The organism is Noviherbaspirillum sp. (assembly GCF_035254865.1).
Classification (GTDB): domain Bacteria; phylum Pseudomonadota; class Gammaproteobacteria; order Burkholderiales; family Burkholderiaceae_D; genus Noviherbaspirillum.
The window spans coordinates 1-115,343 of sequence record NZ_DATFAF010000060.1; the positions used below are offsets into that span (position 1 = coordinate 1).

The 115,343-nt window shown below is 59.2% G+C and carries 106 protein-coding genes, 1 tRNA gene and 1 pseudogene (1 of these 108 running past the window's edge); 59 read left to right on the top strand and 49 right to left on the bottom strand.

Annotated elements, in window-relative coordinates; translation table 11 throughout:
- Window positions 1–294: 294 nt before the first annotated feature.
- Genes VJ651_RS14200 through VJ651_RS14210 form a run of 3 tightly spaced genes read right to left on the bottom strand, consistent with a single transcriptional unit; the run spans window position 295 to window position 4,615 of the window.
- On the bottom strand, window positions 295–807 hold the full coding sequence (locus tag VJ651_RS14200) for a (2Fe-2S)-binding protein (protein ID WP_324108079.1): 513 nt from the start codon (window positions 805–807) through the stop codon (window positions 295–297).
- Complete coding sequence (locus VJ651_RS14205; protein WP_324108080.1) at window positions 795–1,622, bottom strand: FAD binding domain-containing protein; 828 nt, start codon at window positions 1,620–1,622, stop codon at window positions 795–797. The genes VJ651_RS14200 and VJ651_RS14205 overlap by 13 nt, the downstream gene beginning before the upstream one ends.
- Window positions 1,619–4,615, bottom strand: coding sequence for a xanthine dehydrogenase family protein molybdopterin-binding subunit (locus VJ651_RS14210; RefSeq protein WP_324108081.1), 2,997 nt, complete (start codon window positions 4,613–4,615; stop codon window positions 1,619–1,621). The genes VJ651_RS14205 and VJ651_RS14210 overlap by 4 nt, the downstream gene beginning before the upstream one ends.
- 243 nt (window positions 4,616–4,858) lie before the next feature.
- Here VJ651_RS14210 and VJ651_RS14215 point away from each other — a divergent pair, with 243 nt between their 5' ends.
- The 13 genes from VJ651_RS14215 (at window position 4,859) to VJ651_RS14275 (ending at window position 17,270) form a co-directional block, all read left to right on the top strand.
- Window positions 4,859–6,421, top strand: a complete 1,563-nt coding sequence (locus VJ651_RS14215; RefSeq protein WP_324108082.1) for a benzoate-CoA ligase family protein — start codon at window positions 4,859–4,861, stop codon at window positions 6,419–6,421.
- 27 nt (window positions 6,422–6,448) lie between these two features.
- Complete coding sequence (locus VJ651_RS14220) at window positions 6,449–7,195, top strand: GntR family transcriptional regulator (RefSeq protein ID WP_324108083.1); 747 nt, start codon at window positions 6,449–6,451, stop codon at window positions 7,193–7,195.
- Window positions 7,196–7,204: 9 nt separating this feature from the next.
- Window positions 7,205–8,005 carry a universal stress protein gene (locus VJ651_RS14225; RefSeq protein ID WP_324108084.1) on the top strand — a complete coding sequence of 267 codons (801 nt, stop codon included), beginning with the start codon at window positions 7,205–7,207 and terminating at the stop codon, window positions 8,003–8,005.
- A gap of 111 nt (window positions 8,006–8,116) precedes the next feature.
- Entirely contained in the window at window positions 8,117–8,464 is a 348-nt protein-coding gene (locus VJ651_RS14230) for an XdhC family protein (RefSeq protein WP_324108085.1), read from the top strand.
- Window positions 8,461–9,147: an XdhC family protein gene (locus tag VJ651_RS14235; protein WP_324108086.1), complete on the top strand. Its 687-nt coding sequence runs from the start codon at window positions 8,461–8,463 to the stop codon at window positions 9,145–9,147. Before VJ651_RS14230 ends, VJ651_RS14235 begins: the two co-directional genes overlap by 4 nt.
- Window positions 9,144–10,166, top strand: a complete 1,023-nt coding sequence (locus tag VJ651_RS14240; RefSeq protein WP_324108087.1) for a molybdopterin-binding protein — start codon at window positions 9,144–9,146, stop codon at window positions 10,164–10,166. Before VJ651_RS14235 ends, VJ651_RS14240 begins: the two co-directional genes overlap by 4 nt.
- Entirely contained in the window at window positions 10,141–10,782 is a 642-nt protein-coding gene (locus VJ651_RS14245) for a nucleotidyltransferase family protein (protein WP_324108088.1), read from the top strand. Before VJ651_RS14240 ends, VJ651_RS14245 begins: the two co-directional genes overlap by 26 nt.
- Window positions 10,775–11,983, top strand: a complete 1,209-nt coding sequence (locus VJ651_RS14250; RefSeq protein ID WP_324108089.1) for an aminotransferase class V-fold PLP-dependent enzyme — start codon at window positions 10,775–10,777, stop codon at window positions 11,981–11,983. The genes VJ651_RS14245 and VJ651_RS14250 overlap by 8 nt, the downstream gene beginning before the upstream one ends.
- On the top strand, window positions 11,980–12,399 hold the full coding sequence (locus tag VJ651_RS14255; RefSeq protein WP_324108090.1) for an iron-sulfur cluster assembly scaffold protein: 420 nt from the start codon (window positions 11,980–11,982) through the stop codon (window positions 12,397–12,399). The genes VJ651_RS14250 and VJ651_RS14255 overlap by 4 nt, the downstream gene beginning before the upstream one ends.
- A 497-nt stretch (window positions 12,400–12,896) precedes the next feature.
- Entirely contained in the window at window positions 12,897–13,931 is a 1,035-nt protein-coding gene (locus VJ651_RS14260; protein WP_324108091.1) for a TRAP transporter substrate-binding protein, read from the top strand.
- A gap of 36 nt (window positions 13,932–13,967) precedes the next feature.
- Entirely contained in the window at window positions 13,968–14,474 is a 507-nt protein-coding gene (locus VJ651_RS14265; RefSeq protein ID WP_324108092.1) for a TRAP transporter small permease, read from the top strand.
- A gap of 13 nt (window positions 14,475–14,487) precedes the next feature.
- Window positions 14,488–15,768, top strand: coding sequence for a TRAP transporter large permease (locus tag VJ651_RS14270; RefSeq protein ID WP_324108093.1), 1,281 nt, complete (start codon window positions 14,488–14,490; stop codon window positions 15,766–15,768).
- 56 nt (window positions 15,769–15,824) lie between these two features.
- Window positions 15,825–17,270 (top strand): UbiD family decarboxylase, encoded by a 1,446-nt coding sequence (locus tag VJ651_RS14275; protein ID WP_324108094.1) that lies wholly within the window; start codon window positions 15,825–15,827, stop codon window positions 17,268–17,270.
- 105 nt (window positions 17,271–17,375) lie between these two features.
- Here VJ651_RS14275 and VJ651_RS14280 read toward each other — a convergent pair whose 3' ends face one another.
- From VJ651_RS14280 to VJ651_RS14290, 3 genes are all read right to left on the bottom strand, one after another.
- Window positions 17,376–17,849 carry a pyridoxamine 5'-phosphate oxidase family protein gene (locus VJ651_RS14280; RefSeq protein ID WP_324108095.1) on the bottom strand — a complete coding sequence of 158 codons (474 nt, stop codon included), beginning with the start codon at window positions 17,847–17,849 and terminating at the stop codon, window positions 17,376–17,378.
- Between the two features lie 17 nt (window positions 17,850–17,866).
- A complete protein-coding gene (locus tag VJ651_RS14285; RefSeq protein WP_324108096.1) occupies window positions 17,867–18,529 on the bottom strand; it encodes a UbiX family flavin prenyltransferase in 663 nt (220 codons plus the stop codon).
- A gap of 115 nt (window positions 18,530–18,644) precedes the next feature.
- Window positions 18,645–19,343, bottom strand: coding sequence for a GntR family transcriptional regulator (locus VJ651_RS14290; protein ID WP_324108097.1), 699 nt, complete (start codon window positions 19,341–19,343; stop codon window positions 18,645–18,647).
- Between the two features lie 388 nt (window positions 19,344–19,731).
- On the opposite strand from VJ651_RS14290, the gene VJ651_RS14295 reads away from it, so the two are divergent.
- From VJ651_RS14295 to VJ651_RS14385, 19 genes are all read left to right on the top strand, one after another.
- Window positions 19,732–20,109, top strand: a complete 378-nt coding sequence (locus VJ651_RS14295) for a hypothetical protein (RefSeq protein WP_324108098.1) — start codon at window positions 19,732–19,734, stop codon at window positions 20,107–20,109.
- 38 nt (window positions 20,110–20,147) lie between these two features.
- The gene (locus tag VJ651_RS14300) at window positions 20,148–21,191 is read left to right on the top strand and encodes a porin (RefSeq protein WP_324108099.1); all 1,044 of its coding nucleotides are present in this window, start codon (window positions 20,148–20,150) and stop codon (window positions 21,189–21,191) included.
- Window positions 21,192–21,727: 536 nt separating this feature from the next.
- Window positions 21,728–22,132, top strand: coding sequence for a hypothetical protein (locus VJ651_RS14305; RefSeq protein WP_324108100.1), 405 nt, complete (start codon window positions 21,728–21,730; stop codon window positions 22,130–22,132).
- Window positions 22,132–24,966, top strand: a complete 2,835-nt coding sequence (locus VJ651_RS14310) for a PAS domain S-box protein (protein ID WP_324108101.1) — start codon at window positions 22,132–22,134, stop codon at window positions 24,964–24,966. Before VJ651_RS14305 ends, VJ651_RS14310 begins: the two co-directional genes overlap by 1 nt.
- A complete protein-coding gene (locus VJ651_RS14315; RefSeq protein WP_324108102.1) occupies window positions 24,959–25,600 on the top strand; it encodes a response regulator transcription factor in 642 nt (213 codons plus the stop codon). Before VJ651_RS14310 ends, VJ651_RS14315 begins: the two co-directional genes overlap by 8 nt.
- Window positions 25,601–26,019: 419 nt before the next feature.
- A complete protein-coding gene (locus tag VJ651_RS14320; protein WP_324108103.1) occupies window positions 26,020–27,174 on the top strand; it encodes a methyl-accepting chemotaxis protein in 1,155 nt (384 codons plus the stop codon).
- A gap of 8 nt (window positions 27,175–27,182) precedes the next feature.
- A complete protein-coding gene (locus VJ651_RS14325) occupies window positions 27,183–27,551 on the top strand; it encodes a response regulator (protein ID WP_324108104.1) in 369 nt (122 codons plus the stop codon).
- A gap of 80 nt (window positions 27,552–27,631) precedes the next feature.
- Window positions 27,632–27,895 carry an STAS domain-containing protein gene (locus VJ651_RS14330; protein WP_324108179.1) on the top strand — a complete coding sequence of 88 codons (264 nt, stop codon included), beginning with the start codon at window positions 27,632–27,634 and terminating at the stop codon, window positions 27,893–27,895.
- Between the two features lie 35 nt (window positions 27,896–27,930).
- Window positions 27,931–30,087, top strand: coding sequence for a chemotaxis protein CheA (locus VJ651_RS14335; protein ID WP_324108105.1), 2,157 nt, complete (start codon window positions 27,931–27,933; stop codon window positions 30,085–30,087).
- A 73-nt stretch (window positions 30,088–30,160) separates the two neighbouring features.
- Window positions 30,161–31,822: a methyl-accepting chemotaxis protein gene (locus tag VJ651_RS14340; RefSeq protein ID WP_414691348.1), complete on the top strand. Its 1,662-nt coding sequence runs from the start codon at window positions 30,161–30,163 to the stop codon at window positions 31,820–31,822.
- Window positions 31,823–31,835: 13 nt separating this feature from the next.
- A complete protein-coding gene (locus tag VJ651_RS14345) occupies window positions 31,836–32,405 on the top strand; it encodes a chemotaxis protein CheW (protein WP_324108107.1) in 570 nt (189 codons plus the stop codon).
- Window positions 32,406–32,455: 50 nt separating this feature from the next.
- On the top strand, window positions 32,456–33,262 hold the full coding sequence (locus VJ651_RS14350; protein WP_324108180.1) for a protein-glutamate O-methyltransferase CheR: 807 nt from the start codon (window positions 32,456–32,458) through the stop codon (window positions 33,260–33,262).
- A gap of 4 nt (window positions 33,263–33,266) precedes the next feature.
- Complete coding sequence (locus tag VJ651_RS14355) at window positions 33,267–33,782, top strand: chemotaxis protein CheD (RefSeq protein WP_324108108.1); 516 nt, start codon at window positions 33,267–33,269, stop codon at window positions 33,780–33,782.
- A complete protein-coding gene (locus VJ651_RS14360) occupies window positions 33,779–36,430 on the top strand; it encodes a response regulator (RefSeq protein WP_324108109.1) in 2,652 nt (883 codons plus the stop codon). Before VJ651_RS14355 ends, VJ651_RS14360 begins: the two co-directional genes overlap by 4 nt.
- Window positions 36,420–36,827, top strand: a complete 408-nt coding sequence (locus VJ651_RS14365; RefSeq protein ID WP_324108110.1) for a response regulator — start codon at window positions 36,420–36,422, stop codon at window positions 36,825–36,827. The genes VJ651_RS14360 and VJ651_RS14365 overlap by 11 nt, the downstream gene beginning before the upstream one ends.
- Before the next feature lie 41 nt (window positions 36,828–36,868).
- Complete coding sequence (locus tag VJ651_RS14370) at window positions 36,869–37,942, top strand: chemotaxis response regulator protein-glutamate methylesterase (protein ID WP_324108111.1); 1,074 nt, start codon at window positions 36,869–36,871, stop codon at window positions 37,940–37,942.
- A 409-nt stretch (window positions 37,943–38,351) separates the two neighbouring features.
- Window positions 38,352–38,825: a chemotaxis protein CheW gene (locus VJ651_RS14375; protein WP_324108112.1), complete on the top strand. Its 474-nt coding sequence runs from the start codon at window positions 38,352–38,354 to the stop codon at window positions 38,823–38,825.
- A 97-nt stretch (window positions 38,826–38,922) separates the two neighbouring features.
- A complete protein-coding gene (locus VJ651_RS14380) occupies window positions 38,923–40,632 on the top strand; it encodes a methyl-accepting chemotaxis protein (protein WP_324108113.1) in 1,710 nt (569 codons plus the stop codon).
- A gap of 3 nt (window positions 40,633–40,635) precedes the next feature.
- A complete protein-coding gene (locus VJ651_RS14385) occupies window positions 40,636–43,614 on the top strand; it encodes an EAL domain-containing protein (protein WP_324108114.1) in 2,979 nt (992 codons plus the stop codon).
- Window positions 43,615–43,979: 365 nt separating this feature from the next.
- On the opposite strand, the gene VJ651_RS14390 is transcribed toward VJ651_RS14385, so the two are convergent.
- From VJ651_RS14390 to VJ651_RS14415, 6 genes are all read right to left on the bottom strand, one after another.
- The gene (locus VJ651_RS14390) at window positions 43,980–44,987 is read right to left on the bottom strand and encodes a TRAP transporter substrate-binding protein (protein WP_324108115.1); all 1,008 of its coding nucleotides are present in this window, start codon (window positions 44,985–44,987) and stop codon (window positions 43,980–43,982) included.
- A gap of 27 nt (window positions 44,988–45,014) precedes the next feature.
- Window positions 45,015–46,292 carry a TRAP transporter large permease subunit gene (locus VJ651_RS14395; RefSeq protein ID WP_324108116.1) on the bottom strand — a complete coding sequence of 426 codons (1,278 nt, stop codon included), beginning with the start codon at window positions 46,290–46,292 and terminating at the stop codon, window positions 45,015–45,017.
- Window positions 46,289–46,867, bottom strand: coding sequence for a TRAP transporter small permease (locus tag VJ651_RS14400; RefSeq protein ID WP_324108117.1), 579 nt, complete (start codon window positions 46,865–46,867; stop codon window positions 46,289–46,291). The genes VJ651_RS14395 and VJ651_RS14400 overlap by 4 nt, the downstream gene beginning before the upstream one ends.
- A gap of 23 nt (window positions 46,868–46,890) precedes the next feature.
- Entirely contained in the window at window positions 46,891–47,436 is a 546-nt protein-coding gene (locus VJ651_RS14405) for a gluconokinase (protein WP_324108118.1), read from the bottom strand.
- Window positions 47,437–47,534: 98 nt separating this feature from the next.
- Entirely contained in the window at window positions 47,535–48,566 is a 1,032-nt protein-coding gene (locus VJ651_RS14410) for a LacI family DNA-binding transcriptional regulator (protein ID WP_324108119.1), read from the bottom strand.
- Window positions 48,567–48,831: 265 nt separating this feature from the next.
- Complete coding sequence (locus VJ651_RS14415) at window positions 48,832–50,793, bottom strand: PhoX family protein (protein ID WP_324108120.1); 1,962 nt, start codon at window positions 50,791–50,793, stop codon at window positions 48,832–48,834.
- 428 nt (window positions 50,794–51,221) lie between these two features.
- Here VJ651_RS14415 and pstS point away from each other — a divergent pair, with 428 nt between their 5' ends.
- On the top strand, window positions 51,222–52,259 hold the full coding sequence (pstS, locus tag VJ651_RS14420; protein ID WP_324108121.1) for a phosphate ABC transporter substrate-binding protein PstS: 1,038 nt from the start codon (window positions 51,222–51,224) through the stop codon (window positions 52,257–52,259).
- A gap of 570 nt (window positions 52,260–52,829) precedes the next feature.
- On the opposite strand, the gene VJ651_RS14425 is transcribed toward pstS, so the two are convergent.
- Complete coding sequence (locus VJ651_RS14425) at window positions 52,830–53,909, bottom strand: porin (protein WP_324108122.1); 1,080 nt, start codon at window positions 53,907–53,909, stop codon at window positions 52,830–52,832.
- A 1,038-nt stretch (window positions 53,910–54,947) separates the two neighbouring features.
- Here VJ651_RS14425 and VJ651_RS14430 point away from each other — a divergent pair.
- Complete coding sequence (locus VJ651_RS14430) at window positions 54,948–56,504, top strand: AarF/UbiB family protein (protein WP_324108123.1); 1,557 nt, start codon at window positions 54,948–54,950, stop codon at window positions 56,502–56,504.
- An 18-nt stretch (window positions 56,505–56,522) separates the two neighbouring features.
- On the opposite strand, the gene VJ651_RS14435 is transcribed toward VJ651_RS14430, so the two are convergent.
- Window positions 56,523–57,578 carry a GlxA family transcriptional regulator gene (locus tag VJ651_RS14435; protein ID WP_324108124.1) on the bottom strand — a complete coding sequence of 352 codons (1,056 nt, stop codon included), beginning with the start codon at window positions 57,576–57,578 and terminating at the stop codon, window positions 56,523–56,525.
- Window positions 57,579–57,787: 209 nt separating this feature from the next.
- Between VJ651_RS14435 and VJ651_RS14440 the strand changes: the two genes are divergently transcribed.
- Window positions 57,788–59,200: an MmgE/PrpD family protein gene (locus VJ651_RS14440; protein WP_324108125.1), complete on the top strand. Its 1,413-nt coding sequence runs from the start codon at window positions 57,788–57,790 to the stop codon at window positions 59,198–59,200.
- On the opposite strand, the gene VJ651_RS14445 is transcribed toward VJ651_RS14440, so the two are convergent.
- A complete protein-coding gene (locus VJ651_RS14445; protein WP_324108126.1) occupies window positions 59,197–59,493 on the bottom strand; it encodes a hypothetical protein in 297 nt (98 codons plus the stop codon). The two genes, VJ651_RS14440 and VJ651_RS14445, sit on opposite strands and share 4 nt — an antisense overlap.
- Before the next feature lie 326 nt (window positions 59,494–59,819).
- Between VJ651_RS14445 and VJ651_RS14450 the strand changes: the two genes are divergently transcribed.
- The 9 genes from VJ651_RS14450 (at window position 59,820) to VJ651_RS14490 (ending at window position 70,792) form a co-directional block, all read left to right on the top strand.
- Complete coding sequence (locus VJ651_RS14450; protein ID WP_349254715.1) at window positions 59,820–61,412, top strand: ABC transporter substrate-binding protein; 1,593 nt, start codon at window positions 59,820–59,822, stop codon at window positions 61,410–61,412.
- A gap of 57 nt (window positions 61,413–61,469) precedes the next feature.
- Complete coding sequence (locus VJ651_RS14455) at window positions 61,470–62,447, top strand: ABC transporter permease (RefSeq protein ID WP_324108127.1); 978 nt, start codon at window positions 61,470–61,472, stop codon at window positions 62,445–62,447.
- 2 nt (window positions 62,448–62,449) lie between these two features.
- On the top strand, window positions 62,450–63,349 hold the full coding sequence (locus tag VJ651_RS14460) for an ABC transporter permease (RefSeq protein WP_324108128.1): 900 nt from the start codon (window positions 62,450–62,452) through the stop codon (window positions 63,347–63,349).
- Window positions 63,350–63,361: 12 nt separating this feature from the next.
- Window positions 63,362–64,342 carry an ABC transporter ATP-binding protein gene (locus VJ651_RS14465; RefSeq protein ID WP_324108129.1) on the top strand — a complete coding sequence of 327 codons (981 nt, stop codon included), beginning with the start codon at window positions 63,362–63,364 and terminating at the stop codon, window positions 64,340–64,342.
- A complete protein-coding gene (locus VJ651_RS14470; RefSeq protein ID WP_324108130.1) occupies window positions 64,339–65,400 on the top strand; it encodes an ABC transporter ATP-binding protein in 1,062 nt (353 codons plus the stop codon). The genes VJ651_RS14465 and VJ651_RS14470 overlap by 4 nt, the downstream gene beginning before the upstream one ends.
- A 57-nt stretch (window positions 65,401–65,457) precedes the next feature.
- The gene (locus tag VJ651_RS14475; RefSeq protein WP_324108131.1) at window positions 65,458–66,348 is read left to right on the top strand and encodes a LysR substrate-binding domain-containing protein; all 891 of its coding nucleotides are present in this window, start codon (window positions 65,458–65,460) and stop codon (window positions 66,346–66,348) included.
- 228 nt (window positions 66,349–66,576) lie between these two features.
- On the top strand, window positions 66,577–68,001 hold the full coding sequence (locus tag VJ651_RS14480) for an MmgE/PrpD family protein (protein ID WP_324108132.1): 1,425 nt from the start codon (window positions 66,577–66,579) through the stop codon (window positions 67,999–68,001).
- 222 nt (window positions 68,002–68,223) lie between these two features.
- Complete coding sequence (locus VJ651_RS14485) at window positions 68,224–69,417, top strand: M20 aminoacylase family protein (RefSeq protein WP_324108133.1); 1,194 nt, start codon at window positions 68,224–68,226, stop codon at window positions 69,415–69,417.
- Window positions 69,418–69,772: 355 nt separating this feature from the next.
- Window positions 69,773–70,792 (top strand): porin, encoded by a 1,020-nt coding sequence (locus VJ651_RS14490; RefSeq protein ID WP_324108134.1) that lies wholly within the window; start codon window positions 69,773–69,775, stop codon window positions 70,790–70,792.
- 491 nt (window positions 70,793–71,283) lie between these two features.
- Here the strand turns inward: VJ651_RS14490 and VJ651_RS14495 are convergent, their stop codons facing one another.
- The 3 genes from VJ651_RS14495 to VJ651_RS14505 all read right to left on the bottom strand — a co-directional run bounded on the left by VJ651_RS14495 (window position 71,284) and on the right by VJ651_RS14505 (window position 73,742).
- Entirely contained in the window at window positions 71,284–72,264 is a 981-nt protein-coding gene (locus tag VJ651_RS14495) for a DUF4062 domain-containing protein (protein ID WP_324108135.1), read from the bottom strand.
- Between the two features lie 30 nt (window positions 72,265–72,294).
- Window positions 72,295–73,101, bottom strand: coding sequence for a hypothetical protein (locus tag VJ651_RS14500; protein ID WP_324108136.1), 807 nt, complete (start codon window positions 73,099–73,101; stop codon window positions 72,295–72,297).
- Between the two features lie 565 nt (window positions 73,102–73,666).
- Window positions 73,667–73,742 (bottom strand) — tRNA-Asn (locus VJ651_RS14505).
- 195 nt (window positions 73,743–73,937) lie between these two features.
- On the opposite strand from VJ651_RS14505, the gene VJ651_RS14510 reads away from it, so the two are divergent.
- Window positions 73,938–74,183, top strand: coding sequence for a hypothetical protein (locus VJ651_RS14510; RefSeq protein WP_136414850.1), 246 nt, complete (start codon window positions 73,938–73,940; stop codon window positions 74,181–74,183).
- 616 nt (window positions 74,184–74,799) lie between these two features.
- Here the strand turns inward: VJ651_RS14510 and VJ651_RS14515 are convergent.
- The 5 genes from VJ651_RS14515 to VJ651_RS14535 form a co-directional block, all read right to left on the bottom strand.
- Window positions 74,800–75,261: a thermonuclease family protein gene (locus VJ651_RS14515; RefSeq protein WP_324108137.1), complete on the bottom strand. Its 462-nt coding sequence runs from the start codon at window positions 75,259–75,261 to the stop codon at window positions 74,800–74,802.
- Between the two features lie 80 nt (window positions 75,262–75,341).
- Window positions 75,342–75,953, bottom strand: coding sequence for a hypothetical protein (locus VJ651_RS14520; protein ID WP_324108138.1), 612 nt, complete (start codon window positions 75,951–75,953; stop codon window positions 75,342–75,344).
- A 78-nt stretch (window positions 75,954–76,031) separates the two neighbouring features.
- Window positions 76,032–76,265, bottom strand: coding sequence for an EAL domain-containing protein (locus VJ651_RS14525; protein ID WP_324108139.1), 234 nt, complete (start codon window positions 76,263–76,265; stop codon window positions 76,032–76,034).
- Complete coding sequence (locus VJ651_RS14530; protein ID WP_324108140.1) at window positions 76,255–76,863, bottom strand: HAMP domain-containing sensor histidine kinase; 609 nt, start codon at window positions 76,861–76,863, stop codon at window positions 76,255–76,257. The genes VJ651_RS14525 and VJ651_RS14530 overlap by 11 nt, the downstream gene beginning before the upstream one ends.
- Window positions 76,864–76,865: 2 nt before the next feature.
- Entirely contained in the window at window positions 76,866–78,494 is a 1,629-nt protein-coding gene (locus VJ651_RS14535; protein WP_324108141.1) for a response regulator, read from the bottom strand.
- Window positions 78,495–78,734: 240 nt separating this feature from the next.
- Here VJ651_RS14535 and VJ651_RS14540 point away from each other — a divergent pair, with 240 nt between their 5' ends.
- Window positions 78,735–79,718 (top strand): HD-GYP domain-containing protein, encoded by a 984-nt coding sequence (locus VJ651_RS14540; protein WP_324108142.1) that lies wholly within the window; start codon window positions 78,735–78,737, stop codon window positions 79,716–79,718.
- A gap of 200 nt (window positions 79,719–79,918) precedes the next feature.
- A complete protein-coding gene (locus VJ651_RS14545; protein ID WP_324108143.1) occupies window positions 79,919–80,833 on the top strand; it encodes a hypothetical protein in 915 nt (304 codons plus the stop codon).
- 44 nt (window positions 80,834–80,877) lie between these two features.
- Here the strand turns inward: VJ651_RS14545 and VJ651_RS14550 are convergent, their stop codons facing one another.
- Window positions 80,878–81,066 (bottom strand): hypothetical protein, encoded by a 189-nt coding sequence (locus VJ651_RS14550; protein ID WP_324108144.1) that lies wholly within the window; start codon window positions 81,064–81,066, stop codon window positions 80,878–80,880.
- A gap of 70 nt (window positions 81,067–81,136) precedes the next feature.
- A complete protein-coding gene (locus tag VJ651_RS14555) occupies window positions 81,137–81,772 on the bottom strand; it encodes a hypothetical protein (RefSeq protein WP_324108145.1) in 636 nt (211 codons plus the stop codon).
- A 258-nt stretch (window positions 81,773–82,030) separates the two neighbouring features.
- Between VJ651_RS14555 and VJ651_RS14560 the strand changes: the two genes are divergently transcribed.
- A complete protein-coding gene (locus VJ651_RS14560) occupies window positions 82,031–82,168 on the top strand; it encodes a hypothetical protein (RefSeq protein ID WP_324108146.1) in 138 nt (45 codons plus the stop codon).
- Between the two features lie 3 nt (window positions 82,169–82,171).
- On the opposite strand, the gene VJ651_RS14565 is transcribed toward VJ651_RS14560, so the two are convergent.
- Window positions 82,172–83,068 carry a YihY/virulence factor BrkB family protein gene (locus tag VJ651_RS14565; RefSeq protein WP_324108147.1) on the bottom strand — a complete coding sequence of 299 codons (897 nt, stop codon included), beginning with the start codon at window positions 83,066–83,068 and terminating at the stop codon, window positions 82,172–82,174.
- A gap of 927 nt (window positions 83,069–83,995) precedes the next feature.
- Between VJ651_RS14565 and VJ651_RS14570 the strand changes: the two genes are divergently transcribed.
- A complete protein-coding gene (locus tag VJ651_RS14570; RefSeq protein WP_324108148.1) occupies window positions 83,996–85,237 on the top strand; it encodes a hypothetical protein in 1,242 nt (413 codons plus the stop codon).
- A gap of 65 nt (window positions 85,238–85,302) precedes the next feature.
- Here VJ651_RS14570 and VJ651_RS14575 read toward each other — a convergent pair whose 3' ends face one another.
- From VJ651_RS14575 to VJ651_RS14600, 6 genes are all read right to left on the bottom strand, one after another.
- The gene (locus tag VJ651_RS14575) at window positions 85,303–85,830 is read right to left on the bottom strand and encodes a surface-adhesin E family protein (RefSeq protein ID WP_324108149.1); all 528 of its coding nucleotides are present in this window, start codon (window positions 85,828–85,830) and stop codon (window positions 85,303–85,305) included.
- A gap of 14 nt (window positions 85,831–85,844) precedes the next feature.
- Window positions 85,845–87,551 carry a phosphoethanolamine--lipid A transferase gene (locus tag VJ651_RS14580; RefSeq protein ID WP_324108150.1) on the bottom strand — a complete coding sequence of 569 codons (1,707 nt, stop codon included), beginning with the start codon at window positions 87,549–87,551 and terminating at the stop codon, window positions 85,845–85,847.
- Between the two features lie 144 nt (window positions 87,552–87,695).
- A complete protein-coding gene (locus VJ651_RS14585; protein ID WP_324108151.1) occupies window positions 87,696–88,073 on the bottom strand; it encodes a hypothetical protein in 378 nt (125 codons plus the stop codon).
- A 135-nt stretch (window positions 88,074–88,208) separates the two neighbouring features.
- A complete protein-coding gene (locus tag VJ651_RS23640) occupies window positions 88,209–88,631 on the bottom strand; it encodes a J domain-containing protein (RefSeq protein WP_414691347.1) in 423 nt (140 codons plus the stop codon).
- Window positions 88,632–88,827: 196 nt separating this feature from the next.
- Window positions 88,828–89,043, bottom strand: a complete 216-nt coding sequence (locus VJ651_RS14595; RefSeq protein WP_324108152.1) for a hypothetical protein — start codon at window positions 89,041–89,043, stop codon at window positions 88,828–88,830.
- A gap of 337 nt (window positions 89,044–89,380) precedes the next feature.
- Entirely contained in the window at window positions 89,381–89,611 is a 231-nt protein-coding gene (locus tag VJ651_RS14600) for a hypothetical protein (protein WP_324108153.1), read from the bottom strand.
- Window positions 89,612–89,683: 72 nt separating this feature from the next.
- Between VJ651_RS14600 and VJ651_RS14605 the strand changes: the two genes are divergently transcribed.
- Window positions 89,684–90,025, top strand: a complete 342-nt coding sequence (locus tag VJ651_RS14605) for a hypothetical protein (protein ID WP_324108154.1) — start codon at window positions 89,684–89,686, stop codon at window positions 90,023–90,025.
- Between the two features lie 51 nt (window positions 90,026–90,076).
- Here VJ651_RS14605 and VJ651_RS14610 read toward each other — a convergent pair whose 3' ends face one another.
- Entirely contained in the window at window positions 90,077–90,364 is a 288-nt protein-coding gene (locus VJ651_RS14610) for a hypothetical protein (protein WP_324108155.1), read from the bottom strand.
- A gap of 279 nt (window positions 90,365–90,643) precedes the next feature.
- Here VJ651_RS14610 and VJ651_RS14615 point away from each other — a divergent pair, with 279 nt between their 5' ends.
- A complete protein-coding gene (locus VJ651_RS14615) occupies window positions 90,644–90,856 on the top strand; it encodes a hypothetical protein (protein WP_324108156.1) in 213 nt (70 codons plus the stop codon).
- Between the two features lie 151 nt (window positions 90,857–91,007).
- Here the strand turns inward: VJ651_RS14615 and VJ651_RS14620 are convergent, their stop codons facing one another.
- The 11 genes from VJ651_RS14620 to VJ651_RS14670 all read right to left on the bottom strand — a co-directional run bounded on the left by VJ651_RS14620 (window position 91,008) and on the right by VJ651_RS14670 (window position 104,172).
- Window positions 91,008–92,108, bottom strand: a complete 1,101-nt coding sequence (locus VJ651_RS14620) for a mechanosensitive ion channel family protein (RefSeq protein ID WP_324108157.1) — start codon at window positions 92,106–92,108, stop codon at window positions 91,008–91,010.
- Between the two features lie 999 nt (window positions 92,109–93,107).
- The gene (locus VJ651_RS14625) at window positions 93,108–93,749 is read right to left on the bottom strand and encodes a 3-oxoacid CoA-transferase subunit B (protein ID WP_324108158.1); all 642 of its coding nucleotides are present in this window, start codon (window positions 93,747–93,749) and stop codon (window positions 93,108–93,110) included.
- Window positions 93,746–94,417 carry a 3-oxoacid CoA-transferase subunit A gene (locus VJ651_RS14630; protein ID WP_324108159.1) on the bottom strand — a complete coding sequence of 224 codons (672 nt, stop codon included), beginning with the start codon at window positions 94,415–94,417 and terminating at the stop codon, window positions 93,746–93,748. Before VJ651_RS14630 ends, VJ651_RS14625 begins: the two co-directional genes overlap by 4 nt.
- A gap of 61 nt (window positions 94,418–94,478) precedes the next feature.
- Complete coding sequence (locus VJ651_RS14635) at window positions 94,479–96,149, bottom strand: hydantoinase B/oxoprolinase family protein (RefSeq protein WP_324108160.1); 1,671 nt, start codon at window positions 96,147–96,149, stop codon at window positions 94,479–94,481.
- 25 nt (window positions 96,150–96,174) lie between these two features.
- Window positions 96,175–98,205, bottom strand: coding sequence for a hydantoinase/oxoprolinase family protein (locus tag VJ651_RS14640; protein ID WP_324108161.1), 2,031 nt, complete (start codon window positions 98,203–98,205; stop codon window positions 96,175–96,177).
- A gap of 83 nt (window positions 98,206–98,288) precedes the next feature.
- Entirely contained in the window at window positions 98,289–99,623 is a 1,335-nt protein-coding gene (locus tag VJ651_RS14645; RefSeq protein WP_324108162.1) for an aspartate aminotransferase family protein, read from the bottom strand.
- Between the two features lie 20 nt (window positions 99,624–99,643).
- On the bottom strand, window positions 99,644–100,351 hold the full coding sequence (locus VJ651_RS14650; RefSeq protein ID WP_324108163.1) for an ABC transporter ATP-binding protein: 708 nt from the start codon (window positions 100,349–100,351) through the stop codon (window positions 99,644–99,646).
- Window positions 100,338–101,117: an ABC transporter ATP-binding protein gene (locus VJ651_RS14655; RefSeq protein WP_324108164.1), complete on the bottom strand. Its 780-nt coding sequence runs from the start codon at window positions 101,115–101,117 to the stop codon at window positions 100,338–100,340. Before VJ651_RS14655 ends, VJ651_RS14650 begins: the two co-directional genes overlap by 14 nt.
- Window positions 101,114–102,094: a branched-chain amino acid ABC transporter permease gene (locus VJ651_RS14660; RefSeq protein ID WP_324108165.1), complete on the bottom strand. Its 981-nt coding sequence runs from the start codon at window positions 102,092–102,094 to the stop codon at window positions 101,114–101,116. Before VJ651_RS14660 ends, VJ651_RS14655 begins: the two co-directional genes overlap by 4 nt.
- Window positions 102,095–102,097: 3 nt before the next feature.
- Window positions 102,098–102,973, bottom strand: a complete 876-nt coding sequence (locus VJ651_RS14665) for a branched-chain amino acid ABC transporter permease (RefSeq protein WP_324108166.1) — start codon at window positions 102,971–102,973, stop codon at window positions 102,098–102,100.
- A 47-nt stretch (window positions 102,974–103,020) separates the two neighbouring features.
- Window positions 103,021–104,172 (bottom strand): ABC transporter substrate-binding protein, encoded by a 1,152-nt coding sequence (locus VJ651_RS14670; protein ID WP_324108167.1) that lies wholly within the window; start codon window positions 104,170–104,172, stop codon window positions 103,021–103,023.
- Window positions 104,173–104,335: 163 nt separating this feature from the next.
- On the opposite strand from VJ651_RS14670, the gene VJ651_RS14675 reads away from it, so the two are divergent.
- Both VJ651_RS14675 and VJ651_RS14680 read left to right on the top strand, forming a co-directional pair.
- Window positions 104,336–105,127: an IclR family transcriptional regulator gene (locus VJ651_RS14675; protein ID WP_324108168.1), complete on the top strand. Its 792-nt coding sequence runs from the start codon at window positions 104,336–104,338 to the stop codon at window positions 105,125–105,127.
- Window positions 105,128–105,157: 30 nt separating this feature from the next.
- Window positions 105,158–105,424 (top strand): annotated as a pseudogene (locus tag VJ651_RS14680) (IS3 family transposase); the annotation flags it as partial.
- A gap of 884 nt (window positions 105,425–106,308) precedes the next feature.
- Here VJ651_RS14680 and VJ651_RS14685 read toward each other — a convergent pair.
- The 3 genes from VJ651_RS14685 to VJ651_RS14695 form a co-directional block, all read right to left on the bottom strand.
- The gene (locus VJ651_RS14685; RefSeq protein ID WP_324108182.1) at window positions 106,309–106,635 is read right to left on the bottom strand and encodes a hypothetical protein; all 327 of its coding nucleotides are present in this window, start codon (window positions 106,633–106,635) and stop codon (window positions 106,309–106,311) included.
- Between the two features lie 164 nt (window positions 106,636–106,799).
- Complete coding sequence (locus VJ651_RS14690) at window positions 106,800–107,054, bottom strand: DUF1488 family protein (RefSeq protein WP_168798530.1); 255 nt, start codon at window positions 107,052–107,054, stop codon at window positions 106,800–106,802.
- Window positions 107,055–107,196: 142 nt separating this feature from the next.
- Window positions 107,197–107,424: a hypothetical protein gene (locus tag VJ651_RS14695; protein WP_324108169.1), complete on the bottom strand. Its 228-nt coding sequence runs from the start codon at window positions 107,422–107,424 to the stop codon at window positions 107,197–107,199.
- Between the two features lie 189 nt (window positions 107,425–107,613).
- Between VJ651_RS14695 and VJ651_RS14700 the strand changes: the two genes are divergently transcribed.
- Window positions 107,614–107,904 carry a hypothetical protein gene (locus VJ651_RS14700; RefSeq protein ID WP_324108170.1) on the top strand — a complete coding sequence of 97 codons (291 nt, stop codon included), beginning with the start codon at window positions 107,614–107,616 and terminating at the stop codon, window positions 107,902–107,904.
- Window positions 107,905–108,056: 152 nt separating this feature from the next.
- Here VJ651_RS14700 and VJ651_RS14705 read toward each other — a convergent pair whose 3' ends face one another.
- Entirely contained in the window at window positions 108,057–108,464 is a 408-nt protein-coding gene (locus VJ651_RS14705) for a hypothetical protein (RefSeq protein ID WP_324108171.1), read from the bottom strand.
- 277 nt (window positions 108,465–108,741) lie between these two features.
- Here VJ651_RS14705 and VJ651_RS14710 point away from each other — a divergent pair, with 277 nt between their 5' ends.
- From VJ651_RS14710 to VJ651_RS14730, 5 genes are all read left to right on the top strand, one after another.
- The gene (locus tag VJ651_RS14710) at window positions 108,742–109,140 is read left to right on the top strand and encodes a hypothetical protein (RefSeq protein ID WP_324108172.1); all 399 of its coding nucleotides are present in this window, start codon (window positions 108,742–108,744) and stop codon (window positions 109,138–109,140) included.
- 242 nt (window positions 109,141–109,382) lie between these two features.
- Window positions 109,383–109,613 carry a hypothetical protein gene (locus tag VJ651_RS14715; protein WP_324108173.1) on the top strand — a complete coding sequence of 77 codons (231 nt, stop codon included), beginning with the start codon at window positions 109,383–109,385 and terminating at the stop codon, window positions 109,611–109,613.
- A gap of 185 nt (window positions 109,614–109,798) precedes the next feature.
- A complete protein-coding gene (locus VJ651_RS14720; protein ID WP_324108174.1) occupies window positions 109,799–110,299 on the top strand; it encodes a glycine zipper 2TM domain-containing protein in 501 nt (166 codons plus the stop codon).
- A gap of 399 nt (window positions 110,300–110,698) precedes the next feature.
- Entirely contained in the window at window positions 110,699–112,873 is a 2,175-nt protein-coding gene (locus VJ651_RS14725; protein WP_324108175.1) for a family 1 glycosylhydrolase, read from the top strand.
- Between the two features lie 95 nt (window positions 112,874–112,968).
- The gene (locus VJ651_RS14730; RefSeq protein WP_324108176.1) at window positions 112,969–114,759 is read left to right on the top strand and encodes a glycoside hydrolase family 2 protein; all 1,791 of its coding nucleotides are present in this window, start codon (window positions 112,969–112,971) and stop codon (window positions 114,757–114,759) included.
- A 9-nt stretch (window positions 114,760–114,768) separates the two neighbouring features.
- On the opposite strand, the gene VJ651_RS14735 is transcribed toward VJ651_RS14730, so the two are convergent.
- A protein-coding gene (locus tag VJ651_RS14735; RefSeq protein WP_324108177.1) for a UPF0149 family protein crosses the window boundary here: on the bottom strand, window positions 114,769–115,343 show its 3' portion. It continues 124 nt past the right edge of the window; the window shows 575 of its 699 coding nt (coding positions 125–699); the start codon falls outside the window, past its right edge — the gene reads right to left on this strand; it ends in the stop codon at window positions 114,769–114,771.

A 115,343-nucleotide genomic window follows, 5' to 3' on the forward strand; every position in this document is an offset into this window, starting at 1 on the left:
GCGACAGCTTCGGGGGCAGTGGCTCGCTGCTGGGCGAAGCTCAGCGACGAAGCCACCAGACAGGTTGATGCGATGACGATGTTTGCAAACAGTTTGCGCATTTTCTATTCTCCGACGTGCTCAACAACAGAAACTCATTTCCGGGGTGCGTTGGCCGGAGCTGTTTCATCGCGGACTATCGACACAAGTGTTGCAGGCTTTGAGAGGACGCGTACTTGCGGTACCCGTCCGCCTCGCGGCGCCTAACTCTTGCGTGGAACACCTAAAAGAAAGTAGCTCCAGCGTCAGCGCAAATCAGGCAGTCACTCCCGCGCGTTTTTTCGCCCGTGCCTCCGCAACTTCGAGAATGGCGTGGACCATGCCGACGTAGCCGGTACAACGGCAGATGTGCCCGCTCAGCATGACGCGAATTTCTTCCTCTGTCGGGTTGGGATTGATGTCCAGGAAGGCGGATGTGGACATCAACACGCCCGGTGTGCAATAGCCGCACTGAAGCGCATGATGCTTGCGAAACGCCAGCTGGAGATCGGACAGGTCGCCGTTGCTGGAAAGGCTCTGCACGGTTTCGACTTCGAGCCCGTCAATCTGCGCCGCGAAAGTAAGGCAACCGCGTGCCACTTTTCCGTTAATGCGAATGGTGCACGCACCGCACACGCCGTGCTCGCAGCCCACATGGATCTCGGTCAGGCCGAGTTGCTCCCGCAGGAAGTCGGTAAGCAGCATTCTCGGCTCGGCAAAGCCCGTCACTTTCTGGCCGTTCAAGGTGAAGGTGATCGCCTTGCGTTCCTCGGATTTTATTTGCAGCATTGTTGTGCCTCCATGATTGCTTTGCGGCCCAGATTGCGGACCAGTTGACGTCGATACTGGGCAGTGGCGTGCACGTCGTCCATGCCGCCGAGGTCCCAGGCGAACTCGTTCAGTGCATCATCCAGCGCCTTGCCTGACAGAGCCGGCCATTCACGCACTGTGGGTTTGTCCGCTACCCCACCTACACCGATGCGAATCTTGTCGCGCGTCGCAGCGACTGCGACCGCGCAGATCGCGAGGTCGCCGTGCCGCATCGACATTTCCTCAAACGCGTAGCCCGTGTTCTTCTCCGCGACGGGGAAATGTACTGCCGTCACCATCTCGTCGCCACGCTTGTCAGTCATCATGAGGCCGATCTGGAAGTCGGCGGCCTTCACTGTGCGCGCACCGCGCTTGGACATCAGCGTGACGCTGCCCTCCAGTACGGCCAGGCACAGCGCCAGTTCCGCGCTCGGGTCACTGTGGGCAATGCTGCCGCCCACGGTACCGCGGCTGCGCGTCTGGAAGTGGCCGATATTCGGCATCCCTTTCGCCAGCAAGGGCGACAGCGTGGACAGCTGGTTCCAGGCGAGCAGCTTTGCCTGCGGCGTTACGGCGCCTACCTCGATAGTTTTTTCGTCCGCCTTGATGTAGTTGAGCGACTCGATGTGGACGATGTCGAGCAGGATGCTCGGTTCCAGCAGACGGTAGTTCATCATCGGGACGAGGGAGAGACCGCCGGCGATGACGCGAACACTGTCGGTACCCGAGGCGAGAATATCGAGAGCCTCTTCCAGTCGGGTTGGTCTGACGTAGTCAAATTTGTTCGGCTTCATTTTGCAAACCCCAGCATTTTCAGGATGGATTTCCACCAGGATGTCTTGGTGGGCGTCGGTGTCATTGCAGCGCCTTGTGCTGCCGCGCTCGGCTTTTCTATGGTTGACGCCAGCCTTTCGAAGAACTGCTTCATGATGACGCGTGATGCGCCGTCCAGCATGCGTCCGCCGATGGCCGCCACTTTTCCGGAGATGTCGAAACCGTATTCGTAATTCACCTGCGTGCCGCCGGATGTCGCTACCAGGGTAATGTTGCCGATGCCTTCCGACGATCCCAGCGGTCCTTCCAGATCGCCATTGATCACTGCCGATGAGGGCGGCATCAGGTTCGTCAGGCTGACCTTTGCGCTGAATTTGCCCTTCACAACACCGACACCCAGGCTGATCGTCGCGTGGTACGTATTGGGTGCAACCAGCTTGACTTCATGACATCCGGGAATGACGTGCGCCAGCATTTGCGGGTCGATCAGTGCCTTCCAGACTTCTTCGGGTTTGCACGCCACAAAGGCCGAGCCCGATCCGCGCAGAGACTTGCCGGCGAGATTGGCTGCCGAACTCTGCGCCTGCTTCTTCGGCGGCGGCGGTTCCTCGCCCTGAATCAATCCGGCGAGCTTCGACGGCGTCAACGGCAGGCGCAGATCTTTCAAGCCGGTTGCATCCGCGACCGCATTGGCGATACACACCGGGGTGCTCATGCAATTGCCTTCGGCGATGCCTTTTGCCCCGAGCGGTGTGAACGGCGAGGGCGTCTCCATGTGCAGAATTTGCGGTTCCGGCACTTCCGGCGCTGTCGGGCAAAGGTAGTCCGCGAAGGTGCCGGAGAGGAAGCTGCCATCCTCCTTGTAGACGAATTCCTCCATCAGCGCGCAGCCGAGACCCCAGTTGAATGCGCCGTACACCTGGCCATCCGCGAGCAGCGGGTTCAGAAGCTTGCCGGAATCGTGCAGGGTCACATAGCGATCGATCTTGACTCTGCCCGTCATGCGATCGATTTCCACTCCGCAGAAGTCAAACACGAACGCATACGTCAGCGATGTATTGATCTGGTCAGCGTCATTGGGCGGTTCGAGTTCCGGTGCGGACCATGCGCCGGTTTCGGAGAGACCTGGAGCCATCCCGGGAGGCAGTTCGCTGGGTGACCAGTGCGCGGTGCCTGCTACGCGCGAGAAGCGGATATTGACCTCCGGATTGTCCTTCTGGAAGATCTTCCCGCCGCCGAGGTCCAGACTCTCTTCCGGCACCTTGAGCAGGTGCGCGGCGATCTTCAGGAGTTTTTCGCGTGTCTTCTTCGCTGCGAAGAAGGCCGAGGAGGTGGTCGCCGAACTGAAGCGGCTGGAGTAGTTGCCGGTCGCGATCGACCACGGATCGCGTTGGGAATCGCGCTCCATGTTGCAGACGATTTCATTCGGGGTGATACCCAACTGGTCTGCGACGATCTGGCACAGTACCGTGGCATGGCCTTGGCCTTGCGGCAGGCTGTCGGCAGTAATGGCGACGCCGCCCAATGCGTCGACGTTGACGGTACAGTAGGCGACATTGCCGCCCTTGGGACCGGATTTCTTGCGCTCCTCAACGGTATTGATGGTGCTCAGGTAACCCATGTTCGACTGTGCCGGCTCGGCGACGGCAGCAAAGCCGATGCCGTACAGACGTCCTTCGGCGCGCGCCTTGTCCCTGCGCGCACGCAATTCGGCAAGGCGCCCGTCGCGTTCTGCCATCGCCACCGCCGCTTGATAGTCCCCCGAGTCGAGCAGCGCGCCTGCGGGAGCGCGATAGGGGAAGGAGCCGGCGGGAATCAGGTTCTTCTTGATGACGTCGAGGTGGTCCATGCCCAGTTCGACGGCCACGCGTTGAATCAGGCGTTCGAGACCGTAATAGATTTGCGGGCCGCCAAAGCCGCGCACCATGCCGGACGGCGTCTTGTTCGTCATGACCAGGCGATTGGTGATGGTCATGTTCTTGACGCCGTAGGCACCGGTCATGATGCCGTGCTGGCGATACAGCGGGCCCGGCATCGGCGGGCGCAGGAAGGCGCCGTAGTCGTCGAGCTGTTCAAAACGGAAGCCCAGAATCGTACCGTCGAGCTTGACCGCGGCTTGTGCGCGAATGACCCGATTCGGCGCCGCGATGGCGGCGGTGAGGTGTTCCAGGCGATCTTCGATCCATTTCACCGGACGGCCGACTCGTTTTGACGCGATACACATCAGGACGACATACGGGAAAATCGCTTGCTTGATGCCGAAACCGCCACCCGAATAGGCCGGCGAGCGCATGCGCAGTTGCGTGCCCTTGACCCGCAAGGCCTTCGACATCACGGGATGTACCGTGAAAGGACCCTGGAAGTTCGACTGGACATCGTAGGATTTTTCGTCGCGGCGATAGTCGGCAACAACAACAAAGCCTTCCAGTGGTGTCTGGGAATTGCGCGGGTAGTCGACCGTAAGCTCGACAATCTTGTCGGCTTCAGCGAATGCCTTGTCCGGGTCGCCGTAGCTGAAATGCCGCTCCGATACAACGTTGGAGCCGCAGGCCGGATGCACGAGGGGCGCGCCTTCTTTCGCTGCTTCTTGTGGCGTGACGGCAACAGGTAGAGACTTATACTCAACCTTGATATGCTCGAGGGCATCTTCTGCGAGATACCGGTCGGAAGCGACTACCAGCGCGACCGATTCACCAACGAAGCGCACCTTGTCGGTCGCCAGCGACCACTGATCCATCGGTTTGCGCAGGACGATGAGAAAGGGATCCGAGTCTTCCTTGATTTCCTTTCCCGTCAACACAGCGACCACGCCGGGCCGTTTGAGCGCGGCCGACGTGTCGATGGAAAGGATTTCAGCGTGAGCATGCGGAGAACGTAACACTGCTGCATGCAGCGTCCCTTCGCGCGTCGGCATATCGGCAGTAAATATGGCTTGTCCCGTGAGCAGCTGTGGATCCTCGACCCGTTCAACTGGCCTTCCGACGAACTTACCCTTGTAAGCGTCTTCGTTCATCAAACGATTCCCCTCTAGTAATTGACACACACAAAAAAGTCCAGCACCTTGTTCTTGTGAAACGCTTGTGATATTCTACAACCAGTGAAATCACTGTGATGTTTTACAAGTATGCTAGCTGACTTGAGTGCTGTCAAGAAGTTGTGAATGCTCAATAACTGATGTGCTGATGAGCTGACAAAACAGCGACGCGCTAAAAGTCTCAAAAGAAAGGGGAAGGGGGAGGCAATGAATGCAGTTCCAATGACGAGTCATACCGCCAGTCTCGATCCGAGCGATAACCATGCTCCGATCCGGTTTTCAGATGTGTTTAATGTTGCCGTCGCGTTTATCGACAGGCATGTTGCGGAGGGACGCGGAGCGAAGACCGCGCTGCTGGTAAAAGACACGGTAATCACCTACCGTGAACTGGCGGAGAATGTCGCTCGGTGCGGACATGCCTTGAAATCGCTCGGTCTTGCCAGTCAAGACAGGATCCTGATGGTTTCCGTCGATACGCCGGAATTCTTTTATGTCTTTTGGGGAGCGATCAAGGCCGGGTTTGTGCCGGTGCCGGTCAGTACCCAGATGAAGGCGACGGATTATCAGCATTTGGTCACGGATTCCGGCTGCAAGGCCGTGTATTGCGACTGTCCGAACGCGACGGAAGTCCTGAGTGCAGCGGAAGCATGCGCGATGCCGGCTACGCACGTTCTAACGAACGATTCTCTAGAAAAAATGATGCAGGCCTCACCAGCCGAACTTGAGCCGGCTGCGACCAGCCCCACCGATGATTGCTTTTTCCTGTATTCATCAGGCTCGACCGGCAAACCCAAGGGCGTCGTGCATGTCCATAAAGATATGGTCGTCACGAGCTCCCGTTACGGAGTCGGCACGCTCGGCCTCAGGGAGGACGATACCGTCTTCTGCGCGAGCAAGCTCTTTTTCTCCTACGGATTTGGCGGCGGGATGACGTTCCCTCTCTGGGTGGGCGCAACCATCGCGATCTGCGACGAGCTGCCGTCGGCCGATATGGCGTATCGGATGATAGAAACCTATCGGCCAACGGTATATTTTGGCATGCCGACCTTGTATCGCAATCAACTATTGGCTGCAGAAACCAAATCCTACGACATGTCGTCGATCCGGATGTGTCCGTCGGCGGGCGAAAAACTGCCGATTTCGGTGTACGAAAAGTGGAAGGAGAAGTTTGGCATCTCTATCCTGGACGGAATCGGATCATCGGAAGTCTTGCACGTCTTTATCTGCAACCGGCACGATGACATCAAGCCCGGTTCCTCGGGGCGACCGGTTCCCGGCTACGAGGTCAAGATTGTCAACGAGCGCGGAGAGGCCTTGGGACCCGGCGAAATCGGGACGCTTATGGTAAAAGGTCAGTCCAACGCGCGGTGTTACTGGAACAACCCCGAAAAGACCGCGTCCACCATGTGTGGCGAATGGTTGAATACCGGAGATGTGTATTCTTTCGATACCGACGGTTACTATACGAATGCCGGCAGGGCCGACGACATGATGAAAGTCGGTGGAATGTGGTGTTCGCCGTTGGAAATCGAGGAAGCATTGCTCACGCATCCGAAGATTCGCGAAGTCGCGGTGATCGCGCAAACCGATTCCGACGGCTTGTCGAAGCCCGCGGCATTCATTGTCCTTCGCGATCCGGACGATGCCCATGAAGACACCACGGTAGAGCTTCAGAAGTATTGCAAGGGACGGTTGGCGGGATACAAGTACCCACGCTGGTTTACCTTCCTTGATGAATTGCCCAAGACGGGAACAGGGAAGATTCAGCGATTCCGCCTGCGATAAACAGACAGTAAAGAAAGGATGATTGAAATGAAACGGGACCAGGCTCATACAGAGGTTCAGTCGGTAAACCAGCTTTCCCAGATGACACCATTGAACATCCAGGCATATGAACGCATCAAGCATGAAATCATCACCATGAGCCTTCGCCCGGGCGAATACCTGAACGAGGCGCAGATCAGCAAGACGATCGGCATAGGCCGCACGCCAGTGCATCAGGCGCTCAATCGTCTGGCGCTCGAACGCCTGGTCGAGGTCATTCCCCGCAAGGGCTACATCGTCAAGGCAATCAGCGTCGATGAAGTCATGGACGTCATCAACGTACGTATCATCAATGAGGTTTATTGCGCTCAACTGGCCGCGATGCGGGCAACGAAAGCGGATATTGCCCAGCTGGAACGCATTCTGGAACAGTCCGAAGTCGCAGGCGTCGCCGACGATACATCCATGCAGATGACCCTCGACAAGGAGTTTCATAACGCGCTGTCGCACGCTGCCGGAAACCAGATCCTCTCCGACATCATGCGTACATTGCATGACTCTTCGTTGCGCTTCTGGTTCATTTCACTGCGGGACCAGCAGCACCATAACGACGTGAAATCCGAGCATCGTGAGGTCCTGGAAGCGATCAAGAAAGGCGACCCTGAGGCGGCCGGAGCGGCGATCCGCACGCACATCGAGTCATTCCGCTCAAATATCCAGCGTTACCTGACCACTGGTGCGTCGCGTTCGAACATCCATGCACGGGCCGGCGGCATCGAATTTCGTCCATATTGAGGTGCGATCTTGTCCATTAAGACCGTAGCGGTTCATATCGATCAAAGCGTGCGCGCGATCGCAAGACTGGAAATCGCAGTGGCGCTCTGCCGAAAGCACAATGCTTACCTGATCGGCCTGTATACAAATACCGCGGCTCCCGCCGGCAACGCGCCGGAGTCCAAGCCGATGCTGCGCCTGATCGATCAATGGAAGGCGGATTTCGAGAATCGCGCGGCCGGGCTTGCGGGAAAGGAATGGCGGAACTTCTCTCACCTGGAAGACCCGGATGCGATCGAAGCGGTGGTAACTGCTGCACGTCTTGCGGATCTGGTCGTGGTTGGCCAGGCCGAACCGGGATCGAAAGGCCGTGTCCTGAGCAGCATTCCCGAGATCGTCATTCTCAACGCCGGCCGCCCCGTGCTCGTGATTCCCTACGCCGGAGACTATCGACCTGATTTCGCGTCGCCGATTTTCGCGTGGAAGGACACAAAGGAAGCCGCACATGCGCTCAAGGATGCGCTGCATGTGATCGGTGACGCGAAAAACGCCAGGGTGATCTCCATCGAGCACTCGGAAGACGATGCGGATGCAACCGGCTTGCGCGTGGTCGAGCATCTGGCGCGGCACGGCATTCAGGCCACGCACAAGACAGTTGTCGCCGACGAGGTCGGCGTGATGGACATGCTGCTGAGCAGCGTCTCCGATCTTGACGGAGATGTCCTGGTGATGGGCGGGCACGCGCAAAGCGGCTTTCTGCTGCACGAGCGCGGCAAGGGAACGCGTTATGTCCTGGAACACATGACGGTGCCCGTGTTGATGTCGAGTTAGATGGCATGAATGCGCCGGTCAACAACGCATTTCACTTGAAGGTCGCAAGACATCGCGTGTGAGCTTGCAGACGGCTCGCCGAGACCTTCACCAATCGCCGCAGGAGCAGCCATGGCAGTCCAATCCTTCATTTCCTCCGAACCCAATCTGGTGGAGTTGTTCCGGCAGATTCAAGAATGGCAGGACTCGGGACAGCGTGTTGCGCTCGCAACAATCGTCGAAGCTTCAGGATCGGCGCCTCGCCCGCTCGGCAGCCACCTGGCGATTTGTGAATCCGGACTCTTCGCGGGCTCCTTGTCAGGCGGATGCATCGAAGGTGCCGTCATCGCGGAAGCAATGGCCGTCATCGACACCGGCCTGCCGAAGCTGCTCGATTATTCGATCTCGGATGGGCAGTCCTGGGCGGTCGGCCTGTCCTGCGGCGGAAAGCTCCACGTCTGGCTGGAGCCGCTGCAATGAAACACGACATTCTTCAACAGCTTTCCAGGCACATTTTCGAGAACAAGTCGGCGGCCGTCGTCACCCGGCTTCCGGAGGGCACGCAGTGCCTGCTTTCTCCGGAAGGGCAGTGCGGCGAACTCAGCCTGAGCCCACAGGAAATCGCGGCAGCCAACCGTCTGCTGTCCGAGCGACGCAGCGCCTATATCTCCGACGAACCGCGCATTTTTGTCCGGACCTACGCACGCCCGTACCGGCTTGTGATCATCGGCGCCGTCCATATCGCGCGCTATCTGGCGCCGATGGCGCAGATGGCGAACTTCGAGGTCGTCGTCATCGATCCGCGCGAGGCATTCAACAACGCGTTCAATGTGCCGGGCACAACGCTCATCGACGACTGGCCCGACGATGTTCTGAAACAGATGAACATCGACGAATCCACCGCGATCGTGACCTTGACCCACGATCCGAAGATCGACGATGTGGCACTCGCGATTGCCTTGCCGAGTCCGGCGTTCTACATCGGGTCGCTCGGCAGCAAGCGCACGCATGAGAAACGAAAACAACGTCTCGCGGAGCTGGGTCTGGAAACCCGCACCGACCGGATCGCGGCCCCGGTTGGCCTCGACCTCGGTGGCCGCGAACCGGCGGAGATCGCGGTGTCGATCCTCGCACAGATCATCCAACGGAGGTACGCGCCATGATGTTTGCCGAACACTCACTCGACTTCGCGGAAGGGATCTATCTGGCGCACAGGGTGCGGTGCGGAAAGCAAACCTTCAAGAAAGGCACTGTCCTGACAAACGAAGACATCAGTGTCATGCGCGAAGACGGAATGTCAACCGTACTTGGTGCGCGTCTCGAGACAGATGAGATTCCTGAAGACCGTGCGGCCGTGCTGATAGCGGAAATGGTGGCAGGGAAGGGCGTTGAAATGCACACGGCCAAGACCGGCCGTTGCAATCTGTATTCCACCCATCGCGGCATTGCCGTCATTGATACGGCGATGATTGACAAGATCAATCTCGCTTCGGAAGCGATTGCCGTTGCCACGGTCCGTCCGTGGACCGTTGTGCAGGCTGGCGACTCTGTTGCGTCGATCAAGATCATTCCGTTTTCCATTTCTGCGCGACTCATCACGGATCTTGCGGCAGACCTTGCTGCGGGCGTGCGTCCCGCCGTTCCCCTGTCGGTCGCGCCATTCGTGCATCATCGCGTGGCGTTGCTGATGACGGATTCCGAACTGGTTCAGGATAACGTGATCGACAGGACGGTTGACGCCACTCGCCAGCGGCTTGCCGCAGTTGGAAGCACCCTCGATTCCGTGCTGGTCTGTCACCACGAAACAGCACAGATCAAATCGGCACTCTTGCAAGCAGTGTCAACGGGGTGCGACCTCTTGCTCGTATCGGGTGCGTCGGTGACGAAGGATCGCTGTGATGTCATACCGAAGGCGATGTCCGAGATCGGTGGGGTGATTCATCATTTCGGCATGCCGGTCGAGCCGGGCAATATGCTGCTGATGGGCGAATTGAATCGGATCCCGGTGCTATGCATTCCAGGGTGTGCGCGCTCTGCCCGGGAAAACGGGCTCGACTGGATACTGCGTCGAATGGCGGCAAAATTGCCGGTCACGCCCAAAGACATCATGCTGATGGGAGTGGGCGGGCTGATTGACCGGAAGAGGAGGGAGGACCATGATGAGCCCTCTTCACATGCTTGAGATAGATCCGAACGTTCAGCACGGCGTTGCAGCAGTCATCCTTGCCGCCGGGCGCTCGACGCGCTTTGGTATCGCGAACAAATTGCTGAGTGATGTAGCAGGCAAGCCGATGATAGCGCGCGTTGTCGAAACGGTTCGCGCGTCCGGAGTGAATATCGTCCATGTTGTGGTCGGACATGAATCCGACAAGGTGAAAGATGCTCTCCGCCATCTCGACATCACGCTCATCGACAATCCGCACTATGAAGAAGGCATGTCTTCTTCCGTCGCGGCAGGAATCGAATCGCTTCCGTCCACCGTTGGCGCCGCATTTGTTGTCCTTGGCGACATGCCCTTGCTCAGTCCGGCCGTTTTTACCGCAATGCTCGCAGCGCGCCGCCGCGCATCCGATGCCATCATGATTCCCAGCCATAAGGGAAAAAGAGGAAATCCTGTGCTGTGGCCACGGCGTTTTTTCGACAGGCTGGTTCGCCTGCAGGCGGATTCCGGCGGCCGCGCCCTGTTCAAGGAATTTGCCGATCAATTGAGTTACGTCGAAGTGGCGACGGACGCTATTCTCATGGATGTCGACACGGCCGAGGCGCTGAAGGCAGCAAGGGAGAGAAGCGATGTCTGAGCTCCGGCTTCGAGACCAGTTCCCGTTCTTTCACCATAACCCTTCCTTGCACTATCTCGACAACGCGGCGACCACCCAGATGCCGCAATGTGTCATCGACGCCGTGCTCAGCCATGATTCCCGCGCGCGCTCGAACGTCTCGCGCGGAAGCTATGCGCTGAGCGAGAACACGACTGCCGCGTATGAGAACGCGCGCGACACGGTGCGGCGATTCCTGAATGCCGCATCGTCAAATGAAATCGTGTTTACCTCTGGCGCGACTGCGTCGATCAACCTCTTTGCGCAAGCGGTCGGGCCGCTGTTGAGGCAAGACGACGAGATTGTCGTGACGTTCGCAGAACACCACAGCAATTTGTTGCCATGGCAAATGCTGGCAAAGACCCGCGGGCTGACGATCAAGGCCATTCCAGTCGATGGCCGGGGAGTGATCGATACCACGCGGCTTGCGGAATGTATTTCTAGCCGATGCCGGGTCATTTCCATCACGCACTGCTCGAATGTCACCGGCGCGATTACCGACCTGGAGCCGATCGTCGAGATCGCGCGCGCCGTGGGAGCCATGGTGTTTGTCGATGGCGCGCAGTATGTCCAGCACGGCGTGCCCGACGTCGCTTCGCTCGGCATCGACGGCTATGCATTCTCCGGGCACAAATGCTTCGGACCAAGCGGAATTGGCGTTCTATGGGTGCGCGAAAGCCTGCTCGAGAAGCTTGATCCTCCTTTTGGCGGCGGAGGAACGGTCGAGTACGTATCCATCAACGAGTGCACGTTTGCCGGGATTCCGCGGCGCTTCGAAGCAGGGACCCCGCCGATCAGCGGCGCCATCGGCCTGGCGGCGGCGCTGAATTGGCTGATGGCGCTTCCTCGTGCCGAACTCCTGCAACGGGAACTTGCCTGGGCGGGACGGATGCTGAGTGCGTTGCGTCACATCCCGGGCGCCAGAGTGATCGGGCCGGAAGAACTGACGAACAGGCTTCCGATTGTGTCGTTTCACATTGACGGCATGCATCCGCACGACGTGTCCCATCTCCTGGACGAGGTGCAGGTATGCGTGCGTGGCGGGACACAATGTGCGCAGCCCTTGCACGATGCACTGAACGTTCCGGCGAGCGTGCGAGCGAGTCTTTCGCTGTACAACGACGATGAAGACGTCTTGCGTTTTATCGACGGCATTTCCAGAGCAAGAGGAGTACTGGGATGACGATTTATCAGGCTGAACTCATCAAGCTGTCAAACGACGAACGCTTTCAGCAAGCGTTGCCTGCGGTGTCCGGCAAAGCGCTTCTGCGCAGCCCCTTGTGCGGCGACCGGGTCGAAATCGAAGTCGCTCTTGACGCAAACCGCGTGGCGGACGTGGCGCACCACGTGAAAGGCTGCGTGCTTTGCAAGGCGGCAGCGACGCTGGCCTGCCAGTACGGGCAGGGCAAGGATCTCGCTGCCGCAAGCGATCTCCTGGAAACCGTATTGAAGGTACTGAAGGACGGCGCAGCAGTTCCTCCTGAATTTGACGAGTTGCGGGTATTTGAACCGGTCCGTGAGCACGCCAGCCGACATGGCTGCGTATTGCTGCCCTTCCGCGCTATCGTTGAAGCGATTGGGAGCGTTTCCCGCCGCTGAGTGGAAATCGCCTTCAGGGAAGCCGACGCGCGAACGACACGATGAGGTCCGGTTGGCGACCGCGAACCTGAGCCGGCTTTTGCCTCTCCCTGTTGCAGTGCTGCCGCTTGCTGCTGCCCAGCGTTACCGGCCTCGCTGAATCATCTCTTCTTCACCCTGAACAGGGACGACACTCTCTCCAATGGGCTGGCCTGTCCGGGGCCAAGAACGTTTCCAAAACCGCCGAACACAAGGGGTCTTTGCCGCATTTGCGCTGTCTTTTCTTATGCGTTTCATACGTGGAGGATCGCCGCGATGGCCGCCCATATGAACTACCGCATATCCCCCGGCAACTTTTGTCATTGATCACATCAAATTCTTGTTGACAACGTTCATCGCGCTTTGTAGTATTCCTGTGAAATATCACAGGAATACTAGCTTGTGAGATGTTCAATTATTTATATAAAAACAACGAGCGCTGCTGAATCCTTCAGCGCGTCATCAACCAAGGAGATAGCATGAAAGTCCTTATCCAGCTACGACATTGCGTCACGCGCGTCTTTGCCCTCTTCACCCTGATTGCCCTCATCGGTGCCGTCGCGTTTCCCGTCGGCGCGCAAGCGGCGCCGATCGTGATGAAAATCGGCACCGCCACGCTCAACGACAGCCAGCACCAGTGGATGAAAATCTATGCAGAACTGGTGGAAAAGAACTCCAACGGCCAGATCAAGGTCGAGCTCTATCCGGCCAGTCAGCTCGGCGCCATTCCGCGCATGATTGAAGGCACGCAGTTCGGTTCGATCCAGGCTTACGTCGGACCTCCGGAATTCCTTTCCGGCGTCGATTCGCGCTTCGAAGTGCTGAGCGCGCCGGGTCTGTTCAAGGATCTCGCCCACGCCAACCGCACTTTGCAGGATCCGCAGTTCAATGCCGCGTTCCTCGCCCTGGGTGCCAACAAGGGCCTCAAAGGCATCGGCCTGTTCCTTTCCGGCCCGATGGGCTTCAACACCAGCGCCCCCGTCACCAAGCTCTCCGACCTGGCGGGAAAAAAGTTCAGGGTGTTGTCGTCCAACATGCAAATGGACCAGATGCGCTTGCTCAATGCGACCCCGGTACCGATGTCGCTGGGCGAGGTGGTGCCCGCGATGCAGCAAGGCGCGCTGGATGGCGTCATGACTTCGCTGCCGGTATTTACGGCACTGCGTTTCTATGACGCCGCGAAGCACATCTACGAAACCGACCACGCCGTGGTCACCGTGCTGACCGTGGTCAGCAAAGGCTGGTACGAAAGACTGCCGGCCGATCTGAAAAAGGTCGTGACCGATGCCGGGCAACAGGCCAGCAAGGACGTCTACCAATGGTCGGTGGATTTCGTGGAGGCCCAGCGCCAGGCATGGGTCAAGGCCGGCGGCCAAATTACTTATCCGACCGCATCGGACAAGGAAAAGCTGATGAAGATGATGAACCCCATCGGCCAGCAAGTTGCCGCCAAAAAGCCCGAGGAAAAGGCACTCTTCGACCTGCTGGAAGCTGCAGCCAAGCGGACCGAGTAGATTCACGACCCATTTCCTGACTTCCAGCCAAGTTCCATGAAAACCAATCCGATCTATCGTGTATACGATGCGGCAACCCGAGTCATGAAGGTGATTGCCGCCCTGATGCTGGTGGCCATTGTCGTCATCAACATCGCCAACGTAGTCGCGCGCTATGTCTTTTCCGCGCCCTTTACATGGGCCGAAGAAGTCATGCTGCACCTCATGATCATTGCGATTTTTGTCGGCGTACCCGCAGTCACCTGGGACGGCACAAACATCCGCATGGACATCCTGGCCCGACTCGTACAGCAACGCACACGCCGCATCCTCGAGGGCATCGCCGACCTGGTGAGCCTGGGCGTGGCTGGCTTGCTGACCTACGCGGCGGTGCCGATCGTGCAGCAACTGATCGAGTTCGATCAGCGCAGCCAGGCGGCGGAAATCCCGTTGGCGATTCCGCAGGGCGCGATTCCGCTCGGACTTGCTCTGACGGCATTGGCGTTGATCGCGCGGGAGCTGTCCGGCAAGGCAAAGCAGCACGCTGCCCAGCCGCCGCAGTGAGGAGAGACAGACAATGACTATCTTGCTTTACTTCGTCCTGCCGGTGTTGCTGCTTGTCGTGGGCATTCCCATCTACGTGATTCTGCTGCTGACGGCAATTCTTGGCGTAGCCGGCATGCCCGATCTGCCATTCTCCAGCCTGCAAACCGTGCTGTTCGGCAGTCTGGACAGCTTTCCCCTGCTGGCCGTGCCCTTGTTCGTGCTGGCAGGCGACATCATGGGGCATGGCGGATTGGCCAAACGCATGATCGCCTGGGCGATGTCGCTGATCGGCGGCATCCGCGGCTCGCTGGCCCTGACCACGATCGCATCGGCGGAGCTGTTCGGCGCCATGTCCGGCTCCTCCGTCGGCTGCGTCGCCGCCATCGGCCGCCTGCTGTTTCCCTCCCTGCGGGACGGCGGCTATGGCCAGACTTTCGCGATCGGCATCATCGCTTCCTCCGGCGCGATCGCGGTCATCATTCCGCCATCGATCCCGATGATCATCTACGGCATCTCGGCGCAGCAGTCGGTGCCGGCACTGTTCCTCGCCGGCATATTCCCCGGTCTGCTGATCGGTGTGCTGGCCGCAGTCTATGTGATGATCCACGCCCGGCTGAAAATCATCCCGTTGACCTCGAGGGCGCGCTGGAACAACATCGCCGCCTCGACGCGGGATGCGAGCTGGTCGCTCGGCGCGCCGGCAGTGATCCTCGGCGGCATCTACGGCGGCATCTTCACGCCGACCGAGGCCGCGGGTGTCGCCGTTGTCTATGCGGCACTCGTCTCACGCTACATTTATCGTGAAGTGACCTGGGCCGATCTGTGGCAAATCACCAAGAGCTCGATGTATCTGGTATCACAGCTCATGATCATCGTCGCCGCCGCCGGCACGTATTCCTGGCTGCTCACCACCAGCGGCTTTCCGCAACACATGGTCGAGCTGGTTCAGGGACTGCACCTGTCGACCTGGGCCTTGCTGCTTTGGATTAACGTGCTTCTGCTGGTCGTGGGCAGTTTCCTCGAACCGCCAGCGGCGATTCTGATTCTGACGCCCATCTTCCTGCCCATCATGCAGGCTGCGGGCATCGATCCGATCCATTTCGGCATCATCATGACGATCAATCTTGCGATCGGCATGTTCACGCCGCCTTTCGGTTTGAACCTGTTCGCCGCGCACGCCCTATTCCGGGTGCCGCTGCCGCAGATCTACCGCGGCGTGCTGCCCTTCATGGCGGTGTATCTGATCGCGCTGCTGTTGATCACCTTCATACCGGCCATTTCGCTTTCCCCACTCGCCCTGCTCAAGCCATGATCCAAACGGTAATCCGTACGGAAGCAGGCGGGAACAACTACTACAGGAGTTAAAGAATGACGCATCGAACAATGAGAGATTTTCTGTCGGCCTTGGAACAGCATGGTTTGCTGCGCCGGATTTCGCGGCCGGTGGACCGCATGTGGGAGCCGGCCGCTCTGGCCAAATGGATGTACCAGGCACTGCCCGCCGAGCAACGCTTCGGCATGTATTTCGAGAATGTGAAAGGCACCACCATCCCGCTCGTCACCGGTGCGCTCGGTGCCAACAGCGCCGCCTACGCGGTCGCGCTCGATGTCGAAGAAGATCGCGTCAACGAAACTCTGGGCAAGGCCTGCCGCAACCGCATCCCGCCCAAGGTCGTCGAATCAGCGCTCTGCCAGGAAGTCGTGATCACCGGCGCCGACGTGCGCTTGTCCTATCTGCCGATTCCGGTCTGGACGCCGGGCAAGGATGTCGGCCCCTACATCACCACCAATACCGTCACCAAGGACTACGACACCGGCATCCAGAACGTCGGCGTGTATCGCACCATGGTGCGCGACGAAACTAGCGTGATCCCCAACCTTGCGCCGGGCCGTCAGGGGCATCAGAACATGCTGACCTGGATCGGCAAGGGCAAGGTTGCGCCGATCGCCTGGGTGATCGGCGCATCGCCGGCCGTGCATCTGGCAGCGGTCGCGAACCTGCCCTATGGCGCGGATGAGATGGACGTTGCCGGCGGCCTGCTGGGCGAACCGGTTGCCATGGTGAAGGCAAAGACCGTGGACCTGATGGTTCCCGCCGATGCCGAAATCATCATCGAAGGCGAGATCCTGCTCGGCGAGACAGCGATGGAAGGGCCGTTCGGCGAATTCGCCGGCTACATGGGGCCGGTCGATCCGCGCCCGGTGGTGCGCATCACCGCCATCACGCATCGTCGCGATCCGGTCTTCTACGGTTACACCAGCCAGATGCCGCCGTCGGAGAGCACCACGATTCAGAGCATGACCAATGCCGGCGTGATGCTGCAGGCGCTGCGCGAGGAAATGGGCGAGCCCAGCGTGTCCGATCTGTATATCGACCTGACTTTCGGCGGCCTCCTGGCCCATGCCGTAGTCGCGATGAAGCCGGGCTATCCGGCGCATTCGAAAAAAGTGGGACGCATGATCGCAGCCACCTGGCCGGTCAAGCGGGTAACTGTGGTCGATGACGACGTCGACATTCGCGACCACACCCATGTCGAATGGGCGATGAACGCGCGCTTCAACCCGGTACGCGATACTGTGCTGATCGACGACGTCTATTTCCCGATCAACATGGATCCGTCGGTACGCTCCCTGACTTCGCAAAGCACCATGGGCAGCAAGATTGTGTGCGACGCCACGCTGAAAGTGGACGCCGGTACGTTCTCGCTGCCGCCGAAGGAAATCATGGCGAAGGCACTCGACCTGTGGAAGGAAATCGGCTTGCCGGAATTCGAGATTCCGAAACGCGCGAAGCTGCGCATCGATCGTTCCTGAGTACGCGGCCCGGCGCGCATTGCGCTGTCCGGGTCCGCGTTTCGCAGCGCTGCGTCAGCCATCGGCGGATGCAGCGCTGCGTTTTTTACCGGCGTGCAGGTCCGGTCAAAGGGCAATCTCGTCGCGATGCCCGAATCCGACCGAATTGTCGATGAAGTACAGCTTGCTCGGCACCACCGTGTACCAGCGCACCTTGCTCATGGCCCGGACAATTGCTTCAGGCGCCTGGGCTATCTTGCCGACCACCGGGAATTTTTGTCCATACAGGCTGCGTGCCAAGTCGGCTTCCTGCCCGACGATTTCGCTGGCGATGCCCTCTAGTTGGACGCCTTTGATCGCCGGCCAATCGGCGTAGTCTTCTTGCACTGTGAGTGCGACGCGCGGATTGCGCGCCAGGTTTTCGCAATGGCGGCTGGTCGGTGAAGACAGAAAATAAAATGTGTTGCCGTCGCTCACATAAAAAACGGCGGCCGCCCACACTGCGTCGCCTGCTGCCGTTGCGAGCGTGGCCACATGATGTTCCTGCAGGTAGCGCTCAAGCTTCAACCTCGGCGCTTCCGTCATCGTTGGCGTTGTCAATCGAATTCTCCCGACCACTATCGGATATGCGCGAGAACGTCGGCGGTGCAATGTGACGTTGACGTTCCCTCCGGGCGTGCATTGCCGTTGTTCAGCATCTTGACGGAGCTGGGTTTGCCCATCTCTCCGCTCCAGCGCTGCGCGAAGTCGACCGGGATGGAGAACTGGTCGAGAATGCGCGCCACGATGTGATTCACCATGTCATCCAGCGTTTCCGGATGATTATAGAAGGCCGGCATGGGCGGCATGATGGTCACGCCCATGCGCGAGAGCTTGAGCATGTTTTCCAGGTGCAGGTCGCTGAGCGGCATCTCCCGCGTGACCAGCACCAGCTTGCGCCGCTCCTTCAGAATCACGTCGGCCGCCCTGTGCACCAGGTGGTCTCCCGTGCCGTGGGCAATCGCTGCCAGCGTACGCATCGAGCATGGCGCGATCACCATGCCTTCTGTGAGGAAGGAGCCGGAAGAGATGGATGCGCCCATGTTCCCTTCGACATGATTCACGCATGCCAGGTCCCGCACCTGCTTCGCGGTATAAGCGGTTTCATGCTCGATGGTCTGGATGCCCCACTTGCTGAGCACGAGGTGGGTTTCGACTCCCGAGTCCTTCAATGCTTCAAGAACGCGGATGCCGAAAATGGCGCCGGTCGCGCCCGTAATGCCAACGATAAGCCTTTTCATCACACTCTCCTTGCACCAGTCGCATGCTTGTGCATGCGATCAAATAATCCCGACTGGACATCTGCTTTTGTTGCGGGCCTTGTCGTAGCGGGCCTTGTCTCCTCCGTCCACATCGTCAAAGAAGACGCACCACGTTTTTCCTGAATGATTCGATGTGATTTCTTGTCATCTCGCTCGCCGCATCCGGGTCCTGCGCAATGATCGCGTCGAGGACTGCCTGGTGCTCATCCTGAACCGCCGCATGATGCTCGTGTTCCCTCAGCGATATGAACCAGAATCGCAGAGACTGATCATGCAGGTTCGACAGGATGTCGGTCAGCATTCGGTTCTTTGCCGCCGTCGAGATCGCCAGGTGGAAATCGTGATCCAGGATCATCTGGCGTTCGATGTTTTGCGTCGGCAGCTCCGTTCTTGCATCGGCCAATATGCGTTTCATCTCGGCGATGTCCCGCTCATCGCGGCGCAGGGCGGCCAGGCGCGCGCAGCACATCTCGTTGACCAGCCGGATCTCGATGTTCTCCATCACTTCGTCCATGCTGACGGGCTTGACGATGATTCCCTTGCGCGGAATCACCTGGATCATCCCTTCGAGGGTCAACCGATTCAGCGCCTGATGGATCGGCGTCCGTCCGATGTTCAAAAGCTGACTCAGGTTCGCCTCGTTGAGACAAGCACCCGGCGGGAACTGCAAGGTCAGAATGCGATGCTTGACCAATTCATACGCTTGCATGTGGAGCGACTTGCCGGCCTTGCTCGCCGCCGCAGCGGGCGCCTTGCTGGCGTCTGGCGAAGCATATCGACCTGGATGATTCATACATTTCCTTTTGGCCCGGGGCCTCATCATGCTTGAATTTGCTCAGGCGGATGCGCTGGAACTGAAATGACAGTGTTGCGGCCGCTACCGCAAAAGCCCACAGCGTTCAACCATTCCCCGCACATCGTCGGCGCAGTCTTCTCACAGTGATCGGAAGAGAAGCGCATGGCCGAAGACTCATCAATAACCGAGTGACATCGTTGCAAATCAAATCCCTGCGCCATGGCCGCCAGTCCTGACAGCTTTCGACGGGAAGGGTTGACATGACAGTTAAAGTAACACAAAATTCGTTGAAATATCACTGAAACTTCACAAGAATACCACTGCGGCGGATTATCCCACCACAGCACAAGAATTACAACGAAGGAAGTTCCAAGGGAGACGAATCATGGCTCGACAAATTTGCGCGCAAGCCGGCGCGAACCACTCTATTGCTGCGCCTTGCGGGGAGTTTGTGCGCCTGCCGAAACCGGATAGCCCGGCGCTGACAGAAGCGGTGAGGTGCGGGGCAGTGAAGCTGCGCGATGCGGAACTTCGGCGGCTGCACGGCCCGATTCGATCGAATGCCGCCAGCACTGGCCGAGCCGACATCAAGATCCCCATCCTGACCAAATGGAACGCCGAAAAAAGCGGCGCCCGCCTTGCGGAAGAAGGTAGGGCGGCGACACCCCACGAAAGCACGAAAGATTCGAGTTGTATCAACCCACTGCGCTTGATCCTGCGCAGCCGGGGAGCAGCTGCTTCGCCAATCAGGATCCGGTTTTAAATCCAGAACAGATTCACCCTACCAAAGGAACTATGAACATGAAAAGCAAATTGCTGCCGCTGGCGGCTCTCCTCGCCTTGCCCTTCGGCGCGCTGGCGCAAACCAACGTCACTGTCTATGGGTTTATCGATGCGGGCGTCGCCATGGAAAGAGGCGCCGCGGCCGGTTCGGTAACCAAACAGGCCACCAGCATATCCGGCCCCAGCCGGCTCGGCTTCAAAGGCGTCGAAGACCTGGGCGGAGGCACGAAGGCCATCTTCAACATCGAGACCGGCTTCAACGTCGATACCGGTGCGACGGCGACACCCAACCTGTTCGGCCGCACCACCTTTGTCGGGCTCACCGGCGGCTTCGGCACGGTCACGCTCGGCAATCAGTTCACTTCCTTGTACACGGCCCTGCTGCTCGTTGGCGATCCCATGCGCAACGGTTATGCGGGCCAGGCCGGCAACCTGATGAATGCAGCGGCGGTGGCAGGTCCGCGGGCGGTCGGCGGCCTGGGCATCTTCCGTGCGAACACCCTCAAATACAAAACTCCGAACTTCAACGGCTTCGACGCCGACGTGGCCTACAGCTTCGGCGAGGTTGCCGGCGACAACAGCAAGTCGCGCAGCTACGGTCTTTCTGCGGGATACGCCAACGGGCCGCTCGTGGTTCAGGCCTCCTATCTCAACACCAATAACGCGCTCGGAACCGACTCCTCACGCAACTCGCTGCTCGCAGCGAACTACAACTTCGGCGTTGCCAAAGCCCATTTCGCCTATGGCGTGAACAAGGGTTTCGCGTCGGTCGACAATACCGATCTGCTGGTCGGCGTATCGGTTCCGTTCGGTGCAAGCCGCGTGATCGCTTCCTACATTCACAAGAACGACAAGGCAGCCACCGCGAACGACGCCAATCAGATTGGCCTGACTTATGCCTACCAACTGTCCAAGCGCACCGAGCTATACGCCTCGGCCGCAAGGATCAGCCAGAACGCCGCGAATACCTCGGCCAACTTCCTCAGCATTACCAATGGGGCGCCAGGTGTACCGGGTGGCGGAGACAGGTCGTTTAATGTTGGCGTCAGCCATTTCTTCTGATCGGCCTCATTTCCATAATCCACTGCAAAGAGGAAGCAATTTCGCAAGCGAGTAAATTCGCGCTACCTCCTGCCGCCGAATGCCACACGCTATGATCATGGCATTCGGCGCGTCGCTCTTTAGCTCCGCAGCCGGCAGGCAAATAAGCGTACTGACTCTTCCGCAGAGGGACTAGCCTTGATAGTGGACTGCCCGGGTGCCGTGGAGACTTCTGACCTTGACCGCGTAGCCTCCATGCTCAAGCCGCTTCAACAATGGGGGATTACCAGCGCTTGATGTACACGGGCCGATATAACTACTGCTTACGCGAGCACCTTGTCCATTTTTTGCGCTTGGCGATAGGCAAAGGCAGCGAACCGCAGCATTTGTTCAACCACGACGCAGTAGTTTTCAGATATGAATATCCACAACATCTCACCGGACATTCCGTAATCAGTGCCACAGGAGCGATTTTGGTCCAGTACAATTTGCGTACCAGTAACACTTCCCAATGAACGCGTCCGCAGCGGCTGCACCGGTCGCGTTGACCAGAAATCATGAACAAGAATTCAAATCCCGAATGGGATCCGCAGCCCGAGGTAATGCTCAAGGACCAGACCGCAGCCTATGAAGGCACGTGGCGTCATTGCCCGTTGATGCATAGCGAATACATGAACTGGTCATTGTTCTACCTTGAAGACGTGATGCGCGCGCTGTCCGGCCGCCGAAAATTCAGCAGTGCCGTCTCGTGCCATTCATCCGGCCCTCACGGGATGGCCCAGTTGCAGCTCGCCATCTACCGACGCATCGTCGGACCCTACTTCAGCGCAGAGCTGATGTCTGCCGTGGCAGAGGATTATGCATTGTCGGTGAATGCGGTTCATCCTGCCGGCAGAGGTGCGCCACTGGCGCTATGGACCGATCGCTCTGGCGCCGGGCATGACACCATCGCATCAGGCTGATGATGAGCTTCATCGACCGCTTGTCAGTCCGCGCCTCCATGGTGCTTCTCATGGTGCTGCTCAGCCTGCCCATGATCGGGCTGATCGCCTATTCCGTGCAGAAGAACCGCGAGCAGGCCATTGCCAAGTCGGGCTACCAATTGAGCAGGAACACTGTGGCAGAGGCAGTCGCCTTCGAACGAATGCTCAACGAATCGCGCGAAGTCCTGCAAAAGCTGGCGCAAAGGCCCGATATCCAGGCACTTGATCCGAAACGCTGTTCGCCTCTGCTCGGCGACATCAAGCACCTGTTCCCTCGTTATGCCAATGTCGTCGTGACCAATGCGAAAGGGGTGGTTGTCTGCTCAGCGACGCCGATCGGCGGCAACGGGCCGGTATCGATAGGTGCACAGCACTGGTTCGTGAAAGCAAGCAAGTCCGACGGGTTTTCAATCAGTCCGCCGCATCGCGGCCCGCTCACAAAGAAATGGGTGTTGGGCATCACCTACACTATACGCGACCATGCGGGCAAATTCGCTGGTCTCATCGGCTACAGCCTCGATCTCGGTTACCAGCCGTTGCTGCCACGGTTGCTTCCCTTGCAGAAGGGAGTGATCCTGACAATGACCGACCAACAGGGAACGGTTGTCATCGACAGCCGGAGCGACACCGAAATATTGGGGAAACCGTTCTCCGACACCCTGGCCTTGCAGATCGGGACGGATGCAGCGAGGGTGGGTGCGCGCGTGGTCGGGAGCGGAGCGGATGAGCGGCTGGTCGCAGTCATCCCGGTGGGCGATTCAGGATTTCGCTTGTATGGCGTGCGGCCAACCCGCTATATCGCGCAGGAAGGAAGGCGCAATGCGTTCCATCAGCTGGCGATCGTGACCGCACTGGCCGGCCTTAGCATCATGCTGGCTTTGATCATCGGGCGGAGATTCTCGCGCCAGATCGAGGAAATGGCCAAGTCGGTCGGCCTCGTTGCGAAGGGAGATCTGTCGCGGCGGATCCCTGCGCGCGGGCCAGTCGAACTGGTCGAGCTCGCCCAAGGATTCAATCACATGCTGGACGTGCGGCTCCAGGCCGAAGCGCGTTATCACAGCCTGTTCGAAGCATCGTCGGACGGCGTCCTGGTCGTCGATACGCGTGCGAGGATCGTCCTTGCCAATTCGAGGGTGCACCAGGTATTCGGCTATGCGCCCGGTGAACTGATTTGCCAGGACCTTGGCATCCTGATCCCGGAATGCGGCCGCTCGCTTCACGCACAACATGTGAAACAATTCTTTGCCGCTCCCGTCAAAGGTCACATGACAGGCGGGGCCCAGGGACGTCGCAAAAATGGTGAACTCTTCAAATGCGAGGTCAGTCTCACCTTTCTTGACGGTCCTGACGGTGCGATGATTTCTGCGGTCATCCGCGACCTGAGCCACATTGAAAGCGCTTCACGGCGTTATCTCACCGCTATCGATACCACGATCGATGGATATGCCGTGCTCGGTCCGGACGGGAGATTCCTGGAGGCGAATTCCGCGTTGGTCAAACTGACCGGCTACGCAATGGGCGAATTATGCCGCATGACGTTGTCGGATATAGATGCGCTGTCAGCTAACGATCAGCCGGGCTCGACACGCAGACGATTCGATGAAGAGCGGCGCGGGCGCTTCGAAACCGTATGGCGCTCGAAATGCGGCATGCTGATCGATGTCGAACTGAGCTACAGTCATGGCGAGGGCGGCGAAATCTTCTGCTTCGTGCGCGATATCCGGGCCAAGCTCAAGGCGCAGCTGGAGCTCGGCATGTCGATTGCCCGCGTCAGGAACCTCGAGCGTGCGATCAATGAGCATGCCATTGTGGTTATTGCCGACGAAACGGAAACCATTCGCTTCGTGAACGACAAGTACTGTGCCATCTCGCAGTATTCGCGCGAGGAGTTGCTTGGAAAGAACTACCGCGCGATCAACCTGAACCAGTCGGGCCGGCCTCCCCCAGGGCATATGCGGCCGACGCTGTTCAGCGGCCAGATCTGGAAGGAAGAGGTCCGGATCATGGCAAGAGATGGTTCGTTCTACTGGGTGGCAAGCACGACGGTGCCGTTCAGGGACGCCAACGGCAGGCACACGGAATATTTCATTATTCAGACCGACATCACGCGCCAGAAGCAGATCGAGGCGGACCTGATGCAGTCGACCGGACAGCTGCGGCAGCTGCTGGCCCGCCACCGCGACGTAAAGGAAGAGGAGCGCGTCCGTGTCGCACGCGATATCCACGATAAGCTCGGAGGCCTGCTGCACAGCATTCGCTCGCATTTGTCGGTCGCGTTGAAACAGAACCTGTCTCCCGATCTCTCCAGGCACCAGCTGGTGGCCGAGGCCATGACCATGGCCGACCAGGCGCTGGAATCGGTGCGCGACATCATCGTCGAGCTGCGACCAAGCGTGCTGGATCAGCTCGGCGTATGGGCGGCCATCGAATCGCATGCCGAACAGATTGCGGAACGGTCGCACCTGCGTTGCGAGGTCATGATCGATCCCTATTTGGACGAGCAGAGCTTGAGCGATGACAAGCGCATCGAGGTATTCCGCATCGTGCAGGAACTGATGATCAATGTGGTCCGGCATGCCGAGGCATCGATGATCGCCGTGGAAGCCATACGCATGAACGATCACGTTAGAATAACCGTCGCGGACGATGGCAAGGGCATCGATCCGATGCAGATCTTTGGCGAACATTCCTGGGGAATCATGGGCATGTATGAACGGGCCCGCTATTGCGGGGGCGAATTGAAACTCACGAGGTGCGCGAACCTCGGAACGACGGCAGTGCTGACGCTGCCGCTGGAGATGTCGCATGGCTGACAAGGCGATCCGGGTCCTGCTGGTCGATGACCATGCGATGGTGCGCAAGGGCCTGCAACTGATCCTGAATGCCACGTGCGACATCCGGGTGGATGCGTGCGCCGAATCGACGGCGGACGCGCTTGGCAAACTGAAGGAGCAGGAGTTCGACGTGGCCCTGGTCGATATCGCGATGCCCGGAAAGAACGGCCTCGATCTGCTGCGCCTGATCCGCGAATCGCGGCCAAGGCTTCCCGTTCTGGTCCTGAGCATGTATGACGAGGAGGTTTATGCCGTGCGTGCGCTCAAGCTGGGGGCTGCCGGCTACCTGACCAAGAACAGCCAGGATTCGATCCTGATCGATGCGATCCGCAAGGCCGCGGCAGGTGGCAAATACATCAGCGCGAAACTCGCCGAGAAGCTCGCGAGCCTGATCGGCGGCAATAGCGCATTTCCGCATGAGGCCTTGTCCGACCGGGAGCTTGAAGTCCTGAAACTGATCGCTGCCGGTGAAAGCCTCGTCAGGATCGCGGCCATGCTTCATCTCAGTCCGAACACAGTCACCACCTACCGCGCCCGCATCATGGGCAAGCTGCACGTCAAATCAAACAGCGATCTCACGCGCTATGCCATCGAGCACGGCTTGAGGCTATAGGCGCGACCGGCGTCGGGCCCTGCACGCTGCATTCATCGATCGGCTTTGTGTCGATTTCTTCGCGACGATGTCTCCCTTGATGCCTGATTCGCATCAGGGGAGACTGCTGCCTTGGCTGTTTCTCATACGCGATGTTTCCCTTCTCCATGCGGCGGAATTTGTCTGTAGTGGTTTCACGACGGCCAAATATCTACGCAATCTTGACAATCTGATCGTTATCGCTTGGCAGCAATAACTCGCACGCCTTCGCTATATTTGTTCCCCCGCGCGGTCAATGTCGCGGCATTAATGATGCAAAAAAATCAAACACATCATGTAAGGCAATCGACACAATTTTTGACATGGGCTGCAAGAGCAATGGTGCGAGACATAGTCGCGGCTGTTTGAATACCGGACCGACGCAAAGGGTGAGGAGCAAGGTGACGAGTCATTTCAGGACCAGCGGGATCGCACCGACCGGTTTTTTTCTGCTTGGGTTTGCCGCGGGCCTTGCCGTGCTGGTACGCGCGGAGTGGAACTGGCTCAATCTGGCGCTCGCGGTGGTCCTGGCCGCCGCCGGAGCCATCCTCGCCCGATGCGTCGTTCGGGAGGAGCAGCGCCGTCGCGATGCGATGGAAACCTATTTTTCCAGTCGAGAGCAACTCGGTGCCTCGATCGTTCCGGTTTGGACTGGCCAGATCGAGTCCTCGATGTCGCAGATGGAGGGCGCAGTGACTGCGCTCGCCGGGCGTTTTTCACGCATCGTCGACAAGCTGGAACAGACGGTCCGGGTATCGAGCGGTGCGACCGATGCATCGATCAACGACCATGACAACGGTCTCGTTGCGGTATTCGCCAACAGTGAAGCAGAACTCGGCTCGGTGGTGTCCACGCTCAAATCGGCCATGCGCAGCAAGGCGGCCATGCTGGACAAGGTGCGATGCCTCGAGCAGTTTGTCGATGAGTTGAAGTCGATGGCGGACGATGTCAAGACCGTCGCCGCGCAGACCAACCTGCTGGCCCTGAACGCAGCCATCGAGGCGGCGCGCGCCGGTGAGGCAGGACGGGGCTTCGCCGTGGTCGCCAGGGAGGTACGCAACCTGTCGACGCTGTCGGGCGACACCGGCAAGCGCATTGCCGAAAAGGTTCAGGTCATCAGCGATGCCATTCTCGGCGCATGCCAGGTCGCGCAGGAATCGATGGACCATGAGGAGCAATCGATGCTGGCATCGGAGACGGCAATCGGTTCGGTACTGGGCAATTTCAGGCAGGTGACCAGCGCACTGGTCGAGTCCTCCGGCCTTCTCAAGGAGGAGAGCATCGGCATCAAGTCAGAGATCGGAGAGGCCCTGGTGCAACTGCAGTTCCAGGACCGGGTGAGCCAGATCATGAGCCATGTCAAGCACAACATCGAACAGTTGCCCGGCTTGTTCGCGCAGCACCGGGAGGAGTCCGGGTGCGCTGGCCGGATGCCGCCGCTGGACGCGCGACCCTTGCTGGCCGAGCTCGAAAAAACCTATGCGATGGCTGAGGAGCGGGCAGTGCATCAGGGCGAAGCCGCACAGGCGGGCACAAGCGAAATCACGTTCTTTTAGGAGCTGGGATGGCAAAGACAATCATGATCGTCGACGACTCCGCGTCGCTGCGGCAAGTGGTTGCGATCGCATTGAAGGGCGCCGGCTACGACGTCATCGAGGGCAGCGACGGCAAGGACGCGCTCAAGAAGCTGACCGGGCAGAGAGTGCACCTGATCATCAGCGACGTCAACATGCCGAATATGGATGGCATTGCCTTCCTGAACGCAGTCAAGCAGATGCCGGCCTACAAGTTCACGCCGGTGATCATGCTCACCACCGAATCGCAGGAGTCGAAAAAGCGCGAAGGCCAGGCGGCTGGCGCCAAGGCTTGGGTACTGAAGCCGTTCAAGCCCGACCTGTTCCTGAACGCCGTCCAGAAGCTGATCCTGCCATGAGACATTTTCAAAGCGGACAGTATGGAGACAACGCGGGCGCGCACAACAGCAAGGAAGTCGTGCTGCGCATCGAAGGCGAGATGACGATTTACCGAGCGAATGAGCTGAAGCAATCACTGCTTGCGGCCATTCGAGAAGCTCCCGTGCTCGAGATCGACCTTTCCGCAGTCACTGAAATCGATACGGCGGGCGTGCAACTGCTGATGCTCGCCAGGAAGGCGGCGCAGGCCAATGGGCACGCACTACGCATGGTTGCGCACAGCGCGGCGGTGGTGGAAGCATTTGAACTGCTGAACCTGGCCGCCTACTTCGGCGATCCGATCGTGATCGCTCCGGCGGGCTGAGCCGCGACATCCGCTACAGGAAAGAGGGAAAACCCATGAATCTCGACCAGGCACTACAGACATTCGTCGCTGAAAGCCGGGAACTGCTGGAGGACATGGAAAGTGCGCTGCTTGCGGTTGGGCAGGCCGAGTCCCGGGCCGAACCGGTGAATGCGATCTTTCGCGCCGCGCACACGATCAAGGGCTCTGCCGGCTTGTTCGGACTCGATCACATCGTCGCGTTCACCCATGCCGTCGAGAGCGTATTGGACGAGGTGCGCGAAGCAAGGATCGAGGTGACCGGTCAACTGCTCGCGCTGTTGCTGTCATGTCGCGACCATCTCTCTCGTCTGATTGACACGGTTGCGGCAGGACGGCTGGAAGCTGACGATGCCATGTCGGAAGCGGCAGCACCGCTGGTTCGCCAGTTGCGCGAAGTCCTCGGCACCTTGCCAGAGGCCGGCCTCCCGGTCGCCGATGTGCGAGGACAAGCGCATGCCGGCACGTTCGAGCGCATAGAAGGCAGTGGAAGCGGTGCCAGCGATTACTGGCATATTTCGCTCCGGTTCGGCCCCGATGTCCTGCGCAATGGCATGGATCCGATGTCATTCATTCGTTACCTCGGCACTATCGGACGGATCGTCGGCATCGCTACGCTGGCAGATGCCATGCCGGCCGACGAGACAATGGACCCGGAACGGTGCTATCTCGGTTTCGAGATCGCCTTCCACAGCGAGACTGACAAGGCAAGCATCGAGAACGTGTTCGAATTCGTGCGCGACGATTGCCGCCTGTGCATCCTACCGCCGCACAGCAAGATATCCGAGTACGTCAAGCTGATCCATGAGCTGCCGGAGGAAGTACCTCGCCTTGGAGAAATACTCATCCGCTGCGGTAGCGTCACGGCGGGCGACCTTGAGCATGCGCTTGCGGAGCAGGCCGCGGCGAAGCCGCAGCAGCGCCTCGGCGAGATCCTGGTGGAGCAGGGCGCGGTCCCGGGCGTCGTGGTCGATGCGGCCATCGCAAAGCAGCAACATGTCAGTGACCAGTTCAGGGCGCGTGAGACGCGCTCCATCCGCGTGGATGCCGACAAGCTCGACCACCTGATCAACCTGATCGGCGAACTGATCATCGCCAGCGCCAGCGCCAATCTGGTTGCGCGCCGGGCGCGCAATGACGAGCTGCAGGAGGCAGCATCGACCCTGTCCAGTCTTGTCGAAGAGGTGCGCGACGGCGCACTTCAGCTGCGCATGGTCAAAATCGGTGCAAGCTTCAACCGCTTCCAGCGCGTGGTGCACGACGTCTCACGCGAGATCGGCAAGGATATCCGCCTTGTGGTGAGCGGCGAGGAGACCGAGCTCGACAAGACCGTGATCGAGAAGATCGCCGATCCGCTCACGCATCTGGTACGCAATGCCATGGATCATGGCATCGAGCCGGCCGAACTTCGCGCGGCGCGCGGCAAGCCGGCCCAGGGAACGGTGCGCCTCAACGCCTATCACGACTCGGGCAGCATCGTCATCGAGGTCGGCGATGACGGCGGCGGTCTCAAGCGCGACAAGATTCTCGCCAGGGCCGTTGAGCGTGGCCTTGTGGAGCCGGGGCGGAGCCTGAGCGATGCGGAAATCTGCAACCTGATCTTCGAGCCCGGCTTTTCCACCGCGGACAAGGTGACCAAGCTTTCGGGACGCGGTGTCGGGATGGACGTGGTCAAGCGCAACATCACCGCGCTGCGCGGTACCGTGGAGGTGCAAAGCGAGGAAGGCGTGGGTTCCAAAGTCATCGTGCGTCTGCCGCTGACACTGGCCATCATCAACGGGTTCCTGGTCGGGCTCGGCGGATCGACGTTCGTCATCCCGCAAGACATGATCGAGGAGTGCATCGAGTTTTCGAGCGAGGTCGGGCATGACTACACCAATCTGCGTGGCGAAGTATTGCCGTTCATCCGGCTGCGGGAACTGTTCGGTGCGGGAGGATCGGCAGGCCGACGGGAAAGTATCGTGGTGGTCAACTATGCAGGGAAGAAGGCCGGCCTGGTGGTCGATACCTTGCTGGGCGAATTCCAGACGGTGATCAAGCCGATGGGAAAGATGTTCGCGAATTTGAGGTGCATCAGCGGGTCGACCATCCTTGGCAATGGAGAGGTGGCGTTGATCCTCGACGTGCCGATGCTGGTGCAAGAGGTGGCAAATCAAAGCACGCAAGCGGCCTGACGACGGACATCATCCGGCCAGGCCGGTTGATGATGACTTGAGAAATTTGGGAGGGGTGAGCATGTTCAGGAACATGAAAGTGGGAACGAGGCTGATAGCCGGTTTCTTGTTTGTTTCGATTCTCGGAGCGATCGTTGGCGGTATCGGGATTTTCAACATGAGCAAGATCAGCGAGGCAGCCACGCGCTTGTACGAAATGGAATTGCTGGGAGTCTCCTACGTCAAGGAGGCGAATATCGACCTGATCTATATCGGCAGGGCAGTCCGGACGCTGGCACTGGCGCCAACCATGGACGACAGGAAGAAAGCAGTCGATGCGATCCGGAAGAACCGCTCGCTGATGAAGGAAAACCTGGGCAAGGCGCGGCCGATGTTTTATTCAGAACAGGGCAAGCGCACGCTGGCCGAACTGGATCGCATGCTGGAAGAATACGACAAGCTGATTCCCGAGGTGATCCAGAAAGTCGAGAGCGAGAAGCTGCAGGAAAACAGGGAAAGCACGCAATACATCTTCAGTACCTTCATGCCCCAGGCTACCGGAATTGACGACAAGCTGACCGAGCTGACTCGCTTGAAAGAAGAAAACGGCGTGTCTGCCGCCAAGGAAGCGAACGATCTCTATCACGAAAGCCGCCTGTTCATGATCCTCCTGGTTGCCGGCAGCGCGCTTGCCGGTGTCGCGCTCGGCATCCTGATCACTCGCAGTCTGACCAAGCAATTGGGCGGCGAACCATTCGTGGCGGCCGATATCGCGCGCCGCATCGCCGAGGGCGACCTCAGCGTGGACGTGGTCGTGAAGACGAACGACAAGACCAGCCTGATGTTCTCCATGAAAGCCATGGTGGAGAAACTGTCGGAAATCATCAGCGATGTGCGCAGTGCAACCGACAACATCTCCAGCGCGTCAGAACAAGTTTCCGCCACGGCGCAATCGCTGTCGCAGGCCGCCAGCGAACAGGCCGCCAGTGTCGAGGAAACCAGTGCCTCGGTTGAGCAGATGACCGCTTCGATTGCGCAGAACACCGAGAACTCGAAGGTGACCGACGGCATGGCGACCAAGGCCGCGCAGGAAGCGACGGAGGGCGGTGCAGCGGTCAAGGAAACCGCTGCGGCCATGAACCAGATCGCGAAGAAGATCGTGATCATCGATGACATCGCCTACCAGACCAACCTGCTGGCGCTGAACGCCGCGATCGAGGCCGCGCGCGCCGGCGAACACGGCAAGGGCTTCGCCGTGGTGGCAGCGGAAGTGCGCAAGCTCGCCGAACGCAGCCAGGTCGCGGCGCAGGAAATCAGCGAAGTCGCCACCAGCAGCGTGCAATTGGCGGAAAAAGCCGGCCACCTGTTGGACGCGATGGTGCCGAACATCAAAAAGACTTCCGACCTGGTGCAGGAAATCACGGTTGCTTCCGAGGAACAGTCGTCCGGCGTCGGCCAGATCAATACCGCGATGACGCAACTGAGCCAGGTCACGCAGCAGAACGCCTCCAGTTCCGAAGAGCTGGCCGCGACCGCCGAGGAAATGAGCGGCCAGGCGGAACAGCTCCAGCACACCATGAGCTTCTTCAAGCTGGAAAGCGGGAAGCAGGCGAGTTCGGCCATCTCGATGGCGCGCAAATCGGGCCGTGCAGGCAAGGCCTCTGTGCCTCTGCATGCGGAAATGAAGCCGGCGAATGTTGCGCTTGCTTTTGCCGGTGAGGGCAAAGTGGATGAAGCGCAGTTCACGCGATTCTGATGGAGGTATGGCGATGAGTGGACTCGTAGAATCAAAGGCGGCAGGCAATCTGCCTGCCGTCATCCAGGCTGCGGAGCACACGCAGTACCTGACTTTCATGCTGGGCGGCGAGATGTTTGCCATCGGCATCCTCGCCGTGAAAGAGATCATCGAATACGGCGGGCTGACCGAAGTGCCGATGATGCCGGAGTGCATACGCGGCGTGATCAACCTGCGCGGCGCCGTGGTGCCGGTGCTGGATTTGACAGCCCGCTTCGGCAAGGCTGCGACGACGGTCACCAAGCGCACCTGCATCGTGATCGTGGAGATCGATAACGGCGAAGAGCAGCAGGTGGTTGGCGTGGTGGTCGATGCGGTCAATGCCGTGCTCGATATCGCTGCGGCGGACATCGAGCCGCCTCCGGCTTTCGGGGCAAAGATCCGGACCGACTTCATCGAAGGCATGGGGAAGGTCAACGGCAAGTTCGTGATCCTGCTGAATCTCGGGCAGGTCCTGTCGCTCGACGACATCGCAGCGCTGACGACCGTGAACACGATGGCCCAGTCACTGATTGCCAGCAATAACGCATGGGTGGCCGCATAGGCAGGCGCATTCGCTGCGCCTCGGCGCAGCGAATGCGCAACACGCAAGGCATGAAGACGAATACCATTACCGACCAGGAGTTCAGGCAGTTCCAGCGCTTCATCTTCGATGCGGCCGGCATCAACCTGTCGCCCGCCAAGAAGGCGCTGGTCGTCGGGCGGCTGGCCAAGCGGCTGGCCCACTATCGCGTCGACAGTTACGGCGAATATTTCCGCCTGCTCGAATGCGGAAACGTGCCGGACGAGGCCCAGGTGGCGGTCGACCTGCTGACCACCAATGAAACCTATTTCTTCCGGGAGGCGAAGCATTTCGACATGCTGCGCGAGTTTGCCCGCGCGGCGCGGAACCACATGCGCCCCATGCGTGTATGGAGCGCCGCCAGCTCGACCGGCGAAGAGGCCTACAGCATCGCAATGATGCTGGCAGATTGCATGGATGGCGCACCGTGGGAAGTGTTCGGTTCGGATGTCAGCACGCGCGTACTGCAAAAAGCACGTGCCGGGCACTATCCGATGGAGCGCGCCACGCAGATCCCCTCGCCTTATCTGAAGAAGTATTGCCTGAAAGGCATCGACGGCCAGAAGGGGACTTTGCTGATCGATCGTGCACTGCGCAGCCGCGTGCAGTTCGCGCAGGTCAACCTCAATGCGGCTTTGCCGCAACTCGGTACGTTCGACGTCATCTTCCTGCGCAATGTCATGATCTATTTCAACAGCGAGACGAAGCGGCAGGTAGTGGGCCGGGTCTTGTCCTTGCTGAGGCAGGGCGGACTTTTCATCATCGGGCATTCCGAATCGCTGAATGATGTCACCGAGGCGGTCGAAGGCGTGATGCCTTCCGTTTACAGGAAGCGCTGACGGGATGTTAAAGCGCGCTTCCTCCATGGTCGACATCTTCCTGCAGCCCGGCGAATATTTCGTTGGCGACGCGAGCTACCGCGTACGGACCTTGCTCGGTTCCTGCGTGTCGATCACCTTATGGCACCCCGCAGTGCGCGTCGGCGCCATGTCGCATTTCATCCTGGCGAGCGGTGGGAGGCGACGCGGCGCTTCGCTGGACGGGCGTTACGGCGAGGACGCGCTGGCGCTGATGCTGGCAGAACTCAAGCGGGCCGGCGTGGTAGCGGAACAGTGCCACGCCAAGATCTTTGGCGGGGGTGACATGTTTCCCGGCCAGGCAAAGAAAGATGTACTCAAGATCGGCGATCGCAATGGCGAGGCGGCGCGTGCGCTGCTGCGGAGGCACAACATCAAGGTGGTTTCCGAAAGCCTGTTTGGCGTGGGCCATCGGCAGATCGTGTTCGATGTCAGCACCGGCCATGTGTGGGGGCGCCAGGTCAGACCGCTCGAAAGCGAAGCACGGAACAACGGTAAATGAAAACAAATGGAACGGCAATCTTGGCATGGAGCGAGCAATTCGCTACCGGCCTGGAAGAGATCGATGCGCAGCACCGGGTCCTGATCGACAAGATCAGTGCACTGAGCGAACTGCGCGGGAGCGGCGCCGAAGATCTCGCACTGAGGAACACCTTTGACGACTTGCGTCATTATGCCTTGTATCACTTTCAGTCGGAATCCGAACTGATCCAGGCGTGGCCCGTCAACCGCGCGTACAAGGACGCGCACGCCAAGGCATATCGAAGCTTCACAGAACTCCTCGACAAGGCAGACGCCTATGTGGCGACCAATCTCATCGATGTGGTCGATCACCTGCTCGGCTTTCTGGTGAAGTGGCATATCGCGGGCGTGGATGCACGGCTGATCAGGCAGATCATCGCTCTGCGTTCGGACAGCGAGGGCGGGCCGGCTGAACCGGCCAATGATCCTTTGCAGGACGTTCTCATCGACATGCTGGGTGACTTTTATGACAGTGTCGGTGCGCGCACCTTTGAGGTAATGGCCTTGAACCGGCGATTGCAGAACGAGATCGAGCAGCGGCGGCGCACCGAACTGGCATTGAAGGAGAGCGAGGAGCGGTTCGGCAGCTTGTATCGCCATGCACCGGTACCGATCTGGGAGATGGACTGGTCGCAGATCAAGCAGGCGCTGCTCGCACTTCGGGCGAATGGTATCGAGCACTTGCGCGCATGGCTGGAAGAAAACCCGGGTGAAACCAGGCGGCTCGCCGAGCTGGTCCGCGTCGTCAATGTCAACGACGCGGCCCTCGCCCTGATCGGCGCCAGCAGCATGGAGCAAGTGCCGCGCATGCTTGGATGCTATCTGAGCGAGGTGGCGATGCGCGACTTCGCGGAACAGCTGATAGCGGTGTTTAACGGACATCTTGTTTTCGAGCATGAAAGCGAACTTGTCCGCCTGGACCGCACGGTACGCCAGATCATGGTCAAGCGCTTCGTGACGCCCGGGCATGAGCAGAGCCTTGCCAGCGTCATCCTGACGACCGCGGACATTACCGAACGCAAGCGCGTCGAACGTGACTTGATCGAGGCACGCGACCGGGCGACGGAGGCAACGCGCGCCAAGTCGGAATTCCTCGCCAACATGAGTCATGAGATCCGCACGCCGATGAACGGCATCATGGGCATGATGGAACTGGCGCTCGAGACGCCCCTGACGGCGGAGCAGCGCCAGTTCCTTTCCTCCGCGCATTCGTCGGCCGAAGGGCTGCTCGGGATCATCAGCAACATTCTCGATTTCTCGAAGATCGAAGCTCGCAAGCTCACACTCGAATCGGTTGTCTTCGATCTCCGGAAAACCCTGCACACGATGGCCGCGCCGCTCGTCGTGCGCGCGCAGCAGAAGGGTTTGTGGTTGGACGTGTGCATCGATCCCGCCATGCCCGAATCGCTGTTGGGCGACCCGCTGCGGTTGTGCCAGGTCCTTGTCAATCTCTCGGGAAATGCGCTCAAGTTCACGGAGCGTGGCGGCGTCACGGTGGAGGTGGTCCCGCGCGCGCGGGAAGGTGGCAGGATCCTGACCATGTTTGCCGTGAGAGACACCGGCATCGGTATCGACCCAGGGCAGCGCGAGCTGATTTTCGAGCCGTTCACGCAATCCGACGCGTCGACCAGCCGGCAATTTGGCGGCACCGGCCTCGGCCTGGCGATCAGCCGCATGCTGGTCGGCTTGATGGACGGGCGCATCGATGTGCAAAGCACGCCGGGTGAGGGCAGCACGTTCTCCTTCGAGGTGTGGCTCGGCCTTGCCGAATCGGAGCGGCGGCCGGATGCATCCGTGCCGCTCCCGGCAACGCCCCGGACGAATGCATCCGCGAACATCCTTCTCGTGGAAGACAATGAGGTGAACCGCAAGTTCGCGCTCACGGTCCTGCAGAAGGCAGGGCACCGCGTCGCCGCGCTGACGAACGGTAAGGATGCCGTTGACCTGCTGGAATCGGTACGCTTTGATCTCATCCTGATGGACGTGCAGATGCCGGTCATGGACGGGCTGGAGGCCGCCAGGCGTATTCGCGCGCTAGGGATCGATACGCCGATCGTTGCGTTGACGGCGCATGCGATGGCGGGCTATCGCGACATCGTCATCGCGGCGGGCATGAACGATTACCTTGCCAAGCCGATCCGGGGGCGAGCGCTACTCGACAAGATCGATGCGGTCATGAGCGGCACGGCCAGCCCTGCGCTGCCTACGTCGCCTCCGGCGCCGGCAAGCCCGAATGCGCAACGCAAGCTGCCGGTGTTCGATCTGGACGAAGCGCTGGCCACGGTGGACGGCGATGCCACCCATTTGCGGATGCTGGCAAGACTGGTACTCGAACAGATCGACACCGACCTGCCTGCAATAAGGCAGCTTGCGTCCGATCAGGATGCAGTCGGCATGAAGGACATGGCGCACCGCCTCAAGAGCAGCCTTGGCAGCATTGCGGCCTACGCGGCGCACAGTACCTGTGTTGCGCTGGAAACAGAGGCGAAAGGCGCGCCTCCGCATGATTTTGCCGCAGCGTGCCAGCGCATGGAAGAAGAGGCCGCCCGCCTGTCGCCTGTGTTGCGCGACGTTGCCGCAGGCATTTTTTCCTTTCAACTCACGGATGAATCCGACAATGAACATTGATTATTCCAAGGACCTGCGCATTCTCGTGGTGGACGATGTCCAGGTCCACCGTTTCCTGATGAGTTCAGGTATCGAGCGTATCAACCCATTCGCCCATATCGAGCAGGCATCCGGTCTGGAAGGGGCGATCGCTATGTTGAATGAACAGCACTTCGATGCCGTCGTGTGCGACTGGAAGATGGCGGGTGGAGACGGCAACAGCCTGGTCAAGTGGATGCGGTCACGCGCCAACTTCCGGCGTGTTCCTTTTGTCATGATTTCGGGCAACGCGGACAACGAGGACATCATCCGCGCCTTCATGGAGTTCGGCGTCGACGCCTACGTGGTCAAGCCGTTTTCCGCAAAAGACCTGTACGGCAAAATCATCACGGCGCTCGGCAAGCGAAAGAATGCGTAGATGAAGAACGGTCATGGGCGCGCCGCGCCGGAGCGGCTGCGATGAAGCGCATCAGAGTGATGGTGGTGGACGATTCCGCCGTGGTGCGACAGGTGGTGACCGGACTGCTGGAGAGCGAGCCGGACATCACCGTGATCGGCGCGGCGGCCGACCCGCTGCTCGCGCTGACGCGCATGAAGGACGAGTGGCCGGATGTCATCGTGCTCGATATCGAGATGCCGCGCATGGATGGTCTCACCTTCCTGAGGAAGATCATGGGCGAGCGTCCCACACCGGTCGTGATCTGTTCGACGCTGACCGAGAAAGGGGCGCAGACCACGATAGAAGCGATGGCTGCCGGCGCCGTGGCGGTCATTACCAAACCGAAACTCGGACTGAAACAGTATCTCAAGGACACTTCCGACGACCTTGTGAATGCAGTGCGCGCCGCTGCCCGCGCGAATGTCAGGCACATCACGCCGGGCAGCGCGCCCGTCGTCGTTGAAAAATACTCGGCCAGCGTGATTTTGCCTCCGGCCAGTGGCGATGCGATGACGCGGACGACCGAGCGTGTCGTGGCGATTGGCACCTCGACCGGTGGGACCCAAGCGCTGGAGGTGGTGCTGGCGGGATTGCCACGAGTATCGCCCGGCATCGTCGTCGTGCAGCACATGCCTGAAAAATTCACCGCGGCCTTCGCTGCGCGCCTGGACAGCATCTGCCGGCTTGAAGTCAGGGAGGCGCAGCACAATGACCGCGTCATCCCGGGACGGGCGTTGATTGCGCCGGGCGGCAGGCACATGCTCTTGCGCCGTCATGGCGCCCAGTATCTCGTCGAGGTGGTCGACGGGCCGCTGGTCAACCGCCACCGGCCATCCGTGGATGTCCTGTTCCGTTCGGTTGCGAAATGTGCGGGGGCCAATGCCTTGGGTGTGATCATGACCGGGATGGGCGACGACGGCGCTACGGGCCTGCTGGAGATGCGCCATGCTGGCGCGCGCACGGTGGCGCAGGATGAGGCCAGCTGCGTCGTGTTCGGCATGCCGAAGGAAGCAATCAAGCGAGGCGCCGTGGCAAAAACGGTCCCGCTCGGAGGTATCGGCAGGGAAATCATGCAGGAGCTCGCGGCATTCTGAGTCGTCAAGGCGTGGCAAATGCGTGTACGGAATTGGTCTGTCGGGGATCGCCTACGGAATTTGTTTGGGATCCAACTACATAATCAAAATAGTTGCTTGACGGAAATTATGTTCGCGATCCGCTATCTTGGGCCATGAGCACGAAACCGTCCGTGCCCGCAACCGATGCGGCCGGGGACGATGCCCTGAGGGCGTATTGAAAACTCTCCACGCAATTCCTTAAACAGACCTTTCCAGAATTGCTGCCGAGTTTTTAAATCGGCACTGACCTTTTTCAGGATGTACGCGTATCGCCGGCAGGGAAACACCGCTGCCCAGCGGGAACGGTCGACAACAGCATGGTAATGAAATACAGCGTGAACCACAGCGAAAGGCCGTGATGCAAACGAATACAAGCTTGGAATTGCCAATGGACGGAGCAGTACTCTCGGCCGCACTCGAGTTCCTCGCCTTCAACCTTGGTGGCGAAGAATACTGTATCGATATCCAGAAGGTGCAGGAACTGCGCAGTCATGAGGCCGTAACCCATATCGCTAACGCGCCCGAGTGGCTGAAGGGTGTGATCAACCTGCGCGGCGCGATCGTGCCGATCGTGGACTTGCGCATCAAGCTCAACCTCGGGACGGCGGGTGACAACCCGTTTACCGTGGTGATCATAGTGAATGTTGCTGGCCGCGTGGTCGGCATGGTGGTGGATAGCGTATCGGACGTGATCACGCTGGACCGCACCCAGATCAAGCCGGCGCCGGAAGTCGGCTCGGCAATGGACACCGACTACATGGTCGGGATCGGGATGCTGGATGAGCGCATGCTGATTCTGGCCGATATAGAGCGGCTGATATCGGGTGCCGAAATGGGGGTGGTCGACAGACTGGCTGCCTGACCCGCATCCGAATCCGCCACCATCCTCGGCGCATGCCGGACCGGGGAAGGATCAGAACGCACCAATCATCACATCCGTTTCAGAAAGGCTATACAACATGTTCTTCGCAAACCTGAAAGTCGGAACCCGGCTTGCGGCCGGTTTCGGCATGGTCATCCTGCTGCTGATCGGCGTCACCGGACTGGGAATTGCGCGCCTGAGTGCGCTCGACGACAGCACCAACCTGATTGCCAGGAATTATTACCCGCGGGTGTCGATCGCCAACAAGGTGATGGAAGGCGTCAGCTTGCAAGCGACGACCTTGCGCAACCTCTTGATGATCGATGACACCGACCGGCTCAAGGCGGAACTGGCAAAGAGTGAAGCAATCAGGAAAGACATCGGCTCCCATGTCGACGAGCTGGAAAAAATGCTCCAGACGAAGAAGGGAAGGGAGATTCTGGGCGTTCTGCAGGCCGAACGCGCGAAATATCTCGCCGCGCGCGCGGACTACCTCAAGTTGCTGGGAGAGGGCCGGCATTCCGAGGCTTCCTTGCACCTGCTGAACGTCGTGACACCCGCGCAGGATTCCTATTTTTTGCAGATAAAAGGCCTGGTCGACCTGGGCGGCAAGCTGATGGAGAAAGGCCGTGAGGATGCGGAGGCACAATATCGCGAAGGAACCACGTTGATGCTCGGCCTTGCCGCCGTCGCGATCCTGCTGGCGGCCGGCTTCTCCTGGTGGGTAGCGCGCAGCATCACGCGCCCGCTGCATGTGGCGGTCCAGGTCGCGCAGACGGTCGCCTCGGGCGACCTGACGAGCACGATCGAGGTGAAATCCAGCGACGAGACCGGACGCCTGATGCAGGCGCTGAAAGACATGAACGCCAGCCTTGCGACCGTGGTGAGTGAGGTCCGCACCGGTACCGATACCATTGCCACCGCATCCAGCCAGATCGCGGCGGGCAACCAGGACCTGTCAGCACGCACCGAAGAGCAAGCCAGTTCGCTGGAGGAAACGGCTTCGTCGATGGAGGAGCTGACGTCCACGGTACGACAGAACGCGGACAACGCGCGCCAGGCCAACCAGCTGGCGGCTTCTGCCTCCGAAGTGGCGCGCAAGGGCGGCGCGGTGGTGGCGCACGTGGTTGACACGATGGGTTCGATCAACACCTCATCGCGCAAGATCGTCGACATCATCGGTGTCATCGACGGCATCGCGTTCCAGACCAATATCCTTGCCCTCAATGCAGCGGTAGAGGCAGCGCGCGCTGGCGAGCAGGGGCGCGGCTTCGCCGTTGTTGCCGCCGAAGTGCGCAGCCTCGCGCAGCGTTCCGCCGCTGCCGCCAAGGAGATCAAGGCGCTGATCGACGACTCGGTGGAAAACGTCGACGCCGGCGCGAAGCTGGTCGACGAAGCCGGTACCACCATGCGCGAGATTGTCGACAGCATCCAGCGCGTTACCGACATCATGGGCGAGATCACGGCCGCCAGTCAGGAGCAGACCGCCGGCATAGAGCAGATCAACCAGGCGATCACGCAGATGGACCAGGCGACGCAGCAGAACGCGTCCCTGGTGGAAGAAGCTGCGGCGGCATCGGAGGCGATGCAGGACCAGGCGGGAAAACTGGCGCATGTGGTCAGCGTCTTCAAGCTGACCGGCGCGCAGCCATCGGTTGCCGCGCCTTCCGTCGCAAGCCTGCGAGCGGTTCCGTCCGCCGGCGCGAAGATGGCAGCTGAACCGCTTCGCCGCCAGGTGAGCGCGAGCGCGGCGGCAAGACCTCTCCTCCAGCGCACGGGCTCCGACGCCGAATGGGAGCAGTTCTAGTCCATGAAAGACCTCGACGAAACAGCGCGGGACATCGCCGACCGGATCGGCCTGACGCAGGACGAACTCGTCCAGCGCAAGGCATTCCTGGAGTTCGGTCCGGCTGATGTCGAGCTGTTGTATGGCATTGACCTTCCGTTGTCGCAGACACGGCAGGCCGTGGAGGAGAAGTTTTTCAATTACCTGATGGCGTTTCCCCCCCTGAGCGCGCTGTTACCTGACGCCGGCGCTGTGGAACGGCTGCGGCAGGCGCATGATCGTTATTTCAGCCAACTCACCAGGGGCGCATACGAACAGGCGTACTTGCAGGACCGTGTGCGCGTAGGCGTGGTGCACCGCCATATCGGGCTGGATGCGAAGTGGTATATCGGCGCCTACCGGAAATACCTGTCGGCCATGGCGCCGACGTTGTGGTCACTGCTGGAAGGCGATGCGGAGCGATTCCTGCCCACCTTTGATGCATTGCTGAAGATTGTTTTCCTGGACATCGGACTCGCGCTCGAAACCTATTTCGAAATCGACCGCCAGACGATCCTGCAGCACAAGAATTTTGCCGAGCAGATGATTGCTGCCATGCCTGCCGGCGTGATGGTGGTCGACGCAGTGCAACGCGTGCGCTCGATCAACCGGGCAATGTGCGAGCTGTGCGGAATCGAGACGACGGAATGCGCGTTGGGCCAGCCCCTGCATACGCTTATCCGCAACAACCAGCTGCTTGAAAAAATCTCGCCGCTTTCAGCCGGAAACACGCTGGTGCAGATGATACCCTCTGCGACGGGGGCGCGGCATATTGAATTCCATATCTCGGAGACTTTGCTGGAGGGTGAAACAGTCTGGCTGCTGGTGGCGCAGGATGTCACGCAGCGTGTCTGCGCGGAAGAGGAATGGAAGCGTTTCCGACTCGGCATGGAGCACACCACCGACGCCATCTATGTAGTAGACCGCGCCAGCATGCGCATCGTCGACGTGAACGAAACTGCCTGCACGATGCTGGGCTACACCCGCGAGGAAATGCTGCAGCTTTCGCCGTACCAGACCCGCGTCGGTCTCAGCCGCGAGCGGCTGGAGGCCGATTACGACGCCATCGCATACAGTGCAACGCAGCAGGCGGTTACCAGATCGGCGCTCAGGCGCAAGGACGGCACGCACCTGCAAGTCGAAGTGCACATACGCGCCTCGCGCTCGGATGGTCGCGTTGTCATGGTGGCGCTGATCAAGGACCTCACCGAGCGCCTGCAGGCGCAGGCCGCGCTGCGCGCAAGCGAAGAGCGTTTCATCGCCACATTCAACCAGGCCGCGGTAGGACTCGCCCATACGACGGTGGACGGGCGCTGGTTGCGCGCCAACGAGAAGCTGCTGCAGATCACTGGCTATTCGGAAGACGAACTGCTTGGCATGACCGTGTTTGAAATCACTCATTACGATGACCTGGAATCGACGCAGGAATCGATGCAGCGCAGTCTGGCAGGGGAGCTTCAGAACTACTCGATCCAGAAGCGGTACCGACGCAAGGGCGGCAGCTATGTATGGGTCGGCGTCTCGGTTTCGCTCGTGTTTGACGCGCCCGGCATGCCGTCGTATTTCATCGCTGCGATCGAAGACATTTCATTGCGCAAGCGGATGGAACTGGAGCTGCGCTATTCGGCATGCCATGATGCGCTGACCGAACTGCCGAACAGGACCTTGCTGCAGGACCGCCTGTCGCAGGCAATCGTCTATGCGCAGCGCGCTCAACGGTATGTGGCGGTGATGCTGATCGACCTCGACCGCTTCAAGAACATCAACGACAGCCTCGGCCACGATGTGGGCGACAAGGTAATCATTGAGGCCGGCCGCCGCCTGAGCCGCAATACTCGAAACGGCGACACTGTGGCGCGCCTTGGTGGCGACGAATTCGTGGTCATCCTTGCCGACATCGGACAGGAAGACGACGTGGCGCAACTGGCGCAGCAGGCGCTTCGGTCGCTCGCGGAGCCGCTTGTCGTCAATGGGCAGGAACTTTATCCGGGCGGCAGCATCGGCATCAGCCTCTATCCGAAAGACGGGAGCGATGGCCCCGGCCTGCTGCGTAGCGCCGACGTGGCGATGTACCAGGCGAAGGAGCGAGGCGGCAACAATTTCCAGTTCTACGCACATGAGATGAACGCGCGCGTGCTGGAACGATTGCAACTGGATGCGCGGCTGCGCCGGGCCCTTGATCAGGATGAATTCGTCCTGCATTACCAGCCGCAAGTGGATATCGCGAGTGGAAGAATCGTTGGCGTGGAGGCGCTACTGCGCTGGCAGCCGCACGATGGCCCCATGGTTCCGCCCAACTATTTCATTCCTGTCGCCGAAGAAACCGGCCTGATCGTGCCGATCGGGGAATGGGTATTGCGAACTGCTTGTGCGCAGAGCCGGGCGTGGCAGCGCGCCGGCCTGCCCGCCATCCGCACGGCCGTCAATCTGTCGGCGCGCCAGTTCGGTCGGCAAGATATCGTCAAGCTGGTATCGCATGTCCTGCAGGAGACAGGCTGCGATGCAGATGCGCTGGAACTGGAGATTACCGAAAGCGTCATCATGAAGAACGCGGCGGTGGGCGTCGACACGCTATCTCGGTTGAACGATATGGGCGTTAGCCTGTCGATCGACGACTTTGGCACCGGCTATTCGAGCCTGAGCTACCTGCATCGCTTTCCGATCCACACTCTGAAGATCGACCGCTCTTTCATCGGCGACATTCAAAGCGTGGACGACGATGCGCCTATTGCCAGAGCTGTGATCCTGCTTGCCCACAGCATGGGCCTGCGCGTGATCGGGGAAGGTGTGGAGACTGAGGAACAGCTGGCTTTCCTCCGCAAGCACCATTGCGACCAGATCCAGGGGTATTACTTCAGCCCGCCGGTCCCGGCAGCGCAGATCGAAGATCTGTTGCGCGCGAACCAGGCGCTACGCGGCGAGGTTGGGGCAACGCCGGCGGCGAAGAGCGGTACCGCCAGATAGCACCCAGGACCAATCCCTTGGCTGTTTTTTTCAAACTGGCAGCATGTCAATCGGGGTCGACTTGACGTGCAGTTACGCTGCGTCCGAGATGATATGCGCCGGTTCGATCAACCAGATGCCTTGTAAACGCACATCCTGTTTTCAGCAGTTCGTGCGCATCCGTCAGTCGTTCCGTGGCGCGACCTTGGTGCAGCTTAAAAATATCAAAGACGACATGCGAGTCGCTGCACCGACCGCCGGATTGATGGCCGGTGCAGTCGCGGACCGACGCAAAACGAGCGAGGCAAAGCGGGTTTTATCCGTGTCGCCTTGCCCCGCCATGCCGGCGCCCATATTGAATTTCCTGGACCCGGCGCGCCGGTCGTCTATTTGCGCTGCTTTTCCACCTCGGACTGCAGATCCTTGATCAGCTTGGCATGCCCGTCGTTGGCAAACTTATACATTGCCTGGCGGGTGGTTTCCTGCATGCGTTCGATTTCCTTGTCGCTGACAACGGTGACCTGCATTCCCTTGGATTTCAGGAAGTCGATCGCCTTTGCCGATGCCTCGCGCGTGTCCTTGCGCTCGAAGTCGCGCGCGGCGAAGGCAGAGTCCTGGACCGCCTTGCGCTCGTCGGCGTTCAGGCTGTCCCACCACTTCTTGCTGGCAAGGACGATCCACGGGCTGTAGACGTGCTTGGTCAGCGACAGGTATTTTTGCACTTCATAGAACTTGCTCGACTGGATGGTCGTGACCGGGTTTTCCTGGCCGTCGACAGTCCCGGTCTCCATCGCGGTGAATAATTCGGAGAACGCAAGCGGGACGGCGTTTGCGCCGAAGCCCTTGAACATGTCGATGTAGACCGGGTTCTGCATCACGCGCAGCTTGATGCCCTTCAGGTCTTCCATCTTCGTGATCGGGTGCTTGGAGTTCGTCAGGTTGCGGAAACCGTTCTCCCAGTAGACCAGGCCGACCAGGCCTTTTTCCTGCAGCTTCGCCGTCAACGCCTGGCCGAAGGGGCCGTCCAGGATGGCATCCGCTTCCTTCTCGTTGCGGAACACGAAAGGCAAATCATAGACGCCGAAGTCGCTAACGATGCCGACCAGCGTCGCGGTCGATCCCACCATCATTTCCTGCGCGCCACCGATCAGCGCGTTCTGCATCTGGATATCGCTGCCGAGGCTGGCATTGCCGAAGCCCTTCATGCGCATCTTGTTGCCGGTACGTTTGGCGAGATCGTCGGCGAAGAATTTCGCCGCGCGGCCCTGGTTGCTGTCCTCGGCGAGGCCGTAGCCGAAACGGATGATGCGCGGCTGAAAATCCGCAGCCAGCGCCGCGGTGGCGGCACCTGCGACAGCGATAGCGAGAACGAGTTTCTTGAAAATGTGATTCATGACTCCTCCAGGTGTTGTAGGCAAGGGTTAGCGGAACCAGTGCAGGGGCACGGTGATGATTCCGGGGAAAACGATAAACAGTGCAATGAGCAGGATGTAGGTGAGCAGGAACGGCCAGATGCCCTTCGTTGCGCTTTCCAGCGAGATCTTTGCGACGCCGCAGACCACGTTCAGCACCGTGCAGACCGGCGGATGAATCAGGCCCAGCGTGCCGACCAGCACAAACATCACGCCGAAATAGGTCGGATCGATGCCCGCCTTGACCGCCAGCGGCATCAGTACCGGCCCCATCACGAGGATGGTGGGCGTGAGATCCATTACCGTGCCGACCGCCAGGAGCAGCAGCATGATCGCGGCCATCAGCACACGCGGATCCTGCATCAGCGGCCCGAGGAAATCGGTGACCATGGCGGGCAAATCGGCGAGCGTGACCATGTAGGAGGAAACCAGTGCGCCGGCGCACAAGAACATCACGGTGCTGGTGGTGCGCGCAGCGTCGACCAGCAGGCGGCGCAGGTCACGCAACTTCACTTCGCGGTAGATGAAAAGCGCGACGAACAGCGAATACACCGCTGCTACGACCGCCGCTTCAGTGGGCGTGAAGATGCCGCCGCGCAGTCCGCCGAGGATGATCACCGGCAGCATCAGTGCCCAGACACCATCGACCAGTGCCCTGCGGCGCTCACCCCATCCGGCCTTCGGCTGAGGCGTGACATCCATCTTGCGCGCCAGCATGTACCACACCGCAATCAGTGCCCCGCCCATCAGCACGCCGGGCACGATGCCGGCCAGGAACAGGTTGCTGATGGAGGTGTTCGTCGTCACGCCGAAGATGATGAAGGGCATGGATGGCGGGATGATGGGCGCGATGATGCCGCCGGAAGCGATCAGTCCGGCGGAGCGCGGCACCGCGTAGCCATGATCGCGCATCATCGGGATCAGCAGTGTGGCAAGCGCTGCGGTATCGGCGATGGCCGAGCCGGAAAGGCTCGCCAGCAGCACCGAGGCGGCAATGGTCACGTAGCCGAGACCACCCTTGATATGCCCGACGAAGCCGACGGCGAGGTTGATGATGCGCTTCGAAATGCCGCCCGCATTCATCAGTTCGCCGGCGAGGATGAAGAACGGCACCGCCATCAGCGGGAAGTTGTCGGCGCCGGACAGCAGGTTCTGCGCAACCAGCTGCGCATCGAAAAAGTCGATGTGGATCATCAGCACGACGCCCGTCAGGAGCAGGGCGAAAGCGATCGGCATGCCGAGCGCCATCAGCAGCGTGAGCGAGCCGAGGAATACGGTGAGCGTCATTTCGTTACCTTTTGTTCGTAGACGGTTTCTGCAGTGGCGCCGTGAGTGCCGGGGTGTTCGGCATGCGCCTGCGGCATCGCCGCGGCTGCGTTGCCAGGGACAATTGCGTCCGGATGGCCGATGACGATCCGCCACAGGTTTGCCAGCACGATGAGCATCATCGATGCGGCGCAGAGCAGGCCCGACGACGCCATGAATGCAGTGGGGTAGCCGAGCACCGTCGAGAACGTGTGCAGGCCGATCAGTGTCTGCGTCCAGCTGCCGTAGAGGAAAAGCCAGAGACCGTAGAGCATCAGCAGGTGGCTGATGACTGCGCAGGCCTTGCGTGCCGGCTTCGGCAGCCGTGCCTGCACCAGCTCCACGCCGAGGTGGGCGTTCCTGCGCAGCGCGAGAATGGCACCGAGGAAAATGAGCCAGACGAACATCAGGCGGGAAATCTCTTCCGCCGCCGCGATGCCGGTGTTGAACACATAGCGCAGAACGACGTTGCCGAACACGCAGGCAGCCATCACTGCCAGCGCCACGGCCATCAGTCCTTCGACCAGCGATTCGAGTCTTGATACGAGTTGTTTCATTGCTGTCTCCCGGATGTCCGCCGTCATGCCTTGCCGTGATGGTCGAGGACGCGCTGCACGATGTCGTCCGGCGCGAGCCGGATGTCGAGTTCCATGCCGGTTTCGCCGCCGGCCAGCGGTTCGAGGTCGCGCAGCTGGCTGTCGAGCAGCGACACCGGCATGAAATGGTTGGGCCGGGCTCGCATCCGCTCCTCGATCAGACCGCGCTCGCCCGTCAGGTGGATAAAGATGAGCCCGGGATCGCTTTGGCGAAGCAGGTCGCGGTAGCTACGCTTGAGCGCGGAACATGACAGCACCAGGCCGCGCGATTCTTCGTGCGCGGCGGCGATCTCCGTGCCGAGGGTCCGCAGCCAGTCGCGGCGGTCGTCGTCATTGAGCGGAATGCCTGCCGCCATCTTCTCGACGTTGTGCCGGGAGTGATATCGGTCGCCTTCGAGGTGGGGATAAGCCAGCCGCTCCGCCAGCCGCGCGCCAATCTCGCTCTTGCCGCAGCCGCTGACGCCCATCACGACATAACGCCTCGCATTGCCGCTTTTTTCCCGCGCCGGATCCTTGAGCTTTTCTTTCACATTCAACCTTGTTGTTAGCGCTAACATTTATGCGAATTTTAACGCCTGTTCCGGGCATGTAAAGAAAAATCGATTGTGCTTTGCAGCAGAAACGGGCGTCAGGTGCTTTCGCGCGCCATCAGCGTGTAACCGAGGTCGATTCTGCGGTGTTCCGGCCTCTCGCCCTCGATCAGCCGCTTGAGCAGGCTTGCTGATTCGTAGCCGATCCGGTAACGTGGAGTGGCAATGGTCGTGACGGATGGGTTCATCCATGCCGATGCCGGCAGGTCATTGAATCCGCAGATTGCCAGTTTGCGGGGAATCGCGATGCCGCGCCGCTGGCACTGGTAGATCGCGCCGTAGGCAAGGTCATCGTTGCAGCAGAACACGGCGTCGCAATCTGGGGCAACCGCAAGCAGGCGGCCAACCAGCTCGGCGCCGAGCGCGATCGTCGACGGATCGGGCACCAGGATTTCCCGGCGCGCGTCGTACAGCCCTGCCTCGCGCAAGGCGTGGCGATAGCCCTCGGCGCGCTTGATGGTACGTTCGTCGAGTTGCGACGCGATGAAGCCGATGCGGCGGTAGCCCTTTTCCAGTAGGTGACGCGTAATGGTGGCGCCCGCATCGAATTGCGAAAGCCCGACTGAATACCGATCTGGATCGTCGGAGAGGTCCATCATCGACACGGTCGGAACGCGGGAGGCGGCCAGCATCTGGCGCACCTTGTCGCTCTGCGTCAGTCCGGTCAGGATCACGCCATCCGGATTGGACTGCAGGTGGATGTTGACCAGCTTTTCCTCCTCCGCGTCGGAATAACGCGTATTGCCGATGAGCACCTGATAGCCCTCCGCATCCACCGCATCCTGGATGCCGGCAAGCACATCGGTGAAGACTGCGTTGGAAAGCGAAGGGATCAGCACGGCGATCACATGCGAACGTGCCGAAGCAAGCGAGCGAGCGGCACGGTTCGGCACGTAGCCAAGACTTGCGATCGCCTTTTCGATTTGGGCGCGCAGCTCAGGCGTGACCAGTTCCGGCCGCGTAATGGCCCGCGAGGCAGTCATGGTGGAAACGCCGACTGCGCGCGCGACATCCGCCAGTGTGACGCGTTGGTGCGAGCGGCCGCGTTGAGGGCTGTTGGACTTGGGCATGTATCGAAGACAATACAATTGATAGCGCTATCTATGATAGCCGTGAATCATGCCTGCCGCGTAACAATTTTCCGCGACCAGGGCTCTTGCCTTCGATACAGAAAATATCGATTCCGGCAATCGGAGCATCACGCGCGCATGTCGGTTCTTCCGTTTTCGGGGCATGCCTGGGAGAGCTTGTGCCGGCAATTCACACTGCATGAGAACAGAGAACCCGTGCGGGGAGATTCCGTATGGGTTCTGCCGCTCGCGATGAGTTTTGGGTTTATCCCAAGGTCGGCAACCCGGTCAGGTATCCGACGGCAGCACCTTGCAGATTGCGATAGTTCTGCTTTTCGAGCGGGTCTAGCGTTGCATAGACCTTCGAATGCAGGCCGCCGGTGACATTGCCGTTTGCATCCCTGGTCAGTTCCCAATCGCCGGGGTGCTGGAAGTTGCTCATGATGTAGGCGAAACCGTTGATGTCGTCCACTGCGTGCAGACCGGTCGATTCGGCGCCGGCCGGGCACGACATCACGCGCGAAAGAAGCTTCGTGTCCACGTTGTAGGCCCACAGGAAGTTGTTGACATGCAGGCCGCTGTCTTCGCCGATGAAGAGTGTGCGCAGCTTTTCTGAAAACTTGATGTTGTCCGGATTGGCGATCTTGTCCGGATTGGCAAGATTGCCGAGCGCATCAGGCGCCGAAAGGTCTTCGCCAAGCAGGAGCGCTGCCATGTCCACCGGCACCCATTGGCTGTCGATCGCCGCGCCCGTATCGTCAGTCTGCCCGCCCTTCAGGTTCAACGCATAGATGGCGCCGGCGTTCGGGCCTTGCACCGAGATGCCGCCCGAGCCGTTTTTCATTGCCGCCTGTATATAGCTCATTGCCAGATAGGCGATCTTGTCTCTTGCATTGACGGTGGTGCCCTCCATCTTGGTGAAACCCAGGCTGCCGCCCTTGAATGCGGCGTAGCGATGGGTTTCGAGGAAGGCGGCGGCTTTTTCCTTGCCCGGCATGAATTTGACCCAGTTGCTCTTCCCGCTGAACGCAATCCTCGTGTAGCTCGCATCCGAAGGATCCGCGGTCTTGACGTCAAGGATATCGGCAGCGCCCAGGGTATCGGCCAATGTCTTGATCTCGGCGCTGGTCGCCTTGCCCAATTTGATCCAGCCGAGATCGGCCGAGCCGCCGTTTTCGGCAGTCTTTTGATTCCACTTCGCGACATACAAGGTGCCGCTGCTCAGATCACGGGCAGCGTCTGCGATGAACATGAACAGGCCGCCGTTGGTCGCGTCGTCGCCCATCAGCACGGTGCGCTCATCCGGCATGACCTGCACCAGCTCATGCGAGATACGTCCCAGGCAATAGTGTTTCCTGATGCTGCCGGTGCCGTCGGGATTGACGGTCACCTCCGGCAGATGCCCGTAGTGATACGGGTTTGCCCGGGTCGGGTCGCCGTACAGGTTTTGACTGAACGCCTGGAATTGCGCGTTCGTCGCGATCGCAGTCGCATCCGGTTCATACTCCTCGCTGGAGAGATGAGTATTCCACGGGGAGCGGCTTGCGCCGCAGGTGATCCACAGGCCATGGACCGCGCTGGTGTCAACGTTCGAGTACTTCACCAGACTGAGTCTGCCGGTCGTCTTGTTCTGATCCAGTGTCAGCACCGCGATCGGCGATGGCAGGCGGCCGTACATCGAGTTGCCGGCTGCGTCGCGGCTGGTGTATTCGAACTGCACGACGGCGAATACCGTGTTGCCGCTGACGCCTGCGACCGCGGGATTGGAAAGAGTCAGCAGGGACGATCCGTCAGGGCAGTCCGAATAAAACTGCGGATTGCCAGCAGCCGACTTGTCCGCGATCGGCTGATTATTGATGTCATAGTAACCGCCGCTCAGTGTCGTTCCGCCCGTCCCGTTCGGCACTTGCCCGCCAGTGATGAAAAACGTCTCATATGCCAGCGCATAATTTTGCTTCGTGCCATCGCTGTAGCTGGCCGTCAAGCTTGAGGCAACGGTGGTCGTCGCCATGGCGGCGGCATTTGCCAGCGTCGGCGCAGCCATGCCGTTGAACGATGCCGCGCTGAACGTCACAGAAGCAAGATCTGTCGACGCGATCGCTGCCGAGCTGCCACCGCAGGCGGCCAGGAGAAAGGACGTGCCACTGCCAGCCGCAAGCGGCAAGAGCGGGGCGCCGGACAAGGCTTTGAGAATGCGGCGACGTGAAAGATCGAGAGACGTGCTCATCGTTTTTTTTCCTTTGATTGTTTGTCGGTGAAGGCACGCAATCTGCTCGCTCGTCATGCGGCAAGCAGCATTCAGCGTGCATATCAAGCATCAGAAACGAGCGCACCAGCTTGTCCGGATGCGGCTCGCGTAAAAATGATAGTCAGCCAGTGTGACGTGAGAGTGACATCGGTGTCTTGCCGGCGTGCCGCGCTTGGAAAGGGGAGGGAGGGCGAGGTGCGCGATCAGCGCTCTCCAGATAACGCGGAGCTTGACCTCACGCCGTCGAGCTTTCTATCACGCCGCGCAAGGAATTCGTGCTGTTGCGAATTGCGGAATATCGACGCCGCATTCAATCGGATCTTGGTTCTGCCGCGTCACCGGCTTGTCATATTCACTCGCTAGAGTGGAGATCCTTCCACTCGTATATTTTTTTAGGAGTTCTGCGAATGAATGTGCTTTTCAAATCCACACTTGCCGCTTTCGGAGTGGCGCTGACGTTGTCGAATGCTCTCGCCGGCGATATTACCGGCGCGGGCGCCACCTTCCCTTATCCGATCTATGCAAAATGGGCTGCTACCTATAAAAGTGCAAGCGGCACTGGACTGAACTACCAGTCGATCGGTTCGGGTGGTGGCATCAAGCAGATCAAGGCAAAGACGGTGGATTTCGGAGCGTCAGACATGCCCTTGCACGCCGAGGATCTTGAGAAAGACGGCTTGATGCAGTTCCCGGCGATCATGGGCGGGGTTGTCCCGGTAGTAAACCTGGAAGGGATCAAACCGGGGCAGCTAAAATTGACAGGGCGCGTCATAGCAGACATTTACCTGGGCAAGATCACGAAGTGGGCTCATCCCGACATCGTTGCGCTTAACCCGGGCGTAAAGCTGCCGACCGATGACATCGCGGTGGTCCATCGCGCCGATGGTTCCGGCACATCCTTTCTGTGGACCGACTTCCTGAGCAAGTCCAGCACTGACTTCAAGAACACCGTTGGCTCCGGCACCGCGGTGAAATGGCCGGTTGGCGTAGGCGGGAAAGGCAACGAAGGCGTCGCGGCAAACGTTCAGCGGATCAAGGCATCGATCGGCTATGTTGAATATGCATACGCAAAGAAAAACAATATGCAGCATACGCAATTGCAGAATCTGGATGGCCAGTTTGTGCAACCGGACGACGCGACATTCAAGGCCGCCGCTGCCGGCGCCGAGTGGACGAAAACGCCGGGCTTCGCGGTTGTATTGACGAATCAGCCCGGCAAGGCCAGCTGGCCGATTACCGGCGCATCTTTCATTTTGATGCACAAGGCGCAAGCGGATGCGGCGAAGGCGAAAGAAGCGCTCAAGTTCTTCGACTGGGCGTACAAGAACGGTGGCGCAATGGCTGCTGAGCTGGACTATGTTGCGATGCCGGCAGCCGTGGTCAAGCTGGTGGAAGATGCGTGGAAAACGCAGCTGAAGGACCAGGCTGGCAAAACCATCTGGTAATCCAGTACCTCCTTGATGCAAGCGCCTTCCGGCGACCTCGGTCGCAGGAAGACGTTTTGCGCTTCGCATGCGGCGAGAAACCGTCCGATCATTGAATACCCGATGAAGATTATTTTCTGCGGCCTGCATGAGGTCATGTCGCGGTAACAATGCGCTTGTATGATCTCTTCCAACTGCTGTACATGCAAACGATATGCATGACGGCAGGCAGGTACGCCACCAGGTCCGCACAGAAGCGGGGTGGTGTACCGACCACCCCGCCTCCGCCTGCCCGCATTCTTGAATGAATGCATCTCTCACAGGTATTGACGACATGTTCTGATGTTCCGCGTCGGGCGCATCGGGTCACATGAGGATGGATCTTTGATCTGGACGAATCAGGTGTCTGGCGTTCAAACTTCGATTCCGTATCGGCTGCTGTCTCGCATACTGGCATCCGTCTCAACGTTCCGATAGCACCTTGCGAATGGCATTCTTATAACAAGGTGTGCTGCGACTTGCATGAAAAAAGGCGCGCCGTTTTGAACAGCGCGCCTTTTGTATTCGCAGCGGGCGCATGCCCGCGGCACCTTAGAAGCGGTGGCGGACACCGACCATGAAGGTTGAGGGATCAGCGCCTGCGGACGCTGCACCGTTCAATGTGGCGCCCGCGTCATTCGTGGTGCGAGCATACATGGTGTACAGGTTCGTGCGCTTGGACAGGTTGTGGAGGTAGCCCAGTGCGATCTGATTGGCGTCGCGGCTGGTACCGCCGGTACCGGCGATATCGTCGCGACGCAGGATGTACGAAGCCAGGATCGTGCCTGCGCCAACCGGTGCGCTAACGCCGATCATTGCGTCATCACGATCAAGATTGGTTACGCCTGCGGCGCTTTCTCCCTTGGTCCGGGAATACGCGGCATGCAGTTTCGCGACACCGAAATCATAGGTACCGCCCAGCATGGTGGTTTTCGCGTCGCCAGCCGGAGTTGCCGGAAACGCGGTCGCGGTACCGCCGCCAAGCAGGTTTTGCTTGTGATAAGCGACGACGATGTTGAGCGGGCCGTTGGCGTAGCCGCCCGACACACCGATTTGACGGCCGGCCGAATTGTCACCTGCGATCTCGCCGAAGCTGTATGCAAGCTGGCCTGAGAAGCCGCCGATATTCGCAGTCGTATAGTTCAGCGTATTGTCAGTGCGCTCGCCATGCACATTGAATACGTTGGCAGCATTGCCCGCACCCCCGAGGCCAAAGGGATCGATGCTTTCGAGGGCGACGCGAATGGGGGCATACTGGCGGCCGAGCTTGACGGCGCCAAAACGGCCGGACAGACCGACGAACGCCTGGCGACCAAACAGCCGAGTCAGCGCCGGCGTGCTCGTACTGGCGGCAATGCCTTGGCCCAGCGAGCCATCGTCAATATTGAATCCGGTTTCCAAAGTGAAGAGGGCGGACAGGCCGCCGCCGAGGTCTTCGCTGCCTTTGAAGCCGATGCGGCTGCCGGACTGCAGGCCACTGTCGAGGCCCCATGTCTTGCTGTTCGTCGATGCACCGTTGTCGCGATAGCGAATGCCTGCGTCGGCGACGCCATAAATCGTCACGTTTGTCTGCGCCGAAGCGGCGCCTGCGAATACGCCAAATACAGCAATGGCGAGAAGCGATTTTTTCATTGTGGAGTTTCCCAGGTAGATACGGTTTCTTTGACGCCTACAAGTTAATGGCAACTAAATAGACAGGCAGGATTCTGCTCAGGAGAAATTACCGCGTGATGACAAATCGTATGGCGTAGCTTCAACCGAACTGCGGCGAGGTGTACAAAAAAGCCCGCTTGCCTTTCGGCATCGGGCCGACTTGATCTCAAGAAGCGATGATGTAACGTAACTATAAAAGACGAATGAAAAGTGGCGCGAAGATGACGTCTGATGAAGCGTCAAGCGATTAACGCGATGACTTCTCCAAACTCGACTGTCTGATAGGGCAGCAGTGAGCCAGTGATTGCTTGGAGGAGTTGGATGCCGACATGAAGGGCGGACCTTTGCTCATGGCTGTGAATGAGGGGCGGTGAGGATTTGTTTCCTAGGGTCGGAAATTGTTGCTACCGAATGCAGCACAACATCACCCTTGCAATCTGGGGTCATCAACACGCCGGGCTTGTCGGGCGCCCGCAGCGCAAAATGACGGAAGAGTGGTAATCTCGCTAGTCGGCTCGCTATGACGCGTCTGAGAGTAGAAGTTATAAAAGGCTATGGTGCAAGGAAAAAAAGATCAGTGCCCATCTTGCAGTCAATATGCAGGCGTTCCTCTTGTCTGGGGTGATCCTGACGATGAAACCTGGAAAGCTTCGCGACGTGGCGAGGTGGTTTTGGCCGGCTGCGTGATCCAGCCAATTGGCGGGGCGGTCCCCGACTATGCTTGTTTGAATTGTTGTCATCGTTGGGCATCGCAAGACGATGTTCCGGAGCGCTCCTAGAACCCATTTCAGCGGATACCGGTGAGGGGTTCGGCAACGCGTGTCGATGAGCGCAAAAAAAGCCCGCGAACCATGCGGCTGCGGGCAAGACTTTCATCAGTAGGGAGGGAACTGACGGAGCCACTTTACTCGGATCGCCGTCGTCTCTCTGCAACAATTACAACTGTTTACCTCGAACACACTACGATACATTCGGCTACCTGCCGACAGATGCCCGGATGCTGGCCGGGCACATCAAGTGCGACCGCTGACCGGACTAGAATTGGGAGTGAGCGGTTACAGTACCCGCGGGGACTCCCGGAGCCAGCATGAAGGAGGCATCATGCTGCACGACGAATTGCTCGAATCGATCGGCTTGCACCAATTGCTCCCTTCATCGCTCGCGCCATGGCGGCCACTGCTGGTCGACGGCATGGCATTCTTTCTCGGGAATTTGCCGGCCCATCGACAGGAAGAAATATTGGCGCGCCAGTTGGCGCTTCCCGCGCGCGCCGATGCACCGATTCGTCTGGCGGCACTGCTCGTGCAGTGCCCCACCTTACACAAGCTGGGGCAGGTGCTGGCGCGCAACCGGCGGCTTCCCGAGGAGCTGCGGTTCCAATTGCAGAAGCTGGAGTCGATGCCGCCCACCACGCCAATGGAGCCGGTTCTGGCCCGGCTTCACGATGAACTGTCCAATGATCCGCCGGTGATCATTGCGCAGGAGGCCCTGGCCGAGGGCAGCGTCGCGGTGATTGTGCCGTTCACCTACAGGGAAAACGGGCAGGTGCGCGACGGCGTGTTCAAGGTGCTCAAAGCGGGGATCGAGCAGAAGTTCGACGAAGAGATCGCGGTGTGGGGTGCGTTGGGAACGTTTCTGGAAGAGCGTGGCCGGAGTTTGGGCCTGCCCGCCCTGGACTATCGGCGTACCCTCGACAGCGTGCGCAAACTGCTGACCAATGAAATCCACTTGCGGGTTGAGCAGCTCAACATGCGCGCGGCACGCGCATTCTATGCGCACGATCCGCGCATCCTTGTACCCCGCCTGCTGCCGTGGTGCACGCCGCGAGTGACCGCGATGGAACGGATTTTCGGCGTAAAAGTGACCGACGCACGGCTATCCAGGCTGCGCCGCGCCGACCTGGCATCGACCCTTGTTTCCACCTTGGTGGCGCAGCCGTTCTGGAGTGTCGCGCAGTCAGCTACGTTTCACGCCGATCTCCATGCGGGAAACCTGTTCGCGACGGACGACGGACGGCTGGCGGTGTTGGACTGGAGTCTGACGCTGCGCCTCTCGAAGGCCGACCGGGGCTCGCTTGTGTCCATCCTCCTCGGAGGCTTGACGTTGGACGGGGAACGCATTCGCAAGGCGGTGGCGGCACTCGGGACGATCGCGGCGAACGATCCGATACTTGAGCGCACGGTTGAGCGGGCACTCGACCGGGTAGCATTTCAAGGGCGCTTTCCGGGATTCGACTGGGTACTGGATTTTCTGGACGAGCTTGCACTAACGACTGCAACCGGATTCCGGGAGGATTTTGTGCTGTTCCGGAAGACGTGGTTTTCGCTTTCCGACGTGATTGGTGACATGGTGGGCGCATATTTGCCCGACATTCCCTTGCTGATGGCAGGACTGACCCGATTTATCGCCGAATTGCCCGAGCGATTGTTTTCCCGCCCCGAGTCGACCTGCAATTCGACGCATCTCTCCAACTCCGACATGATGCAGGCCGGCGCTTCGGTATGGCTGATTCCAGGGCGCTACTTGGCAAGATGCTGGCAGGTTCCCGCGCCGCGTGAATTCTTGCCTACATGATGCGGGCCGCGCCCGAATTCAGTCAACGTCTTCGACCTTCCAGTGCACACGGCGCGAGCGAAGCGCGAATCGCGCCCGGTAGGCGTACGGAGTCATTCCGGTTTCGGCGCGGAACAGCCGTCGGAAGGAAGCCACATCGGAGTAGCCGCAGGCGAGGGCGATGGTGTGCACCGTCTGCAGGGTGACTTCCAGCAGCATTTTCGCTCGTTCGACCCGAAGCTTGTGCAGGTAGTCGAGCGGGCTCATGCCCGTCACTTCCTGGAAGTGACGCAACAAGGTTCGCTCGCTCGTCGCCGCCGCTTCCGCCAGCGCGGCAAGGCGATAGGGTTCGTCGATATGCGTACTGAGCCATTGCGTCGCCCGATACACCGGGCTGTCGGAAGTTTTCCGCGACCAGTTCTTGCGCGAGATGTCCCGGATGGACGCCTGGCGCTCATGCTGATAGCAAAGGAGATTGGCGCATGCTTGCGCGAGATCGGTATCGAGCAGGTGGTCAAGGATGGCGAGCATCATGTCCGTCTGTGCATCGATGGTCACGCTGACGAAAACCTTGCGATGCATTGCCACACGGTCGGTGCCGGAGAAGTCGAGGCCCGGATAGGTCCGTGCAAACCAGCTTTGAAACGCCCACGGTGCGCATATCCGCTCGCCGCTCAAGAGGCCAAGTCGGGCGGCGAATGCGAGCCCGGTATATACCGTCGCGATCCAACCGCCGGCGACCGCGTGTTGATGGAGCATTTCCAGAGCCAGAGGATTGGCGTCGGTGATTTCTCCGAGGTGCGGATTGTTGTGGCAGTGAATGGCGGGAACCAGCATCAAGGTCTGTTCAGGCCTGGGCTGGTCGGTCTCGTCGCGCGGTTCTTCGCTGGGCACGCCTGGCAGCTTCACGGGATTGCCATCGGGAGCAACAATCTGCCACGAGACCGGACTCGGCTGCTTCGGATGCTGCAGCCGGTAAATTATCGATGCCGTCTTCAGGACATCGCGCGCGTTCAGCAATGTCCCGTGCATCGCGTCCGGAAGCCAGAGCAGCTTGACGTGAAGACGGCCCGCCGAAGAGTCGAGTGATTTCATGTTGCTAATATTGGCAGTGTGACACCGGCTTGGCAAGCACCTGCGTCTCCCTGCGGCAGGCCGTATCGAAAGCGAATCGCAATACCGCGACCGCGCTATTCCGGATCGGAATGGGCAGCGGCACCTATATTCATTTTGCAAGCCTTGCCACGCTGGCGATAATGCCTTTTCAGATCTGTCGTCGAACGAACAGTCAACAAGGAGACATCGTGACAAGCGACCCGCAACGTATCCAGCTGACCCGGCGCCTGGCGAACTTTTGCGCCGACCAGGACATGCATGCACGCTATCCGGCTTCGGCCATCCTGACCGCCGAACTCGCCATTGCCGACACCGTCGGCTGCATTCTCGCTGCCGTCGACGACCCCGCCGTCGTCAAGCTTGGGCTGACGATACCCGACGAACCCTCCGGCCCGTCCAGAAGATCGAACTCGGTGCGCCACGCGTTCCCGGTCTCGGCACGCGATGCAGCTGCGGTCAACGGCTGCGCCGCCCACGCGCTGGACTTTGACGACAACGTCCTGCCGGCGGTTATCCACTCCAGCGCCATTCTGGTCCCCGCCCTGTTCGCACTGGCCGACGAAATCCATGCGCCGGGCGCCGACATCGTTCGCGCGTTCATCGTCGGGATGGAGGTCAACGCGCAGATCGGCAGACTCGTCAATCCGAGACATCATGAATCGGGGTGGCACACGATCTCGACCATCGGGCTCATCGGCGCGGCTGCGGCGTGCGCCGCATTGATGAAACTCGACAGCGACCAGGCCGGACATGCGATGAGCCTCGCCTTCAGCAAGGCCGGCGGCAGCAAGCTTCAGTTCGGATCGGAAGCCAAACCGATGCAATGCGGATTCTCGGCCGAGGGCGGCGTGTGGGCCGCGCAACTGGCGCGGCAGGGATTCGAGGGGAACCGCGAAGTGTTGCAGGGAAAATGGTCTTTTCAGGATCTGTACGCGGGTTGTCGTAGCGACGATATATTCGAGCCGGTGATGTTTCCGGACGCGCTGCTTGCCATTGATGAATATCCGCCGGTGGCCAAGCTCTATCCGTGCTGCGGATCGGCGCATCTTGGCATCGGCGCGCTGCTTGAACTGCGCGACAAGCACCGGTTTGCCTTGCAGGACATCGAACGGATCGATGTTCACATGCAAAAAGTGATGACGGAAAATGTACGGTACAAGGTGCCGCTCGATGAAAAAGAGGCGCGCTTCAGCATGCCGTATTGCGCGGCCGTTTCGCTGGTGCACGGCATTCCGCGCTTGTCCCATTTCATGCCGGAAGCCGTTTCGCAACCCGACCCGATGGTGGCGCGGCTCATGCCGCTGGTGCACACCTTCGTGCGCGATCCTACCGAGGGCACGCGCAAGCTGCCGTTCGGCGGTGACTGTTACGTCGAGATCCGGTTGAAGGACGGCGAGGTATTGAAACAGATCGCCGAATACCCGAAGGGCTGTACCGACAATCCCCTCACCGTGGAAGAGCGGCGTATCAAGTTCCTCGACTGCGCGGCTACGCGACTGGAGGAAGCCCGGGCGGCGCAATTGTATTCCAGCGTTGGGACGCTGTTCCGCACTGAGTCGATTGCCGATATCACGTCGGCGTTGAGGATGCCGCGCTCTTAGCTTGCAGTTGCGGCGTCTCTGCCGCATCGTGCCTGCAGGATGAAGAGCAAGACCAAACCGTGCTCTTTACCCTGCAAGCAATTCAATCCAAAACCCCACCAGAATTTTTCCCTCCTGTCTCTGGCGAAGCGCAGCCTTCGCACTCCCATCCCCGTTCCAAAACGTCTCTTCCAGTGCCCTTGGTGCAGCCGGCATGCCGTGCGTCGCCGGCACAGCGTGGATGCGTTCACCGTGTGCAATTGCAGCAATTTTGCGGCGGTTCCGGCACCAATGATGGCGGAATAGGCATTCATGAAAAAAATTTCCCGGGATTAGAATCCGTCTCACTGAATCACAAAAAAAACAAGGAGACGTGTTGGATTGCGGCGTTCCGGGTTCGAAACCGGACTGCTTGCTGTTGCCGGCTTGTTCTGCGCAATTACCGGTGTTGATCCAACGAAGTGGCGCGCATGAGTGAGGAAACGAACTCAAGGATCAGCGTCAGATCGTCCACGAGACGAATGCAAGCCTGCAGCAGTTGCTGCCCTCTCGTCCCCTTGTGCAAAAGGTTCGTTTGAACCTGCAAGCACCTATGGCAATGCATAGGCTCCGATGATGTACATCATGGATGGGAGAAACAATGAAACTCACTCGTGTCGCGCACCACTTCAAGCGCTTCGCCGCTGCGGCCGGTCTTGCTGCTATCAGCATGGCCACGCATGCCACCGACTTTTCCATGGCGATCAGCTCGCCGCCAACCTCGATCGACCCTCACTTTCACGCCAATACGCCAAACTTCGTCGTGTCGGCACACATGTTCGAAGCGCTCGTCAAAATGAACGAGGACAGTACGCCCGTCCCCGGGCTGGCAGAATCCTGGAAACTGATCGACGACTTGACCTGGGAATTCAAGTTACGCAAGGGAGTGAAGTTCCACGACGGTTCCGAATTCACCGCGCAGGATGCGGTCTGGTCGCTGGATCGCCCGGCGACCGTGGTGAACAGCCTCGGAAAATATGACATGTTCACGAGATCGATCGCCGCCAAGAAGATCGTCGATCCGTACACGATCCGGCTGACCACGCACGAACCGTATCCTTTGCTTCCGCGCGACCTGGCGGCCGTGGTCATCGTGTCGAAAAAAGCGACGGAAGGACTCAAGTCAGAGGACTTCGCAAGCGGCAAGGGAATGATAGGGACCGGTCCGTTCAAGTTTGTTCGCTATCAGCGCAACGACCGCATCGTGATGGAGCGAAATGAAAACTACTGGGGACCCAAGCCCGCATGGGATAAAGTCTCGCTGCGTTTCATTTCGAATAATGCGACCCGTCTCGCCGCGCTTCTGGCCGGGGATGTCCAGGCGATAGAGGCGGTGCCGACCGCGGACTTGCCGAAAGTGCGGACAGACAGCAATCTGCAACTCTATTCAAAGATCTCGCATCGACTGATCTATCTGTTCGCGGATTCCACGCGCGACAAGTCGCCCTACGTCACGGATTCCAGCGGCAAGATCCTGGAACACAATCCCCTGAAAGATCGCCGGGTGCGGGCCGCCCTCAGTATGGCCGTCAATCGCGAAGCGATCAGAGACCGAGTCATGCAAGGCATGGCGGTACCGGCGGGCAACCTCGTTCCGATTCGGTTCTTTGGATACAACCCCGCGATCAAGGAAACCAGGTACGACCCGCAAGGCGCCAAAAAGTTGTTGGCGGAAGCCGGTTATCCCAATGGCTTCGATCTGACCTTGCACACGCCGAACAACCGCTACGTCAATGACGAAAAGATTGCGCAGACCATCGCACAGATGTGGGCGAAGATCGGTGTCAATACCCGTGTCGAGTCCCAGCCGGTCGCGGTATTCGCGGCCCAGTCCTCGCCCAAGAAGAATGCCTACTCGGTGGGTCTGTATGGATGGGGAGCAGCTACCGGAGAATCGTCGTCCGCTCTGCGTGCGATCGCTGCCTGCTACGACAGCGAAAAAGGCATGGGAAGCTCCAACAGAGGGCCTTACTGCAATCCGAAAATGGACGCGATTCTGGAAAAGGCGCTGAACACGATGGACGACAGCCAGCGCCTGAAGCTGCTGCAGGAAGCCAGTGCGGTCCTGGCCGACGACGTCGGTCTCATTCCGATTCATCACCAGGTCACGACCTGGGCCACGCGCAAGGGCATCGCCTTTACACCGCGCGCGGATGAAACAAGCTTTGCCCAGGATTTCCATCCGCAGCATTAACTTTGTCCATCGTTCGTCCGGCACGAGTCGGACGAACGTTTAAAGGGTCCGATCGTCATGCTTGTATTTATCATTCGCCGCTTGTTGCAAAGCACCGCCGTGCTGGCGGTAGTCTCGCTGTTGGTCTTCGTCGGCATTTATGCCATCGGCAACCCGGTGGACATCCTGGTCCATCCGGAAGCCACGCAAGCCGAGCGCGAAGCCATGATCGTCGCAATGGGCCTGGACAAGCCGATGTGGATGCAATATCTCGTGTTCGTCGCCAACGCGCTGCGCGGCGACCTGGGCAACTCGTTTGTCTATTCGTCGCCTGCGATCGCGCTCATCGTGGAGCGCATGCCGGCTACGCTGGAACTGGCCGTCACCGCGATCCTGATCTCGGTCGTCGCCGGGATACCGCTTGGGCTGTGGGCCGGATTGCGGCCGCATCGGTTCGCCGGACGCAGCATCATGCTGTTCTCGATACTCGGCTTTTCCCTTCCCACCTTCTGGGTGGGACTCATGGTCATCATGGTTTTCTCGGTCCAGCTCGGCTGGCTGCCTTCCAGCGGACGCGGCGCGACCACGCTGCTGCTCGGGATACCTGTGAGCTTCCTGTCCTGGGACGGCATTCGGCATCTGATCATGCCGGCACTGAACCTCGCGCTCTTCAATATCGCCATGGTTATCCGCCTGACGCGGGCGGGAACGCAGGAGGCGCTGCTGCAGGACTACGTGAAGTTTGCCCGGGCAAAAGGCCTTTCGGAAATGCGGATCATCGGCGTGCATGTGTTGAAGAACATCCTGGTCCCGATCGTCACGGTTCTGGGACTGCAGTTCGGCGCGATCATCGCTTTCGCCATCGTAACGGAATCGATCTTTGCATGGCCCGGCATGGGAAAACTGATCATCGATTCGATCATGATGCTGGACCGCCCGGTCGTGGTGGCCTATCTGATGTTGATCGTCGTGTTCTTCGTGCTGATCAACCTGATCGTCGACATCGCCTACTCGCTGCTTGATCCGCGCGTACGCCTCTCGGAAGCAAAAGGATGAACATGAATACAGCAGCATTGGCCCCGGAAACGCCGTTCCAGCGATTCAGGCGCGACTTCTTTGCCAGCACCACGGCGACCATTGGTCTGATCGCGCTGGGCCTGCTCATTGTCGTTGCCGTGTGCGCGCCGCTGATCGCACCGCAAGACCCATACGACCTGATGAAACTCGACATCATGGACTCCCGCCTCGAACCGGGAACGCCCTCGGCCGACGGGGCGATGGTGTTCGTAATGGGCTCGGACGAACAGGGGAGGGACATCCTGTCGGCCATCATGTACGGCTTGCGCACATCGGTCCTGGTGGGCACAACCAGTACCGTGATTGCGCTCGGCATTGGCCTGTGCCTGGGCCTGACCGCCGGCTTTGCCGGCGGCCGGGTCGAATCGCTGATCATGCGGATCGTGGATATCCAGCTGTCTTTCCCGCCGATTCTGCTGGCGCTCATCCTGCTGGCGACGAGCGGCCCCGGCGTCGGAAAGATCATCCTCGCGCTGGTCGCGGTGCAGTGGGCCTATTATGCGCGGACAGCGCGCAGCGCGGCGCTGGTGGAGCGAAGGAAAGAGTATATCGAGGCAGCGACGGCACTCGGACTCTCTTCCCGGCGCCTCGTGTTCCGGCATCTGCTGCCGAACTGCCTGCCGCCGGTGATCGTCATCGCCGCACTCCAGGTGGCGAGTGCCATTTCGCTCGAATCCACGCTGTCATTCCTGGGCATCGGGCTGCCGGTCACGGAGCCGTCGCTCGGTCTGCTCATTGCGAACGGATTCCAGTACCTGCTGTCCGGGAAATACTGGATCAGTCTGTTTCCCGGCCTGGCGCTGCTCTTCACGATCGTTGCCATCAACGTCGTCGCGGATCAGCTTCGGGATGTCCTCAATCCCCGGCTACAGACTCAATAGGGGCGAGTCCACATGAGCAACACTGTATTGAAAGTCGATAATCTGCGCACCCACTTCTTTTCAAGGGAAGGTGTCGTCAAGGCCGTCGATGGCGTCTCGTTTCAGGTGGATGCCGGTGAGGTGGTCGGCTTGGTTGGGGAATCCGGGTCGGGCAAGTCGATCACGGGATATTCCATCATGGGACTGGTGTCCGCGCCGGGCAAAATTGTCGAGGGCAGCATCCGTTTCATGGGCAAGGAATTGCGGGGACTGTCGCAGCCGCAGATGCGGGCAATTCGCGGCAAGGACATCGCGATGATCTTCCAGGATCCGATGATGACTTTGAACCCGGTGCTGCGTATCGACACGCAAATGATCGAAGCCGTCGCCGCGCACCGCAATGTCGGAGCCCGGCGTGCACGCGAACTGGCGCGCGACGCGCTGGCCCGCGTCGGCATTCCCTCTCCGGATGAGCGGCTGCTGGCCTATCCGCATCAGTTCTCCGGCGGCATGCGTCAACGGGTCGCCATCGCGATCGCCATGCTGAACAACCCGAAGCTGATCATCTGCGATGAGCCGACCACCGCGCTCGATGTGACCATTCAGAGTCAGATCCTGTGCGAAATGCAATCGCTTTGCCGCGAGTCGGGTACCGCGCTGATCTGGGTGACGCACGATCTGTCCGTGGTCGCCGGCCTGGCGGATTCCCTATGCGTCATGTATGCCGGCAAGATCGTCGAAAGCGGAAGCGTCGCGGACGTGCTCGACAATGCAAGACATCCTTATACCCGAGGGCTGATCGGATCGATCCCGGCCTTGAATCAACGCGGGCGACTGCTTCGGCAGATTCCCGGCGTGACGCCATCCCTGCTCAATCTCGGCGCGGGATGCGCGTTCCGCGAGCGCTGCGGCCGCGCGTCCTTGTCGTGCATGCAAGACCCGCCGCTGGCGAAGGTGTACCGGCATTCGTTCCGGTGCTTTCACCCCGTGACAGACGCAGAGGAAATGCAATGAGTATCCAGTATCTTCCGGGAGAAGCGCCGCGGCCCATCCTGAGCCTGAAGGATGTCGGCAAGAAATTCGTCAAGCCGCTCGATATCGCGGCCAAAATGGCAAACCTGCTCGGCGCCGGATTGAAAGAGGAAGTTGTCCATGCGGTGGACGACGTGACGCTCGACATACGCCCAGGCGAAGTCGTCGGCCTGGTGGGGGAATCCGGTTGTGGCAAATCCACGCTCGGCCGCATGACCGTCGGCTTGCAGGGATTAAGTTCGGGCACGCGCTTCTGGAAGGGGCAGGACATCGACAAGATGGATGCCGCGCAAAAGCGCGCGAGCCGGCTGGCGATCCAGATGATCTTTCAGGATCCCTATGCATCGCTGAATCCGCGCATGCGGGTGCAGGATATCGTCGGCGAGGCACCGGTGGTCCACGGCCTGATCGACCGGGTGCAGCAAAAGGAATATGTAGAAGACAAGCTGAAGCTGGTGGGGTTGGATCCGCTGATGATCCGCCGTTTTCCGCACCAGTTTTCCGGCGGTCAGCGCGCACGCGTGGGCATAGCGCGCGCGCTGGCGGTGAATCCTGAATTCCTGGTCTGCGATGAAGCCGTGGCCGCTCTCGACGTGTCGATACAGGCACAGGTGCTGAACCTGTTCGTGTCGCTGCGCGACATGTTGAACCTCACCTATCTGTTCATCAGCCACGATCTGGGCGTCGTGCGGCATCTTTCCGACCGTGTCGTCATCATGTACCTCGGCCGCGTCGTCGAGGTGGCCGCCACCGACGAGATTTTTTCGCGGGCAAAGCATCCTTATACGCAAGCCTTGCTCGCGTCCGCGCCCGAACTGAGCGCCAGGAAAAAGGCGTTCGCGGCAGTGAGCGGCGAAATTCCGTCACCTTTGAATCCGCCGTCCGGATGCCATTTTCATCCGCGCTGCCCGCACGCGACGGAACGTTGCAAGAATGAGCGGCCGGAACTGGTCGAGATCGCGCCGCTGCATTTCGCCGCCTGTCATCTGGAGCAAGGCATGGCGCGCGCCGTCACGCCGCTGCAGATGGCGGCACGATGAACTGAACAGGATTTTTCAACCGGCAGGTTCAACATATCGATATCCGAGGGAACAGCAATGCAGCTTTTGCCCCACTCCTTGACGGCTATCCGGGTGTTTGACGCGGTGGCGCGGCATGCTTCGTGTTCGCGCGCCGCCGACGAGCTTTTTCTAACCCAGAGCGCCGTCAGCAAGCAATTGCAGTCACTGGAAGACTATCTGGGCGTCAAACTGTTTACACGCCTGCACCAGGGCGTCGCGCTGACCGACCCCGGGGCGGAATACTGGCGGGCGGTGAAGCCCGCGCTCACCATTCTGGCCGACGCGACAGTCAAGGCGCGCATGCAGACGAACGACGACGCGACGATCCATCTGGGGCTGCCGGCGACATTCGGACAGAAATGGCTGATTCAGCGCGTCGCGGAGTTCACGCGCCTGCATCCCGACATTACGGTTCAGTTCGCCCCGAAGCAAACGACGGCCTCCGCATCCGCGGTCTTCTCTGCCGAAATTCGCGCCGGCCGTGGCGTATGGGAGGGCATGCACAGCCACTACCTAATGGGACGCGATCTGTTCGCCGTGTGCAGTCCCGCTGTGGCGAGCGCGATCGGGACCCGGACGGCAGAGCAGCTTCTGAACTATCGATTGCTGGAGCATGTGCGCTTTCCGCAAATGTGGGACCGCTGGTTTTCCGCCAGGCGAGTATCCGCCCACGAAGGACGAAATGCGCAGCGATACGAGCAGTTCTCGGTGATGATCTCGGCGCTCTCCGCGGGGATGGGAATCGGCCTGATGCCGAGATGCCTGATCGAACAGGAACTGGCGGATGGCACGCTCACTGCATTGTTCGAGGAACCATTGAAAACGGAATACGGGTATTACCTCACGTACCGGAAGGATCAGTATCCGTCGACCGCGTTGAAGCGGTTCGCCGACTGGTTGCTGCAGCTATGCGCGGCATCGGAATGACGCGACATCGGTTTCCTCGAATGCGTTGCTTGCCGGGTCAGAAAAAAGGCCCAGGCACAGGTGCCTGGGCCAACGGGGGAGTTTTTACCCGCGGAGACATTGATGATTGGTCGCACAAGGCTTCCAGCGGAGTGTTGCGCACCTGGCGCCGCCTTGCAATCGACAAAATTTCGGTACCTCATTCCAAAGCGGCATACACCCGAACAACTCCACTAACCATCATTCATCATGAAGCGCGAGACACCACCAATTAATCTCACCAGGCTGCTGGCCGACTTCTGCGCGGATTACGCGCTGCATCATCAATTTCCGGAATCCGCCATCCGGCTCGCCGAGCTCGCCATCGTCGACACCGCAGGCTGCATTCTCGCCGGGGTGAACGATCCGGCGGTCGTGAAGATCGGCGACACCATACCGGACGAGCAGTCCGGACGTTCGCGGCGGTCGAAATCGGTCCGGCACGCCTTCCCGGTGTCCGCGCGCGATGCCGCGGCCGTCAATGGCTGCGCCGCGCATGCCCGCGAGCTTGACGACAACGTTCTGCCGGCGGTCATCCACTCGAGCGCTGTCTTGACACCGGCGCTGTTCGCGCTGGGAGAAGAAATCGGCGCCAGCGGGGCGGATATCGTGCGCGCCTTTATCGTCGGCAAGGAAGTCAACGCGCATATCGGCAGTCTGGTCAACCCGACCCACTATGAATTGGGATGGAACACCAACTCCACCATCGGTGTCTTTGGCGCGGCAGCGGCCTGTGCGACGCTGCTGAAACTCGATAGCGACCAGATCGTGCATGCGCTGAGCCTGGCCTTCAGCATGTCGAGCGGTGGCAGCCTCCAATTCGGGTCCGAGGCGAAACCGCTGCATTGCGGCATGGCCGCGGAATGGGGTGTCTGGGCGGCGCGATTGGCGCAAAAAGGCTTCGAGGGAAATACGAATGTATTGCAAGGAAAGTGGTCATTCCAGGAACTGTACGCCGGCGGCAAGGGCTGTGCGCCGTATCACGCCGTCCTGTTTCCCGACGCGCCGCTGGCCATCGATGCGTATCCACCGGTCGCCAAGCTTTACCCCTGCTGTGGATCATCGCATCTTGGCATCGACGCCATCAGGGCGCTAAGGGCAAGGCAAGCGTTTACGCTGGAGGACATCGAGCGGGTGGATGTGCACATGTTGAAAATCATGAATGAGACCTTGCGTTACCGGATTCCGGCCAATGAAAAGGAGGCGCGGTTCAGCATGCCCTACTGCGCGGCCGTGACACTGGTCGACGGCATGCCGACGCTGGCGCACTTCACGCAGCGCGCGGTAACCGAACCTGAACCCGCCGTCGCACGGCTTTTGCCCTTGGTGCATACCCATGTCCGCGATCCGTCGCCGGAGGTGCTGGCCAAGAGACTGATTTTTCAAGGCGACTGTCTTGTCGAAGTTCACCTGCGCAGCGGCGAGGTCCTCAAGCAGATTGCCGAGCATCCGAAGGGATGCAAGGAAAATCCACTCACGCCGGATGAACGTCGCGCCAAGTTTCTTGACTGCGTGCGGGAGCAAATGGATGAAGCAGGCGCGATGCAACTTTATGGCGACCTTCTTGACCTCTTTCATCTGGAAGCGATCGACGGCATCACGTCGAGTTTCCGGGCAATGGCATTGACCTTGTAGGCGGGTTTATTTGGGCATCCATTCCAATCAGGAATGAATAGTCGAAATTTAATCAATTGCGAATGCGCGTGGCGGCGGCGATAGTGAATTGCTCGAGGAGGCACGCGTTCTTCAATGCAGGCCTTGTCGAGCGCCTGATTGCCTGCGGCTGGCGTATCCCGCCACCGAGACAGCCAGTGCCGGCCGATCATTTTTCTGACAACTTCGACTGCATACCTGCCTATGTTATTACTTGATCCGATCGTACAAAATCTGGCCGAGCTTCAACGCATACGTCGTGACATACACGCCCATCCCGAGCTGTGTTACGAAGAGGAGCGAACGTCCAGAATCGTCGTCGAGAAACTGACCGAATGGGATATCCCGGTAATTACCGGCATGGCCGGGACCGGTGTCGTCGGCGTCATCAGAAACGGACAATCGTCCCGTGCGGTCGGCCTCCGCGCGGACATGGATGCATTGCCGATGCAGGAGGCAAACTCCTTTGCGCATGCCTCGGTCCATCAGGGAAAGATGCATGCCTGCGGACACGACGGGCACACCGCGATGCTGCTCGGCGCGGCCCAATATCTTGCGCGGCACAGAAACTTCAACGGCACTGTCTACCTGATCTTTCAGCCCGCAGAGGAGGGCGGTGGCGGCGCGAAACGCATGATGGATGATGGACTCTTCCACCAATGTCCGATGGAGGCCGTCTTTGGCATGCATAATCTTCCCGGCGCACCGGTCGGAACCTTCGGCGTGAAGCACGGTTCGATGATGGCGTCGTCGAATCAGTTCGAACTGCGCATTCAGGGCAAAGGCGCGCACGCCGCGCAGTCGCACAAGGCGATCGACCCGATTGCAGTGGCGGTGCAGATTGCACACGCATGGCAAACGATCATCACACGCAACAAGGATCCGCTTCGGCCCGCCGTTATGTCGATTACGCAGATCAATGCGGGAAGCGCGTTCAATGTGATCCCTGATGAAGCGAACCTGCGAGGCACCGTACGCACCTTCCATCCGGACGTGCTGGACCTGATCGAAGATCGGATGCGAGCAATCGCCGAGCATACGGCCGCCGCGTTTTGCGCAAAGGCGGAATTCAACTTTGTGCGGAAGTATCCATCGCTCATTAATCACATGCAGGAGACCGAGCTGGCGATCGAGGTCATGCGCTCGATCGTCGGCGGGGAAAGGGTCGACGTCAGGGATGAGCCGACGATGGGCTCCGAGGATTTCGCATTCATGCTTCAGGAGAAGCCCGGATGTTACGTCTATATCGGCAATGGAAGCGGCGAAGGCAGAGAGTGCGGTCATGGCGTGGGCCCCTGCGAGCTGCACAATCCAAGCTACGACTTCAATGACGCCCTGCTGCCGATCGGCGCCACTTATTGGGTCAGGCTCGCGGAAAAATTTCTTGCCCCGGCGTGAGCCCGGCTGCGCGAGCACGCCGATCCTTTCACTTCACTAGCAACGCAGGCCTCCAGGCCTGCCTCGAACCGACGCTCAAGCATCCCTGCAGGCGCGGACTGCCATCGCGCCTGAATTGCCGAAACTGGCGCGCTGCGATTGCCGTCATCGATGGCGAAGAGCGCCGGATTTCCCACAAGCGCCGTTCCGGTTTCGCTCGACTACACGCTATTCCTGTACGGCATGGCCGAAGGAAATTTATTCGTTTGCCTGCGATTGCGCCTGCCCCGATAGTTTCGGTGCGCGCCGTTTTCGCCGGACGTAACGGCCCGGCTGAGCGATTCGATTTTTTGTATAACTTCAGGGAGACGACAACATGAAAAGAACAATTCTTGCGCTGGCAGTGCTGGGCGCATTCGCCAATGCAGCACATGCGCAAAGCAGCCTGACGGTCTACGGGTCCGTCGATGCCGGACTGCGCAGCCTGACGAACACCAATGCTGCCGGCGACAGCACCCTGACGATGAATTCGTCCGGAACATACCGAACCAACCGGCTCGGATTCAAGGGAGTCGAAGACCTCGGCGGCGGGATGAATGCGCACTTCAAGCTGGAAAGCGGTTTCAACAGCGGCACCGGCGCGCTGGTGGGTGATCTGTTCGCACGTACCGCGATGGTCGGTATCGGCGGTGACTGGGGCACGCTGGATCTGGGCCGCCAGTATTCGGTCACATTCATCACCAATGCCGGCTTCGAACCCTTCTTCAACAGCTACTGGACAGGGATCAGCCTGGCAGTCCCGCAAGGCGGCGTCGTCCGTCTCAATAACGACATCCAGTACACGCGCAAATTCGGCCCTGCGACCATCCGCGCCGAATACGCCGTGGGCGAAGTAGCGGGCAGCACCAGAGCGGGCTCGACGATGGCGCTCGGCGCCGACTATGTTGCCGGCGCCTTCAACGTCGGCGCCAGTTACATGACCCGCAAGAACGCCGCCAATACCGCAGAACAGAAGAACTGGTCGGCCGGCGGCGCCTATTCATCCGGACCGCTTCGCATTGCCGTTGGTTACGCCAAGGACGACCGTGATCCAGGCTTCTTGACAGCGAGCGCATTGAAAATCAAGGATGTCTGGATTGGCGGTACCTACCAGATTGCGCCGGCTGCCATGCTCGGTGCGGCGCTGTACCGGAACACCACCGATACCGCCGGCGTCGAAGGCCACAAGAATTTGCTGATGATCAACGGGACGTACGCACTGTCCAAGCGGACCAATTTCTACGCGGAAGTCGACTTCAGCCGATACGGCGGCACATACAACAATCCGGCATTCCGTCAGCCGGCCGGACAAGATCGCCAGCGCGGTATCTCGGCGGGCATCGCACACGTGTTTTAATCGATTGTCGAAATCGAACGTCTGGCAATCGATTGTCGAAATCGAACGTCTGGCCGCTTGCCAGCGGCCTTTGTGCTGGCGACAAGAACGGCACGCTTGTCGTCTTTGTACCGCGTTTTGCACAGGCGATTTGTCGCGCAATGGATGTACGAGGGCTAAAGGTAGCATGGTGAGTCGATCCTTGCCGCCTTTTCCTTCTCGAATCGTCATTTCGCTTCTCTCAAATTCCGCGTCTTTCACCCGTCATTGCGCGCATTCCGTCAGCCGCATCCCTATGCTGTACAACAGGCGGGCAGTCAACAGATAAATTGCTTGAACGAAAAAAAGCGGGTCGCATCGCTGCGACCCGCTTGTATTCTTGGCGCCCCAATAAAACCAAATCCGATAACTGGGAAATCGCTTTTGATGTTCAACATGAAGGTAACGTGCAACCGCACGCGGCAGATCGTTCGAAGGTCGCCCAGCTTTCGATTGTCACGTTGTCCGGAGTGTTAAGCAGTGCCGCTAGAAGAATTCGACGGCTCAGCAGTTTTGGTGAAAGCCAGAATAACTTTAGCCTCTGCAGGACGACTGACACGCTCGCCAAGAGCGGCAATTGCGGACAGTCCGGCGAATTGTGACATTGTGTAATACGATTCGTCTCTGAAGCGTGTACGGACTTTTTCAATTGGCTCCCCATAGAACTGGAGCTTAGCGTAAATGTTGCGGGCTTCATCCTTGGCCAGAGGCAAGAATGCGTCAATTTGTTTAGCGGAGAGATAGAGTTCCGTTAGCCCAGAATCGCCTGCGCCAGCCGGCTCAACAATTGTGATAGGCACTCCGATCGTGGCTCCAAACTCGTAATTGAACGCTGAGCAAATTCCATGCGAGGCGGGGTATGGATCTCCAGTTACTTTGACTTTAAGGAGCACCTCGCGACCAGCCACCTGTTTTGGAATTAGCATGAAACTCTTGATGACGCTGAGCGCTTCAGAGAACTCGTTTGGCTCATGAACAGTGGCCTTGCTTGGGGCCAAATGCCGCTTCAGATCGCGGCGAAGTTTTTCCGCCAAGTCGTCCTCTGAGATGAAGGTGTCAATCGTGTGACGGTCTCGAAGCGTTCGCTTGAAAGCTTCTAGCTTCTCGAGGTTAACGCCTCGATCGATAAACTGCACTGCTACCCGAGCATTTTCTTCATCTATCAAATAAATCAATGTCTCTTTGGACAATGACTGTGCTCGTTCGTATTCTAGTTGCGTGTAGGACTTACCACTCTTCTCTTCAATAGAGCCAAGTCGAAATGCAATTATTCCAACATATATGTCTGACTGCTCAACTTCGGCGATGCACGTTTCAAGAGGAGTTTGCTTTCGTGCCCCGAATTGCTCCATTCCTCGTACAGAAACATCAAACTCTTCCAACAGACCCCAGATCGCCTTTCTGTGATTTGCAAGATCTCTGAAGGTGGAGGAAATAAATATTGTTTTTCTCATTGGTAAGTTCTAGGGTGCATAACGTTCAAGTTAGGCTTGCGCGGCTCGCGGCACCACCAAGCGCGCCGAATCAAACTGTGGCGACATGTCATTTCGCCACAGACCGCTATCAAGAGCCAATTTCAGCTCGGCAGGAACAGCGAGGTTGTATGTTTCCACTAGTTGGCAGAATGCTTCCGTGTACTTCCGAATAAGCTCGGCCATACCTTGTCCAGCCAAGAGGTTGTAAGACCTCCGAAAGTTCTCTCTTCTGTCAACGTCCCGGATTGCAGGGGCCTGCGCAATGAGTGAGATGAAACTAGCATCCATCAGCCTTTCGAGAAGCGCGATGGAATCAGCATCCAGGAAAACGGCGTACTTTTCGATCGTTCTTCCCAAAGCCGCTTTGAACTTCTCTACCTCCATTTTGAGATAGTCAAACCACTGCAATGGCACAGTGCTCGATAGTGGTGCAGGCTTCGAGAAATCAAGAAATGCTAGTTGGACGAAGTAATCGTCTGAAAATAGCTCTCGAATGCTCGCAGGGACGATTTCCGGCTGACGAGGAATACATCCTTTGTACATTCCGTGCAGCATGTGAAGTTGATGGAGCAGAGGAATACGGAGCTGTTGAAATGCGATCTGTCGCACGCGGTTTCGCTCGCGTTCTTCATTTCTGCGAATCACAGCATCGATCAGAAAAACAGTTAGCAATATGCCGAATATTTCGGTTCCTACATTCAATGAAAGATCTTTTAGCCATGCTACCTGCTGTGCTGCTCCCCATAAGTACCCTCCTATGGTCGCGGCAAATAGTGCACATAGGATTGCATATGAAAGTGAAAGCAAGTTGCGCATATTGGTAAGCCTAAATAGTTTTTACGCCACGGTCTGACTAATAAACTGGGGCGTTGGTTGATAAAACATCTTTCAACTTTCGCGTTGATACCCCGTCTATGTAACACGGGGGGCTATGAATACATGTCATACCTTCAAGGGGACGATTATGGCTCTTGCTATAAAGTAACGCAAATCAGCTGACGTCTGAGGCCGATCACCTATCCCCGCCAATCGTGAAGTGCCTGCCGGGGGAAAGGTGAGCGGAATTGCATCTGGCAGGAACGCGCGCAAAAGCTCAAGGCGCGGCATGAGGCCGTATTAGCGGAAATGGCAGTGACACGTCAGAAGAAGCCTGCCAATCGGCAAGGGCACTTCGGCGCAGATTGCCGCCTTCGGCAATGCGTTTCGGGCCACTCTGCTGGAGAAGGATTGCGGGTTCTCCGAGCAGTAATTGCGGCTGCTGGTGACGGAAATCCGGATAGATGGGAATGAAGTACAAATGACGGGCAGCAAGGCAGCCTTAATGGAAACGGTGCTGGAAAAGAAAATGGGCACCGCGAAGGTGCCCATTTTTGGAATTGGTTGGCTCCCCGACCTGGACTCGAACCAGGGACCTGCGGATTAACAGTCCGTCGCTCTACCGACTGAGCTATCAGGGAAAGGAGGCCGAATTTTAGTGGTTCGTCACTGAAATGTCTAGAGGGTGCATTTTTTTGTATTCAAGGCAACATGCGCCCGGCAAACCTGGTTTGTATGTCCAATGCTTGATCCTTCTCGCTATCAATGCGCGCAGACGCGATAGTGTCATGTTTGTAAAGATTACCGATCATGGCCTGAACTCTGAGGAGAGGGATATGTCTCGCAGCATTCTTTCCATTGAAGAAATCAATCATCTGATCCGCGCGGAAATGCGAAAGCATGAGCAGTGCGCCAAGGTTTCCCTCAAAACCATCTATTGGCATGAGCCGGACTCAACCGGTTGCAATTGGGATGCGAACATGTGGGAGGGCGATGTGGCCGACGCGCTTGCCTGCAAGGAGCAGATTATCGAGGCAGTCAAGGACTTGCGAGCGCGCTACAACATTCCGAAGCCGGAGTGAGGCGATCGCCCACGTCGCAACTGCCGTTGCACGAAAATGCACAATAAGCCCGACTGGCGGTGAATGCTTCCGGCCGGATTCGCTGTCCGCCTTTCAGCGGCGAAGCAGGGCTCGAAGCCAGGCAAATGCGAAAAACCGGCGTCCGAGACGAATCCTGGTGTGGAGTGATTTACCCATGATGACCTCCCGTGCTTGAGATGCGCTTCCCCCTGGTTTATCGCAGGGTTGAACAGGCTCTCAATTGAAATTGTAGGGGCGGCATCCTTACGAGAAGATGACAAGCGCCGGCGGACGGCTTGGCCTCGCGTCAAAAACAACACTGCAAGGCGGCTGGCCTGCATGGCATGCGGTTTGCATCATGAGTGGCATAAGCGCGCGGCATAAGTGCCGCAGAAAAACAGAAGAAAACGCGCAATTTTTTCTTTTGTTTTGTGAGAAGCTCATGACCAAACCGACCAAAGAGCAAGTCCGCAAATGGCAGCAGGAGCGCATCAAGTCACATGCGCCGCCGCCCGATCCCATGCATATCCGACGCGAGCTCGGGTGGGGCTCGTGCGATTTCCGGCACCCCAAGGCAGGAAGGTCGAACGCGTCCGGCTGACGGAGCGACGCCGTCTCAGCGCGGGCGTGCCGGGGCGTCAAGCGGAATGCCCCAGACACCGATGCCCTTGGCGCGTGCGATTCTTTCCATCGCTGTGTAGTGAAACGGCGCATCGGGCAGGGCGAGCGCCCAACCGCGTTGCAGCATCCATTCGCTTAAGTCTTCTTCGCCCGTCGTGCAGCTGGCGGTAATACTGCCGTCGGCGTTGACGGCGCGCTCCGTGCAGTGGACAAAGTCGCCGGAGATCTTGAAGTCGAGCGCGAGCGCTGCGCGCGTTCCGCACGGCGTCGGGCGAATGAAGGTGTAGCAGGTGCGCTCGGTGGGCGGGATGTAAATGCCGTACAGGCGAATCATGTGGCCGTCGATGACCAGCGAGCCGTCGTCCTGCACGAATGCGAAGCTGGAAATCTCCGGCGCGGCCGGCGCAGGCGCGGCAATCATGGCACCGGCAAGCAGCGCGAATGCCATCTTTCTCAAGGATTTTCTTGCGGTCACATTGCGCCTTTGGCCGGCGGGACAATGAAGACTTGCCGCTCGCTGACAGGTTCGACAAACAATCAACCGTAAGGTTTGGAGCCGATTTCGACGATGAATTCGGCGGAGCTGAGATAGCCTTCCGTCGGATTGATCGGCTGACGCTGAGGATCCCCGTGGTGCTCTTTCGCCAGTTCCGGCGCGATCTGCTCGAGCAGATCCAGCGGGATGGATTCCGCACAGGATTCGACCACGGCGAACAATTCGGAAGTCAGGCCTTGCCCCTCCCGCACGCGTTGCGCAAGCAAGGTAAAGCGCGGACGGGCAACCTCCATCAGCGCTGCCCGCATGCGCGCCGACGACGGATTGGAGCGCGACGCTTCGGCAAGGTTCGCATGGTCGATGACGGGTATCGCCGTCACGCCGCTGCCGGGCCGGGCAAGCTTGAACGGGTCGAAGTCCGCCTCCAGCAGATAGCGCAGGAATCGCTCGTGGAACTCGCTGTGCCTTACGGCATCCAGCGCGAGCGCATGGAAGGACGGGCCAGCCTCCTCGTTGTAGGCGCGTGCGCCTCTGCGTGCCAAGGCTTCAATGCGGGACCAATCGAAGGACGAGGGCGTGCGTTCCCAGGATTCCTGCAGGTCAATGAATTCGACGATCAGCCGGTTGATTTCGTCAGGGTCGTGTTGGGGCATGCTGTCTCCAAAATACATTTGGCGCTTCCCGGATAAAAACGTTCCGGTACTTGTCTTGCCGAAATGAGGCGACGGCAGTCAGGCCGCCACGAGCGACACCAGCTGATCCGCCGGCACCGGCCGGCTGAACAGGTAGCCCTGGTACATGTTGCAATCGTGGCGCGCAAGAAAGTCCCGCTGCTCTACGGTTTCAACGCCCTCCGCAATGACCGCCAGGCCAAGACTCTGGCCAAGCGTGACGATGGCGCGGGCGATCGCCGCGCCGTTATCTCTTGCGGAGGTAAAACGACGTCGGCGTGGTTCAGGGAACACGCAGCTGGAATTCGGCGCCCCCATCGGGGCGGTCGAAAAGCGAAACGCTTCCGCTATTGTCACCCTTGCGATGCGCTTGTGCAATAGCGCGGCACAACTCCATGCCCAGTCCGGTCGAGGGCTTTTCCTCTTTGGAACCCAGGCCTGTCCCATCGTCGCGGATGCTGAATACGAGGAAGCCGGCATCGTCTTTCATGCAGCCGACGTCGATCTGCCTGCGTGCAAACCGGGTGGCGTTCTGCAAAGCCGCTTCCAGCGCGAGGCCGATCAGGTTCTCGTCGAAAAAACCGAGCACCGGCATGTTGCTTGCGTCGACAACGATGCCTATCTCGGATCTTGGATTGGGGTGGTTGCGCACCAGCCCGTTGAGGAAATCCTCCGGATTGACGGCGTCGACGCGCGCGATCAGGCCTTGCGAGGCAGCCTTGTACAGCGTGAGGAATCCGATCAGCTTGTCCTGCAGCGAGGCGCAGGTCTCGTGCGCGAGCAGCGCCTGTTCGCGTGTCGGGTTCATGGTCATCTCATGCAGCTCGCCTTCAAGAACGCCGAGGGCGTTCTTGATATCGTGGATGATCACGGCGGCGAGCTTGATATCCATGCTTACTCTTTCTTCGCGGTGCGGCTGAGCGTCTCGCGCAGGAAGCGATACATCTTCGCGACACGCTCATTGCCCGGTATGAGCACATCGAGCTTGGAGAGGAAGTTGTTGACCTTCGCCACATAATCCAGATTCAGACCCTTCTGGCTCATCCACAGCAGATGCAATTGCGCCGCGGCGAGCAGCACGCCGGTATTTTCCGGCATGGCGGCGAGCGCTTCGTCGAGCTTGGCCAGCGATTCGTCGAACTGCGCCTTGCGCATTAACGCGTTGGCCTCGGCGACGATGGCAGTAACCTCGTTGAGCGCATGATCGACAACCTGGCCGGTCAACTCTTCCTTGCCGGTGTCTTTCAGAACCTTGCGCGCGAGTGAAACCAACCGGTTGTTTTCGTGGTCGGCCATCACTGCTTTCTTCAAAATCTCGGCGCCTTCGTCATCGCGTCCGATGGAGAAAGCCGCTTTTGCCAGCGCTAGCGCGGAAGCATCGGCCTTGGTGCTGTCGACCAGGCTTTTTGCCAGCGCAAAGGCTTTTTCGGCTTCGATACCGTTACCCAGCTTGATGTGCGCCTGGGCTTGCACCGCGGCTTGCGTTGCGGCGAATGCATTGGATTCGATGTAGTGCTTCGGCGCGGTCGACAGAACCTGCAATGCCTGCGTCGCTTCGCCGGCGTCCACATGCACCTGTGCCAGCGACAGCACGTCCGAAGGCTGCGCGGTGAGCGAACCCTTGGTGTGCGTCAGGGCACGGCTGAAGGCCGTCTTTGCCTTTTCCAGATCGCCGGTGCGATAAGCGACGTCGCCTACCATCCGGCTGCGCCGCGCCGATGGGATGACGTCATAGGATTGGTTCAGCGCTTCCAGCGCTTCCTGTTCATTGCCCTGGCTTTCCGCGACCTTGGCCAGCAGATCGTATGCCGGGATGTACTTGGCGTTACTGGCCAGCACCTCTTGCGCCGCCGCTTTCGCGTCGTCGAGCTTGCCGGCGATCTGATGGCAGGTGGCGATACCGAGCCTGGCCCAGACCAGATCGTCACGCATCGCCAGCGCCTGCGAGTAGACAGTACGCGCCTCTTCCGGCTTGCTCAACTCCAGCAGGGCGGAACCCTTGATCTTCAGGATATCGAGCGCCCACTTCGGCGCAGCCTGCAGCATCTTGTCGCATTCGGCCACGGCACCCGCGGTGTCCTTGAGTTTAAGGCGGCCGACGATGGTGCGCAGGGCATTCTGCTTGTCCAGCAGGCGCTCGATGCGTTCAAGCAGCTTGGCGCCGGTGAGCGGCTTGACCATGTAGGCATCCGGCTGGAATTCGGCTGCGCTGGCGACGAGGTCATAGGCAGCCTCGGCCGTCACCATGATGAACATCGTGGCGGGCGACAGCAGGTTCTGGGAGCGAAGAAATTCCAGCAGTTGCTGACCGTTGGTTTCCCGGTTCAGGTTGTAATCGCAAACGATGATGTCATAACCGTTTTTGCGGATGTAGCTGATTGCATCGTCGGGCGTTGCCGCCTGGTCGACCAGGCCGATGCCCAATTGGCCGAGCTGGTTGCGGATGTTTTGGCGCATGGTCGCCATGTCATCGACAACGAGGGCGCGCAGATTGGCAAGTCGCAGATTGGTAATCGTGGCCATATAAATGCAAGGGGTTACACGGACTTCATGCTAAGTCTAACGTCATATTGTTGCTAGATGGAAATAAATTTGATGCGGGCTGGGAAATTCTTGCCGTGTTTGTGGTATTTATTGACGCTAGGAAAACACTCATTTGAACGCGGCGCAGGTCGCCGGCGTTGACTGTTTGTTATCAGACAGAAGGATGGTCGACGCCGGCGAGCACCGCCGCTTCGCATACACAAGCAACAGGGAACGCATATGATTCAGCAACCCACGAACGAAGCCGATCTTGAAACAGGCGGGCGCCACACAGGAACACTGTCAGTCCTGCACCTGATCAACAGGGCGCACAAACGCCTTGAGCACCTCCTGTTCAATCTGGAAAGCGAATCCGATGCGCAGGCCGGCGTGGTCGACATTGCCAGGGCGCTGACCCATGCAGCCGATCTGAATCCGAATATTGCGCTCGCCTGCATCCTGCTCAATCAGGAAGAGGGCAGCTACGCCGTGCGCCATTGCATCGACAGCGCGGTGGTGGCCTTGCTGGTGGCGCGCGCGCTGCAAAAAGGACCGGCGGAAACGCTGACCATCATGGCCGCCGCGCTCACCATGAATGTCGGCATGCTGCCCAGCCAGGAACAATTGCAGAGCCGTCTGAACGCGATTTCAGACCAGGAACTCGCGCTCATTCACAATCATCCTCAGCAAAGCGTGGACATGCTGAAGCGGGCCGGGGTTGCCGATCCGGACTGGCTGAGCTACGTGCTGATGCACCACGAGAATGAAGACGGCAGCGGTTATCCCTTGCGCAAGACCGGCGACGAAATTCCGTTCAATGCAAAAATCATTTCGCTTGCCGACCGCTATTGCGCCCGCGTTTCGTCGCGCAGCTATCGCAAGTCGCTGCTGCCCAATGAAGCGCTCAGCGACATCCTGCTGGCCGACCACGACAGCGTCGATCCCATGCTCACGACCTGCTTCATCGGCGTGCTCGGAATTTATCCGACCGGCGCCATCGTGCGCCTTGCCAATGGTGAAATCGGCGTTGTCGCCGGCAAGGGCGGCAGTCCCACCGCACCGGTCGTGCATGCACTGATCGGACCGCAGGGCGCGCCGCTGTCGGCACCCGTCAAGCGCGATACGGCGAATGCTCAATACGCCGTGCGGGAAATGCTGAGCGAAGAACGCGCAGGCGTGCGCTTCAGCATGCAGCAGGTCTGGGGCGACGAAGCCAGGCCGTGACACTCGCCTGATCCGTTTTGCCGCCGCCTTTCCTCACCTCTCTGTAGCGCCGATTGCGGATCCAAGTTGCAGGGCATGAGAGAGATCAATTCGCATCGGCGCAAGTGCGACGATGATTGATGACATGCATTTCGATTGCAATGTTTCTTCTCTCTCGATCGGCGGTCCGCACTGCCGCCCGGGTTTCAAGGAGAGTTGGCATGGCCAGGCAAATCGCACTGATCACTCTGCACGGCATGGGCGAGACGGTCGACAACTACTACGACACCCTGCGGGGCAAGCTGCTCGCGAAGCTGGACAACACAGCGAACAAGCTCGCTTTCCAGGCCGTCAACTATCAGAACCTCCTGCAGCCGAACGAGCAGGCGGTGTGGGACCGCATGGACAAGGGTGATCTGCGCTGGGATGACCTGCGCCGTTTCCTGTTGTTCGGATTTGCCGATGCCGCCGGACTCGAGACCAACAAGGAGGACGAGGGCTCTGTCTATGAAGGCGCGCAACTCGATATCGCTCGCAAGATGTGGGCCGCGCGGCAGGAAATGGGCGGCGACGGCCCGCTGGTCGTGATTGCGCAATCGCTCGGCGGCCAGGTGTTTTCCTGCTATATCTACGATGCGCAGCGTGCAGCGGCAGGCCAGACGCGCTATGCCGGCATCTGGAAAGACATCGACAGCTTTGCGGCAAGGATCACCGGCTCGGACAAGGCCCTGACGGCGGCGGAAAAGTCATTCCTGCGCGGCTCGACGCTGGTCGGACTGATGACCACCGGCTGCAATATCCCGATCTTCGTGGCGGCGCACAAGCGCTTGAATATCCACGCGATCGACCGCCCGAACAATCAGTTCAAATGGCTGAATGTCTATGACAAGCATGACACCCTTGGATGGCCCCTGCGGCCGCTGGAGGGCGGATATGAGGACCTGGTGGAGGACCGGCAGGTCAATGTCGGCGAAGGCCTTCTCGATTGGCTGAAGAGCTTTACGCCGATGTCGCATACTGCCTACTGGGAGGACGAAAACGTGGTGGCGGCGCTGGCGCGCATGATCATGCAGGGACTGCTGCATCCGGTTACACATAGTGTCGCGCCCGTCACGGCACCTGCACCGCCGCACTGAACATCATTCGCAAGATGTATCGGCGGACATCACGCATCGCGCGCTCAATCCGCTTCGGGCATGCCAAGATCGATTCCTCCGAGATCGGTAACCTTGCGCAAGGCGATCACATGGCCGACAAAGGGCTCCCGGTCCTGCCAGCCGTTGTCGCGCGCCGGCACCAGCCAATATCCTTCTTCGTCATGGACCACCCAGTAGCGTGGATTACTGGTGTATTCGTAAAGCGTCACCATCGGAATCTCCTTGCTTGCAAGCCTGCCATTCCCGATTGCCGAGATGGAAAGACAAGCTTGCATCGCCGCATTATTTCATGAAAAAAGAGAGCGGGAGTGTCATAATCAGCGACTCGAAAAATTGCGGCGGATCAATTACTCGATGCAAAAAGAAACACTCGGCGGGCGCACCGGAAGCCGCGCCATCTCGTTTTTCGCAGCCTTGACCGGCGCGCTTGGATTCATGTGTTCCCTGGCGCTTGCCTTTCAGGTATTGCTCGCACAGGGCAACCCCGGATTTCTGATCATCTGGCTGCTTGCCATGGCCGCCACCGCGGCGTCCCTGCGCTTCGATCGCAAATGGCGCGAAACGTTTGGGCGAATCCACGCGATGAAGGCCGCAAGAACCATTCACGCCGACTACAGGAAATGGACGCGCGATGCGGAAGACGTCGTGTTTCGCGACATACCCTGCGCCTCGGCCACTGCGGGACGGTAAGGGCAGCACGCGCCAGTGAATGCGTCCGGCACGCATCTTCAGCGGATGCCGGATGGCCGCGACTCGCAACGATTCGCGCCATCGACCTGTTCCACAACAAAGTGCAAGCGCTCGCCTGTCTTGCCGCTCACCGCCGAGTGCTGGAAAAACATCGTCGGCATGCGAGGTTTGATTAGCGTCATCATCGCGTAACACCGCGCCGGTATCATTTCTCCATCTGCTGTACATGCAACCGATATGCATGTACTGCAGCCTGGCGTGCCTGATCGACGCTATCGGACAGGCACGCCGCCCGCTCCTCGTTCATCATTCCTGATAACTGGTTCTCCGTGCCTGTCTCACTGCGTCGTCCCTGCTCATTCCCATCCTCGCCGCGGGCAGCGCTGTTGTATTTTCGCCGGCTTGTGCCAGTCGTCACATCAGCTATTCCTGGTCTTTCCTACAATCGTTTTCAAGAGCAAACCTCTTTTTCACAGGGAGATCATCATGGGCAAAACCCTGCATGACCGTGTGCGCCTCAAAGGGCGCTACGCACTCTTCAATTTCAACCGCCTGCATGTAGCCGCACTTTGTGTGTCGGCAGTCCTGGCGCTGCTTGTCGTTGGCGTTCAGGCACTTTATTGATTGCTAGGTTCTGAATGACGGCGGAGTCCGGTGAAGATCTTCTTCGTCGACCCGCTCGTACTCTGCAATGACCTGCGCTCCGAACAACAACAAGGTTGCCGCGATTTCCAGACTGAGAAGCACCACGATTGCCGTCGTCAGCGAGCCATACACGACGTTGACCTGCGACAGCGTGGCGAAATACCAGACAAGAACATGCCGCGTCATTTCCCAGAGCAGGGCGGCGGTGACACCACCTAAGAGCGCATGCCGCAGCGACAAGCGGCCAACCGGCATCACGAGATAGACGGACGTGAGGACAAGAATCTCGCCTCCAAGACCGAGCAGGTAAAGCAGCGTTCCCGAAATGCCGCGCAGCGACCAGCTGTGGCCGAGCACGTCGACGCTTTCCTGTCCGATGGCCTGCAGGCTTCCCGCGGCCAGTGTCACCAGCAGCAAGCCGACGCCCAGCGCAAGGATGTAGCAATACGGCAGCAATGCCGAGATCAGGAAATGGCGGCGGCGGATTGCGACGCGGTGGAAGAAGATGACCGACATCGCGTTTTCAAGGACCGTGAATGCCAGCGAGCTGAAAAAAAGCATGGTGGCGAGCAGCACCCAGCCGATCACTTCACGATGCGTCATGAAGTTGGCCAGCTCGGCCACGATCGCTTTCGATTGCCCCGGCAGCAGCCACTCAAGGTAGCGCCCCAGCGTCTGCAGGAGTTCCGTCTGATCGATGACGTGCGACAAGGCAATCACCGTCACAATCAGCAGCGGCACCATCGACAGCAGCGCGTAATAGGCGACCGCGCCTGCGAGAAGCAGGCCTTGATTCGCGCGAAAACTCTTCAATGCCTTCAGGGTAAATGCGCCGGGATGCTGCAAAATCAGGCGCGCCCTATGATCGATGATTTGCATGTTGATCTTGTGCGAACGACTCACGCTGGCAGAAAGTGGATTGGCGTCGCATTCCGTCTGGCGATTTGCAGGAGGCGTTCGCGCTTTCCTTGCGGGGCGTCAAAAAATGCAGCGATGGAAACGGGACGCGAATTCGCGGCCTGAATTGCACGACTCTGCCTTGTGTCGGTGCCTGCTCCGACACTTCCTATTGTTTCCCGTCCAGAGCTTCGCATCTTTGTCATAGATAAAGCTCCGACTTGGCTGCAATCAATACGTTCGCGTCTGGCTCCAAGAGAATGTCTGGATGGAAGGACGGTGTTGATCTGTATCGTTCGTTCCAGTCTGGAATCGGGGCGGTTTGCGGGAGGACGTGCGACGACAGGCAACGGCGCGTCTTCCCGAAAACCGCCCCGGATATTGCCTCGGTATCCCAGCGCATTCCCCGGAGCGCCGTGCGCAAGGAAGCACAGGCGATCCGGAGCAGGAGGACTCATTGCCGAGGTGAAGCCATTATCACGTATCGAAAATTGAAAGGTCAGCATGGATAAACTATTGACACGGAAGCGTCAAGCTTCGTTGTTCTCCGAACATGGCACGAAACCAGCGTTCTTTCATATTAAGCCGATTGTCGCAGCACTGATTGCTGCCAGTGTACTTTCAGCCTGCGGTGGAGGTGGTTCAGGATCTTCGACAACATCACCGGCCGCTGATACAGGCAATACCGGAGGATCCCAGCCAGCCCCGACACCCTCTCCGTCGCCAAGTCCAAGTCCAAGCCCAAGCCCAAGCCCAAGCCCAAGTCCAAGTCCAAGTCCAAGTCCAAGCCCAAGCCCAAGCCCAAGCCCAAGTCCAGCGCCGACACCCGCTCCGGCACCTGCGCCGGCTCCAAGCCCGGCGCCGACGCCTGCACCCGCACCAACGCCACCGGCGCCGGTAAGCGCATCGATGACCATGTCCTGTGTTGACGGCCCGAATTATCAATGCAGCGGCGGCAGCGTGATCCGCACGGATAATGGCGTCGCATTGACCAGTTCAGGCGTGCAGGTGTACGGCAATTCCACCAGCGATCTGGCAACGCCCAATCCCAGTCCGACGACCGCTATCGGACTGACACTCGCTTCCGGCGGCGTGGCCGAGTTCCGGCTTGCCAAGGATTCGAACAGCGCCGTGTCGAACCCGGCGATCTTGCTGAGCAATCTGGGACTTTCCTGGGACGGCAAGGTCGAGCGTCCCTTGATCATCGAAACCTTCCGTACCACGCAAGGCCGTGTCCAGCTTGGCGGCATCACCTCGGTGGCGCTGCCAGCCAGTTCGGATCTCGGTTTCTACAATTTCTCGACGCTGGGCACAGCCGGCACGCAAGCCAACTACGCGAATAACGTGTACTTTCCGCGTACGATCGCATCGCGTTGCCCGGCCGATCTGAATCCCTGCCCAACCACGGAAACGAGCGGCGTGCAGATCAAGGCAGGCGACTGGCGTACCGGCGGCGCCGACTTCGACTGGCTGGCTGCGACCCGCTTCCACGAGGACGGCGACGTCCATGCCGGCGACGGCGTGCCGGATGCGACCGGCAGCGGTGTTCCGTTTCCCGGCTCGAAGGGCTATCGCGGCGTCGCAGGCTGGAGTTCGCAGTATGCCAACCTCGGCACATGGGAAACGCAGGATACGGTGCTGATGGCGGAGTGGGGTGCCGCATCGGGCGCCGAACACAACACCAAGCGCCGCGGCGTGGTGTCCTTCGGTTCGGTCACCGATCCGGCGACGGTGCCGACGACGGGCACCGCAAGCTACAAAGGCATCGTGTATGGCTGGTACGCGTCGAACAAGACCGAAGAGCCGCCTGTATTCCGTGGTGATGCAACGATCACCGTGGATTTCGCGACACGCCAGGTCACGATCGCGTACCAGAACACGAAGACCTTCGATGCTGCCGGAAACACCGTGCCGCTCGCCTTCACGGCAAATGCCGCGATGGGCGCCGCGGGAGCAAGCGTGGCCAACTACCTGACTGCGCCGACGACGGCGGGTACGCTGGCTGGCGGCATCAGCGGCCGCTATTACGGCCCGGTGGTATCGACCGGTACCGGCGGAACGGGTCCTGCGGAAATCGGCGGCGCATTCCAGCTGTCGAATGCAACGACGGGCGCCACGGCAATCGGCGGGTTCATCGCGCTGAAACGCTGAGCGGGAGTACTTGGCAGGCCGGGCTGCGACTATCGCAGTCTGGCTGAAGAGGCGCCAACTGTCTGCTAAGGCGCCTTTTTCTCCTCGGCAGCCTTTGCCGGTTTTGCTTTCGGCACGGGCTTGCTGCGCGGCTTCGAAATGCAGACGGATTTGACAATCTGCTCTTCCAGCGAGTCGGGTCGCGCGACATTCATGTCCAGACTGACCGACTTGTTTTCACCGACAATCGCACCGCTCGCAAAACGCCCGGAATAAAACGAGGAATCCGACACGCCGACCCGGGCAGTCTTGCAATCGACGACCACGCGCTCTCGTGCCGACAGGTAGGCGTTTTCCTTTTCGAAGTATTCCGGATACGGATATTCATAGTGCCGCCAGACCGCGACACGGTCCTTGTCCAGTTTTTTCACGTCGTGATGAACGAACACGGCGGCATTGTGCAATTTTCCGAGGGGGCGCCAATTCGCCGTCAGCTCATGCTGGCCCCGTTCGTAGAGGCTGTCCACGGTTTGAGGTGCAGCAGTTTCGGCGTGGGCGGCGAGGGCATGCAGCGCAAGGCACAGTATCGCGCCATGACGAAAGAATGTGCTCATGCCCCAGCCTCTCCTTATTGTTTGCCCTTGAGTCCGTCCGATGCCGTCAGATCGCCGGCAAGAATCTCGTTATGACGGCATGCGGCGAAGATGTCCATGCCGCTTTGGTACATCGCATTCTTCACGCCCATGCCGCCTAGGACCGTGTGATAGAGATTGTCATGGCTGAAAGGCTTGTCGAGTTCGGCGCGCAGGCAGGCGCTCTCGAGCGAGAAACGCTGGCGATAGCCGTCTGACATCCACAGGATGAACGGCACCCGTTTCTGCGCTTCGGGGGCGAACATGTAAGGCGCGCCATGCAGGTACAAACCTTTCTCGCCCAGCGATTCGCCGTGATCCGATACGTAGATCAGCACGGTGTCAAAGCGATCCGATACCGACTTGAGGATGGCAATCTGCTGCGCCAGGTTGTGATCGGTATAAACGATCGTGTTGTCGTAGGCGTTACGGATCTGCTCTTCGGAACATTGCTTCAGCTCGTTCGTGTTGCACACCGGCGTGAAGCGCTCGAAGCGTTGCGGATAGCGTTTTGCATAGGCCGGACCATGGCTGCCGATCTGGTGAAAGGCGAACACCGTGTCGTCCTTGATCGTCCGCAGCGACTTGTCCAGCCCTTGCAGCATGACCTCGTCATAGCAGGATTCGTTGTTGCACAAGGTGGCGTCGGCCTTGGCGTCGTAGCTGACGGTCCTGGCGCGGGCGCTGACGCCCTTGCTGCCTGAATTGTTGTCGCGCCACTCGACCTCCACGCCCGCCTTGTTCAGTGCATCCAGCAGATTCGTGGTATGCGCGGCCACCGGAACGCTGAAGTGTTCCTGGCCGAGATGCGAGAACATGCAGGGCAGTGAGATCGCCGTCGACGTGCCGCATGAGCTGACATTCCGGAAGTAATACAGACCGTCGACTTTGGCCAGCTCCGGATTGGTCGGCCTGTCATAGCCGCCCAGCTGGAAATTGAGTCCGCGCGCCGTTTCGCCGACCACGAGGAACATCAGCAGCGGCTTGTTGTGCGCGGTCTTCGTGAAGCGGGTGGTGACGCCGCGTGTATCGGCAAAGCTGTTGCTTTCCGCATTCGGAATCATGCTGCGCGCATACTGGATCGTGCCTTGCACGGCGGCGCCGGGGCTGAGAAGGTAGCGCAGGTTCTTGTGCTCACGCACGAATGAACTGTAGTTCGCGGAAAAGGCAAACAGCATCAATCCACTGAGCGTCAGCCCGGCAATAAAAAACAGGCTGCGCTGCACCAGTTGCCGCTTCAGTCCGATCTTCTGCACCCGTACCCGCCACAGCAGCAACGAAGGAAGCACTCCCAGAACGAATACGTAGGCGGCGAAGCGCAGGTTGAGGAGCGCGCCCGCTTCGCGTTGATCGGTTTCGAACAGATTGCGGATCATGTCCTTGTCGATGAACACGCCATAGGCATCCGCGGAATACGAGGCGGCAGCCGCAACGATGAACAGAATAGTTGTCGTCGCCTGCAGCAGGCGTCGTCCCGGAATCAGCAGCAGGAAAGCCGTATGCAGGAAAAGCAGGAAAAGGAATAGCGAAGCCATGAACAGGCTGTCGCTGAGCGTCCCGTCCCACAGCGCGGCGCCGGCCTCGCGCCAGAACCGGAAGTTGTGAAAAACCAGAAAAATTGTTGAAATGGCAAGAGCTAGTGTGACGGGGGAGCGGAAGTGGAACTTGGACTTGTCTCTATTGAAAGTCGAATAATTTTGCATGCTATGGAAGAAGCCGGCGCAGCAGACTGCGCCATGGACTTGTGTAAAGGCAGCGGGCAGTATACACCCCCGCCACGGCGGGCACGGCAAGCCGAAGGGTAGGGCCGCTGAAGGATTGACAGAGATGCACGACGCCCTGCGTGCCTACCTTTTCACGTAAGTCAGGTACAGATAACTGGACGAGAGCACGGCAATCACGATGCAGGAAAAGGCAAAACCGATACCGGCACTCATGCAGAACAGCGCGGCGCACAAATGACCGGTGCTTTGTTCCGTAGTGCTTGTCATGCGGTCGGACAGCAATCGCATCAACTGCAAGGTGCAGAAGGCGATACCGACCCATTTCCAGACATAAAACGGCAAGACCTTGCGCTGCGCGCGGTTGTACCGGTAATTGGCGATACGCTGCTCCATGCTGCCACGGCCGGCATCACGGAAAATCCAGAACGGGATGGCCAGTCGCCAGACATATTGCAGCCGAAAAGAGATTCTCTTCAGCAGCGGCTGGGTGTTTTCAGGCATGGAATTCGCACCTCCTGCTGCTTAGGCGAGAATTCAGGAAATGTGTTCCCGAGGCGAACAATCCATGCAGGCGATTCGCGGGCAGGCGCCGGACGGTTGATGCGCGAGCAACAATGAGGTGCCCGCGGCCAGGCTTCAGGTCTTGCGGAACAGCTTTCTTGAGAAATGGTCGAGCATCATCCGCAGCTTGTGCGTCACGCGCGAGAAGTCGAGCACCGACTTGTAGCGCGAACCGTAAAAGTAAAACGTCATGCGACGCGACTTTCCCGAGCTGTGCCTGTGTGAATACCGGTGCGAGTGGTGACGGCTTTCACGACTGCGGTCATCGTCCGACTCCGCACGTGCTATCCAGTCGTCGTGCTCCCTGCGCTTGGCCGGATCGGACAGCACTTCGTAGGCGACATTGATGATCTGGATGATGCGCATGGCGTCGGGGCTGTTGCCGTTGCGATCAGGATGATGTTTTTGCGACAGCGTTTTATACGCGGCGCGAATCACTTCTGGTGGCGCATCGCGCGCTACCTTCAAGTTGTCGTAGTGGGTATGGACTCGTGCCATCGGCGGCAATCCGAAAACAGTTATTTTTGTTAAAACTTTAGAGTCGCAACCTGCTCGCTTCGTTCGCGCCCTTGCTGATGATGCTGACTATCTCACCTGTATCCTAAGGCGGCGAAATACCTGACATATTGCAGTATATCAAGGGCGCTTGTGAATTCGCGCTCGCGCCGAATGGATGGCCGTAGCCGGCTCCCGGTCAACGGCAGAAATAATCCGAAATGACCCGTTCCCCGTCGGGTTCCTGCACCGCCAGGAGAAAGGCGTCAATACAGTCGGTTGCCTGATCGACAACGCCGTATACCGCGACGGATTCGAATAGCGGATGATGATTGGCGACGCTCATCACAAGGCGGGGAGGACCGTAAGCCTGCAGCAAAGCTTCATACGGCTTGCCTCGCCACATGCTTTTCATGCGGATTTCGCGTTGGTGGCGCGAGTCGTGGGTAGCCGCGAAGTGTGCTTGCGCCGGCAGGGATGTGCATCCGTCGATCAACGGTAGTGCGAACGCAAGAGTCAAGCTCAGCGAAAATGCACTTGGCCTGATGATCATTGCAATGGTGTCCGATAGGGAGAGGCGGGAAAATCATGCCGCATGCCCTGCGGCTTAGTGTCGGATGTTGCGTACGACGAAGTACAGCATTATTTCATTCGGGAAAAGCGTGCGCATTATTCCAGGTCAACAAATGAATATATCGCAACGAGATTGTGCCGAGGAGAGCAAGCCGGCCAGATTCTGCGCATGAATCGACTCAAATTTTCCCGCTCTTGAGAAACGCGTTGCCTGCGCGGCGGGCGGCTTCGATCGCTTCCTTGTAATCCGCGATCGGGTGCTCGGAAGCATGGTGCGTCTCAAGAACGCACTTGAAGTCCTGTGCCTCGTCATCGAATCGATGAACAGAGACGAAAGGATCCCAGCCGCCTCCCGGCACTGCCTGAGCGGTCAGATGGAGCTGGTATTTTCCGACGGTTTCGATTTGCATTGGGCTTCCTTGCTGACTTGGCCATCGTAGCAAAGGACCTTCGACATTCATTGACCGGCATCATGCGCATCAATGATGGTGTTCATGGCAAGAGTGAATGCCATCATGCGGCGGGTAGGACTAAAGAGCGCCGTCTATTGCGGAACAAATTCGGTTCGGCAGGAGTCTAGGCAGATTGATTTTCGTTTTCCATTGGAAAGACTCATGGCCCGCCAACAATTGATCAACGATGAGCTTGCCGCTCTTCGCAATCTCGAAGCCGCTGTTCGTGCATGCGGACTGCCGACCATCATGGTGTCCGGACAGCAGCAGCTCGACTCGTTGGCGGATGCATTGAAGGCCGTGGAGGAGGTGCGCAGGCTTGCGGCGCAATCCACAGCGCAAATTTCGCCGGTGCAGATGGAGCAACACTAAAACGCGGGCTGCCCCGGCGGGCGAGGGAAAGACGCGGATCAGGAAAGGTATTCAGTTACCCGTGTTCCACCACGCACCGAGCAGGCCGGTAATATAGGTGGCAATTCCAATCGTTATCGATACCGCCGCAGCGATCGGCGAATCGGCGGCAGCGGCGATGAGGCCGCCTGCAATCACGGCTCCGCCAAGGAGTTGTATCAGCCGGTATTCCTTGATCGTCGCCTGCGTGACTTCGTTGGCTTCACGGGCATGGGCAGTGACAGGATAACTGCATTCCCCGCAAATTTCGGCATTGGCAGGCAGCCGCGCCCCGCATTCCGTGCATGCGATTCCGGACATCTTCCCTTTTCTTCCCCACATATCCTGCGCTAATCCTGCTGATGTTTTCAAGAATTGCAAATGCGTAATTAGACACCTGCGCCATGCAGTGGCCTAGCCATATATATGGGATGTCTGTCCGTATAAGAACAAAATGCGCCGGAGCACGGCACAACTTTTGCTATTTCAGCATGCATGCCGTTGCTTTGGCGGCGTGCGTGTGCGGCATGTTCACGGGCGTGTAATAAATACACTGCATCATTGGCCCGAATTACACGCATTATTGACAGGAGGTCGTAGGTGAGAGTGACCGATGAAATGGTGCAAGTAGCAGTAAAAAAAGCCGTCGAAGCCGGGCTCTTGCCGCGCCATGCATGCCGCGAAGATACAGGCTCCTATCAGGAAATCATCGAGCTGATCCTGCGGGCGGCGCTGGAGCTTGCCCCGACGGAATCCGACACAGTTTCCCAGATCTTCGCGGGAACCCCCGCTGAGCATAGCGCATACGGCTGATCGCGAATCGAAGGCACCCGAAGCTTGCCCACATTAATTGTGGGCAAGCTTGTGGACAACCAGGGAATGTGTTCCCTATGTCCATGATTCTTAAGAGCATTTCGTTACTGATCAAAATCAAGGCAAATTGTGCCGGCAATGCCCGACTGGCTCAGCCTCCCGCGTTTCTCGTCTCGGCGATGTCTGCCCGAATTTTCGGCAGGTATTCGGGGTATTCGCGCTGGATGAAATACAGCAGTTCCTCGCGCAGACGGCAGCGCAAATCCCAGGACTGACCCGCGTTGCCCGCGCTGATGAGGACGCGCAATTGCATGGCGTGCTCGCTGGCTTCGACCACTTGCACCAGACACAGGCGCCCATCCCATTCCGGCGCGCTCTTGCAGATCCGCTCGGCCTCCTTGCGCAGTGGGTCCAGAGGCATCCGATAATCCACCCAGAGCAGCACCGTGCCGAGAATGTCCGAACTGGTTCTGGTCCAGTTCTGGAATGGGTTTTCGATGAACCACTGCAGTGGAACGACCATTCTGCGCTGGTCCCAGATGCGCACCACGACATAGGTCCCGGTGATCTCTTCGATATGACCCCATTCGTTTTGCACGATGACGACATCCTGCAGCCGGATAGGCTGGGTGAGGGCGATCTGCATTCCGGCCAGGAGGTTGCCCAGGACCGGTTTGGCGGCGAAACCGACGACCAGGCCGGCGACGCCCGCCGATGCCAGAAGACTGGTGCCGATCTGGCGCAGGATCGGCAGCGTCATCAACGCCGTGCCGGTACCGACCAGGATAATCATCACCATGACGGTGCGCCCCAGGACCTTGGTTTGTGTCTGAATGCGCCGTGCTTGAAGATTGTCCGGCGAATCGGCCGGATTGAGATCGATGATGGTGTGGGAGACTGCACGTACACAGCGCACGCCGAGCCAGGTCATGGCAGCGATGAGCGCCAATGCGCTGAAGTGCCTCGCGGCCGTTATTCCCGGCAGTGAGTCGGCGGCATTGCGCAGGATGACTTGCGCAAGCAGCAGGAACACGACCATGGCACCTGCACGATGACCGTATTGCACCAGCCGGCGCGAAAACGGAAGCGACGCCGACAGCCTCTGCAGAAGCGTGGTTCCGATCCGGTGCACGATCATCACCACCGGCACGCAGAGCAGCAATTGCACCATGACGCCGATCCATGGCATGCGGGTCACGAGCACAAACCACGGCATGATGGTGTATGCGGCTGTCGTCAGCCAGTCAGGCATGCCTTCTGTCATCGGATGTTGGGCAACTCGATTGCATTGCGGCGGAGGCTCGACGCCTCGTTTGAAGGGTGGTTCGGGCGATCTTGCGGTCGCCGGAAGTGGGCGCAAGCAGGAGGTGGCGCACCGCCTATGCCTGCATCACTGCGCCAGGCGATTCGTCACGTCGTATGCCGCCGGCAGGGAGCAGGAAAGGGGCGGCCTATTCCGGGTTGTGATCAGGCACAGGCTCTTCGTCCGGTGTCGGTTTCTTGTCTGGCGTCGGTTCGTCGCCGGGCAGTGGCTCCGTCGGAACCTGATGCTCGTCTGCTGTCAACATCTTTTGCTCCGCTTATTCATGCGCCGATGCTACTCCATACCGGGGCGTGGTCATTGAGGCAAATCATGCGCTTCGGTATTCCTTGAAAGACGACAAGGGTGGACTTGAGGAGATATACGAAGTGGAAATACCTGCTATCACGAGAATAAAGCGGACGAATGAATACGCTCTCGATATAGTTGAACCGTCTCCTCCAACTCTCCTTGAATTGGATTCAGCCCGCAACCGAAAGGTCTGCGGGCTTTTTTTTCGGAGGGGTTACCCTTTGCCAGGGAGCCAGAGTGAAGTAACGCTTTATGAATGAGCATCGGGACCAGTATTCCCTTGTGCTGATGTGCCGGGTTCTGAGAGTGGCGCGGGCCGGTTTCTACACGAGCTTGCCTTGCCCGGCCGCCTTGATCCAGTTGCGCAGCGTCTGCTCGGACATGCTGATCTATTTGGCCACAGCGGCGATGCCGCGCCCGCTATTGACCTGGGAAACCGCCTGCTCCTTGAATTCGGCGGTGTACGCCTTCTGCGGTAACTTCAACATTCGTTCTCCTTCCAATCAGTGATTTATACCATCTGTTGGAAGACGAAATTCCGGGGCTATCTCACTCACATCACTGCGCCTTCCGGGCAACGATGCTTCTTTGCTGTCACGACGCAAGAGCACGTTTGCAGCACGTGTCGTCAACGTTAGTCTAGCGGTCGTCGATCAGCGCTACGGCCGTCAGTTCCTGCAAGCCGGGAAAATCCAGTCCGTCGACGATTTCCCGCACCAGCAAGCCCTTGGCGGTCACGTCGATAACGGCCAGATCGGTGTAGATGCGATTTACGCAGCCGACCCCGGTCAACGGATAGGAACACTTCTCCACGATCTTGCTTTCACCGTTCTTGGTCTGGTGCTCCATCATCACGAACACCTGTTTAGCGCCAATCGCAAGGTCCATCGCACCGCCAACCGCAGGGATAGCGCCGGGAGCACCGGTATGCCAGTTAGCCAGATCACCCGTCGCCGATACCTGGAACGCCCCGAGGACGCAGATGTCGAGATGCCCACCGCGCATCATGGCGAAAGAGTCGGCATGATGAAAGTATGCTCCGCCCGGTAGCAAAGTTACCGGTTGCTTGCCTGCGTTGATCAAATCTTCATCTTCTTCGCCCTGCCGGGGAGCGGGCCCCATGCCAAGTATACCGTTCTCGCTATGCAGGAAAATTTCGCGATCGCGAGGCAGGAAGTTACCTACGGTCGTCGGCAACCCGATTCCGAGGTTCACATAGGCACCCTCATGGATATCCCGCGCCACCCGCTTAGCCATTTCATCACGCGTCAGTCGCTTCATTTCACCGCCTCCTGCCGAACGACACGCTGCACAAATATTCCTGGCGTCACGATCGTTTCCGGATCGAGTTCACCGAGGGGCACGACTTCGTCCACCTGTACGATGGTGCACTTGGCCGCCATCGCCATAATCGGGCCGAAGTTGCGGGCAGTCTTGCGATAGACGAGATTGCCCCACCGGTCAGCACGCAGCGCCCTGATGAGTGCGAAATCCGCATGGATTGGCGACTCCAGCACGTAATGCCGGCCGCCGATCACTCGTGTTTCCTTGCCTTCAGCCAGCAGCGTGCCATGGCCTGTCGGCGAGAAGAAGCCGCCGATGCCTGCACCCGCGGCGCGGATGCGTTCCGCGAGGTTGCCCTGCGGTGTCAGTTCAAGCTCAATCTCACCCGCGCGATACAGCGCGTCGAATACATAGGAATCGGTCTGGCGTGGAAAAGAGCAAATGATCTTGCGTACGCGTTTGGCCTTGAGCAAGGCCGCCAGTCCCGTATCGCCATTCCCGGCATTGTTGTTGACGATCGTCAGGTCGCGCGCACCCCGTTGGATCAGGGCATTAATCAGCGCGAGCGGCATGCCGGCGTTGCCAAAACCTCCGACCATCACCGTTGCACCATCGTGCACGTCTGCCACCGCCTGCTCGATCGATGGACAAGTCTTGTCTATCACGTTCCGCATCCTCCACAGTTGCACACCGGCCACGCCGGCGATTCATATCTGTTTTCTGTCGCTAGCAGCTGCCGAACTTTTCAGCAGCCTGCTCGGCCGAGTAATAGCCGCGCGCTACGTCCCGCAACACGGCGCTCCGGTCACGCTGCATTGGGTCTCCGTAGCCACCCCCGCCCGGGGTGAAGACCTCGATCACATCGCCGGCCTGCATGATCACACCCTGATCCTTGCTGACATGCGGCGGTTCGTACGGCTTGCCGTCGCGATAGATCACGATCCGCGTCTTGCCGCCATCGCTACCACCGAGGGCGCCGGGCGGTCCGAATTTTCCGTGATCCATGACCATCGACGCGGTCGCAGTCCCGCGTAGTAAGCGCATGCGAAAATGAATGCCCATGCCGCCGCGATATTTGCCGGCGCCACCAGAGCCTTCATGGATAGCGTATTTCTCGAACAGTATCGGATACAGCTGTTCGAGCACCTCGGCTGGCTGTGATTTCGAAATGCCGATGGTCGAGCAGCCGTTGGTCAATCCGTCACCGCCGTCGTAGCCACCATATCCGCCACCGGAGATGGCGTACATCACGTATGAGCGCTGCTTCAAGGGGTCATAGCCGCCAATGGCAAGATTGGCGGTGGTGCCGGCCGGGGCCGCGAACAGCCAATCTGGAATGGCCGGAATGAGTGCATTGAACACCGCCTCGGCGATACGCTGGCTGACCTCGGCAGCGCAACCAGATACCGGGCGTGGATACTTTGCATAGAGAAAGGTGCCTTCGGGATCCTTGATGCGCAATGGCTCGAAGGTTCCCGCGTTGATCGGCACGTCCGGGAAGATGTGCTTGATGGCCAGGTACACGGATGACCTGGTGGTAGCCACCACGCTGTTCATTGGACCCTGGCACGGCGGGCTCGATTCCCCCAAGTCAAACTCCAACAGCCCTTCGGTCTTGGTCACGCGCACCCGAATTCGTAACGGCTCGTCGACCACGCCATCCGAATCCAGGAACGATTCGCCAGTATATTCACCGTCAGGAATGCGGTTGACGCAAGCGCGCATCAAGGTGGCCGAGCGGCGCTTGAGTTCGGCAATAGCCTCTTCGATCGTGTCCTGGCCATATCGATCCAGCAGCTGCGTCAGGCGCTTTTCGCCGATCACAAGCGAAGATGCCTGTGCTTTAATATCTCCGATACGCTCTTCGGCAATGCGGATGTTCGACATGATGATGGAGAGAATTTCCTGATCGAGCTCACCGCGCTTGAACAGTTTGACCGGTGGCAGCCGGATGCCTTCCTGCTCGATTTCCGTAGCATGCGCGGAAAATCCGCCAGGTACCATGCCGCCGATGTCCGGCCAGTGCCCCGTATTCGCCAGCCAGGAGAACAACTTGCCGCGGTAGAAGAATGGCTTCACGAATCGCACGTCCATCAGATGCGTTCCGCCCAGATAGGGATCGTTGACGATAAAGATGTCCCCGGGCGCGATATCGCCGGCACGCTTGATCACTTCCTGTGTCGAAAATTGCATGGTGCCCACGAAGATCGGCAGGCCATATTCGCCTTGCGCGATCAGCTCGCCCGTATCCCGGTGATAAATACCGTTGGAACGGTCCTGCGATTCTGAGATCACCGGCGAAAAAGCAGCACGGCAAAACGATAAGTCCATTTCATTACAGACTTGTTGCAGGCCGCTCTGGATGACAGTGAGCGTCACGGGATCAATTGCTGCCATGATGTTGTCCTCGAGGGGGAATTGGTTAGATTTCGATGATCAGGTTGCCGGACGTATCCAGGCGCGCACGGTTTGCCGGTTCCAGTACCACGGTCGAATCGAGCTGCTCGATGATGGCCGGTCCGGTCACCTCGACGTCGGGTAAACGCTCCCGGCGATAAACCGGTGTGTCGAGCCAGCCACTGCCCTCGAACCAGACCTGGCGGCGATCCACTTCGGCGCCGGCCAGTGTGGAAGCCGGCTGCGCTTGGCGCAGGTGCGACAGCGGCGGTGCTGTGCGCTTGCCGATCACCGTCGTGGTCAGCGTGACGAGGACCGGACGCAGCTCGCTCAGTTCGACTTCGAAGCGGTTCCAGTACGCGACGGCAAATGCACGATGCAGTGCCTCGACGCTCGCGTCGTCGCGCAACAGATCCACCGTCAGCAGATGGCTCTGTCCCTGGAATTGCATGTCCGCCGTGTGCAGCACGCTGATGTCGTGGACAGGAATGCCATCGCGGTCGATGATGGCGCGCCCTTCAGCATTCTGGCTGTCAAGGCAGTGCGCAATATCGGCATCGGCCAGCGCCGCGAGCGGCTTATTGAACGTCCTGACGAGATCGTGCCGTACGTCAGCCACCAGACAGCCCAGCGCGTTAGTGAGGCCGGGGCGAACCGGGATCAGCACCTTTGGAATGCCCAGTTCGCGCGCCAATGCGGTCGCATGCAAAGGACCGGCGCCGCCAAAGCCGAACAGTGCAAAGTCGCGTGGGTCGTAACCGCGGGAGAGGCTTACCAGGCGGATCGCACTCGCCATGTTGTTGTTGCCGATGCGCAGAATCGCAGCCGCGGCGGCCGTGGCATCAAGCCCCAACGCGCGGCCGACCTTCTCTTCCATCAAGTGCGCGACAGTGGAAAGCTTCACCGGGTTGTCCACTGCCAGGAGCTTTGCCGGGTCAAGCCGCCCCAACAACAGGTTGGCATCGGTGATGGTCAGCTCGTCGCCGCCGCGTCCGTAACAAATCGGGCCAGGATGTGCGCCGGCGCTCTCCGGGCCCACCTGCAGGATGCCGCCCGCGTTGACACGCGCAATGGAACCTCCACCCGCACCGACCGTGTGGACGTCCACCATCGGAACGTGGATCGGCATGCCGTATTCGAGCTCGAGTTCGCTTGATACCTTGGGCAGGCCGTTTTCGATCAGTGCCACATCGGTGGAGGTGCCGCCCATGTCGTAAGTGATCAGATTCGGCAAGCCCGCGAGGCGTCCGGCATGGGCTGCTGCCATCACGCCGGAGGCAGGACCGGACATGACAGTGTTGACAGCGACACGCGATACCGAGCGCGAGGACACGGTGCCGCCGTTGCCCTGCATGACCAGCAGGTCATTGCGAAAACCTTCCTTCGACAACTCACCCTGCAGGCGATCGATGTAACGATCCAGGATCGGTTGCACTGCGGCATTCACCGCACCCGCCGTTCCCCGTTCGAATTCGCGGAATTCGGAGATCACCTGATGTCCTGCAGTGATGTAGCGGTTATGCCAGACTTCACGCGCCAGTTCGAGCGCCTCCAGCTCGTGCGCGGGGTTGATATAGCTGTGCAGGAAATGAATGAGCAAGGACTCCGCGCCCATCTCCCGCAACTGGCTGGCCGCGGCAATCACCTGATCACGGTTAAGCGGGGTAATGACGTTACCGGCCGAATCCATGCGCTCATCCACTTCGAGCCGGAATTCACGCGTCACCACCGGATTGAAACTTCCTTTCAGTCCATAAGGTTTCGGGCGCGTGCGACGCCCGAGCTCAAGCACGTCCCGAAATCCGCGCGTGGTGATCATCCCCACACGAGCGACCTTGCGTTCCAGCACGGCATTGGTTGTGGTAGTGGTGCCGTGCACAATACTGTCGACCGCGTTGAGCGGAACCGCGGTCTTTGCCAGGGCCGCCAGTACGCCGAATGCCTGGTTGTCCAACGTGGTCGGAACCTTCGCCAGGCGCACCTCCCCGCGAGCGTCGTCCATCAGGATCAGATCGGTGAAAGTGCCGCCCACATCAATGCCGACGGTAATAGCCATGTAATTCTCCAAAAAAGACTGCCCCTGCGCAGCCTGCGAAGCTGCGGTCCGGTGCTCTACGTATGTCAGTGGGATGGCCGGATCTAACCGGCGTTCGCCTCAAGCCCTTCAGCGGCAATTTCCGTCAGCGCCTGCCGGAACGCGACAGCGATCTGCTCGATATCGCTGTCTGTCATCGCCGTTGATAGCGCGATCAGCCCATAGCTTGCAGTCATGACGCCGTTGTTCAGCAGCTTGATCGTGAGCCGCGCCATCAGGCGCTGTTGCTGCGGTGTGGGAAACGCCGATCGGTAGTCGGTAATGGGTCGGTTGTGGAAATGGACTTTCAGCAGTGACCCCACGCCAGTGGCTTGCCCCGGGATGCCGGTCGACGCAAAGGCGACATTGATGGCGCTGCGCAGCCGGTCGCCGAAGCGGCCGAGTCGTTCAATGGCTGCGCCGTCGAACAGTTGCATGGCCGTCAATCCAGTCATCATCGTGACCGGGTTGGCCGAGAACGTGCCTCCGTGCGGAACCGGCGGGCGGCCGCGCGAGGGATCGAATACGCCCATCACCTCAGCACTGCCTCCCACCGCGCCGACAGGAAAACCGCCACCGATAATCTTGCCCGCCGCCGTCAGATCGGGAACCACATCGTACATTGACTGGGCGCCGCCAATGGCTAAGCGCAGGGTGATGACTTCATCGATCACCAGTAAGGCGCCAGTATCCTTTGTCACACGGCGCAGCATGGACATGAATTCTTTCGACGCGGGTACCAGTCCGACCCGGTTCGGCACCGGGTCGACCAGCACCGCGGCGAGCGACGGTCCGTGCGCTCGCAGAAGTTCCTCAGCCTTGACCACATCGTTGAACGGTAGTACAACCACGTCGGACAGGACGCCCTGCGGTGTGCCACGTGCATAAGCGATCGAATTGGGAGCTTGTTCCCCCCAGTTGGACGGCTCCGCATCAAGGCTCGTTTCGGCATAATCATACGAGCCGTGGTACGAGCCCTCGACCTTTGCGATCTTCGGGCGGCCGGTATAAGCGCGAGCGGCCTTTAGTGCCATCATCACCGCTTCGGTGCCGGAATTCATGAAACGCACTCGCTCCATTGACCGCACGCGGCCGCTCAGCAGTTCTGCCAGATACACTTCGCTGGGAGTCGGCATGCCGAATGTCGTCCCCAGCTGGATCTGGCAGGTGGCAGCTTCAACCAGCGCGGGATGGGCGTGGCCATGAATCAGGGAGGTGAAGTTATTGATGCAATCGATGCGCTCGACGCCGTCCAGGTCGGTGACGCGGCAGCCAAGCCCTGAAGCAGCATACAAGGGATATGGCGACATATAGACGGTAGTGCGGGTATTCCCGCCGGGCAGGGACCGTTTGGCCCGCTCGTACAAGGCTGCAGACTGCGAAGAAGAATCGGGATACATGATTTGCCTCGTTATCGTGGTTATTTGCCGAGATACGCATCGCGTACCCGTGGATGGTCTCGGAGACGGTCGGCTCTGTCGCTCAGAATGATCTGCCCGTTTTCGAGCACATATGCGCGCTGTGCCACCTGCAACGCCAATACCGTGTTCTGTTCCACCAACACGACGGTCAGGCCGCCTTCGTTGATGTTGGCGATACTGGCGTAGACTTCCTCGGCCAGGCGCGGCGCCAGACCGAGCGACGGTTCGTCCAGCAGCAGCAGGCGCGGGCGCGACATGAGCGCGCGCCCGATCGCAAGCATCTGTTGCTCGCCGCCGGACAGCGACCAGCCCAGTTGCTTCTGGCGCTCCTTGAGTCGCGGGAACAAGGCAAACACGTGTTCGAAATCAGCGTTGATCTCGGTACGACTAGCCCTGCGCGCGGCAGCGCCAACTTCCAGGTTCTCCCGAACGGTCAGTCCAGGGAAGATGCGCCGCCCTTCAGGGACATGTGCAATACCGGTACGGACCCGCTTTTCCGGGGACAGCCTGTCGATCGCGCCGCCATTAAATTGCACACTGCCCTTGCGTAGCGGCATCAGGCCGGAAATGGCGCGCAGAAGCGTCGTCTTGCCTGCACCGTTGGCCCCGATCAACGCAACTGCTTCGCCCGGCGCTACACTGATAGTGATCCCGCGCAGCGCCACAATGTCACCGTACGCGGCACTGAGATCGTCACACTTCAACATGCTTGTACCCCTTGCCCAGGTAAGCTTCCAGCACCTTCGGATGCTGCTGGATTTCTGCCGGCGTTCCCTCTGCCAGTTTTTCCCCGAAATTGAGCACCGCGATGCGCTCGGCCAGCCGCATGACCATGCCCATGTTGTGCTCGATCAGCAGCACGGACAGGTGATATTCCCGGCGGATCTCACGCAGCAGCTCCATCAACTGATCAACCTCACCAAGATTGAGGCCTGCGGCGGGTTCGTCCAGGAGCAGCATCTTCGGGCCGGCGACCAGAACACGCGCCATCTCCACCAGGCGTCGATTGCCGTAGGACAAAGATCCGACATCCCGGTGCGCAAGATGCGCGAGGCGAAACCGCTCCAGCATGGCCATGCACTGCTCGCGCCCGCTCCGTTCGAACTGCCCGCTCTTGCCGATCCCGAGGAATGACGACAGCAAGGAGGGACGCTCGTGGATGGCCGCACCGAGCATCAGGTTCTCCAGCACCGTGAGCCGCCCAAACAGTTTCCCATTCTGAAAAATGCGCCCCAGTCCCGAACGCACAATCGTATCCGTCGGCATTCCGGTAATGTCGCGGCCGTCAAACGCGATGCGCCCGCTGGTTGGCTTGTACAGGCCGGTGAGTACATTCAGCAAGGTTGTCTTGCCTGCACCATTCGGGCCGATCACTGCGAAGAACTGGTTCGGCGCGACGTCGATACTGACGTCATTGAGCGCTTTCAGCCCGCCAAAATGAATCCCGAGGTTGTCAATGCGCAGCAAACTCATTGCTTGACCTCCATGGTGCCGATTGCCGGTAGCTCGCGCGCGGCTTCGGGCCGCTTGCGTCGCTCCAGGAGACTGACCAGGCCCTTTGGCAGGAGCACCAGCACCAGCAGTACCAGCACACCAAAAATGAGCAGATAGGCATTACCCGCCGAGCGCAGCACCTCGGGCAGCATGGTCACCGCGACTGCGCCGAGGATCGCACCTCCGATCGCACCCTCGCCGCCGACAATGAGCATGGCAAGGTGGGTGATTGAGTGGTGGTAGGCGAAATCATCCGGCGACACGAAGCGTACATGGAAGGCGAACAGGCAGCCGGCGATCCCCGCATAGACCGCACCCATAGTGAAGGCAGCAGTCTTGGCCCGGGTAACCGCTATGCCGGTCATGGCGGCGGCGATTTCGTCGTCGCGCACGGCCATGAAGGCACGTCCGGCATGCGAATGCCGCAGGCGCCATTCGGCCATGGCCAGCAGCACGACGACAGTCAGCGCAAACCAGTAGAAATCTCTTTCGGTGGTAATCGTCCAGCCGGCGAGCGACAGCGCCGGAATATTGGCGATACCGTCACTTCCGCCGGTAAACGCGATCCAGTTGGAGGTGACAATGGTAAAGCTGACGTTCAATCCCAGTGTCGCCAGCGCCAGGTAGTGCCCCTTCAAGCGCAGGACAAGACGGCCGATGGCGTAGGCGACGACGGCGGTCACCGCTATCGCGATAACAGCTGCCGTCCATGGCCCTAAGCCATGGCGAACGGTCAGGATGGCGACGCCGTACGATCCCATGCCAAGAAAGGCGGCGTGGCCCAGCGAAATGAGACCGGCATATCCGAAGACAATGTTCATCCCCAGCACCGCGACGATCGAAATAGCGGCCACGGCAAGCAGCCGTGCCATATAGTCGCTGGCGAACAGCGGAGCGGCTGCAGCCATGGCAATGAGCGCCAGGATAAGTAGATGGCTGGTGTACTTATTGCGCATGCATCATCCCCTTTCGCCGATCCGCTCGCCGAAGATCCCTTGTGGGCGCACGAGCAAAAACACAATCATGAATCCGAACGAGAGTAGATCCTTGTAGGTCGACGAGACATACGATGCACCGAGGATTTCGACAAGGCCGACCATGAGGCCTCCGGCGATGGCACCGGGAACGCTGCCGAAGCCGCCGATGATGGTCGCGGCAAAGGCCTTTAAGGCAATCGGGTCGCCCATGTTGACGTCGGCCAGCCACATGGGTGCGACCAGCAGGCCGGCGAATGCTGAAAACACGGCTGCCAGGATCCAGGCGAATCCAAGCCACATCGTGACGTGCAGACCCATCATTTTGGCGGCTTCGATGTCCTGCGCGATGGCACGCATTGCGCGTCCCGCGCCGGTGCGATACAACAGCACGTACAGCAGCGCTATCAGCATCAGCGTAATGCCTATCGTTGCCAGTGCGTGTACCGTGACGACGCTGGCACCAATTGCGATGGTTCCGTCACCGAAGAGCGAAGGTATGCGCGACGGCCACGGCCCCCATATCAGCAGTGCGGCATTCTGCATGATGATACCGGCCGCGACGGTACCGATGATGACGGAAACGATCGGCCGCTTCTGCAGTGGCAGGTGGATAGCGAAGTAGAAAACCAGCCCGAACAGCGCCATACCGCCAATGGCCAGCGGGTATGCCACGCCGGCTGGCAACTGCAGGTTCAGAATGGTCAGCACGCCAAGAAACGTACCAAGCATCACGAACTGGCCTGCTGCGAAATTGACGATGCTGGTGGAGGAATAGACGATCACAAAGCCGAGTGCGGCGAGCGCGTACACGCTGCCCAGGGCGACCCCGTTGATCACCAGTTGAAATAATGCATCCAAGACTAATCTCCCTGACGCCGGCCGCGTTGAGCGGCCGGTGTAGTGAATTATTTCACCGTGATGGATTCGAGATAGTCCATGTCCTTGGTGCCGGCGCGGAACTTCACGACAGCAACGTCATGCACCCCGTTGCGGCGATCATCGAAGGTGTACACGTGCGACACACCCTGGTAGTTCTTCACCTTCGAGAGATAGGCTTGCAGGGCGGCCGGATCAGTACCCACGGCGTTCATCGCCTGCGCCATCAGCAATGCGCCGTCGTAATAGGCTGCACCGTAGGGATCGGCATCAGTGCCGAACTTTGCCTTATAGCGCTCAAGGAATTCCTTGCCCTTGGGGGTGCCGGGCAGGTGTGCGTCAATAACGCCCCACACGTTCACCAGGTCCGACGGCGACAGCAATTGCATGGCTGCGGGTACAAAGGCGGCCGATGAGGAGATCACAGGCTGACTGAGGCCAAGGGTCTTGATCTGACGTAGCAGCAGCGCGCCGTCCTGCGGATAGACAAAGGCCAGAATGACGTCCGCGCCCTTGTCTTTCAGGTTCAGCAATTGGGCGGACATGTCTTTGTCGTTCTGGCCGTACGATTCGGTGCCTACTGCCTTGATGCCTTGATCTTCCAGGAACTTGGTTGCTGCCTTTGCGCCGCCCTGACCAAAGTCATTCTGGATATAGATGATTCCGGGTTTGACACCCTTGAGCTTATCCTTGACGTAACGCGCCATTGCGACCGCGGCGGTGCTGTCCTGCGGGCGAATCCGGAACATCCACTTGTTATTCAGCTCGGCGACCGCGTCCGCGCCGCCGGCATACATGACAGGGATAGCTGCCTTGGTGACCTCCGGAGCAACTGCGATGTTCTGCGTACTGTAACTGGTCAGGAAGGCGAATGGCGGCTTCCGCTCCTGCACCACCTTGACGAATGCGTTAATCATGGTTCCGTTCGACGCTTGGGCATCTTCAAAACTGAACGAAACCTTCGCACCCTTGACGCCGCCAGCCTTGTTGATGTCTTCCTCAGCAAGCTTGAGCGAGTTGAAGTATTGCTTGCCGGTCAGTGACAACGGACCGGTCAGCGGCACAGTAGCACCGATGTTGATTGACTGCTGCGCACCGGCGACCGCTACAGTACCCAGCAATGCCATTCCCAGGATGCCGCGGGCGACGCCGACGCTGAATTTCAGAGAAATGCGTTTCATCTCCATCTCCTCTTCTCGTTGATAAGAAGTTCCGAAAACTGGAACTTAGTTCTGATTTTTGATAAAGTGTAGGCATGAATTTCATGAGTGTCAAGCGGGAGGCAATTGCCAGAAACCGCGCTTTTGCCGCACACTCGCGCTTCAAAACGAGAATGGGAATAGCATGTCCGAGAAAGAGAAATTGCCACCATTGGAGCGGTATATCCGCATACTGGAATTGCTGTCCGCGTTTCCGGATGGATTGTCGCTGACCGACGTCTCTGCCATGGCCGATCTGCCGAAAGGCACGGTCCACCGCCTGCTCAGGACGATGCAGGAGCTTGAGCTAGTGACGCCAACGCATGCCGGCGCCTCGGTTTATGCCGCCGGTCGACGCCTGCGCAGGCTCGCCATAATGAGCGCGGAAACTGAATGGGTCGAGGCCGTCGTAGGACCATATTTGCGGGAACTGACCGCCGACACCGGCGAAACCAGCTACATCACCAAGATGGAAGGAGATACGGTGCGGTCAATCGCGATGGAGGCCCCCGACACGCCATGGCGTGGCTTCGTCATCCCGGGGCGTTCCATGCATCCGCACGCAGCGGCATCCGCAAAAGCGATCCTGGCATTTCAGGACGTCGCGACCATAGAGCGTGCCTTGAGCGGCACGCTGGAGAAACTTACCTCGAAGACGAATACCTCGAAAGCGAAGGTCAAGGAAGAGTACGAACAAATCCGGCAGACGGGGTTTGCCACCTGCGTCGGCGAAATCGACGAGGGGCTCGCGGCAGTCGCGGTGCCGGTTTTCTTGCGTGGTTCGGAAGTGGTATTCAGCCTCGGCATCACCGGTCCTCTCAACCGCATTCTTGCGCATGACATGCAGGCGCTCTCTACCCTGATGCAGAAGTATGCAACGCGCATCGCCAATGGTTTGTCGATGGGTCTTGCCCGGCGCGTTTCACACCCAGGTTAACGCTTGAGCATGTTTTTCCTTTTTTCGTTGCAGGACTTCCTGAAGGCGCACAAACTGAAGGCAAGCATGAGCCGGCACGGCACCTGTCACGACAACGCCGTGGCGGCGGGTTTTTCACAATTGCTAAAGCGCGAGCGAATCAGACGCAAGATCTACAACAGCGGGGAAGAAGCCAGGCGGGACGTGTTCGACTATATCGAGATGTCCTACAATCCGAAGCGGCGTCACGGCTACAACAACCGGCTTTCGCCGGTAGACTACGAGAAGCAGTATTTCGAGCGGCTCGCTAGTGTCTAGGATACTGGTAGCGATTCATCACACTGCTGTTTCAGTGCTATATTCTGGAGTACTCCTCCCAATAACTTGTACATCTCTTCAAATTTGAGTCGCATCGGCATGTGCGTTCGCGCTGTATATTGCGACTGCGTCGGATCTCTCCCTTCCCATTTCAGCCAACGTAGACTCGATCGTGCTGTAGAAGGCGATTAAATCCATCGTGCCGTTCACACAATTCAGCATTGCGTGTGCTCGCGCTGCTGCCAAGCCTCCGCTGTACGCATTGACCTCTGCCGAGGTATCGATTGCCAAGGTGAAGTCCGATGCCACCATGATGCGCTTATTGATGACTGTGCGTCCATTCCATTACCTCTCGTCTCATGCCACACCATCGCTGCGTCCGGCCGCGGCTCCAGCCTGATCAGGACGATATCGTCCTGCACATCCAGCGAAGAAATGGAAAAACCTTCCCAGAACGGGAGGTCATGCGTAAGATCGATCATGAGGGCAGTGTCTCGTCATTTGCTGATTGGTCGCACAACCAGTTTATCGACGTTTCACTGCCCACCTTGTTTCTATTCGTTCACGATAATCCGTGAAGAACCTTTTATTTGTGCGTAGCGATCCGCAGCATTGTTACTTGGCTGGATTCGACCACATCCCAAAGAGCCGGGCTCAATTTGTGCAATTTTTATCCGGAAGGATAAAACGCATTGAAATGAACAGCTTGCGGAACAATCCACATAGTTGTCCACAAACTTGACCACAGTTGCTGTGGGTAAGTATTGACCAGCCATCAACGATGGAAAAACAGCTCGCACCGTCGGTGGGAGCCGTCTGTTCCTGTCAATCTCCAAAGCTTGCGTTGCGTGCTTCCGCTGCCTGCCCGGTGCTGACGTGGTGCTTCAAGCCGCGCTCGACGCAGCCGATACCGGCGTTTCCTTCGGCTTGAACTGCTTGTCGCTGATCCGGAATTTGGTGCGACGGTCGCCCATCAGATGGCGCAGATCCTTGATGCTCAGATCCGAAACTTCGTGCATGCGGATCAGAAGCGACGCGCCGACAGGAAGCCTGCGATGACGGATCTTGCTGATCAATGGTGGTGCGACTTCGAGCGCACGCGAAAGTGCCGCATCGTTTTTCAGATTCAGCCTTTCGATCAAGGACTCCAACAGATTGTTGGGGTCGTATTGAAATTGCTCGGAATAGTTTGTCTCTTTAATTTCGTTCATCTGCAGTTCCCCGTTTTCTGGTTCAATCTGGATCCTATTCTGACCAATCGCCCGGATGTAATTTTGATAATTCTCAGAGGAGCTCATCTCCGTGCTTAACGACGAAGTGTGCGCTTGCCTATCTGCGTCGAGTTTCATCCGCGCCGGCTCGCGCATTTTGAAAATTATGCAAAGTAGGCCGCGCCGAGAACCAGCGGCGATCCGCTGACTCCCGCAACAACCAGCCTGCGCGCGACGCTGTGAATCTGATCTTCATACGCGCGATAGGTCTCCAGAAAATCCATCTGCCCGCCTTTGGTGCGACGCAAATGAGCGAGCGCATTCTTCGATACCAGGCATTCCCGATCGGTGAATCCGACTTCAACGGTAAACCTCACACCTTCATCGGCGACTAATGGCTCAGTGCTTGTCTTGTTCATTGTTTTTCTCCATTGGTTGGACATGCATGAATGGGACGACAAGAGTGCGTCTGCTTTCCGATAGTAGTGAGTCACTCCTGCCGGGTATTGATTGCGGTCAATACTTTGAAGATCGCGTCGCATGCGTGCGACGGTGCGTGGTTCAGCTTGCCGGCGCCTGGAACAGGGTGAGTTCCCATTCACGCGCGGGCGGCGAATAGCGCAGGATGTAGGTGCCGCCGTCGCTGGCGCTGATCTTGTAGTAGCTGTGGTCTTGCGCGATCCAGCGATCGACGATGTCGACGACATCGATGCGTTGTCCGCCGAGCTGGAAGGCGAGCGGTTCCCTGTCGCCGTAGGGGCCCGATCGACTTTCGACGTGAAGATGCATTGTGCGCTCCGCCAGGCCCGTACCGGATGCATGTTTGGGCACGCGATTTTTCAATTCGTTCGCCCCGGTTGCATTCTGTTCACCGTGTTGGAAAAGCTTGCGCAAACGGCGATTGTCACCAAGAATGTGGGCAACACGGCAAGATACAGCGGCCGGTGACGGCAACCCAGTTCAGACGGAGAGCGCAAGATGTACTTAGATCACCCGAAAATCAGTGCAACGAACAGCAATACCGAACCCGATCGCATCGAACGTCTGAATCGCGTGTACGGTTATGCACTCGCGGTTGCCGACGCCAGCGGCAACGAGGAATTTCTCGGCAAGCTGTCGCACCTGCACGACCACAAGGGCAAGCTGATCGTCGTCTGGTTCGCCGAGCCGTCCGAGCAGGACAAGGAATGCTTCGTCAGGGCATGGAACAGCAAGGTGGGCGATGAAAGCAGCAATGTCGAGCATGAAGTGACGCCACCGATCGTTTGAACTGTGGTTTGAACTGTGCGTTGCGCCGCGATCCGGCCGCGCCGCAAGATGAAGGCATAAGGAAGGCACAAAAAAACCCGCATGCGCTTGAACGCAGCGGGTTTTTTATCGCGATCCTGCATCGAAAGATCATTGGTGCGATGACACAGGAGTTATTTCGATGCCGGCACCAGTGTGATGACATTGGTGCTGGAAATCTGATCCTGAATCAGCTCGATTTCCGCCAATAGATTCATCAGCGACCGCAGCCATGGATAGCGCGTATAACGAATGGTGCGGTTGTTGACCTCCAGGTCGACGATAAATTGCGGTGTGATGATATGCGGGTGCCTGGAACTGCATACGCCACCATGAAGTTGCGCGCGCTTGCCCAGATACGCCATGGCGCAGGCACGCTTGTATGCCACGGCACTGCCGTAGCGATCGATGATGCTCTTGTCTTCCTTGCACCTTGCAATGCATTGAAGATAGGCCTTCCAGTCACCTTCACGAATCTCGATAGCGCCCGACTTCGGGCTGATATTGGGAATCGCATCTTCTGAACCAAGTACTGCTGACACACTACCTCCCGAGCGTCGCGATATGCGGGGTTGTTCGCTTCCCCGTGTTGAAGCGGTCTGTTTTGACGCAAGCGCAAAGGGAAAAGTTCACTCAGGAAACAGATCAATTTCGCGGCGACGCCTCCATGCCAAAACTCGTTGCAGCGGAGTCATCGTCGCCGCATGCAGCAAGGCGCACCGTCGAGTCGATCGGGGAGATTAGGGGGTAAACCGACGCCTGATTGTCGGTTAAAAAAATCATCGCCATGATGCAATTGCATGGCGGTCGATTGTCATAGTGGGGCAGACGATCCGCTTTTCCTCCGAGGTCGGGATTGGACCCGCCGGCGCAAGGCTGGCGGGTCGTTTTCTTTCCGCGACAACGCGTGTGCGAATTTTTTGCCATACTTCTCAATGTGCGCGCGGAACGGACTATACTGCTTCCAGCATTTCTCCGCGATACCATCACGGAACATCATCTTTCGGCTCGATCATGAAGGCAGACCATACCGACGATCGCACTGACCCTGTCAGACCGGCTGAAATTGCGCAGCCCAAAAATATTGCGGATCTGAAGCCGAAGGGCGCGTGCTGGTATTGCAATCAGCCGCTCGACAATGTGCGCCGTTTCTGCAGCAAGACCTGCGCCGACGATTACCGAATCGAAGAAGAGGCATTCAACAATCCTCCACGCTAGCGCGTCATCAATTACTTCGCACTCCCGAGACAATTGATGACACGCCCGGGCAACTTCGCTCTTGCTGCTGTGATGCAACACAGTTTTAACAAAGCTTGAGCATGAACAATACTGGGGCGCTCCCGCTTCGGGTTTTCTCAGACTGTTGTCTTCCGATCAAGTTTAACTTCGCTTTAGGCAAGCAAGAAAATCGATGCCTTCATTGAAAAGTTAGTCCGCATGACGGACCTCAGGAGCGAATGATGACACCGGAAGAAATCGTTACCGATCTCAATACAAAGAATCGGGACATACTCTATGCCCGCACGGATTATCAACATCTGACGCACGACCAGGTGCTTGCCATGATGGACTCGGCTGCCATGCGCGGATTCAAGCTGGGCAGCAATGTGGCCTTGTCCATGGTGAAAGGCTCGTTGCTGGTGCAACTGGCAAGGGCGGTCGGCGCGCGGAAAGACACATCGGGCGTTTAGGAACGTCTTGGGCCCTCGCGCTCATCCGTCGCAGCGCAACTCCGCGTGGCTTTCGCGAGGCCGGAAGCCGGCTCCCGCAGACTGACGGATGACGATACAATCCGTTACATTTCTCTGTATTACTTTTGCCTTGCTGCAGCGTTTACAGGGATAGTATCGAGGTCCAAGTTTCCCGGGAGTCATCAATGAATATGCGAGCGAAACTCATCGCTTCTCTTGCCTGCCTTTTCAGCCTGCCCGCGGCCCATGCCGCTGATTTTGACGACTATGCCCGCGTCATGAGCGTGACGCCGCAGGTCGAGCAAGTGAATTATCCGCAACAGGAATGCCATACCGAATACGTGCCAGTGCAACGCCAGCAGCAGCGCGGCGTCGGCGGCTCCATCCTCGGCGGACTTGCGGGCGGCATCATCGGTAACCAGGTCGGTGGCGGCAGCGGTCGCTCCGTCGCGACAGCGGCTGGCGCGATCGCCGGTGCGATCGTCGGCGACCGCATGGAAAACAGCGAAACAGTGGCGACCGAGTCGCAGCCGGTAAATCGCTGCCGCACCGTCGACAACTGGCAGTCGCGCACCAACGGTTATGCCGTGACATACGAATACCACGGCCATACCTACACCAGCGTGATGCCTTACGATCCCGGTGAGCGGATGCGAGTCCGCGTCTCCGTGATGCCGGCACGCTAAGCCCACCGCATTCACCATTTCCTCGCAGAACGCCGGCATAGTGCCGGCGTCTGCGTCTTCGCTCCACGATTCGCACTTCAAGAGCCGGGCAGCACCTGTCCGCACAGCACACCTTCGTCTTCCGACATTTCCGCGCAGATTTATCAAGGGAACATTTTTCCCGACCGAGAGTCAGCTTGAATGGTTCAAGCGGTAAAGAAATCGCGATACGAACAATACGAATGCGTTGAAGCATCCCGTATTCATTCAGCGTTGATCGAATTCAAGTCACGCAGGCGTTGATCACCTGTGCGGCTGACCCATTGCGCAAGCAATCGAAAGGCGGTGCGGGCCGCGCCGGTGCTCGCCTTCCTTTGGACACACATCGCCATGATCTTGAAGAAAACGGAAAAACAATCATTGCAACCGACGACAAAGCAGCTTGAATTATGGGGAGGCATTGAATGCACGGTGGTGCGCATTCAGGACAGTTACCGCAATCAGATCGCTGAAACAGGGCACGTCGATCGCATCGACGACCTCGATGCAATCGCGGCGCTGGGCATTCGCACGCTACGCTATCCGGTATTGTGGGAAACCGTCGCGCCCGATCATCCGGACACGTCGGATTGGCATTGGCACGATGTTCGGCTCGGCCGCTTGCGCGAACTGGGCGTGACGCCGATCGCCGGCCTGGTCCATCACGGCAGCGGGCCGCGCTATACCAGCTTGCTCGACCCCGCATTTCCGGACCTGCTGGCGCGATATGCGCAGCGCGTGGCGCAGCGCTATCCCTGGATCAAACGATTCACGCCGGTGAATGAGCCGCTGACGACCGCGCGCTTCAGCGGGCTCTATGGACATTGGTATCCGCATGGGCGGGATACGCATACGATGCTGCGTGCACTGTACACGGAATGCCGTGCCGTGGCGCTTTCCATGCGCGCGATTCGGCGCATCATTCCGGACGCCCAACTGGTGCAGACGGAGGATATGGGCAAGGTGTTCAGCCTGCCTGACCTGAAGTATCAGGCGGATTATGAGAACGAGCGGCGCTGGTTGTGTTTCGATCTGCTGTGCGGTCGCATCGACGCTTCGCATTCATGGTACAGGACATTCATCGATGCCGGCATCGACGCACGCCAGATGGATTTCTTCGTTGAACGGCCCTGCGTGCCCGATATTATCGGCATCAACCACTACGTCACCAGTGAGCGGTTTCTGGATCATCGCAAGCGCGACTATCCCGCAGCCTTCCAATGCGAGGGCGTGCCGTACGTCGATATTCACGCTACGCGTGTGCATTACGCGGACGGGCTGACCGGCCCTGCGCAGCGCCTGCGCGAAGTATGGGAACGCTATCGCTTGCCGATTGCGGTCACCGAAGCGCATCTTGGTGGAGCACGCGATGATCAGCTGCGATGGCTGCACGACATGTGGCAAGCCGCGCATACGCTGCGAGGCGAGGGTGCGGATATTCGGGCAGTGACCGCATGGTCCATCTTCGGCTGTCTCGACTGGAATTCGCTGCTGATGCAGGACAACGGTTTCTATGAAAGCGGCTTGTTCGATGTGCGCGGCGGCTCGGTGCGGCCAACCGCCCTGGCTGGCGCTGCGGCGTCACTGGCGAAGACCGGCAGCTTCGATCATCCCGTGCTGGATGCGCCGGGGTGGTGGCACCGCCCGGACCGCTTCTTCGCGCATTCGCCGCAGCGCATCATCGCGCCGGAGATCATCAAGTCGGCACGCAAGATCGCGATCACTGGCGGCAGGGGAACGCTCGGGCGGGCGTTGTCGCGCATTTGCACGCGACGCGCGCTTGCCCATGAATTGCTGACCCGGGACGACATGGATATCGCGGATGAGGCATCGGTGGAGGCGGCGTTGAAGCTGCATCGGCCATGGGCGGTGATCAACGCCGCCGGCTACGTGCGCGTGCCGGACGCCGCGCGAGAATCGGAGCGCTGCTTTCGCGAGAATGCCGCCGGCGCGGAGATGCTGGCGCGAGCATGTGCGAGGCTGGGGATTCCGTATGTCACCTTCTCGTCGGACCTGGTCTTTGACGGCAACCTCGGCCGCGCTTATGTCGAGAGCGACCAGGTTTCGCCCATGTGCGTCTATGGCAGCAGCAAGGCGGAAGCCGAACGCCGCGTGCTGCAGGCTTTCCCTGATGCATTGGTGGTGCGCACCAGCGCTTTCTTCGGCCCGTGGGACCGATACAACTTCGTGCATGGCGTGCTGCGCGAGTTGTCCGCCGGCAGACGCGTCGCGGCAAGCGATGATTCGCAGGTGTCGCCCACCTATGTTCCCGACCTTGCGCATGCAACGATCGACTTGCTGATTGATCGCGTCAACGGCATCTGGCATCTTGCCAATCAGGGCACAGTGTCCTGGTTTGAACTGGCCGAACGGGCGGCACGCCAGGCAGGTCTGGATACATCGATGCTGAGCAAGACGCATGGCGGCGGTCGCGGCATGACAGCCTTGTCGAGCGAGCGCGGGCTGATCCTGCCGAGCTTTGCCAGCGCGCTTGAGCGCTACGTGCGGGAAAATCTCGTGGCATGGGATGACAAGCCGGAGCGGGAGGCGGCGTAAGCGATATCCGTCATCGACATTCTTTGTGCAGCGATGGGAACAGCCTCGATTGGCAACACTCCAAATGAGGTAGCGTTCACCGCAAAGGAACCAGAATGGCCGATACCGCATACCCGCGTCCGCAGTTGGTGCGCGAGCACTGGCAATCGCTAAATGGCCAGTGGAAATTTACCTTCGACAACGACAAGCAATACAAGCATCCCTCTGACACTATCCAGTGGTCGCACGACATTCAAGTTCCTTTTCCTCCGGAATCACAGGCCAGCGGCATCGGCGACCGCGGCTTTCACCGGGCATGCTGGTATCAGCGTGAATTCAGCATCAAACCGGATGGCGGCCGTATTCTCCTGCACTTCGGCGCCGTCGATTATCACGCCAAGGTGTGGGTTGACGGTCACAAGGTTGCCGAGCATGAGGGCGGGCACAGCTCGTTCCGCGCCGATATCACGACCGCGCTCGGGCAGGATGAGCGGCACACGCTCACGGTCTATGTGGAGGACGATCCGCATGACCTGTCCAAGCCGCGCGGCAAGCAGGACTGGCAACCCGAGCCGCATTCCATCTGGTATCCGCGCACCACCGGTATCTGGCAAACCGTATGGCTTGAGCGCGTGCCGCGTACCTATATCGACCGGCTGCGCTGGACACCGCATTTCGACGGTTTCGAGATCGAGTGCGAAAGCTTTGTCGTCGGTGACCTGGAAGACGATCTGTCGGTGGAGGTGAAGATACGCAGCGGCGCGAAGATGCTGGCGGACGACACCTACCAGATCATCGGCGGCGAAGCGCATCGCAAGATTGCCTTGTCCGACCCGGGCATCGACGATTCGCGCAACGAACTGTTGTGGAGCCCGGAGCATCCGACGCTACTCGATGCCGAAGTGACGCTGCACCACAAGGATCAGGTGCTCGACAAGGTGCGCTCCTATACGGCGCTGCGCTCGGTGACAATCAATCGCGACCGCTTCATGCTCAACGGCAGGCCGTATCACCTCAAGCTGGTGCTCGATCAGGGCTACTGGCCGGAGACCTTGCTGGCCTCGCCCTCCGACGATGCCTTGCGCCGGGACGTGGAGCTGGCCAAGGCAATGGGCTTCAACGGCGTCAGGAAGCACCAGAAGATCGAAGACCCGCGTTATCTGTACTGGGCCGATCGGCTCGGCCTGCTGGTCTGGGAGGAAATGCCCTCCGCGTACCGCTTCACGCCGCTGGCGATCAACCGCATGGTGCGCGAATGGAGCGAAGTGATCGAGCGCGACTACAGCCACCCATGCATCATCGTCTGGGTCCCCTTCAATGAATCCTGGGGCGTGCCCAACCTGACCTCGATGCAGGCGCATCGCAACGCGGTCGAAGCGCTGTACCACCTGACGCGCACCTTCGATTCGACGCGGCCGGTTATCGGCAACGACGGCTGGGAGGCCTCCGCCACGGATCTGCTCGGCATTCATGACTACGACGGCGACCCCGAGCGGATCAAGACCCGATACGCATCGGGCGTGAGTACGCAGGAATTGTTCGATCGGCGGCGGCCGGGAGGGCGAATACTGACGCTGGACGGCTATCCGCATCGGGGCCAGCCGATCATCCTGACGGAATTCGGCGGCATCACCTATGCAAAGAAAGCGGAGCCGGGTGTCAGCAATGTCTGGGGATATTCACTCGCCGACAGCGATCAGGACTTTCTTGACAGCTACCGCCGCCTGCTGGAAGTGGTGAATGAAACGCCGATGTTCAGCGGCTTCTGCTATACCCAGTTCGCCGACACGTTCCAGGAAGCGAACGGCCTGCTGACCGCCGACCGCACGCCCAAACTGCCGCTGGAGGAAATCTCGGCGGCAACCAGGAACCACAAGCCGCATGCAAAGAAGCAGTACGGAATCTAGCGTTGAAGTCTAGTCTTCCGCCTGATCCGCGCCGCAGCACTTCTTGAATTTCTTGCCGCTGCCGCAGGGGCAGGGGTCGTTGCGGCCGACCTTGGGCGCATCGCGCTGTACCTGCTGCACCGCCGATTTGCGCAGCGACTTCCAGAAGCGATGGATATGCGGAATGGCGGCCTCCATTTCCACGGCCAGCTTGTCGCGCTTGAACGGGTCATCGACCAGCGCCATTTCATCTTCCGCGATTTCATCCGCGCCGAGCAGATAAATCGGCTCGACCATTTCCGCGATGTTGGACGACCAGATCTGCTCCCAGGCCTCGGCGCGCAGATTCATCGCTTGCCAAAAACCCCACGCCCACGCTTCACCATCGATCAGGGTACGGCCTTCGACCTCGTGTTCGCAGAACAGCGGCTCGAATTCCTTTGGCGCCACCTCGAAAGTCATCACCACTTCGTTCATGAAACGCGCGATCAGGGCGGTGATGCGCTCGGCTTCCCTGGGTGACTTGAAGGCCGGCCCTTCCTTGCCTTTTGACCCCCACACCAGCGGCAGCCATTCGGCCATCAGCACTTCTTCAGGACCGATCG

Bases quoted from the DNA above. Each gene is read 5' to 3' on its own strand.
- VJ651_RS14200 (WP_324108079.1), bottom strand. From the start codon at position 807: ATGCTGCAAATAAAATCCGAGGAACGCAAGGCGATCACCTTCACCTTG.
- VJ651_RS14205 (WP_324108080.1), bottom strand. From the start codon at position 1,622: ATGAAGCCGAACAAATTTGACTACGTCAGACCAACCCGACTGGAAGAG.
- VJ651_RS14210 (WP_324108081.1), bottom strand. From the start codon at position 4,615: ATGAACGAAGACGCTTACAAGGGTAAGTTCGTCGGAAGGCCAGTTGAA.
- VJ651_RS14215 (WP_324108082.1), top strand. From the start codon at position 4,859: ATGACGAGTCATACCGCCAGTCTCGATCCGAGCGATAACCATGCTCCG.
- VJ651_RS14220 (WP_324108083.1), top strand. From the start codon at position 6,449: ATGAAACGGGACCAGGCTCATACAGAGGTTCAGTCGGTAAACCAGCTT.
- VJ651_RS14230 (WP_324108085.1), top strand. From the start codon at position 8,117: ATGGCAGTCCAATCCTTCATTTCCTCCGAACCCAATCTGGTGGAGTTG.
- VJ651_RS14235 (WP_324108086.1), top strand. From the start codon at position 8,461: ATGAAACACGACATTCTTCAACAGCTTTCCAGGCACATTTTCGAGAAC.
- VJ651_RS14240 (WP_324108087.1), top strand. From the start codon at position 9,144: ATGATGTTTGCCGAACACTCACTCGACTTCGCGGAAGGGATCTATCTG.
- VJ651_RS14245 (WP_324108088.1), top strand. From the start codon at position 10,141: ATGATGAGCCCTCTTCACATGCTTGAGATAGATCCGAACGTTCAGCAC.
- VJ651_RS14250 (WP_324108089.1), top strand. From the start codon at position 10,775: ATGTCTGAGCTCCGGCTTCGAGACCAGTTCCCGTTCTTTCACCATAAC.
- VJ651_RS14255 (WP_324108090.1), top strand. From the start codon at position 11,980: ATGACGATTTATCAGGCTGAACTCATCAAGCTGTCAAACGACGAACGC.
- VJ651_RS14260 (WP_324108091.1), top strand. From the start codon at position 12,897: ATGAAAGTCCTTATCCAGCTACGACATTGCGTCACGCGCGTCTTTGCC.
- VJ651_RS14265 (WP_324108092.1), top strand. From the start codon at position 13,968: ATGAAAACCAATCCGATCTATCGTGTATACGATGCGGCAACCCGAGTC.
- VJ651_RS14270 (WP_324108093.1), top strand. From the start codon at position 14,488: ATGACTATCTTGCTTTACTTCGTCCTGCCGGTGTTGCTGCTTGTCGTG.
- VJ651_RS14275 (WP_324108094.1), top strand. From the start codon at position 15,825: ATGACGCATCGAACAATGAGAGATTTTCTGTCGGCCTTGGAACAGCAT.
- VJ651_RS14285 (WP_324108096.1), bottom strand. From the start codon at position 18,529: ATGAAAAGGCTTATCGTTGGCATTACGGGCGCGACCGGCGCCATTTTC.
- VJ651_RS14290 (WP_324108097.1), bottom strand. From the start codon at position 19,343: ATGAATCATCCAGGTCGATATGCTTCGCCAGACGCCAGCAAGGCGCCC.
- VJ651_RS14295 (WP_324108098.1), top strand. From the start codon at position 19,732: ATGGCTCGACAAATTTGCGCGCAAGCCGGCGCGAACCACTCTATTGCT.
- VJ651_RS14300 (WP_324108099.1), top strand. From the start codon at position 20,148: ATGAAAAGCAAATTGCTGCCGCTGGCGGCTCTCCTCGCCTTGCCCTTC.
- VJ651_RS14305 (WP_324108100.1), top strand. From the start codon at position 21,728: ATGAACAAGAATTCAAATCCCGAATGGGATCCGCAGCCCGAGGTAATG.
- VJ651_RS14310 (WP_324108101.1), top strand. From the start codon at position 22,132: ATGATGAGCTTCATCGACCGCTTGTCAGTCCGCGCCTCCATGGTGCTT.
- VJ651_RS14315 (WP_324108102.1), top strand. From the start codon at position 24,959: ATGGCTGACAAGGCGATCCGGGTCCTGCTGGTCGATGACCATGCGATG.
- VJ651_RS14325 (WP_324108104.1), top strand. From the start codon at position 27,183: ATGGCAAAGACAATCATGATCGTCGACGACTCCGCGTCGCTGCGGCAA.
- VJ651_RS14330 (WP_324108179.1), top strand. From the start codon at position 27,632: ATGACGATTTACCGAGCGAATGAGCTGAAGCAATCACTGCTTGCGGCC.
- VJ651_RS14335 (WP_324108105.1), top strand. From the start codon at position 27,931: ATGAATCTCGACCAGGCACTACAGACATTCGTCGCTGAAAGCCGGGAA.
- VJ651_RS14340 (WP_414691348.1), top strand. From the start codon at position 30,161: ATGAAAGTGGGAACGAGGCTGATAGCCGGTTTCTTGTTTGTTTCGATT.
- VJ651_RS14345 (WP_324108107.1), top strand. From the start codon at position 31,836: ATGAGTGGACTCGTAGAATCAAAGGCGGCAGGCAATCTGCCTGCCGTC.
- VJ651_RS14350 (WP_324108180.1), top strand. From the start codon at position 32,456: ATGAAGACGAATACCATTACCGACCAGGAGTTCAGGCAGTTCCAGCGC.
- VJ651_RS14355 (WP_324108108.1), top strand. From the start codon at position 33,267: ATGTTAAAGCGCGCTTCCTCCATGGTCGACATCTTCCTGCAGCCCGGC.
- VJ651_RS14360 (WP_324108109.1), top strand. From the start codon at position 33,779: ATGAAAACAAATGGAACGGCAATCTTGGCATGGAGCGAGCAATTCGCT.
- VJ651_RS14365 (WP_324108110.1), top strand. From the start codon at position 36,420: ATGAACATTGATTATTCCAAGGACCTGCGCATTCTCGTGGTGGACGAT.
- VJ651_RS14370 (WP_324108111.1), top strand. From the start codon at position 36,869: ATGAAGCGCATCAGAGTGATGGTGGTGGACGATTCCGCCGTGGTGCGA.
- VJ651_RS14375 (WP_324108112.1), top strand. From the start codon at position 38,352: ATGGACGGAGCAGTACTCTCGGCCGCACTCGAGTTCCTCGCCTTCAAC.
- VJ651_RS14380 (WP_324108113.1), top strand. From the start codon at position 38,923: ATGTTCTTCGCAAACCTGAAAGTCGGAACCCGGCTTGCGGCCGGTTTC.
- VJ651_RS14385 (WP_324108114.1), top strand. From the start codon at position 40,636: ATGAAAGACCTCGACGAAACAGCGCGGGACATCGCCGACCGGATCGGC.
- VJ651_RS14390 (WP_324108115.1), bottom strand. From the start codon at position 44,987: ATGAATCACATTTTCAAGAAACTCGTTCTCGCTATCGCTGTCGCAGGT.
- VJ651_RS14395 (WP_324108116.1), bottom strand. From the start codon at position 46,292: ATGACGCTCACCGTATTCCTCGGCTCGCTCACGCTGCTGATGGCGCTC.
- VJ651_RS14400 (WP_324108117.1), bottom strand. From the start codon at position 46,867: ATGAAACAACTCGTATCAAGACTCGAATCGCTGGTCGAAGGACTGATG.
- VJ651_RS14410 (WP_324108119.1), bottom strand. From the start codon at position 48,566: ATGCCCAAGTCCAACAGCCCTCAACGCGGCCGCTCGCACCAACGCGTC.
- VJ651_RS14415 (WP_324108120.1), bottom strand. From the start codon at position 50,793: ATGAGCACGTCTCTCGATCTTTCACGTCGCCGCATTCTCAAAGCCTTG.
- pstS (WP_324108121.1), top strand. From the start codon at position 51,222: ATGAATGTGCTTTTCAAATCCACACTTGCCGCTTTCGGAGTGGCGCTG.
- VJ651_RS14425 (WP_324108122.1), bottom strand. From the start codon at position 53,909: ATGAAAAAATCGCTTCTCGCCATTGCTGTATTTGGCGTATTCGCAGGC.
- VJ651_RS14435 (WP_324108124.1), bottom strand. From the start codon at position 57,578: ATGAAATCACTCGACTCTTCGGCGGGCCGTCTTCACGTCAAGCTGCTC.
- VJ651_RS14445 (WP_324108126.1), bottom strand. From the start codon at position 59,493: ATGAATGCCTATTCCGCCATCATTGGTGCCGGAACCGCCGCAAAATTG.
- VJ651_RS14450 (WP_349254715.1), top strand. From the start codon at position 59,820: ATGAAACTCACTCGTGTCGCGCACCACTTCAAGCGCTTCGCCGCTGCG.
- VJ651_RS14455 (WP_324108127.1), top strand. From the start codon at position 61,470: ATGCTTGTATTTATCATTCGCCGCTTGTTGCAAAGCACCGCCGTGCTG.
- VJ651_RS14460 (WP_324108128.1), top strand. From the start codon at position 62,450: ATGAATACAGCAGCATTGGCCCCGGAAACGCCGTTCCAGCGATTCAGG.
- VJ651_RS14465 (WP_324108129.1), top strand. From the start codon at position 63,362: ATGAGCAACACTGTATTGAAAGTCGATAATCTGCGCACCCACTTCTTT.
- VJ651_RS14470 (WP_324108130.1), top strand. From the start codon at position 64,339: ATGAGTATCCAGTATCTTCCGGGAGAAGCGCCGCGGCCCATCCTGAGC.
- VJ651_RS14475 (WP_324108131.1), top strand. From the start codon at position 65,458: ATGCAGCTTTTGCCCCACTCCTTGACGGCTATCCGGGTGTTTGACGCG.
- VJ651_RS14480 (WP_324108132.1), top strand. From the start codon at position 66,577: ATGAAGCGCGAGACACCACCAATTAATCTCACCAGGCTGCTGGCCGAC.
- VJ651_RS14485 (WP_324108133.1), top strand. From the start codon at position 68,224: ATGTTATTACTTGATCCGATCGTACAAAATCTGGCCGAGCTTCAACGC.
- VJ651_RS14490 (WP_324108134.1), top strand. From the start codon at position 69,773: ATGAAAAGAACAATTCTTGCGCTGGCAGTGCTGGGCGCATTCGCCAAT.
- VJ651_RS14495 (WP_324108135.1), bottom strand. From the start codon at position 72,264: ATGAGAAAAACAATATTTATTTCCTCCACCTTCAGAGATCTTGCAAAT.
- VJ651_RS14500 (WP_324108136.1), bottom strand. From the start codon at position 73,101: ATGCGCAACTTGCTTTCACTTTCATATGCAATCCTATGTGCACTATTT.
- VJ651_RS14510 (WP_136414850.1), top strand. From the start codon at position 73,938: ATGTCTCGCAGCATTCTTTCCATTGAAGAAATCAATCATCTGATCCGC.
- VJ651_RS14520 (WP_324108138.1), bottom strand. From the start codon at position 75,953: ATGCCCCAACACGACCCTGACGAAATCAACCGGCTGATCGTCGAATTC.
- VJ651_RS14530 (WP_324108140.1), bottom strand. From the start codon at position 76,863: ATGGATATCAAGCTCGCCGCCGTGATCATCCACGATATCAAGAACGCC.
- VJ651_RS14535 (WP_324108141.1), bottom strand. From the start codon at position 78,494: ATGGCCACGATTACCAATCTGCGACTTGCCAATCTGCGCGCCCTCGTT.
- VJ651_RS14540 (WP_324108142.1), top strand. From the start codon at position 78,735: ATGATTCAGCAACCCACGAACGAAGCCGATCTTGAAACAGGCGGGCGC.
- VJ651_RS14545 (WP_324108143.1), top strand. From the start codon at position 79,919: ATGGCCAGGCAAATCGCACTGATCACTCTGCACGGCATGGGCGAGACG.
- VJ651_RS14550 (WP_324108144.1), bottom strand. From the start codon at position 81,066: ATGGTGACGCTTTACGAATACACCAGTAATCCACGCTACTGGGTGGTC.
- VJ651_RS14555 (WP_324108145.1), bottom strand. From the start codon at position 81,772: ATGTACAGCAGATGGAGAAATGATACCGGCGCGGTGTTACGCGATGAT.
- VJ651_RS14560 (WP_324108146.1), top strand. From the start codon at position 82,031: ATGGGCAAAACCCTGCATGACCGTGTGCGCCTCAAAGGGCGCTACGCA.
- VJ651_RS14565 (WP_324108147.1), bottom strand. From the start codon at position 83,068: ATGCAAATCATCGATCATAGGGCGCGCCTGATTTTGCAGCATCCCGGC.
- VJ651_RS14570 (WP_324108148.1), top strand. From the start codon at position 83,996: ATGACCATGTCCTGTGTTGACGGCCCGAATTATCAATGCAGCGGCGGC.
- VJ651_RS14575 (WP_324108149.1), bottom strand. From the start codon at position 85,830: ATGAGCACATTCTTTCGTCATGGCGCGATACTGTGCCTTGCGCTGCAT.
- VJ651_RS14580 (WP_324108150.1), bottom strand. From the start codon at position 87,551: ATGCAAAATTATTCGACTTTCAATAGAGACAAGTCCAAGTTCCACTTC.
- VJ651_RS14585 (WP_324108151.1), bottom strand. From the start codon at position 88,073: ATGCCTGAAAACACCCAGCCGCTGCTGAAGAGAATCTCTTTTCGGCTG.
- VJ651_RS23640 (WP_414691347.1), bottom strand. From the start codon at position 88,631: ATGGCACGAGTCCATACCCACTACGACAACTTGAAGGTAGCGCGCGAT.
- VJ651_RS14595 (WP_324108152.1), bottom strand. From the start codon at position 89,043: ATGAAAAGCATGTGGCGAGGCAAGCCGTATGAAGCTTTGCTGCAGGCT.
- VJ651_RS14600 (WP_324108153.1), bottom strand. From the start codon at position 89,611: ATGCAAATCGAAACCGTCGGAAAATACCAGCTCCATCTGACCGCTCAG.
- VJ651_RS14605 (WP_324108154.1), top strand. From the start codon at position 89,684: ATGATGGTGTTCATGGCAAGAGTGAATGCCATCATGCGGCGGGTAGGA.
- VJ651_RS14610 (WP_324108155.1), bottom strand. From the start codon at position 90,364: ATGTCCGGAATCGCATGCACGGAATGCGGGGCGCGGCTGCCTGCCAAT.
- VJ651_RS14620 (WP_324108157.1), bottom strand. From the start codon at position 92,108: ATGCCTGACTGGCTGACGACAGCCGCATACACCATCATGCCGTGGTTT.
- VJ651_RS14625 (WP_324108158.1), bottom strand. From the start codon at position 93,749: ATGAAGCGACTGACGCGTGATGAAATGGCTAAGCGGGTGGCGCGGGAT.
- VJ651_RS14635 (WP_324108160.1), bottom strand. From the start codon at position 96,149: ATGGCAGCAATTGATCCCGTGACGCTCACTGTCATCCAGAGCGGCCTG.
- VJ651_RS14640 (WP_324108161.1), bottom strand. From the start codon at position 98,205: ATGGCTATTACCGTCGGCATTGATGTGGGCGGCACTTTCACCGATCTG.
- VJ651_RS14645 (WP_324108162.1), bottom strand. From the start codon at position 99,623: ATGTATCCCGATTCTTCTTCGCAGTCTGCAGCCTTGTACGAGCGGGCC.
- VJ651_RS14650 (WP_324108163.1), bottom strand. From the start codon at position 100,351: ATGTTGAAGTGTGACGATCTCAGTGCCGCGTACGGTGACATTGTGGCG.
- VJ651_RS14655 (WP_324108164.1), bottom strand. From the start codon at position 101,117: ATGAGTTTGCTGCGCATTGACAACCTCGGGATTCATTTTGGCGGGCTG.
- VJ651_RS14660 (WP_324108165.1), bottom strand. From the start codon at position 102,094: ATGCGCAATAAGTACACCAGCCATCTACTTATCCTGGCGCTCATTGCC.
- VJ651_RS14670 (WP_324108167.1), bottom strand. From the start codon at position 104,172: ATGAAACGCATTTCTCTGAAATTCAGCGTCGGCGTCGCCCGCGGCATC.
- VJ651_RS14675 (WP_324108168.1), top strand. From the start codon at position 104,336: ATGTCCGAGAAAGAGAAATTGCCACCATTGGAGCGGTATATCCGCATA.
- VJ651_RS14685 (WP_324108182.1), bottom strand. From the start codon at position 106,635: ATGAACGAAATTAAAGAGACAAACTATTCCGAGCAATTTCAATACGAC.
- VJ651_RS14690 (WP_168798530.1), bottom strand. From the start codon at position 107,054: ATGAACAAGACAAGCACTGAGCCATTAGTCGCCGATGAAGGTGTGAGG.
- VJ651_RS14695 (WP_324108169.1), bottom strand. From the start codon at position 107,424: ATGCATCTTCACGTCGAAAGTCGATCGGGCCCCTACGGCGACAGGGAA.
- VJ651_RS14700 (WP_324108170.1), top strand. From the start codon at position 107,614: ATGTACTTAGATCACCCGAAAATCAGTGCAACGAACAGCAATACCGAA.
- VJ651_RS14715 (WP_324108173.1), top strand. From the start codon at position 109,383: ATGACACCGGAAGAAATCGTTACCGATCTCAATACAAAGAATCGGGAC.
- VJ651_RS14720 (WP_324108174.1), top strand. From the start codon at position 109,799: ATGAATATGCGAGCGAAACTCATCGCTTCTCTTGCCTGCCTTTTCAGC.
- VJ651_RS14730 (WP_324108176.1), top strand. From the start codon at position 112,969: ATGGCCGATACCGCATACCCGCGTCCGCAGTTGGTGCGCGAGCACTGG.